The organism is Primorskyibacter aestuariivivens (assembly GCF_028023675.1).
Taxonomy (GTDB): domain Bacteria; phylum Pseudomonadota; class Alphaproteobacteria; order Rhodobacterales; family Rhodobacteraceae; genus Marinovum; species Marinovum aestuariivivens.
In genome coordinates this window covers 56,966-170,011 of the sequence record NZ_JAQIOZ010000003.1, presented here as the reverse complement: position 1 = coordinate 170,011, position 113,046 = coordinate 56,966, and the positions used below count along the sequence as shown (strand labels likewise).

Annotated in this window: 114 protein-coding genes (2 of these 114 only partly in view); 51 read left to right on the top strand and 63 right to left on the bottom strand. The window is 62.7% G+C overall.

Annotated features, from left to right (window positions below):
* The 7 genes from PGB28_RS02940 to PGB28_RS02910 form a co-directional block, all read right to left on the bottom strand.
* Positions 1-204, bottom strand: partial view of a hypothetical protein gene (locus PGB28_RS02940; protein ID WP_271419990.1) — the 5' end (the start) only. Its footprint begins 2,439 nt before the window's first position; 204 of the gene's 2,643 nt are visible here — the first part of the coding sequence; the start codon lies at positions 202-204; its stop codon lies beyond the left edge, outside the window.
* A gap of 8 nt (positions 205-212) precedes the next feature.
* Positions 213-1,286 (bottom strand): serine protease, encoded by a 1,074-nt coding sequence (locus tag PGB28_RS02935; RefSeq protein WP_271419989.1) that lies wholly within the window; start codon positions 1,284-1,286, stop codon positions 213-215.
* Between the two features lie 64 nt (positions 1,287-1,350).
* Positions 1,351-3,357 carry a caspase family protein gene (locus tag PGB28_RS02930; RefSeq protein WP_271419988.1) on the bottom strand — a complete coding sequence of 669 codons (2,007 nt, stop codon included), beginning with the start codon at positions 3,355-3,357 and terminating at the stop codon, positions 1,351-1,353.
* Between the two features lie 63 nt (positions 3,358-3,420).
* Positions 3,421-4,884: a patatin-like phospholipase family protein gene (locus PGB28_RS02925; protein ID WP_271419987.1), complete on the bottom strand. Its 1,464-nt coding sequence runs from the start codon at positions 4,882-4,884 to the stop codon at positions 3,421-3,423.
* Positions 4,885-5,009: 125 nt separating this feature from the next.
* Positions 5,010-6,380, bottom strand: coding sequence for a sensor histidine kinase (locus PGB28_RS02920; protein ID WP_271419986.1), 1,371 nt, complete (start codon positions 6,378-6,380; stop codon positions 5,010-5,012).
* Positions 6,377-7,132 (bottom strand): response regulator transcription factor, encoded by a 756-nt coding sequence (locus PGB28_RS02915; RefSeq protein WP_271419985.1) that lies wholly within the window; start codon positions 7,130-7,132, stop codon positions 6,377-6,379. Before PGB28_RS02915 ends, PGB28_RS02920 begins: the two co-directional genes overlap by 4 nt.
* Before the next feature lie 13 nt (positions 7,133-7,145).
* A complete protein-coding gene (locus PGB28_RS02910) occupies positions 7,146-8,462 on the bottom strand; it encodes a trypsin-like peptidase domain-containing protein (protein WP_271419984.1) in 1,317 nt (438 codons plus the stop codon).
* Positions 8,463-8,640: 178 nt separating this feature from the next.
* Here PGB28_RS02910 and PGB28_RS02905 point away from each other — a divergent pair, with 178 nt between their 5' ends.
* Together PGB28_RS02905 and PGB28_RS02900 are read left to right on the top strand one after the other, a co-directional pair.
* Positions 8,641-9,282, top strand: coding sequence for a hypothetical protein (locus tag PGB28_RS02905; RefSeq protein WP_271419983.1), 642 nt, complete (start codon positions 8,641-8,643; stop codon positions 9,280-9,282).
* 10 nt (positions 9,283-9,292) lie between these two features.
* Positions 9,293-11,404: a caspase family protein gene (locus PGB28_RS02900; RefSeq protein WP_271419982.1), complete on the top strand. Its 2,112-nt coding sequence runs from the start codon at positions 9,293-9,295 to the stop codon at positions 11,402-11,404.
* Between the two features lie 190 nt (positions 11,405-11,594).
* Here PGB28_RS02900 and PGB28_RS02895 read toward each other — a convergent pair whose 3' ends face one another.
* Positions 11,595-12,344: a hypothetical protein gene (locus PGB28_RS02895; RefSeq protein ID WP_271419981.1), complete on the bottom strand. Its 750-nt coding sequence runs from the start codon at positions 12,342-12,344 to the stop codon at positions 11,595-11,597.
* 53 nt (positions 12,345-12,397) lie between these two features.
* Positions 12,398-13,309, bottom strand: coding sequence for an FAD-dependent thymidylate synthase (gene thyX / locus PGB28_RS02890; protein WP_271419980.1), 912 nt, complete (start codon positions 13,307-13,309; stop codon positions 12,398-12,400).
* Positions 13,310-13,508: 199 nt separating this feature from the next.
* On the opposite strand from thyX, the gene PGB28_RS02885 reads away from it, so the two are divergent.
* The 7 genes from PGB28_RS02885 to PGB28_RS02855 all read left to right on the top strand — a co-directional run bounded on the left by PGB28_RS02885 (position 13,509) and on the right by PGB28_RS02855 (position 20,342).
* Positions 13,509-14,570: a hypothetical protein gene (locus PGB28_RS02885; protein ID WP_271419979.1), complete on the top strand. Its 1,062-nt coding sequence runs from the start codon at positions 13,509-13,511 to the stop codon at positions 14,568-14,570.
* Positions 14,571-14,588: 18 nt separating this feature from the next.
* Entirely contained in the window at positions 14,589-15,959 is a 1,371-nt protein-coding gene (locus tag PGB28_RS02880; protein WP_271419978.1) for a tetratricopeptide repeat protein, read from the top strand.
* Positions 15,960-16,056: 97 nt separating this feature from the next.
* Complete coding sequence (locus tag PGB28_RS02875; RefSeq protein WP_271419977.1) at positions 16,057-16,485, top strand: VOC family protein; 429 nt, start codon at positions 16,057-16,059, stop codon at positions 16,483-16,485.
* A complete protein-coding gene (locus PGB28_RS02870; protein WP_271419976.1) occupies positions 16,485-17,165 on the top strand; it encodes a DUF1194 domain-containing protein in 681 nt (226 codons plus the stop codon). The genes PGB28_RS02875 and PGB28_RS02870 overlap by 1 nt, the downstream gene beginning before the upstream one ends.
* A gap of 85 nt (positions 17,166-17,250) precedes the next feature.
* Entirely contained in the window at positions 17,251-18,612 is a 1,362-nt protein-coding gene (locus PGB28_RS02865; protein ID WP_271419975.1) for an MATE family efflux transporter, read from the top strand.
* A gap of 256 nt (positions 18,613-18,868) precedes the next feature.
* The gene (locus PGB28_RS02860) at positions 18,869-19,924 is read left to right on the top strand and encodes an extracellular catalytic domain type 2 short-chain-length polyhydroxyalkanoate depolymerase (RefSeq protein ID WP_271419974.1); all 1,056 of its coding nucleotides are present in this window, start codon (positions 18,869-18,871) and stop codon (positions 19,922-19,924) included.
* A gap of 19 nt (positions 19,925-19,943) precedes the next feature.
* A complete protein-coding gene (locus tag PGB28_RS02855; RefSeq protein WP_271419973.1) occupies positions 19,944-20,342 on the top strand; it encodes a hypothetical protein in 399 nt (132 codons plus the stop codon).
* Between the two features lie 298 nt (positions 20,343-20,640).
* Here the strand turns inward: PGB28_RS02855 and PGB28_RS02850 are convergent, their stop codons facing one another.
* Together PGB28_RS02850 and PGB28_RS02845 are read right to left on the bottom strand one after the other, a co-directional pair.
* Positions 20,641-21,042 (bottom strand): hypothetical protein, encoded by a 402-nt coding sequence (locus PGB28_RS02850; RefSeq protein ID WP_271419972.1) that lies wholly within the window; start codon positions 21,040-21,042, stop codon positions 20,641-20,643.
* A 4-nt stretch (positions 21,043-21,046) separates the two neighbouring features.
* A complete protein-coding gene (locus PGB28_RS02845) occupies positions 21,047-22,249 on the bottom strand; it encodes a pyridoxal phosphate-dependent aminotransferase (RefSeq protein ID WP_271419971.1) in 1,203 nt (400 codons plus the stop codon).
* Positions 22,250-22,345: 96 nt separating this feature from the next.
* Here PGB28_RS02845 and PGB28_RS02840 point away from each other — a divergent pair, with 96 nt between their 5' ends.
* The 3 genes from PGB28_RS02840 to PGB28_RS02830 all read left to right on the top strand — a co-directional run bounded on the left by PGB28_RS02840 (position 22,346) and on the right by PGB28_RS02830 (position 23,598).
* On the top strand, positions 22,346-22,744 hold the full coding sequence (locus tag PGB28_RS02840) for a helix-turn-helix domain-containing protein (RefSeq protein WP_271419970.1): 399 nt from the start codon (positions 22,346-22,348) through the stop codon (positions 22,742-22,744).
* A 38-nt stretch (positions 22,745-22,782) separates the two neighbouring features.
* Entirely contained in the window at positions 22,783-23,028 is a 246-nt protein-coding gene (locus tag PGB28_RS02835; RefSeq protein WP_271420175.1) for a succinate dehydrogenase assembly factor 2, read from the top strand.
* A gap of 72 nt (positions 23,029-23,100) precedes the next feature.
* Positions 23,101-23,598: a MarR family winged helix-turn-helix transcriptional regulator gene (locus tag PGB28_RS02830; RefSeq protein ID WP_271419969.1), complete on the top strand. Its 498-nt coding sequence runs from the start codon at positions 23,101-23,103 to the stop codon at positions 23,596-23,598.
* Positions 23,599-23,746: 148 nt separating this feature from the next.
* Here the strand turns inward: PGB28_RS02830 and ppk2 are convergent, their stop codons facing one another.
* The 3 genes from ppk2 to PGB28_RS02815 form a co-directional block, all read right to left on the bottom strand.
* Positions 23,747-24,724, bottom strand: coding sequence for a polyphosphate kinase 2 (ppk2, locus tag PGB28_RS02825; RefSeq protein ID WP_271419968.1), 978 nt, complete (start codon positions 24,722-24,724; stop codon positions 23,747-23,749).
* 81 nt (positions 24,725-24,805) lie between these two features.
* Positions 24,806-25,219: a c-type cytochrome gene (locus tag PGB28_RS02820; RefSeq protein ID WP_333908214.1), complete on the bottom strand. Its 414-nt coding sequence runs from the start codon at positions 25,217-25,219 to the stop codon at positions 24,806-24,808.
* A gap of 61 nt (positions 25,220-25,280) precedes the next feature.
* Positions 25,281-25,667, bottom strand: a complete 387-nt coding sequence (locus PGB28_RS02815) for a c-type cytochrome (protein WP_271419967.1) — start codon at positions 25,665-25,667, stop codon at positions 25,281-25,283.
* A 126-nt stretch (positions 25,668-25,793) separates the two neighbouring features.
* Between PGB28_RS02815 and PGB28_RS02810 the strand changes: the two genes are divergently transcribed.
* Complete coding sequence (locus tag PGB28_RS02810) at positions 25,794-26,228, top strand: DMT family transporter (protein ID WP_271419966.1); 435 nt, start codon at positions 25,794-25,796, stop codon at positions 26,226-26,228.
* Between the two features lie 16 nt (positions 26,229-26,244).
* Here PGB28_RS02810 and PGB28_RS02805 read toward each other — a convergent pair whose 3' ends face one another.
* The gene (locus PGB28_RS02805; RefSeq protein ID WP_271419965.1) at positions 26,245-27,084 is read right to left on the bottom strand and encodes a universal stress protein; all 840 of its coding nucleotides are present in this window, start codon (positions 27,082-27,084) and stop codon (positions 26,245-26,247) included.
* 195 nt (positions 27,085-27,279) lie between these two features.
* Here PGB28_RS02805 and ccoN point away from each other — a divergent pair, with 195 nt between their 5' ends.
* Genes ccoN through ccoP form a run of 4 tightly spaced genes read left to right on the top strand, consistent with a single transcriptional unit; the run spans position 27,280 to position 30,720 of the window.
* Positions 27,280-28,893: a cytochrome-c oxidase, cbb3-type subunit I gene (gene ccoN / locus PGB28_RS02800; protein ID WP_271419964.1), complete on the top strand. Its 1,614-nt coding sequence runs from the start codon at positions 27,280-27,282 to the stop codon at positions 28,891-28,893.
* 14 nt (positions 28,894-28,907) lie between these two features.
* Positions 28,908-29,636 (top strand): cytochrome-c oxidase, cbb3-type subunit II, encoded by a 729-nt coding sequence (gene ccoO, locus PGB28_RS02795; RefSeq protein ID WP_271419963.1) that lies wholly within the window; start codon positions 28,908-28,910, stop codon positions 29,634-29,636.
* A 14-nt stretch (positions 29,637-29,650) separates the two neighbouring features.
* Positions 29,651-29,842, top strand: coding sequence for a cbb3-type cytochrome c oxidase subunit 3 (locus tag PGB28_RS02790; RefSeq protein WP_271419962.1), 192 nt, complete (start codon positions 29,651-29,653; stop codon positions 29,840-29,842).
* The gene (gene ccoP / locus PGB28_RS02785) at positions 29,839-30,720 is read left to right on the top strand and encodes a cytochrome-c oxidase, cbb3-type subunit III (protein WP_271419961.1); all 882 of its coding nucleotides are present in this window, start codon (positions 29,839-29,841) and stop codon (positions 30,718-30,720) included. The genes PGB28_RS02790 and ccoP overlap by 4 nt, the downstream gene beginning before the upstream one ends.
* Positions 30,721-30,844: 124 nt before the next feature.
* On the opposite strand, the gene PGB28_RS02780 is transcribed toward ccoP, so the two are convergent.
* Positions 30,845-30,973 (bottom strand): hypothetical protein, encoded by a 129-nt coding sequence (locus tag PGB28_RS02780; protein ID WP_271419960.1) that lies wholly within the window; start codon positions 30,971-30,973, stop codon positions 30,845-30,847.
* A gap of 232 nt (positions 30,974-31,205) precedes the next feature.
* Here PGB28_RS02780 and PGB28_RS02775 point away from each other — a divergent pair, with 232 nt between their 5' ends.
* The 6 genes from PGB28_RS02775 to PGB28_RS02750 all read left to right on the top strand — a co-directional run bounded on the left by PGB28_RS02775 (position 31,206) and on the right by PGB28_RS02750 (position 37,807).
* A complete protein-coding gene (locus tag PGB28_RS02775; protein WP_271419959.1) occupies positions 31,206-32,087 on the top strand; it encodes a LysR family transcriptional regulator in 882 nt (293 codons plus the stop codon).
* A gap of 377 nt (positions 32,088-32,464) precedes the next feature.
* The gene (gene ccoG / locus PGB28_RS02770) at positions 32,465-33,892 is read left to right on the top strand and encodes a cytochrome c oxidase accessory protein CcoG (protein WP_271419958.1); all 1,428 of its coding nucleotides are present in this window, start codon (positions 32,465-32,467) and stop codon (positions 33,890-33,892) included.
* 3 nt (positions 33,893-33,895) lie between these two features.
* Positions 33,896-34,357, top strand: coding sequence for a FixH family protein (locus PGB28_RS02765; protein ID WP_271419957.1), 462 nt, complete (start codon positions 33,896-33,898; stop codon positions 34,355-34,357).
* A gap of 3 nt (positions 34,358-34,360) precedes the next feature.
* Complete coding sequence (locus PGB28_RS02760) at positions 34,361-36,544, top strand: heavy metal translocating P-type ATPase (RefSeq protein ID WP_271419956.1); 2,184 nt, start codon at positions 34,361-34,363, stop codon at positions 36,542-36,544.
* 4 nt (positions 36,545-36,548) lie between these two features.
* Positions 36,549-36,707: a cbb3-type cytochrome oxidase assembly protein CcoS gene (ccoS, locus tag PGB28_RS02755; protein ID WP_271419955.1), complete on the top strand. Its 159-nt coding sequence runs from the start codon at positions 36,549-36,551 to the stop codon at positions 36,705-36,707.
* Positions 36,708-36,781: 74 nt separating this feature from the next.
* Positions 36,782-37,807: a hypothetical protein gene (locus tag PGB28_RS02750; RefSeq protein WP_271419954.1), complete on the top strand. Its 1,026-nt coding sequence runs from the start codon at positions 36,782-36,784 to the stop codon at positions 37,805-37,807.
* 61 nt (positions 37,808-37,868) lie between these two features.
* On the opposite strand, the gene PGB28_RS02745 is transcribed toward PGB28_RS02750, so the two are convergent.
* The 6 genes from PGB28_RS02745 to PGB28_RS02720 form a co-directional block, all read right to left on the bottom strand.
* A complete protein-coding gene (locus PGB28_RS02745; RefSeq protein ID WP_271419953.1) occupies positions 37,869-39,182 on the bottom strand; it encodes an SPOR domain-containing protein in 1,314 nt (437 codons plus the stop codon).
* Between the two features lie 65 nt (positions 39,183-39,247).
* Positions 39,248-39,880, bottom strand: a complete 633-nt coding sequence (gene upp / locus PGB28_RS02740; RefSeq protein ID WP_271419952.1) for a uracil phosphoribosyltransferase — start codon at positions 39,878-39,880, stop codon at positions 39,248-39,250.
* Positions 39,877-40,863 (bottom strand): adenosine deaminase, encoded by a 987-nt coding sequence (locus PGB28_RS02735; RefSeq protein WP_271419951.1) that lies wholly within the window; start codon positions 40,861-40,863, stop codon positions 39,877-39,879. Before PGB28_RS02735 ends, upp begins: the two co-directional genes overlap by 4 nt.
* Positions 40,860-42,068 carry a phosphopentomutase gene (locus PGB28_RS02730; protein WP_271419950.1) on the bottom strand — a complete coding sequence of 403 codons (1,209 nt, stop codon included), beginning with the start codon at positions 42,066-42,068 and terminating at the stop codon, positions 40,860-40,862. The genes PGB28_RS02735 and PGB28_RS02730 overlap by 4 nt, the downstream gene beginning before the upstream one ends.
* Positions 42,068-43,375: a thymidine phosphorylase gene (locus PGB28_RS02725; RefSeq protein ID WP_271419949.1), complete on the bottom strand. Its 1,308-nt coding sequence runs from the start codon at positions 43,373-43,375 to the stop codon at positions 42,068-42,070. The genes PGB28_RS02730 and PGB28_RS02725 overlap by 1 nt, the downstream gene beginning before the upstream one ends.
* Entirely contained in the window at positions 43,372-43,773 is a 402-nt protein-coding gene (locus tag PGB28_RS02720) for a cytidine deaminase (RefSeq protein WP_271419948.1), read from the bottom strand. The genes PGB28_RS02725 and PGB28_RS02720 overlap by 4 nt, the downstream gene beginning before the upstream one ends.
* A gap of 213 nt (positions 43,774-43,986) precedes the next feature.
* Here PGB28_RS02720 and PGB28_RS02715 point away from each other — a divergent pair, with 213 nt between their 5' ends.
* From PGB28_RS02715 to PGB28_RS02690, 6 genes are all read left to right on the top strand, one after another.
* Entirely contained in the window at positions 43,987-46,266 is a 2,280-nt protein-coding gene (locus PGB28_RS02715) for an NADP-dependent malic enzyme (RefSeq protein ID WP_271419947.1), read from the top strand.
* Between the two features lie 449 nt (positions 46,267-46,715).
* Entirely contained in the window at positions 46,716-48,605 is a 1,890-nt protein-coding gene (gene prpE / locus PGB28_RS02710; protein ID WP_271419946.1) for a propionate-CoA ligase PrpE, read from the top strand.
* A 450-nt stretch (positions 48,606-49,055) separates the two neighbouring features.
* Positions 49,056-49,745 carry a Crp/Fnr family transcriptional regulator gene (locus tag PGB28_RS02705; RefSeq protein ID WP_271419945.1) on the top strand — a complete coding sequence of 230 codons (690 nt, stop codon included), beginning with the start codon at positions 49,056-49,058 and terminating at the stop codon, positions 49,743-49,745.
* 72 nt (positions 49,746-49,817) lie between these two features.
* On the top strand, positions 49,818-50,579 hold the full coding sequence (locus PGB28_RS02700) for an EcsC family protein (protein WP_271419944.1): 762 nt from the start codon (positions 49,818-49,820) through the stop codon (positions 50,577-50,579).
* Between the two features lie 117 nt (positions 50,580-50,696).
* A complete protein-coding gene (locus PGB28_RS02695; protein WP_271419943.1) occupies positions 50,697-51,014 on the top strand; it encodes a hypothetical protein in 318 nt (105 codons plus the stop codon).
* Between the two features lie 88 nt (positions 51,015-51,102).
* Positions 51,103-52,059: a LysR family transcriptional regulator gene (locus PGB28_RS02690; RefSeq protein WP_271419942.1), complete on the top strand. Its 957-nt coding sequence runs from the start codon at positions 51,103-51,105 to the stop codon at positions 52,057-52,059.
* Positions 52,060-52,084: 25 nt separating this feature from the next.
* On the opposite strand, the gene PGB28_RS02685 is transcribed toward PGB28_RS02690, so the two are convergent.
* Positions 52,085-53,626, bottom strand: a complete 1,542-nt coding sequence (locus PGB28_RS02685; protein WP_271419941.1) for a trimethylamine methyltransferase family protein — start codon at positions 53,624-53,626, stop codon at positions 52,085-52,087.
* 166 nt (positions 53,627-53,792) lie between these two features.
* On the opposite strand from PGB28_RS02685, the gene PGB28_RS02680 reads away from it, so the two are divergent.
* Entirely contained in the window at positions 53,793-56,210 is a 2,418-nt protein-coding gene (locus PGB28_RS02680; RefSeq protein WP_271419940.1) for a GcvT family protein, read from the top strand.
* 9 nt (positions 56,211-56,219) lie between these two features.
* Here PGB28_RS02680 and PGB28_RS02675 read toward each other — a convergent pair whose 3' ends face one another.
* Positions 56,220-56,975 (bottom strand): alpha/beta fold hydrolase, encoded by a 756-nt coding sequence (locus tag PGB28_RS02675; RefSeq protein ID WP_271419939.1) that lies wholly within the window; start codon positions 56,973-56,975, stop codon positions 56,220-56,222.
* An 81-nt stretch (positions 56,976-57,056) separates the two neighbouring features.
* Between PGB28_RS02675 and PGB28_RS02670 the strand changes: the two genes are divergently transcribed.
* Positions 57,057-57,431 carry a hypothetical protein gene (locus PGB28_RS02670; RefSeq protein WP_271419938.1) on the top strand — a complete coding sequence of 125 codons (375 nt, stop codon included), beginning with the start codon at positions 57,057-57,059 and terminating at the stop codon, positions 57,429-57,431.
* On the opposite strand, the gene PGB28_RS02665 is transcribed toward PGB28_RS02670, so the two are convergent.
* The 4 genes from PGB28_RS02665 to glyA form a co-directional block, all read right to left on the bottom strand.
* Positions 57,370-58,269 carry a DUF817 domain-containing protein gene (locus PGB28_RS02665; RefSeq protein ID WP_271419937.1) on the bottom strand — a complete coding sequence of 300 codons (900 nt, stop codon included), beginning with the start codon at positions 58,267-58,269 and terminating at the stop codon, positions 57,370-57,372. The genes PGB28_RS02670 and PGB28_RS02665 overlap by 62 nt on opposite strands.
* Positions 58,270-58,361: 92 nt before the next feature.
* On the bottom strand, positions 58,362-58,517 hold the full coding sequence (locus PGB28_RS02660; protein WP_271419936.1) for a hypothetical protein: 156 nt from the start codon (positions 58,515-58,517) through the stop codon (positions 58,362-58,364).
* A 136-nt stretch (positions 58,518-58,653) separates the two neighbouring features.
* The gene (locus PGB28_RS02655) at positions 58,654-60,078 is read right to left on the bottom strand and encodes a hypothetical protein (RefSeq protein WP_271419935.1); all 1,425 of its coding nucleotides are present in this window, start codon (positions 60,076-60,078) and stop codon (positions 58,654-58,656) included.
* Positions 60,079-60,241: 163 nt separating this feature from the next.
* Positions 60,242-61,537, bottom strand: coding sequence for a serine hydroxymethyltransferase (gene glyA / locus PGB28_RS02650; RefSeq protein WP_271419934.1), 1,296 nt, complete (start codon positions 61,535-61,537; stop codon positions 60,242-60,244).
* A gap of 166 nt (positions 61,538-61,703) precedes the next feature.
* Here glyA and PGB28_RS02645 point away from each other — a divergent pair, with 166 nt between their 5' ends.
* On the top strand, positions 61,704-62,465 hold the full coding sequence (locus tag PGB28_RS02645) for an NAD kinase (protein WP_271419933.1): 762 nt from the start codon (positions 61,704-61,706) through the stop codon (positions 62,463-62,465).
* 13 nt (positions 62,466-62,478) lie between these two features.
* On the opposite strand, the gene PGB28_RS02640 is transcribed toward PGB28_RS02645, so the two are convergent.
* The 7 genes from PGB28_RS02640 to PGB28_RS02610 all read right to left on the bottom strand — a co-directional run bounded on the left by PGB28_RS02640 (position 62,479) and on the right by PGB28_RS02610 (position 69,904).
* A complete protein-coding gene (locus PGB28_RS02640; RefSeq protein WP_271419932.1) occupies positions 62,479-63,243 on the bottom strand; it encodes an SDR family NAD(P)-dependent oxidoreductase in 765 nt (254 codons plus the stop codon).
* Positions 63,244-63,312: 69 nt separating this feature from the next.
* A complete protein-coding gene (locus tag PGB28_RS02635) occupies positions 63,313-64,809 on the bottom strand; it encodes a TRAP transporter large permease (protein WP_271419931.1) in 1,497 nt (498 codons plus the stop codon).
* The gene (locus PGB28_RS02630; protein ID WP_271419930.1) at positions 64,806-65,381 is read right to left on the bottom strand and encodes a TRAP transporter small permease; all 576 of its coding nucleotides are present in this window, start codon (positions 65,379-65,381) and stop codon (positions 64,806-64,808) included. The genes PGB28_RS02635 and PGB28_RS02630 overlap by 4 nt, the downstream gene beginning before the upstream one ends.
* Before the next feature lie 65 nt (positions 65,382-65,446).
* Positions 65,447-66,487 carry a TRAP transporter substrate-binding protein gene (locus PGB28_RS02625; RefSeq protein WP_271419929.1) on the bottom strand — a complete coding sequence of 347 codons (1,041 nt, stop codon included), beginning with the start codon at positions 66,485-66,487 and terminating at the stop codon, positions 65,447-65,449.
* 178 nt (positions 66,488-66,665) lie between these two features.
* Positions 66,666-67,976 carry an ABC transporter permease gene (locus PGB28_RS02620; RefSeq protein ID WP_271419928.1) on the bottom strand — a complete coding sequence of 437 codons (1,311 nt, stop codon included), beginning with the start codon at positions 67,974-67,976 and terminating at the stop codon, positions 66,666-66,668.
* Entirely contained in the window at positions 67,973-68,779 is an 807-nt protein-coding gene (locus tag PGB28_RS02615) for a taurine ABC transporter ATP-binding protein (protein WP_271419927.1), read from the bottom strand. The genes PGB28_RS02620 and PGB28_RS02615 overlap by 4 nt, the downstream gene beginning before the upstream one ends.
* Before the next feature lie 117 nt (positions 68,780-68,896).
* Positions 68,897-69,904 (bottom strand): taurine ABC transporter substrate-binding protein, encoded by a 1,008-nt coding sequence (locus PGB28_RS02610; protein WP_408636203.1) that lies wholly within the window; start codon positions 69,902-69,904, stop codon positions 68,897-68,899.
* A gap of 390 nt (positions 69,905-70,294) precedes the next feature.
* On the opposite strand from PGB28_RS02610, the gene PGB28_RS02605 reads away from it, so the two are divergent.
* Together PGB28_RS02605 and pdxR are read left to right on the top strand one after the other, a co-directional pair.
* Entirely contained in the window at positions 70,295-71,689 is a 1,395-nt protein-coding gene (locus tag PGB28_RS02605) for an aminotransferase family protein (RefSeq protein ID WP_271419925.1), read from the top strand.
* A gap of 81 nt (positions 71,690-71,770) precedes the next feature.
* Positions 71,771-73,234: a MocR-like pyridoxine biosynthesis transcription factor PdxR gene (gene pdxR / locus PGB28_RS02600; protein WP_271419924.1), complete on the top strand. Its 1,464-nt coding sequence runs from the start codon at positions 71,771-71,773 to the stop codon at positions 73,232-73,234.
* A 7-nt stretch (positions 73,235-73,241) separates the two neighbouring features.
* Here pdxR and PGB28_RS02595 read toward each other — a convergent pair whose 3' ends face one another.
* The 16 genes from PGB28_RS02595 to coxB form a co-directional block, all read right to left on the bottom strand.
* Positions 73,242-73,478 carry a hypothetical protein gene (locus PGB28_RS02595; RefSeq protein ID WP_271419923.1) on the bottom strand — a complete coding sequence of 79 codons (237 nt, stop codon included), beginning with the start codon at positions 73,476-73,478 and terminating at the stop codon, positions 73,242-73,244.
* A 5-nt stretch (positions 73,479-73,483) separates the two neighbouring features.
* On the bottom strand, positions 73,484-74,395 hold the full coding sequence (gene fmt / locus PGB28_RS02590; protein ID WP_271419922.1) for a methionyl-tRNA formyltransferase: 912 nt from the start codon (positions 74,393-74,395) through the stop codon (positions 73,484-73,486).
* A gap of 12 nt (positions 74,396-74,407) precedes the next feature.
* Positions 74,408-74,896 carry a peptide deformylase gene (gene def, locus PGB28_RS02585; protein WP_271419921.1) on the bottom strand — a complete coding sequence of 163 codons (489 nt, stop codon included), beginning with the start codon at positions 74,894-74,896 and terminating at the stop codon, positions 74,408-74,410.
* Positions 74,893-75,393 (bottom strand): peptide deformylase, encoded by a 501-nt coding sequence (gene def / locus PGB28_RS02580; protein WP_271419920.1) that lies wholly within the window; start codon positions 75,391-75,393, stop codon positions 74,893-74,895. The genes def (PGB28_RS02585) and def (PGB28_RS02580) overlap by 4 nt, the downstream gene beginning before the upstream one ends.
* Positions 75,393-75,911, bottom strand: coding sequence for a peptide deformylase (def, locus tag PGB28_RS02575; RefSeq protein ID WP_271419919.1), 519 nt, complete (start codon positions 75,909-75,911; stop codon positions 75,393-75,395). The genes def (PGB28_RS02580) and def (PGB28_RS02575) overlap by 1 nt, the downstream gene beginning before the upstream one ends.
* Before the next feature lie 39 nt (positions 75,912-75,950).
* Positions 75,951-77,372, bottom strand: coding sequence for an FAD-binding oxidoreductase (locus PGB28_RS02570; protein WP_271419918.1), 1,422 nt, complete (start codon positions 77,370-77,372; stop codon positions 75,951-75,953).
* A 1-nt stretch (position 77,373) separates the two neighbouring features.
* Entirely contained in the window at positions 77,374-78,195 is an 822-nt protein-coding gene (locus PGB28_RS02565) for an MBL fold metallo-hydrolase (RefSeq protein WP_271419917.1), read from the bottom strand.
* Positions 78,196-78,343: 148 nt separating this feature from the next.
* Positions 78,344-78,931: a GNAT family N-acetyltransferase gene (locus tag PGB28_RS02560; protein ID WP_271419916.1), complete on the bottom strand. Its 588-nt coding sequence runs from the start codon at positions 78,929-78,931 to the stop codon at positions 78,344-78,346.
* On the bottom strand, positions 78,931-80,193 hold the full coding sequence (locus tag PGB28_RS02555; RefSeq protein ID WP_271419915.1) for a M16 family metallopeptidase: 1,263 nt from the start codon (positions 80,191-80,193) through the stop codon (positions 78,931-78,933). The genes PGB28_RS02560 and PGB28_RS02555 overlap by 1 nt, the downstream gene beginning before the upstream one ends.
* Positions 80,190-81,578 carry a threonine synthase gene (gene thrC / locus PGB28_RS02550; RefSeq protein ID WP_271419914.1) on the bottom strand — a complete coding sequence of 463 codons (1,389 nt, stop codon included), beginning with the start codon at positions 81,576-81,578 and terminating at the stop codon, positions 80,190-80,192. Before thrC ends, PGB28_RS02555 begins: the two co-directional genes overlap by 4 nt.
* A gap of 4 nt (positions 81,579-81,582) precedes the next feature.
* A complete protein-coding gene (locus tag PGB28_RS02545; RefSeq protein ID WP_271419913.1) occupies positions 81,583-82,260 on the bottom strand; it encodes an SURF1 family protein in 678 nt (225 codons plus the stop codon).
* A 117-nt stretch (positions 82,261-82,377) separates the two neighbouring features.
* A complete protein-coding gene (locus tag PGB28_RS02540) occupies positions 82,378-83,184 on the bottom strand; it encodes a cytochrome c oxidase subunit 3 (RefSeq protein WP_271419912.1) in 807 nt (268 codons plus the stop codon).
* A gap of 26 nt (positions 83,185-83,210) precedes the next feature.
* Complete coding sequence (locus PGB28_RS02535; RefSeq protein ID WP_271419911.1) at positions 83,211-83,792, bottom strand: cytochrome c oxidase assembly protein; 582 nt, start codon at positions 83,790-83,792, stop codon at positions 83,211-83,213.
* Complete coding sequence (locus tag PGB28_RS02530) at positions 83,792-83,956, bottom strand: cytochrome C oxidase assembly protein (protein WP_271419910.1); 165 nt, start codon at positions 83,954-83,956, stop codon at positions 83,792-83,794. Before PGB28_RS02530 ends, PGB28_RS02535 begins: the two co-directional genes overlap by 1 nt.
* Positions 83,953-84,906 carry a heme o synthase gene (gene cyoE, locus PGB28_RS02525; RefSeq protein WP_271419909.1) on the bottom strand — a complete coding sequence of 318 codons (954 nt, stop codon included), beginning with the start codon at positions 84,904-84,906 and terminating at the stop codon, positions 83,953-83,955. The genes PGB28_RS02530 and cyoE overlap by 4 nt, the downstream gene beginning before the upstream one ends.
* A gap of 86 nt (positions 84,907-84,992) precedes the next feature.
* Complete coding sequence (gene coxB / locus PGB28_RS02520) at positions 84,993-85,859, bottom strand: cytochrome c oxidase subunit II (RefSeq protein WP_271419908.1); 867 nt, start codon at positions 85,857-85,859, stop codon at positions 84,993-84,995.
* 195 nt (positions 85,860-86,054) lie between these two features.
* On the opposite strand from coxB, the gene tldD reads away from it, so the two are divergent.
* Positions 86,055-87,476, top strand: coding sequence for a metalloprotease TldD (tldD, locus tag PGB28_RS02515; RefSeq protein ID WP_271419907.1), 1,422 nt, complete (start codon positions 86,055-86,057; stop codon positions 87,474-87,476).
* A gap of 96 nt (positions 87,477-87,572) precedes the next feature.
* Positions 87,573-88,730 (top strand): DNA-processing protein DprA, encoded by a 1,158-nt coding sequence (gene dprA, locus PGB28_RS02510; RefSeq protein WP_271419906.1) that lies wholly within the window; start codon positions 87,573-87,575, stop codon positions 88,728-88,730.
* 4 nt (positions 88,731-88,734) lie between these two features.
* Here the strand turns inward: dprA and PGB28_RS02505 are convergent, their stop codons facing one another.
* Positions 88,735-89,169, bottom strand: a complete 435-nt coding sequence (locus PGB28_RS02505) for a hypothetical protein (RefSeq protein WP_271419905.1) — start codon at positions 89,167-89,169, stop codon at positions 88,735-88,737.
* A 139-nt stretch (positions 89,170-89,308) separates the two neighbouring features.
* Here PGB28_RS02505 and topA point away from each other — a divergent pair, with 139 nt between their 5' ends.
* From topA to PGB28_RS02460, 9 genes are all read left to right on the top strand, one after another.
* Positions 89,309-91,930: a type I DNA topoisomerase gene (gene topA / locus PGB28_RS02500; RefSeq protein ID WP_271419904.1), complete on the top strand. Its 2,622-nt coding sequence runs from the start codon at positions 89,309-89,311 to the stop codon at positions 91,928-91,930.
* A 130-nt stretch (positions 91,931-92,060) separates the two neighbouring features.
* Positions 92,061-92,765, top strand: coding sequence for a CoA transferase subunit A (locus PGB28_RS02495; RefSeq protein WP_271419903.1), 705 nt, complete (start codon positions 92,061-92,063; stop codon positions 92,763-92,765).
* A complete protein-coding gene (locus tag PGB28_RS02490; RefSeq protein ID WP_271419902.1) occupies positions 92,765-93,388 on the top strand; it encodes a 3-oxoacid CoA-transferase subunit B in 624 nt (207 codons plus the stop codon). Before PGB28_RS02495 ends, PGB28_RS02490 begins: the two co-directional genes overlap by 1 nt.
* Positions 93,389-93,600: 212 nt before the next feature.
* Complete coding sequence (locus PGB28_RS02485; protein ID WP_271419901.1) at positions 93,601-94,410, top strand: division plane positioning ATPase MipZ; 810 nt, start codon at positions 93,601-93,603, stop codon at positions 94,408-94,410.
* Between the two features lie 68 nt (positions 94,411-94,478).
* A complete protein-coding gene (locus tag PGB28_RS02480) occupies positions 94,479-95,066 on the top strand; it encodes a TetR/AcrR family transcriptional regulator (protein ID WP_271419900.1) in 588 nt (195 codons plus the stop codon).
* A complete protein-coding gene (locus tag PGB28_RS02475; RefSeq protein WP_271419899.1) occupies positions 95,063-95,815 on the top strand; it encodes an enoyl-CoA hydratase/isomerase family protein in 753 nt (250 codons plus the stop codon). Before PGB28_RS02480 ends, PGB28_RS02475 begins: the two co-directional genes overlap by 4 nt.
* A 3-nt stretch (positions 95,816-95,818) precedes the next feature.
* A complete protein-coding gene (locus tag PGB28_RS02470) occupies positions 95,819-97,303 on the top strand; it encodes a class I adenylate-forming enzyme family protein (RefSeq protein WP_271419898.1) in 1,485 nt (494 codons plus the stop codon).
* Entirely contained in the window at positions 97,296-97,649 is a 354-nt protein-coding gene (locus tag PGB28_RS02465) for a MaoC/PaaZ C-terminal domain-containing protein (protein ID WP_271419897.1), read from the top strand. The genes PGB28_RS02470 and PGB28_RS02465 overlap by 8 nt, the downstream gene beginning before the upstream one ends.
* Entirely contained in the window at positions 97,649-98,011 is a 363-nt protein-coding gene (locus PGB28_RS02460) for a hotdog family protein (RefSeq protein ID WP_271419896.1), read from the top strand. Before PGB28_RS02465 ends, PGB28_RS02460 begins: the two co-directional genes overlap by 1 nt.
* A gap of 22 nt (positions 98,012-98,033) precedes the next feature.
* Here PGB28_RS02460 and PGB28_RS02455 read toward each other — a convergent pair whose 3' ends face one another.
* The 7 genes from PGB28_RS02455 to PGB28_RS02425 form a co-directional block, all read right to left on the bottom strand.
* Positions 98,034-98,777 (bottom strand): alpha/beta fold hydrolase, encoded by a 744-nt coding sequence (locus PGB28_RS02455; protein WP_271419895.1) that lies wholly within the window; start codon positions 98,775-98,777, stop codon positions 98,034-98,036.
* On the bottom strand, positions 98,774-99,826 hold the full coding sequence (locus tag PGB28_RS02450; RefSeq protein WP_271419894.1) for a branched-chain amino acid ABC transporter permease: 1,053 nt from the start codon (positions 99,824-99,826) through the stop codon (positions 98,774-98,776). Before PGB28_RS02450 ends, PGB28_RS02455 begins: the two co-directional genes overlap by 4 nt.
* A gap of 10 nt (positions 99,827-99,836) precedes the next feature.
* Positions 99,837-100,868 carry a branched-chain amino acid ABC transporter permease gene (locus tag PGB28_RS02445; protein ID WP_271419893.1) on the bottom strand — a complete coding sequence of 344 codons (1,032 nt, stop codon included), beginning with the start codon at positions 100,866-100,868 and terminating at the stop codon, positions 99,837-99,839.
* Positions 100,865-101,590, bottom strand: a complete 726-nt coding sequence (locus tag PGB28_RS02440; RefSeq protein WP_271419892.1) for an ABC transporter ATP-binding protein — start codon at positions 101,588-101,590, stop codon at positions 100,865-100,867. The genes PGB28_RS02445 and PGB28_RS02440 overlap by 4 nt, the downstream gene beginning before the upstream one ends.
* The gene (locus PGB28_RS02435) at positions 101,583-102,347 is read right to left on the bottom strand and encodes an ABC transporter ATP-binding protein (RefSeq protein WP_271419891.1); all 765 of its coding nucleotides are present in this window, start codon (positions 102,345-102,347) and stop codon (positions 101,583-101,585) included. Before PGB28_RS02435 ends, PGB28_RS02440 begins: the two co-directional genes overlap by 8 nt.
* 86 nt (positions 102,348-102,433) lie before the next feature.
* Positions 102,434-103,612 carry a substrate-binding domain-containing protein gene (locus PGB28_RS02430; protein ID WP_271419890.1) on the bottom strand — a complete coding sequence of 393 codons (1,179 nt, stop codon included), beginning with the start codon at positions 103,610-103,612 and terminating at the stop codon, positions 102,434-102,436.
* A gap of 808 nt (positions 103,613-104,420) precedes the next feature.
* The gene (locus PGB28_RS02425) at positions 104,421-105,290 is read right to left on the bottom strand and encodes a DMT family transporter (protein ID WP_271419889.1); all 870 of its coding nucleotides are present in this window, start codon (positions 105,288-105,290) and stop codon (positions 104,421-104,423) included.
* Between the two features lie 444 nt (positions 105,291-105,734).
* Here PGB28_RS02425 and PGB28_RS02420 point away from each other — a divergent pair, with 444 nt between their 5' ends.
* The 6 genes from PGB28_RS02420 (at position 105,735) to PGB28_RS02395 (ending at position 109,977) form a co-directional block, all read left to right on the top strand.
* On the top strand, positions 105,735-106,607 hold the full coding sequence (locus PGB28_RS02420) for a TIGR01459 family HAD-type hydrolase (RefSeq protein WP_271419888.1): 873 nt from the start codon (positions 105,735-105,737) through the stop codon (positions 106,605-106,607).
* Positions 106,608-106,708: 101 nt separating this feature from the next.
* The gene (locus PGB28_RS02415; protein WP_271419887.1) at positions 106,709-107,152 is read left to right on the top strand and encodes a MaoC family dehydratase; all 444 of its coding nucleotides are present in this window, start codon (positions 106,709-106,711) and stop codon (positions 107,150-107,152) included.
* A 106-nt stretch (positions 107,153-107,258) separates the two neighbouring features.
* Positions 107,259-107,441: a hypothetical protein gene (locus PGB28_RS02410; protein ID WP_271419886.1), complete on the top strand. Its 183-nt coding sequence runs from the start codon at positions 107,259-107,261 to the stop codon at positions 107,439-107,441.
* Between the two features lie 102 nt (positions 107,442-107,543).
* Positions 107,544-108,470, top strand: coding sequence for a bifunctional riboflavin kinase/FAD synthetase (locus PGB28_RS02405; protein ID WP_271419885.1), 927 nt, complete (start codon positions 107,544-107,546; stop codon positions 108,468-108,470).
* Entirely contained in the window at positions 108,467-108,937 is a 471-nt protein-coding gene (locus PGB28_RS02400; protein ID WP_271419884.1) for a YcgN family cysteine cluster protein, read from the top strand. The genes PGB28_RS02405 and PGB28_RS02400 overlap by 4 nt, the downstream gene beginning before the upstream one ends.
* Positions 108,937-109,977: a threonine aldolase family protein gene (locus tag PGB28_RS02395; protein ID WP_271419883.1), complete on the top strand. Its 1,041-nt coding sequence runs from the start codon at positions 108,937-108,939 to the stop codon at positions 109,975-109,977. The genes PGB28_RS02400 and PGB28_RS02395 overlap by 1 nt, the downstream gene beginning before the upstream one ends.
* Before the next feature lie 30 nt (positions 109,978-110,007).
* On the opposite strand, the gene PGB28_RS02390 is transcribed toward PGB28_RS02395, so the two are convergent.
* The 4 genes from PGB28_RS02390 to PGB28_RS02375 all read right to left on the bottom strand — a co-directional run.
* Complete coding sequence (locus tag PGB28_RS02390) at positions 110,008-111,378, bottom strand: glutamate--cysteine ligase (protein ID WP_271419882.1); 1,371 nt, start codon at positions 111,376-111,378, stop codon at positions 110,008-110,010.
* A 68-nt stretch (positions 111,379-111,446) separates the two neighbouring features.
* Positions 111,447-111,968, bottom strand: coding sequence for a hypothetical protein (locus PGB28_RS02385; RefSeq protein WP_271419881.1), 522 nt, complete (start codon positions 111,966-111,968; stop codon positions 111,447-111,449).
* Complete coding sequence (locus tag PGB28_RS02380; RefSeq protein ID WP_271419880.1) at positions 111,965-112,822, bottom strand: GNAT family N-acetyltransferase; 858 nt, start codon at positions 112,820-112,822, stop codon at positions 111,965-111,967. Before PGB28_RS02380 ends, PGB28_RS02385 begins: the two co-directional genes overlap by 4 nt.
* Positions 112,819-113,046, bottom strand: partial view of a 16S rRNA (uracil(1498)-N(3))-methyltransferase gene (locus PGB28_RS02375; RefSeq protein ID WP_271419879.1) — the 3' portion only. The gene runs 507 nt beyond the window's last position; 228 of the gene's 735 nt are visible here — the last part of the coding sequence; the start codon falls outside the window, past its right edge; the stop codon is at positions 112,819-112,821. Before PGB28_RS02375 ends, PGB28_RS02380 begins: the two co-directional genes overlap by 4 nt.

Below are 113,046 nucleotides of genomic sequence, written 5' to 3'. Positions count from 1 at the left end.
GGCGTCATAGACCGGCAGCAGCGCGTCAAAAGCGGCGTCCGCGTCCCCCTGCCAAAGCTGTTCCAGAGCGGCATCGGTGCGGGTGAAAATGTCGGCCTCGCTCAACCGATCGGCCCAGACCGGCGACGCGACCAGAAGCAGGACAGCAAAATGCCGGGCCAGCGCAAGGCCAGCCCGGCATGTGATCTGCGTCAGGCGCCCCATTGGGGAGCTTAGTTAGAGCTGATGATCTGGTTCAGCCACGGCACGAAGCGCGACGTCTTGGTGTAGGCCGAGAAGAACGCGTCTTCCGCGCAGGTCGTCGACCCGCTGCCCACGAGACCCCAGCTCACGACACCGGCCTGAATGTAGGAACCGTCATCCAGCGGCACGACAAGCGGGCCACCGGAATCGCCCTGGCACGAGGTCTTGCCACCCTCAAAGGTGCCGGAACAGATCATGTTCGGCGACAGCGGCAGCGGCGCGCGCGACAGAAGCTCGCTCCAGACCTCTTCGGTCTGAGCCTGATCCAGCGCAAAGATCGACGCGGCCTCGACCACGCGCGGCGCGGCGGCCTCGGCACGGGCGGTCATCATCGCGTTGTTACAGGTATCGCGGCTCAGCACCTGAATTTCGGCCTGCATCATCGCCTCGGTCCGCTTGGCGCCGTTCACAAGACCCCAGCCGGTCACGATGGTGGGAATGCCCTGTTGATCGAGCACCTCGCCAAAACTTTCATCGGGCACGTTGATCGTCTTGTACGGCACCTGCGGCGCGCGGGCAAGCTTCACCAGCGCAATATCGCTGTCGAACAGGCGCGTGTCATATTCGGGGTGACGGAACACGCCCGCCACCGGCACACGGTCACCGCTGCCGGGTGTGAGGGTGTTGGTGCCCACCAGAATGTCGAACTGGCCCGGCTGAAGCTGGAAATTGCCGCCTTCGCCATCGGGCATGTAGATGCAATGCGCCGCGGTCAGAACCCAGGTGTCCAGCACCATGGTGCCGCCGCAGAACTGCGCATCCGGCGTGGTGGGCTGGCCGCCAATCATCAGCGCAACCTGCCACGGCCATGCGCCACTGGCAGCCACTTCGCCGCCGATTACGCGATCACCGGCCTCGGCCGCTTCTGCCGCCTGCTCTTCGAGCATCTCTTTCTTGGCGTCCGAGGCGGCAAAGTTGAACGGGTTGACCTTGTTGGGGTCCGCCGCCATCTCCCCGCCTGAGAGCTCCTGGGCCATGGCGCCTGTGCCCATGGCCACAAAGCCGGACAGGACAACGGAAAGAAGGGTTTTCCTTTGTGTCATGTTGGAAGTCCTATTGTTGGATCGTTGGATTAAAGGGTTAACGGAAATGGATGATGCCACGCGGTCAATCTGGCTCCAGTTTGACCGAAAACCGTATCACTTCAAGGGTAGACATGGATCCCGGCAGGGTGAGGTTACGGGTGGCGGCGTCTGGCAGGCTGGCCTGCATCAGCCAGGAGACCGTGCCCGACGCCCCTTCGGGCACCGCGCGGCTGGCGGCGGGATCGGCCAACGCGGTCAGCACCGTGCGCGGCGCGTCCTTGTCGGCAGGGACCGAGAGGATCAGAACCTCTTCCAGCCCGTGTTTCTGTGCCGGATTGGCAATCAGCAGCCCCGCCTCGATCCGTTCGTCAAACCCCACGCGGTTTGACAGCCCCGCCCCGGGCCAGATCGCCGTGATCCCGTTATCAGCATCGATATAGAGCACCGTCACATCGCGCGCGGTCTTGGTCGGGTTGTGCACCTCCAGCCAAAGCTGGTCGCAGCGGGTGACAATAACCGTTTTGGACACGGCCTGTTCATCACCCATTTCGCCGCCCTCGCAGCTGTCATCGGCACCGGTCACGGCGATATGGGTCATGGCGTATTTCGGCCCCAGCCCCGGCAGGGAAAAGCCGGTGCGGCCGCTGGACACCTGCGTGACGGCGGCACGCAAGCGCGCAGTACGGGCGGCATCCGCGATGACATCATGCAGCGCGTCCATCGTGCCAGCCCGTGGCGATGATCCGGCCCCGGCGCCGTCAACCACCCCGTCCCGACCGGTCAGCGCGACCGCGCCGTCGGTCAGCACTAGGGTGAAATCCGCCGCGCCGTCGGTCCATTGGACGCCATCGGGGGCTTTCGCCGCCTTGAGCCGGTCGATCTCGGCCATGAGCGCCGTATAGTCCCCCGCATCCGCCACAACTGGCCCGGCCACGCGGATCGGGTGCGGCTGACCGGGCGTCACAAGCCGCGCGAAGCCTGCGCCCGACAGGCCCTGCGCAGACTGCAATTGCGCCTCCATTGGCTTGACCGAGGTGACCGTCGCCTGCGCGATGGCCTCGCCGCCGGGTGTGGCGGAAATCTCATAGATTGCGCCGGTCTGCACGCCTTGCAGGGACCCGGATTGCAGCTTGCCCCCCGCCACGCGGATCACCGGTGGCAGTGGATCATCCTGCCCCAGCACAGCGGCGTTCAGCAGCGTACCCTCAGCATCCGGTGTCTGGGTGGCGGGCGCGTCCGCATTCATCCCGGCCATAGCGCTTTGCAGCACATCGGACCAGTTCAGCACCGCGCCGCTTTCCAGCGCGGTGGCGACGTTGCGCGTGAAATCGCCGTACCAGCTATCAGGGTTTTCCGCGTCGCCCAACGGGTATTCGAACGCGCGCTGATCGCTTTGGGCAGCATAGAGAAAGACGAACTCACCGGTCAGCGGCGGTGCCGGTTCCCCCGTACCATCGGCCTCCGGCAGCTCTGATGGCAGGTTCAAAAGCCCCGGCGCGACATAGCGGGCCACGGGCGCGGCGGGCGAGTCCGGCAAGGCGCGAAACCCGGTTTCGGAATGGCAGGCGTCAATCATCGCCACCAGCTGCGCGCCGCTGTCCAGAATGGCCTGCATCCGGACGCGCAGCTCATCGTCGATAATGGCATTCTCGACCAAGCCCTTGGCACCATTCCAGCCCCTGGCATCAGCGGGCAGGAAAATCTCGTCATAGCCGCCCTGCTCATCGCCATCCATGTCCGGCATCTGCGTGCCGTGACCGGAGAAATAGAACACCGCATGGTCTGCGCCGGCCCCGGCCAGATCATCCAGCCCGTCCAGAATGGCCGCACGCGTCGGCAAGCCCGCATTTACCACGCCTTCGGGCAATGTCGCCGAGGGTTCCGCCAACACCGTGATGTCGCTTGCTCTTGCTCCGCGTGCAATCAGGGCGCGCGCCATCAGCCCCACATCGTTGCGCGGGCCGCGCAGGTCCGCGTCAAGGTGCAGGTAATCCGACACCCCCACCAGAAGCGCGCGCATCTCTGCCGTGGCAGGTGTCGTCGCACAGGCAAGCGCAAGGCAGGATATGGAAACAAGCCGTTTGGTCATGGCCCCTATCTTGCCACTGCGCCCGCGCGTCTCAAGCTGTGCTGCCCGTCCTGTCCGCATTTGTCATTCTTTCCGGATCGGCGCGATGCGGCGCGGGGCCGGACCATCGCCCCGCCCGGCCAGAAGCGCATCGGTGTCGATGAACCCTGCGGCGCGCAGGAAGCCCTGCACCTCGGCATTCTGGCGGGTGGAGAGCCGCCCGGCCTCGATCGCAAGATCCACCTGTTCCACCGGCAGTTTCAGACGGGTGGGGATTTCGTCCAATTCGTCGCGCATGTCATCGGGAAGGCCCCGGAAGGACACCTGCCCCACGAAAAACTTCACGTCCTTGCAATCCCAGCCCGCCAGCGAGCCGCGCAGACGGCGCACTTCGGCCGGTCCCAGCGCACAGCGGTACTCTACTAGATCGCGCTCCCAGGCCGACAATTGCAGACGCATCGCGTCATAGCCGGTGCGTGACGCCGCGCCCATGGAGCTGTTGGCGATTGACATGGCCAGTTGCACGCCGCCCGGCCCGCGCAGCCGCGAGGTCCAGTCGAGATCGCGCCGGGTGCCCGCATCGGCCACCAGAAACAGCATGCGCCGCATCCTGACCGCGTCCGCCGCGCTCAGCGGCGCATAAGGAGTCTGGGCCCGGGCGCGTTCCACCGCCAGCCCCGTGGTGCCGAAATTGTCGGTGATGCCGCCGTCCAGCAGCTTGAGGTATTTCACCTCCTCGCCGCTGGCATAGCTCTCCAGCGCCTCGGCATGGGCAACCATGGCGGCCGTGGCCTCGGGATTATGACGCGCCGCGGTCAGCCAGTCGGGCTCTTGGTAGTCACATTGGCCCGAATGCGCCTCCAGCACGATGGGGCTGAAGACCAGCGGGAACGCGGCAGAGGCCGCAACCGCATCGGACAACGGAAATTCCGACAGGTCCGAGCAGAGCGCGTCAAAGGTTTCGGGGCTGAAAAGAAAGGTCACCTTGTTCGCAACATCGGTGGCGTTGATCCAGGTCTGGATTTTCGAGCGTCTGCGCAGATCGCCGAAGGTCGCGCCGCGAAACAAGGTCTCGTCCAGATAGCGGCCAAAGGTCTTGCGCCCGTTGGCCCCGCCCGACAGCCCGCGCACCAGCGTCAGCGGGTTGAGCGGCGAATTGGCCATGTATTTCTCGGCATTGGTGATCAGGTATTTTTCGCGGTAGCCATCGACGCTGCCGGGACCATAGAGGCCGAAATGCGCCGCTGTGACCGATCCGCCGGACACGCCGGTGACCAGCCGCACATCGGACAACACACCATCCGCGTCACCTTCGGACCGGCTCAGCGCGCGCAGCTCCTCCAGCACCCCATGCGCAAAGGCCGAGGCCCGCATGCCACCGCCGGAAAAGGCCAGCCCGACATAGACACCGTCCCGGATGCCGCGATCCTGTTCGACCAGTGGCACATTGGCCCCGTCCGACAAGGCGAGGTTCAAAGGCTTGTTGAGCGCGGCGCAGCCTGCCAATAGCAGCGTGAGCGCCAGCGCGATCATCCCCCCTGGATTCATAAAAACGCCCGCGAATCAATCAATTGCCTCGTAAGCTTAAGGGGTTGGGGGATTTTATCCAGTCCGGGGACCGGAAAAGAGGCCTTGATGCCGCGTAGAGTGCGTAGTTCATGCGCCCTGCCGCGTCATCCAACATCCAGCACCGGAAACGCCACGGCCAGCGCAAAGCCCCTATCGCGTCGCGGAAGATCCACCTTGGCCCCGTGGCGGGCCGCGATGGCCTTGACCAGCGCGAGGCCAAGCCCGTGCCCGGCCTTGTCGCGGTCTCGCTCGGCCCGCACGAAGGTCTCGAACAGGTCATTGCGGATGTCCTCGGGCACGCCCGGTCCGGTGTCGGACACCTCCAGAATATGGCGCCCGCCATTCCCTTCGATCAGGGACAGGGTGATCGTGTCGCCGGGGTTGCAGAATTTGATCGCGTTTTCCAGAAGGTTGGACATGAGCTGCGCCAGCAGCGACCGGTCGCCAAGGATCATCATCCCCGGCTCCTCCACCCCCAATGCGCAGGTGATGCCCTTGTCCTCGGCCACCGCGTCATAAAGCTCGAACACCTCTTCGGCCAAGGTGGACAGGTCCACCGGCACAAGGCCCGGTTTCTGTCCCTGCGCGGCCAGAGCGCCGGAAATGTCCAGCAGTGCGTCGAAAATCCGGATCGTGCCCTTCATCTCACCGCGGATTTCCTCGACGAGGTCGGGTTGCCCCTCCAGCTTGCCGAGTTTTTGCTGGATGCGGTTGAGCGGCGTGCGCAATTCATGGGCGATGGCGTCCGAGAGGCGGTTGGTGGCGGCGTTCAGGTTCTGGATCCGGTCCAGCATGGCATGGACATGCGCCTCCAGCGCGCCGAACTCGTCCGGGCTCCGCTCCCCCGGCAGGCGCGCAGCCAGGTCGCCTTCGGCCACCTGGTCGGCCAGCGCGTTGACCCGGTCGATACGGCGCAGGACCATGCGGCTGACGAACCCGCCGGTGAGCGCCGCGAGCGCCACAAGCCCCAGCCCGACCCAGAGGATCGTGCGGCGCATATCGGCCAGCGTTTCCTGCGCCAGCGTCGTGGACCGCGCGACCAAGAGCGGAAAGCCACCCGGCAGCACGCGGGCCACGCCGTTATATTGCTCGGTCCCGTCGGGTAGCGCGAATACACGCGGCGCGGCCTCGGTCACGCCTCCGGCCATTGCGGGCAGATCTTCGGGCCAGTCGGCGATGTTCCCGGCCAGCGTTTCGCCGCGCCGGTTCTGCAACAGGTAGAGCGCCTGCCCCTGCGGCGTGACGGATGCCCGGTCATCAATCGCCTGACGCAGCGCCGGGATGCGGCGCTGGTCATAAAGCTCGGCAAAGCTGTCGATATCCGCCTTGAGAAGCTCTGCCTCTTGCCGCGCCAACGCCTGTTCCGCGCGGCCATAGAGCACCGCCATGGCCAAGAGCGCGAGCAAAAGGATTGTCCCCGCGATGGCCAGCGTGAGGCGCAAGCTGGCCGAGCGGGCAAGTCTCAGACGCCTCATTCAGCGCCCCGGCTGGGGTCGAACACATAACCTTCGCCGCGCGCGGTATGGATCACCGGACGGCCCGCCGCGCCTTCAAGCTTGCGACGCAACCGGCCCACATGCACGTCCACCACGTTGGTCTGCGGGTCGAAATGCAGGTTCCAGACATGTTCCAGAAGCTGCATCCGCGTCACTACCTGTCCGGCGTTTTGCGCGAGATAGGTGATCAGGTCAAATTCCTTGGGGCTGACCGGGACATGCTCGCGTTTCACATGCACGGTGCGCGCCTTCATGCGGATCTCCAGAGCGCCAAAGGCAATCAGGTCATTGTCCAGCACGGTCATTTCCTGACGGCGCAGCAGCGCCCGGAGCCGCGCGCGCAACTCCTCGGGGTCAAAGGGCTTGGCAAGGTAGTCATCCGCCCCCTTTTCCAGCCCCTCGATCTTGTTCGAGGCGCGGCCCAGCGCCGAGACCACGAGGATCAGAGCCGTGGAGCCACCCGCGCGGATGCGGGCAATCGCCTCCACCCCGTCGCCGCCCGGCAACATCCGGTCAAAGATGATCACCGCGAAATTGGCCAGCCCGGCGGCTTTGATCCCGTCCTCGTAATTGCGCATCACGATGGGTTCACAACCCAGATCCTCGACCGCTTCGGACATGGCGCGCGCGGCGGCGGCGTCATCTTCGACAATCAGGATGCGACGGGGTTTTTCGACATGGGCGTCGGCTTCAATGTCTGTATGGTCTTTGGTCATTGCAATCGCGTTCATCTTTGCCTCCAGATCAAAGGGTAATCACCACGGGGTCAAGCACATTCGCCCCGCCAATGGGTCGCATGGCCTGATCATTGGAATAGGGATCAAAGACCACGTGTTTGGTCTGTCCGGTTGCGGTGCGCACCAGCAGAAGCACCGCGCCCTGAATTTCCGGCCAGACAAACCCGGCCTCGACCGGCACGCCATCAATGGCCAGAATCTCATCGCCGACGGAAAGGCCGGCGAGATAGGCCGGGCTGGTGGGCGAAATCTCGGTCACCCGACGACCGGTGATGATCACGCCCAGCTTTTCCAGCGTTGTGCGCGGACGGATCGGGGCCACGCCCGCAGTGGGGGCAGCGCCCATGATCACCTCGATCTCCTCGGTCGAGAAATCCAGCACAAGGTCGATCCGGTGGTCGCCCCGCATGACATTCAGCGTCACAGTGGGTTCGGTCCGCGCATCCAGCAGCAGGGCGAAATCGCCCTCGCGCCGGATCAGGCGGCCATCCACGGCAATCAGGATATCCCCGGCTTTCAGCCCCGCCGCATCCGCCGCACCACCGGGCATGACATAATCCACCAACAGGCCCTGCGCCTCGTCGAGCCCCAGCGCCTCGGCCACCATCCAGTCCACAGGGCGCAGGCGCAGGCCCAGCACCGGTACGTCATTCAGAACACCGTCATAGACATCGCCCAAAAGCTTGGCGGGCAGGGCATAGGCGATGCCATTGAAAAAGCGGCTTTGTTCCGCCAGTTCCGCGTTGATCCCGATCAGGCGGCCTTCGGCATCGACGAGCGGACCGCCGGAGCTACCCGCGTTGATGGCCGCGTCATGCTGGATCAGGAAAACCGGCACCGCCGGGTCTACTTGCCGCTGGCGCGAGGAAATGATGCCAGAGGTCACGGTCTGCTCTGCCTCGAACGGGGCTCCGATGGCATAAACCGTTTCGCCAACGCGCAGCGCGGTCGTGCGCAGTTCCAGCCCCTCACCCATCACGGCTTGCGCCAGTTTGACAAAAGCCACATCGCGCGCCGCGTCGATGATGACCACATCGGCCACCACTTCAAAGCCCAGCGCATTGCGCAGACGCACCCGGCGACGTTCGCCCACCACATGCGCCGCCGTCACCGCAAAGCGCCCGTCGCGCCAGAGCACCGCAGAGCCCAGAAAGCCCCGGTCGCGGTCGGCCCCGGCAACCACCAGCGTGGCCTCCAGCGCGCGGTTGAGCCCCGCCTCGTCGGGTGCGCATTGCGCCTCGGCCGCGCCCGGGGCGGACAGGGCCAGAAAGGACAGGAACGGCAGGACAAACCGCATGGGTCGGGTCAATGTTTGGGGTCGCATGAAGGCATCCTTCAAAGTCTATTTGCGTTGCCCCGAAACTATGGGCGCGACGCCCGCAACACACATGAAAAGACCTGTTAAGTGCAGGAATGCCACAGGAAACCCTTTGAAAATGGGGCGTTGGACCGCATTATAGATATCAAAGGATTGATCCTCTGGTTTTGATCAGGAGTTTGAAATGACCCGTTTTCTGACTGCCGCCGCGCTGAGCCTGTCGCTCTCCGCTGCGCCCGCATTGGCCGAACAGACGCCCGCGCAGATCGCCTCTCTTTCAGCGGAATTGTTCATCGCCGGGGTCGAGGCGGATGATCCGCTGTTGCTGATCGCGGCAGCCAAGCTGCGCAAGGGGCTGGACCTGAAACAGACCGAGCGGGTGCCGGACAAGGACATGGCCGCCCCCGATGAGGACCTTGGCGATGCCAGCCCCATCGGTTGGGAGGATATCCTCAAGGCCGCCGTGGCCATGGCCCCCGAGGATGACATCATCACCGGGCTGGCCGAGGATATCCGCTCGGAGCGCTCCAAGGGCGTGAAAAGCGGCCAGCTTTATTCCATCACCACGATCCGAGATGGCGGGACAGACACCTACCCGCCCATGGTCTATCGCGGCAATGAGTATGCCGATGTCTATATCGAGGGCAAAAACGGTGCCAATCTCGACCTCTATGTCTATGACGCGCAGAAACGGCTGGTCTGTTCGGACACCGATATCAGCGCCATCGCCCATTGCGGCTGGACCCCGGCACAGGAAGCGGCCTTTACCGTGGTAGTGCGCAATCGCGGGCGCGGCGCGACGGGCTATTCGCTGATCACCAACTAGGGGGCGGGACATGGTTCGTAAAACGCTCACCGCGCTGGTCACGATGGCGGCGCTTGTTCCCGGTCTGGCCCTGGCGCGCGAAGGTCATGCGCTCTTGATCGGGGCCTCGACCTATCCGGCGCTGGACGAACGGTTCTGGCTGCGCGGGCCGGCCAATGATGTGGACCTTGTTGCGCAATACCTGCAGTCCAACCCGGCCCTGCCCTTTGACGCCGGGAATATTGCCATTCTGGCCGATGGGCTGGAAGGGGCCGACGCGCCGACACTGGCCGCGATCCGGGCCGAGTTTGCCGCCCTGGCCGCGCGCGCTGAGCCGGGGGATTTCGTTTACCTGCATTTCTCCGGCCATGGTTCCCAGATGCCCGCCGCCGATCCGTCCTCGGAACTGGACGGGCTGGACGAGATCTTTCTGCCCGTCGATATCGGCCCATGGGAGGACACGATAGGGCAGGTCGAAAACGCGCTGGTCGATGACGAGATCGGCCAGATGATCGACGCCATCCGCGCGCGGGGTGCCGATGTCTGGGTCGTGTTTGACAGCTGCCATTCCGGCACCGCCACCCGCGCCGCCCCCGGCACGGAAGAGGTGCGTTTGCGGCAATTGCCCCCCGGTGCGCTGGCCATTCCGCCTGATGCCATGGACAGCATCCAGACCCGGGCCCTGCCCGATCCGCGCGCCCGCGCCGAAGCACCTGTGCCCATGGCAACCACCGGTGAGATGGGCAAGCTCACCGCGTTTTTCGCCGCCCAAACCAACGAGACGACGCCGGAAAAGAACATGCCCAAGGGCAAGGCCAACCGCCGCCTGCAGGGGGTCTTCACCTATACGCTGTTTGAAACGCTCGCCGAACGCCCCGGCATCACCTATCGCCAGCTGGGACAGGAGGTGCTGCGCAAATACGGCACGCGCAACCTTGCCCGCACGACGCCGCTGTTCGAGGGTGACCTGGACCTGCCGGTCTTTGGCCGCGACGAGGGCGACCGCATCCTGCAATGGGATGTGGAGGTCAAAGGCGACGCGCTTGCGATCAAGGCGGGGCAATTGCACGGGCTGGCGCCGGGCATGACGCTGGCATTGCTCGCCTCGCCCGCTGATCCCGATGATGCGGCGCTGGCGACGTTTTCGGTGACCGAGGTCACGACCTTTGGCGCACTGGCGCAGGCGGTGGATTTCGCAGCCTCTGACGCGCCGCCGGGGGCTGTGCTGCGCAAGATCGGCGAGACGCTGGACCTGTCGCTCACCGTTGCCCTGCCCGCGCCGGGATCGGCACCTTCTGATGCCATGACCGCCGCGCTCAAGGTGATCGAGGACTCCGCGCTTACGGGCCCGCGCATCCGCTATGTGCCTGCGGGAGACACAGAGGCCGATATCCGGCTTGCGGTGTTTGCCGACAGCCCCCGGCCCGACGCGCTGTGGTTCATGTCGGCCTCCGGTGTGACGGATGACAGCGAACTGGCGGACATCCCCTCGGTCTCGACCGGGGACAAGACCGCCACAGAACTGGCCGAGGTGGTGGCTGACAACCTCACCCGCATGGCCCGCGCGCTGAACCTGATGAAGGTGGGCGCGGCGACCTCCGCCGCCTCTGCCGTCAAGGTCGAGGCGCAGATGGTGCGCGGGCGGTTCGACGCGGAAAACGGCATTGTCGCGCCGGACAGCCGCACGATGCTGGCGCCCGCGTCGGTGCCGCGCGTGCTGCCCGATGACACGATCGGGCTGAACCTCACCAACCCGACGGACAAGCCGGTGGATTTCAACATCCTCTATGTGGGATCAGATTATTCGATCAGCTTCATGGATAATGGGCGGCTGCAGCCCGGCGACACGCTTGACGAGGATTATATCCTGATCACGGATGCCAGCTTTGGCCGCGAACGGGTGATCGTCGTCTTCTCCCCCGCCGATCCGCAATCCGAGGTGGAAGATCTGTCGTTCCTCGAACAATCTGCCGTGGAGCGGACCCGCGCGGTGGGCAATGCCCCGGACGGTATCCGGGGGCTGTTGGACGAGGCCGGGTTCGGCACCACCACCCGCGCGGCGATGAGCCTGTCACGGCGCAAGAAAGAGCCGGATCCCGTGCCGCTCTTTGTGCAGTTTGAGCTGGATACGGTGCGACCGTAGGGTGGAGCCGCGCTTTCGCCAGACCGCGGGATGGCGATCAAACATCAGAGCGGGACACTTTATGCTTGCCAAATCCGCAAAAGGTTCGAGCGTGTCGCGCGGGTGGCCAAATCGCCAGCCCGTGCGGGCGGTCTGGCGATAGCGCGGCGGCTTCGCCGCTATTTCGCGCTGGCAAGCGCAATGCGCCCAACTATTCTGGGCACTCTAGGTCAAGCTGAATTTTGCAAATTTCCTGTACTTCGGCTCTTATTTTCATCATAGCTTCAGAACATTCGGAGTAGTCACGTTCACATCTCTCCTGAAGCTGTGTGGCCAAATGGTTCAGCTGGGCAATTATAGGCGCGACACTTTTGAATTCTTCTGAAGTAAATGTACTTGTTCCAAGGTCGCCGCCACTAATCGTCGCCGGCGTCTTCAAAGTAAACTCCTGCCTAAGTTCACCATAAAGTTTAAACGCGTTCAGTAGAGAATTGTGGATTGGTGCCCATTGAGAAACATCATTGAACACTTCAGCATTGCGGTAGCGAAGGAATACAGCCCTTTCTTCGACCGTAAAGAATACAGGCTCCGGGTAACCTGCCAAAGCCCGGATAAATAATCCGGGGTTGCCTTGATCTCCTGTACCGTTCTCTTCGAAACTATCCCGTATATGTTTGCGGAAGTGATACAGGTTATTCGTCATGTCCTGAAATTTCACAAAAATTCCAGAGACTAGTGCCTGATCCCTTTCTATGCGTGCTTTTTCTTGTGATTCAGCCTGGGCGTAGATCGTGACGAACGTTCCCACTAGAGCAATCGCGGCACCTAGTATTGTTGCGGCGAAAGTTTCAGAAGGCTCTATAGAAGTTCCAAAAAAGTCCGCATAAAACTCGACGGATATCACCAGACAAACGCCGATAAATACGCCAATCGCTATCAACCCATTTTCGAAGAGCTTCATATTCGGCCTATTTTATTTGGGTATGCAGAAATCCACTTTCTACGACAAGACTATCAGGAGATGTTCAAAACCCCCTCAAACTCCTGCCATTCCCCCTTGGACATGCCGGAGTTTTCCTGTGTCACCGCCTCACCCTTCAACATCCGGCGAATACAATCAAGGGCTGTGGCAGACAAAGTCGCGCCCCCCATGCGATAATCCTCGAACGCCTTGAACGCAAACGGCACCCAGTCAGCCACCACTTTGCAGATCTCATCGGCATAGACGCGGATTTCGTATTGGGCGTGTGCGTCGGCGCGCAGGCGGAGGAAATGCAGCAGGTTGTGCAGGTCCACCTTCCAATACCATTGCGTATAGACATTGGCGGGCAGGTTCATGCGCGCCAACTCGCGGGCCAGCCCTGCCTGCCCGTCCTGTGAAATCATCTCTTCATAATGGTCATAGCAGCGCATCGCGTCGTCGCGCAGGTAGCGCAGCACGCGGTCGGCCTCTTCCCCGGTCAGCGCCTCGCCCCGACCCTGGTTGTTGATCACCGATTGCGCGGCCAGCGCCTCGGGAGCGGGGATATAGAACTCGCGGTCAAGGATCGAATAGCGGGCGGAGTATTCGTTCACGTTAGCCGTGCGGTGCCGGATCCATTGCCGCGCCACGAAGACGGGCAGTTTCACATGCAGCTTGATCTCGCACATCTCGAAGGGCGTGGAGTGCCAGTGGCGCATGAGGTAGCGGATCAGCCCCTCGTCATTCTGCACCGACTTGGTACCCTTGCCATAGGACACGCGGGCGGCCTGACAGATGGCGGCATCGTCGCCCATATAGTCCACGACGCGGATAAATCCGTGGTCCAGCACCGGATAGGCGGTATACAGATGATCCTCCATGCCCGGAGAGACGGCGCGCAGGGTCTGGCGCGGGGTGGCGCGTTCCGCGTCGATTTCGGCCTGCTGTTCGGGCGTGACGGACATGGGGCGAATCCTTTCCACTAGATGAGTCGGTGCCCCACTATATCTGGTGTTCGCCGGGTTAAAAACGGACATATCAGGTATTGCGATGAAGCCTCACCCGCATGAGGTTTCGCGCGCAGCCCGCTTTTATCATTGACTTTTTCGCCCCTCGCGCGCCACCTGTGGACAAAACAAACGGGCAAAAGACCGGGGCAGTTTCATGAAACGTTTTCTTCTTCCGCTGATGCTGGCGGGCACTATGGCTATTGTGGCGGCTTGTGACGGGTCGACGGGCAAGGACAATCCGCATCGTCCTGATCCAACCACGACCGGCGGGGGCGGCGGTGGCGGCACGACAACGCCACCTACTACGGGGCGCACCATGCCCCCGGGCACGGAGAACCCGTCGGCCAACAGTTCAATCATTCGCTACGAACCGGTCAACGGGGCCGAAGGGTCGGGCATTGCCGAGTCCTATGCCTATAACCCGACCGATGACACGTTCAGCGTCGATAACCTGCCGTTCGACGGCGACAACGTGTATCAGCGTATGGATCTGACCGGGACCGCCCTGGAAAACAGCCTCGGACCAATGACGCCCTTCCGCGTCTACGAGAACGAGAATTTCGTGAACGATCCGGTCAATGGCCTCGTGGCCACCCAGTTCCAGCACAAGGCCATTCACGCGGTCAGCGCCTCGGGGCAGAGCGAATTCGCCATCGTGCGCACCGGTGCCTATGCGGATTACGGCTTTGGCGGCTTTATGTACACGCGCCATGGCCGCGTGACCCTGCCCGCCAGTGGCTTTGCCCGCTATACGGGCGGCTATGCGGGGCTGCGCGACTTCAACGGTACCGACGGCATTGAGTTCGTGACCGGGACGGCCGATTTAACCATCGATTTCAACGATTTCAACGACGGTTATGCGGTTGACGGCCAGATCTACAACAGGCGCATATTCGACGCCAACGGCAATGACATCACCGCAAGCGTTGTCTCGGCATTGGAATCGGAATATGGGGTTCCCTTTGGGCAGCTGCCCGTTATCCAGTTCGATATCTCCAATGCGCTCGACGAAAACGGCGAAATGCTCGGTAGTGTCGCGAGCCGTTTCGTAAATTCCGAAGGGGTTGTGGCCACACTTGAAAGCGGCGATTTCTACGGCATTGTCTCTGGCGACAATGCGGATGAGGTTGTGGGCATTATCGTGGTAACCTCGGAAGATCCACGCGGTATCGGGGTGACGGTGCGTGAAACCGGCGGGTTCATTGTAACCCGCTAAACCCGAGGTCTCGCGCAGATGCGCCGCATTCGCACTCTCACAGCCGCCGGATTGGTGTGCCTCACGCTTGGCGTGGCCGCAGAACCCGTGACTCTGACCCCGGATCAGATGCGGGTTCTGGCGGTGCGCGCCCTGCAGGTCGGGGACCACAAGACCACGCTGGATGTCACCGAGGCCCTGCTCAAACGCGATCCGGCCGATGTGGACGCGCTCGTGCTCCGGAGCCGGGCCGCGCGCGACAGCGGGGATCTCAAAGCCGCAAGGCAGGCCGCCCGCCAGGCATGGCGGGAGGCAGACACCGATACCGAGAAATACGCCGCCGCTCTGGTGCGCGCACAGGCGCTGGCCACGGGCGGAACCCGCACGCTGGCCCAGATGTGGCTGCGCCAGGCCGCGCAGGTGGCCCCGAACGAGGCGATGAAAAACACGGCGGTGCGCGATTTCCGCTATGTTCAGGCGCGCAACCGGTTCCAGACACAGCTGAGCTTTTCGGTCTCCCCCGTAAGCAATCTCAACAACGGGTCGGTCAAGGACGAGGGGCTGTATGACTTCCCGTTTTTCGGCACCGTCAAGGCCGAGCTTGGCGGCGCGGCCAAGGCGCTTTCGGGTGTGGAAACCGCCCATGGCGTCACCACACGGTTCCGTTTTCTCGATCAGCCCAAGCATAAATCGGACATCTACCTGAGTTATAACAACCGCAGCTACGTGCTGTCCGATGAGGCCAAAAAGACCGCGCCCAATGCCAAGGCTTCGGATTTCGAGTTTACCAGCCTGAGCGTCACGCTTGCCCATATGGGCAAGCTGGACGGCGCGCCGGGCCCGTTCCGGGCGTCCATCGGATGGAACAAAACCTGGTATGGCGGGGAACCCTATACTCGGGGTCTTTCCGCATCGCTGCGGCAGGATGTGATGATCTCCAAGGAAACCGGGCTCTATGTCGGCGTCGCCTATTCCGGTCAGGACGCGTTGAGCCGGACCGGGGATTCCGAGGCGCTGGAATACACCGCAGGCATGCGCCACCGCTTTGGCGCGTCGGGGCATAGTTTCAGCCTTGACCTGAGCCACGAGAAAAGCAAATCGGATTTCTCATCCATGGATTACCTGTCCTACGGCATCGCGGCCGGTCTGACGCTGGGCAAGCCGGTTCTGGGCCTGAACTGGGATTTTGGCCTGTCCATGTCCACCAAGCATCATGACGGTTCCATGGTGCGCAACCTGGACCGGATGGAAAAAAGCTACAGCGCCAAGATCCGCGCGGAAATCACGCCGCTGGAATATTACGGCTTCGTTCCGACGGTCACTTTGGACGGCAGCAAGGTCGAGTCCAACATGGGCCAGTATGACCGCGAGAACTTCGGCGTGAAGCTCGGCCTCGAATCCTCTTTCTGACAGGGTTTCGCGTCCCCAGCCCCGATCGCGGACCTTTGCGTGGGCTGGACATGGGTCACGGATCGCCTAGGGTCTGTCCAACAACAGGAGAGGCATCATGACACTTCGCTATCTGCACACGATGGTCCGGGTAAAGGATCTGGAAAAATCCATGGCCTTCTACGCGCTGCTCGGTCTGAAAGAGACCCGGCGCCATGACAGTGAAAAGGGCCGGTTCACACTTGTTTTCATGGCCCCCGAGGGGCAAGAGGACTGCCCCGTCGAGCTGACCTATAACTGGGATGGGGACGAGGGCCTGCCCAGCGACAGCCGCCATTTCGGCCATCTGGCCTATAGCGTCGATAACATCTACGACATGTGTCAGACGCTTATGGACGCGGGTGTGACGATCAATCGCCCGCCGCGCGACGGGCATATGGCCTTTGTCCGCTCCCCCGACAATATTTCCATCGAACTGCTCCAAAAAGGCGATGACCTGCCGCCGCAGGAGCCTTGGGCCAGCATGGAAAACACCGGGCACTGGTAATGCGCTGGCTGGCCGCCTGTTGTCTGCTGGTCTGGACAACCGTTCAGGCAACGGGCGCGCAGGCCTCCTGCCGCCTTGCGCTGGTGCTGGCGGTGGATGTGTCCTCATCGGTGGATGCACAGGAACACGCCCTGCAACGCCGCGGACTGGCGGCGGCGCTGACCGACGCGGGCGTGGCGGCGGCCATGCTCGACGGGACGGGTGAGGTGGCGCTGGCGATTTTCGAATGGTCGGGACGTCGGCAACAGAAAATCATCCAGGACTGGGTGCGGATCACCTCTCTGGCCGATCTGGAAAACGTTGCGACGCGGGTGCTGCGCGCCGAACGATCCTATACCGAGTTTCCGACAGCCATGGGTTATGCGCTTGGCTATGCGGCGGGCATGTTACGTGACGCGCCCACGTGCGACCGCAGTGTCGTCGATGTCTCTGGCGACGGGGTCACCAATGACGGGTTCCGCCCGCAACTGGCCTATAAACATTTTCCTTTTGCCGGAGTCACGGTCAATGGGCTGGTCGTCACCGGCGATGATCCGCGTGTTGTGCCCTATTACCGGCAAGAGGTGCTGCACGGACCGCGCGCCTTTCTCGAACGGGCCGACGGTTATCAGGGATTTCAGGAGGCCATGACCCGCAAGCTTTACCGCGAAACGCGGGAATTGGTGCTGGGGCGGCGGTAAGCGCGACCGGCGCGGCCCGGTTTCCCCCGCGTGACATGGCATGGCACAGGCTTGCCGAATTCCGCCGGTCTGCTACTGCATATCCATGACCCCGCCCATGTCATACCCCGACCATATGCGCGCAACGCTGCGCATCGGCTTGCCGCTGATCGGCGGGCATCTGGCGCAGTTTGTTATCGGGCTGACCGATACGGTGATGATGGGCTGGTACGGGGTCGAGGCGCTGGCGGCGCTGGTGCTGGGCTCGACAGTGTTTTTTGTGATCTTCCTGATGGGGTCGGGCTTTGCCTGGGCGGTGATGCCGCTTGTGGCCAGTGCCGAGGCCGAAGAAGACGAGGTCACGATCCGCCGGGTGACGCGGATGGGGATGTGGCTTTCGGTGCTGTTCGGTGTGGCGTTCCTGCCGCTGTTCTGGTTCTCCGCCCCGGTGCTGATGGCCTTGGGACAGGATCCGGCATTGGCGGCGGATGCCCAGATCTATCTGCGCATCACCGGGATCGCGGTCATCCCGGCGTTGCTGGTCATGGTCATGAAAAGCTACCTTGCGGCGCTGGAACGCACATCGGTGGTGTTCTGGATCACCGCCATCGCGGCACTGGGCAATGTGCTGGCCAATTACATGCTCATCTTCGGCAATTGGGGCGCGCCGGAACTGGGCGTGGCTGGCGCGGCCTGGGCGTCGATGGTGGTACAGGTGATCTCGCTCATGGGTGTGGTGATCTACGCCCGCACGACCCTGCCCGAACACAACCTGTTCCAGCGCCTCTGGCGGCCTGATTTCGACGTGATGGCGCGGGTCACGCGCATGGGCGTGCCCATTGGGCTGACAAACCTGGCCGAGGTCGGATTGTTTGCGGCCTCGTCGATCATGATGGGCTGGCTGGGCACCATCGCGCTGGCCGCCCATGGCATCGTGCTTCAGGTGGCAACGGCGGCCTTCATGGTGCATCTGGGGCTGAGCAACGCGGCGACGGTCCGCGCGGGCAATGCCTTTGGCCGCCGCGACGGTGCCCATCTGAAGCGTGGGGCCTGGACCGTGATTGCACTGTCGGGCGCGATGGCGACCCTCTCGATCATCATTTTCCTCACCCTGCCCACCCCGCTGATCGACCTGTTTCTGGCCGAGGGCGAACCCAACCGCGCCGCCATTCTGGAGATCGGCATCGGGCTGATGGCCATGGCCGCGCTGTTCCAGCTTGCCGATGGCGCTCAGGTGCTGGCGTTGGGGCTGTTGCGCGGAGTGCAGGACACGACGGTACCGATGATCATGGCAGCGGTCAGCTATTGGGGGCTTGGCCTCTCGGCCGCTTGGATCTTTGGATTTGTTCTGGGCTGGGGCGGCACAGGCGTCTGGTTCGGGCTGGTCATCGGGCTTGCCGCGGCTGCGGTCATGATGATGACCCGCTTCTGGTCCAAGGCCGCCCGACTTGACCAACGCCTGACCTGATCTCTTCTTCTCTGTTCCAATACGCCGGGGGTTTGGGGGCAGCGCCCCCAAGGCCTGCGTGGCCTGAACGCAAACCGACCTGTGCGCAAAGCGCGCCTTTGGATCAACCCCCGTAAGAACGACCACAAGTTGATCACGCCGCCCCGCGCATCCGGATAAACTGTCGCGCCCACGCAGATTTGACTCGCCAAGCCATGCTGCAGCGCAGAACATGGCAGCAGATTATTCCGCACCGCAGCATTTTCAGAGGGTCCCCATGTTCGACCACTTCGTTTCCCCCCTGCCCGCCTTCGAGACAGACGGACGCCATTCCATCTCCGGCCTGTCCTCGGGCGCGTTCATGACCGTGCAATTGCATGTCGCCCATTCCGCCAGCTTCATCGGCGCGGGCGTGATCGCGGGCGGCCCCTATCGCGCGTCCGAAAACTACCGCGCCGCCGCCACGACACCCACGTCGAACATCCTGAACGCGCTCTATGTGGCCATGTCGCCGCTGACCGAAGGCACCGCGCCGGATGTGGATCACCTGCTCGCCCTCGCCCGGGACACGGCGCATATCGACCCGCTCGACAATCTGGCCGATCAGCGGGCCTATGTGTTCACCGGCACCTGTGACCGGGTGGTCAACCAGCTCGCCGTGCGCAAAACCCGCGAGTTCTACGAAAAGCTGGGCATCACCGGGGACCGGCTGATGTTTGTCGATGACGTGCCCGCGGGGCATTCGATCATCACCATGAACCCCGAGGATTCACCGCTCTCATCCAATCAGCCGCCCTATATCAACGAAGGCGACTTCATCCAGTCGCACCAGATCCTCGACCACCTCTATCCCGGGGCCAATCCCCCCGCCGAGGACGCCTTTGGCGCGTTCATCCGGTTCGAGCAGGCCGAATTCATCGGGTTTGCACAGGATCGCGCCAGCATGGCTGAGTTCGGCTATGCCTATATCCCGTCCCGCGTGGCCTCCGGAAACAGCAAAGCCATCGGCGTGCATATCGTGCTGCATGGCTGCAAACAGGGCTACGCCTATGTGGATTTCGTCAATGGCCGCGAAGACATCCAGAACCAGCCGCCCTATGGCGCGCGCTACATGCGCAGCACCGGCTACATGGAATGGGCCGAGGCCAATGACCTCATCCTGCTCTTCCCGCAGGCCGATGGCGGCGACAGCAACGCCGCGCAGAACCCCGACGGGTGCTGGGATTGGTGGGGCTACAGCGCCAAAGACCAGAACAGTCCCGACTATTACAGTCAGAACGCCATTCAGATCAAAGCCATCCACGCCATGCTGACCCGGCTGAGCGGTCAGTAAAGCGGCAAAGGAGCCCATCATGGAACATTTCCTGACCACCACCGCGAAGCTGCAGACCGAACAGGCCACCCGCGCCTGCGAAACTCTGCAAAACACCGTGCAACTGGCCAGCGCCCCGCCTGCGCCGGGTGCCATGGCTGAAGTGCTGGAACTGGCAGGCGCGAGCTACAAACGCGCGGCCGATCTGCAAATCGGCTGGCTGCGCGACTGGACCCGCTGGGGGCTTTATGCCCAATCGCTCGACGGCGCCAACACGGTGCCGAAATATGTCGAACGGGTCGGCAACATCGCCCTGCAGGCGCAGGCACAGGTCAATGCACAGGCCGAGCAATGGTCCGAACTGATGGACAATGTGGGGGTGAGTTACGGCTTCTGGCTGACCCGGCAATTGGAGGCGCGTGACAAGGGTGGGAGCTGAACGCCGACAGATGGCAGGGCATTTCGGCGCATGGGCGTGGCCTACAGGAATGAGAGCACTTTGAGCTCACGCTGGACACTGCCCGCGCGGAGACAAGGCCGAAGGCCGCCGCGCATCGCCGACGCGCCCCTACGCGGCGGCGATTTGGCTGATGCAGGCGCAAAGCTGAAAGGTTCTACGGATTTGGTTGGCATAAAGTGCCATTTTCAACCGTTGGTTCGCCCCCGCGCGCGTCGCCGACGCGCGGCTTGAGCAAGGTCCATTCCGTCCACCGTCCGGACATTCGACCCAAGCACCCCTACTCCTTCAACAACCGGTCCGCCTTTTTCCGCACCAGCACCGTGCGCAGGTCATGCATGGCCAGCAACAGCGCATCGGTCACATGTTCCAATTGCTCCGGCGTCGCCTTGGATTGCGCCCATTGCGTCGTCAGGTTCATGTGATCCACCGCGCGCAGGATGTCGTCGATGTCGCGCGCGGCCAGCGTGGCCTGGCGCTCTTCCATCCAAGCCGTGATCTCGGCCATGTCGGCCTCGGTCAACTCGCGCCCGCCATGGGGTTTGACCTCCCCATTGCGGATATTGACCACGGCGATCTGGTCCATTTCGATCCGCCGGTTCCGGTTCTCGGTATCGAGCCGGAACACCAACGCGCCGTTTTCCCGGACGCGAAAATAATACTCGGGCAGATCGCTGGACATAGGCTTACCTCAACTTGCTACAGAACAGCTGAATCCGGCGGCAGGCCTCTTCCAGTTCCGCCTCGGAGGTGGCGTAGCTCACCCGGAAATTGGGTGACACGCCAAAGGCGGCACCAAAGACCACAGCCACCCCGGTCTCTTCCAGAAGCGCGGTGGCAAACGCCTCGTCATCGGTGATCTCCACACCGCTTTCCGACGTCTTTCCGATGAGTTCGGCAATCGACGGATAGACATAGAACGCCCCGTCCGGCACCGGACAGGTGATGCCATGGGCCGCGTTCAGCATCTCAACCACCAGATCGCGACGGCGCTGGAACAGGGTGACATTGTCCTTGAGGAACTCCTGCGGGCCGCTCAGCGCCTCGACCGCCGCCCATTGCGAGATGGTGCATGGGTTCGACGTGCTTTGCGACTGCACTTTGCGCATCGCGCCGATTAGTTCCTTGGGCCCTGCCGCATAGCCGATGCGCCAGCCGGTCATGGCATAGGCCTTGGACACGCCATTGACCGTCAGGGTGCGGTCATAGAGCCGGGGTTCCACCTGCGCCGGAGTGCAGAATTGGAAGTCGCCATAGGCGAGATGTTCATACATGTCGTCCGTCATCACCCAGACATGGGGATGGCGCATCAGCACATCGGTCAGCTGTTTCAATTCGTCCCGGCTATAGCCGGCCCCGGTGGGGTTCGACGGCGAATTGAAGATCAGCCACTTGGTGTTGGGCGTGATCGCCGCCTCAAGCTGGTCAGCGGTGAGTTTGAAACCGGTCTGAATGGACGCCTCGGCAATCACCGGTGTGCCACCGGCCAAGAGCACCATATCGGGATAGCTCACCCAGTATGGCGCGGGGATCACCACCTCATCGCCCGGGTTCAGCGTCGCCATGAGCGCGTTATAGAGCACCTGTTTGCCACCCGAGGAGACGCTGACCTGATCCGGGGTATAGCTCAGGTCATTTTCGCGCGCGAACTTGTCACAAATCGCCTGTTTCAGCTCGGGGATGCCATCAACGGCGGTGTATTTCGTGCGGCCCGCCTCGATCGCGGCAATGCCCGCGGCCTTGATATGGGCGGGCGTGTCGAAATCGGGTTCCCCCGCGCCCAACCCGATCACATCGCGCCCGGCGGCGCGCAATTCGCCCGCTTTGGTGGTGACGGCGATGGTGGGCGACGGTTTGACACGGGCAAGCGTGTCGGAAAGCAGGGACATGGGGTCGGGCCTGTGGTTTGTATTGCAATGGCACCTGTCTTAGATTGCAGGCGACAGCCGATCAAGCGGGATCGGCGCGCGAAGGAGACAACCGACATGCATGACGACGCACAGGACTGGTACGGACCCGATGCCGCGACCTTTGGCGACCGCGTGGCCGCCGCGCGCGAACAGGCGGGCATGACCCAAAGCCAGTTGGCCAAGCGGCTTGGCGTGAAGCTCAAGACGCTCAAGGACTGGGAACAGGACATCTCGGAGCCGCGTGCCAACCGGTTGTCCATGATGGCCGGGCTGCTCAATGTTTCGTTCATGTGGCTGCTCAACGGCGAAGGCGAAGGCGTGTCGCATCCCGAAGATGACTCAACGATCGCGCCCGAGATCAACGACATCCTGATCGAGATCCGCGAAATGAAGGCGACCATGAAAACCCAGGCGGACAAGCTGGGCCGGTTGGAAAAGAAACTGCGCCTGAAACTGATGGAGGAAACGGTGTGACGACCGAACCGCGTGAAGCGCGGCTCAAGCGGCTGGCCATGCGGTCGATGCGGCGCGGGATCAAGGAAATGGACCTGATCCTGATCGCCTATTCCGACGCGCGGCTGGCCACGATGAGCGATGCCGAACTGGACGCCTATGACGCGCTGTTGTCCGAGAATGACCAGGACCTGTATCAATGGGTCTCGGGGCAACAGGAGGCGCCCGACCCGCTGCGCCCGATGATCGCCGATATCCGCGCCGTGGCGCTGGATGTGGAGGGTGGCGTGGGCCTGCGCGGATAATCCCGCGCCGCTTAACCGTTTCTTCGGCTTTTTCCGTCAATTTCGCGAAAACGGAAAAAGGCGGAGGCCGGAATGAGTATGCACACCCCCTTGCCCGGGACCGGCAATGCCGGGTTCATGTCCGGGTATCTTGAAGCGCTGGCGCTTGTCGAACGGTTGCACCGATTGCTGCTCGACGTGATCAAGGACGAATTCGAACGCGTTGGCGTGATCGAGATCAACGCGGTTCAGGCGCTGCTCCTGTTCAATATCGGCGATAATGAGGTGACGGCGGGCGAGTTGAAATCGCGCGGCTATTACCAGGGCAGCAATGTCAGCTACAATCTCAAGAAGCTGGTGGAAATGGGCTATATGCACCATCAGCGCTGCGAAATCGATCGCCGCTCAGTGCGCGTCAGGCTGACGGAAAAGGGCCGCGGTGTACGTGTCGTGGTTTCCAGCCTCTTTGCCCGCCACGCGGACGGGCTGCAATCCAAGGGCGTGCTGGGCCCTGAGGGGATCGAGGATATCACCTCGTCCCTGCGCCGCGTCGAGCGGTATTGGGCCGACCAGATCCGGTATATCTACTGAACGGTCGCTGTCCCTCTTGACGACATCAGGGCGACGAGGCTTCCCTCATCGCCCTGCCCTCCCCGGGTGGTCCGCGCTCCCCTTATTTCCCGCGGGCCACCCATTTTCGCGTCGCGTTGCGGAGCGCCTCTGCCCCGTCACGCGACGATCACGTCCGGCGCTGGTCCGGATGCAGCGATTTGCCCAGGATATGATCCGTCCGGTGCACCACATGATGCGCCGAATGCACGATCAACGGGTCGGGGCCATCGGCGATCTCGGGATCCTTGCCGGGATAATCCAGCGTGCTCAGGAAATGCTTCATGCAATTGATCCGCGCGCGCTTCTTGTCGTTGGACTTGACCACCGTCCAGGGCGCATCGGCGGTGTCGGTATAAAAGAACATCGCCTCTTTCGCTTCGGTGTAGTCATCCCATTTGGCCAGCGACGCCTTGTCGATGGGAGACAATTTCCACTGTTTGAGTGGGTCGGTGGCGCGGCTGTCGAAGCGCCGTTTCTGTTCGTCCTGCGTCACCGAGAACCAGTATTTGTACATCTTGATGCCGGAGCGGGTCAGCATGCGTTCCAACTCGGGGGTCTGGCGCATGAATTCTAGATACTCGGTCGGTTCGCAAAACCCCATGACACGCTCGACGCCGGCCCGGTTGTACCACGACCGATCATAGAGCACCATTTCGCCGGATGTAGGCAAGTGGTTGATATAGCGTTGGAAATACCACTGCCCGCGCTCTTCATCCGTGGGTTTGTTCAGCGCGACAACCCGCGCCGCGCGGGGATTGAGATGTTCGGTAAAGCGCTTGATCGTACCGCCCTTGCCCGCCGCATCGCGCCCTTCAAAGAGCAGCACGAATTTCTGACCGGTCTCCTGCGCCCAAAGCTGTACCTTCAGCAGCTCGGCCTGAAGCTGGGCTTTGGTTTTTTCATATTCCGACCGCCCCATCTTCTCCGAATACGGATATTCGCCGCGTTCAAACGCGGTGAGCAGCGACGTCGATGTGGGCACACCGTCAATCGCGGCCACAGCATCCTCTGCCGGTGTTGTGGGTTCGGATGCCTGAGGCTTGGCAGCAGCAGCGGCCGATTTGGCCTTGGAATTCGCCCGGGTGGGGCTTGCGGTTGTCGTCATGCGCGTCTCCTTCACGAAAATCCCGCAAAGTATGACGGTTTTGTAACGATCGCGCCTTGATCCGGGTCAAGGCGCGGGACGTTATTTCTGGATGCTCTCCAGATATTCCAGCAACGCGACAAGCTTGCGCGGCGTGGGTGTCAGGATACCGTCGCCCGTGTCCAGCGGGATCAGGTCGCCGCGCAGCAGATCGCCGAATTCCGGCATGTTCTGCCCCGGAAGGTCGACCCGCGTGTAACCGTCGAGAATCGACAGCACCTTGGCCCGGGGAAACGTGTCGTCATGGCGCGCCCTGATCAGCGTCAGGTCCTTGGGCGGCGGGTTCAGGCTTCGCGCGACGGGTCCGTTGCCAGTGCCGTCCGGGCCGTGGCACATGGCGCAATTTTCGACGAAGAGCCTGCGCCCTTCATTGGCCTCGGGCATTTCATTGGGCTTGCAGGCGGCAAGCGCACCAAGGGCGGCACAGGCCAGAACAGTGTGGCGCATCGGGGTCATAAGACGGTTCCCTGTGTTGTTGGGTCCAGTGTGTCAAAGCATGTGGCACGGGGCAATGGCGTTATTGCTGTTGCGATTCAAGATATTGTGCAATCCGAAGAATCGCCGTCGGCACAGCAAGCTCCCGCCCCTCGGTCGTCGTAAGTGTTGCAGGCTCCGACGACAGCTCGGGCGCAAATTCGGGCATCAACCCCCGATGATGGCGGCCGGGATAGCCGTGAATCTGGGCGATGACATCGACCATGGGAAATACCCCGCCATTGCCCTGCGACAGCGCTGTCAGATCGGGCGGCGCGATGGGCAGGTCCGGTGCAAGGGCACCACCGCCGCGCAGGTCGCGCCCGTGGCAGTCGGCGCAGTGGCGCGCGTAGAGATGGCTGCCCGACGTGGCGGGCAACTGGCACCCGGCCAGAGACAGGGTGCAAAAGATCAACATCAAACGAAACATGGGACTGTCCTGTATACTGCTGTTTTTCGGGTGGTTTTATCGGATGGCCCTGCTGGCCGTCACCTCATTGCTTGCGTCTTTTCATGAAATCGGGACCATGCACAAGCAACCTGAACGGAGGACACCATGCCCGTCTATGCCCTGACCATGCTGGCCGCAGGGATCGGCATCCCGATTCTTGCGGCGCTCAATGCCGCGCTTGGTGTCCGGCTGGGCTCTCCGGTTGCGGCCGCGACGATCCTGTTCTGCGTGGCACTGCTGGCCACCGGGGCGGTGCTGCTCGTGACTGGACCAGCCGCGCTGACCCGGGCAACCGAGGCCCCCAAACATCTGTTTCTCGCGGGGCTTCTGGTGGCGTTCTACGTGCTCTCCATCACCTTTATCGCGCCGAAATTCGGGGTTGGGAACGCGGTCTTCTTTGTGCTTCTGGGCCAGTTGATCAGCGCTGCGGCCATCGACCATTTCGGGCTGTTCACTGCGCAGGTATCGCCCTTGTCGATGACCCGCGCGTTGGGGATCGGCGTCATGGCTCTGGGGGTCTGGATTACCCAGCAGGCCTGACACCGATCCACCCGGATCAATGCGCCATGAAGACCGGCAGCTTCGACTGCTCCAGCATATTGCGCGTCGCCCCGCCAAGGATCGCCTCGCGGAACCGCGAATGGCCGTAAGCGCCCATCACGATCATCTGGGTGTCGGTATCCGTGGCGTGACGCAGCAGCACATCGGACACGCGCGGCAGCGATTTCGCCAGCACGTCCACCTCGACCCGCGCGCCATGGCGGGTGATGTATTGCGACAAAAGCCCGCCGGGATCGGAGCGGTTCGGCCCGTGGGTGGGCGGATCGATCACCACCACGTTCACCCGCTCCGCCCCCGCGATAAAGGGCAGCGCCGCACGAACAGCGACCAACGCCTCGGCGCTTTCGTTCCAGGCCAGCGCTATCCTGCTGGGCAAGGTGGCCAAGGATGCGCCCTCGGGCATGACTAGCACCGGGGTGCGGCCCTCGAACAAGGCCCCCTCGACCACGCTTTCAAGCTCTGCACCGCGCTCCTCGCCATAGGGCTGGGGCAGCACGACAAGGTCGGAATACCGCGCGTGCCCTGCCACATGCCGACCCAGATCGGCAATCGGCGCAACGGTGTGATCGCATCCCCAGCGAATATCGGTCTTGCCCAATTCCTTGCGCGCAAAAGCTTCAAGCTCTTCGGCCTCGCGCGAGGCACGGGTGATGGTTTCCTGCAGGACCAGGGCGCTGGCCCCGGCATAGTAATACCCGGTCTGCGTCCGGTCCACGCCGATGCACAGCACGTCCAGATGCGCATCCAGACGCGCCGCCAGTTCTGTGGCCTGGCCCAGCAGCCCCGGTGCCAGATTGGGATCGGTCAAAACGGTCAAAAGAGATTTGTACGACATGGCTCAACCCTTCCTGTTGCCTGGTCCCAGCTTAGGGCAGACCAACCTGTGACACCTTGAGGCACGTCAAATCTTTGCGCCTAACAAATTGACCCAGATCAATGCGCCTTTTCCTGTGCACGCGCAGAAAGCGATCAGTCTAAATCCGCCCCCCGCGGCATTCGAATCGTATGGGGCAAGACGAAGGGACGAAAAATGTCGAATTATATCAAGCTGATTGCGCTTGGTCTGATCACGCTCTTCGCGATGATCGCGGCCAATTACGCGCGTGATCTGGCCTATATGGTGCATGCCCTGCTGATCATGGTGGTCGCTGGCGGCATGTTCCTGTGGACCTTGCGGCGCACGGATGAACCGGTGCCTGCCGCGACACTTGCAACCTCTTACAATGATAGCGTTGTCCGCGCCGGGGTGATTGCCACCGCTTTCTGGGGCGTGGTTGGTTTCCTCGCCGGCACGTTCATCGCGTTTCAGCTGGCCTTTCCGGCGCTGAACTTTGACTGGTCGGAAGGCTATGCCAATTTTGGCCGGTTGCGCCCGCTGCACACCAGCGCCGTGATTTTCGCCTTTGGCGGCAACGCGCTGATCGCAACCTCTTTCTACATCGTGCAGCGCACCTCCGCCGCGCGGCTGTGGGGCGGCAATGCCGCGTGGTTCGTGTTCTGGGGCTACAACCTCTTTATCGTGCTGGCGGCGACAGGCTACCTGCTGGGTTCCACCCAGTCCAAGGAATATGCCGAACCGGAATGGTACATTGACCTGTGGCTGACGATTGTCTGGCTGGTCTACCTCGCCGTGTTCCTCGGCACGATCATCAAGCGGAAAGAGCCCCACATCTACGTGGCCAACTGGTTCTTCCTGGCCTTCATCGTCACCGTGGCGATGCTGCATGTGTTCAACAACCTGTCGATTCCGGTCTCGATCTGGGGCTCCAAATCGGTGCAGGTCTTCTCGGGCGTGCAGGACGCGATGGTGCAGTGGTGGTACGGCCACAACGCTGTGGGCTTCTTCCTGACCGCCGGTTTCCTGGGCATGATGTACTACTTCATCCCGAAACAGGCCGAACGTCCCGTCTTTTCGTATAAGCTGTCGATCATCCACTTCTGGGCACTGATCTTCCTGTATATCTGGGCCGGTCCGCACCACCTGCACTACACGGCGCTGCCTGACTGGGCCTCGACGCTGGGCATGGTGTTCTCGATCGTGCTGTGGATGCCGTCCTGGGGTGGCATGATCAACGGTCTGATGACGCTGTCGGGCGCATGGGACAAACTGCGCACGGATCCGGTGATCCGCATGATGGTGATTTCTGTCGGCTTCTACGGCATGTCCACCTTTGAGGGTCCGATGATGTCGATCCGCGCGGTGAACTCGCTGTCACACTACACCGACTGGACCATTGGTCACGTGCATTCCGGCGCGCTTGGCTGGAACGGTATGATCACCTTTGGTGCGCTCTACTTCCTGGTGCCGAAGCTGTGGAACCGGACGGGCCTCTATAGCCTGAAACTGGTGTCCTGGCACTTCTGGCTCGCGACCATCGGCATCATTCTCTACGCCGCCTCGATGTGGGTGACGGGGATCATGGAAGGCCTGATGTGGCGTGAAGTCGATGCCAACGGTTTCCTCGTGAACTCGTTCGCTGACACCGTGGATGCCAAGCTGCCCATGTATGTGGTACGCGGTCTGGGTGGGGTCCTGTTCCTCGCTGGCTCTGTCATCATGTGCTATAACCTGTGGATGACTGCGACACGTGGCCCGGCTGTTGATGCCGACACCGCCGCAGCGCATGCCACGCCGGCCGAATAAGGAGGACCGGACAGATGGCAATTCTCGACAAACATAAAATCCTCGAGACCAACGCGACGCTTTTGCTGATTTTCAGCTTTCTCGTCGTGACCATTGGCGGGCTGGTGCAGATCGTGCCGCTCTTCTACCTCGACAACACGATCGAAGAGGTCGAGGGCATGCGCCCCTACACCCCGCTCGAACTGGCCGGACGCGAAGTGTACATCCGCGAAGGCTGCTATGTGTGCCACAGCCAGATGATCCGCCCCATGCGGGACGAGGTCGAACGCTATGGCCACTACAGCCTCGCGGCGGAGTCGATGTATGACCACCCGTTTCAGTGGGGCTCCAAGCGGACAGGTCCCGACCTGGCCCGCGTGGGTGGCCGCTACTCGGATGCGTGGCATGTGGATCACTTCCGCGACCCGCAATCGGTGGTGCCGGAATCGGTCATGCCGAAATACGACCAGCTTGAGCGCACGCTCATCGACGGTCGCTATATCGGCGACCTGATGTCGGTGCATAAGCTGCTGGGTACGCCCTATTCGGACGAGATGATCGAAAGTGCACAGGCTGACTTTGCCGCACAGGCAGATCCCGACGCGGATTATGACGGGCTGCTTGAGCGCTACGGCGACGCCATCAATGTACGCAACTTCGACGCTCAACCGGGTGTGTCCGAGGCTGATGCGCTGATCGCTTACATGCAGATGCTGGGTACGTTGGTCGATTTCTCGACCTTCACGCCGGATGCAAGCCGCTAAGGGAGGGGTGGATCATGGAAACCTATTCTTTCCTGCGTGAACTCGCTGACAGTTGGGGGCTTCTGGTGCTCTTTGCGTTCTTTGTCGGCATGGTTGCCTGGGTGTTCCGCCCGGGCAGCTGGGCCGAGCACAGGGACTGCGCCAATATCCCGCTGCGGCATGACGACAAACCCGCCCTTGCGGATGAAAAGGAGGTGCGGACATGAGCACCGACAACAAGAACGACGATCTCGATTATGAGACGACCGGCCATGAATGGGACGGCATCAAGGAATACAACAAGCCAATGCCGAAATGGTGGCTGTATACCTTCTATGCCACCATCGTCTGGGGCATTGGCTATACCATCGCCTATCCGGCATGGCCCGGGATCACATCTGCGACCGCGGGCGTGCTGGGCTACTCCACCCGTGCCGAAGTGGCCGCGGATATCAAGGCTGTCGAAGACGCCAACGCGGCGATCAACGCCAAGCTGGTCGAGACCGAGCTGACCGCGATCTCCGAAGATCCCGAACTGCTGACCTATGCCAACAATGCCGGTGCCGCCGTGTTCCGCACCTGGTGCGCACAATGTCACGGGTCGGGCGCGGCGGGCGCGCAGGCCTCGGGTTACCCGAACCTGCTGGACGATGACTGGCTCTGGGGTGGTGATATCGAAGCCATCCACGAGACCATCGCCTATGGCATCCGCAACGAAGAGAACGACAATGCGCGTTTCTCGCAGATGCCGGCCTTTGGCGACATCCTCGAAGAACAAGAGGTTGCCTCGGTGGTCAATTACGTGATGTCGCTCTCGGGCGAGGCACAGGATGCCAGCCTCGTGGCCGCGGGCGAAGAGATCTATCTCGACAATTGCGCCGCCTGCCACATGGATGAAGGCACCGGCGACCGGTTCCAGGGTGCGCCGAACCTGACCGACGCGATCTGGCTCTATGGCGGCAGCTATGACGCCCTGATGGAGACGGTGACCAATTCCCGCTACGGCGTGATGCCGCCATGGGAAGGGCGTCTGTCCGAGGCCGAGATCCGCGCCGTGGCCACCTATGTGCACGGCCTGGGTGGTGGCGAGGCCACACCGGAATAAGAACACCGGAGGCGGTCTTTCCGCCTCCGGCCAGGTGCCGGGGCCTTCCTGTTCGCGCGTTTCCTAGGCATCCGGCACCTGAATATAACTGGCGGCCCCTGTAACGGGGGCCGCCTTTTTCGTATCAGCTCTGAGGCTTCGGCGTGCCCCAACGCCCGCGGCGCCAGGGCCAGCGTGTGTCGCGATAGGGCCTGAGCGGCGTTTTTTCGCGGCGCATCGCGGCGTCGCTGTGGAAAATGATCGGATCAATCATGGCGTTGCCCTTTCCCGTGATGCCGTGTTGCGCGCCAATGGGTCGGCGGACGCCAGTCCCCGCGCATGTCTGGTCGGGGCAGGTCCTGATAGGTGGCGCGCTTGAATACATCTGAAAATATTCCCAACATGTCGTCCTCCTGTTCGCTGGGGAGCGTGTATTGAAATATGCGCTATTGACGGCGGATGGGCGACTCAGGAATATTTTTGTTATGTAAGTCAGGATTACATGAATGCATTGGACTGCCCTGCCCCCGCTTGCTGCGCTACGCGCCTTTGCCGCCTATGCCGAGACCGGATCGGTGCAAAAGGCGGGGGCGGCGCTCAATGTCAGCCATGCCGCCATCAGCCAGCAGATCCGCAATCTTGAAAGCCATCTGGGTCTGACGCTTCTGGACCGTTCCGGGCGCGCGGCGAGGCTCACCCATGAGGGGCGGCAACTGGCCGAGGCGCTGGCCGACGGGTTGGGCACCATCGCGGCGCGTGTGGCAGAGCTGACCGGGGCGGATGCGGCGCGGCCGCTGCATGTCTCCACCACGCCCAGTTTCGCGAGCAACTGGCTGATGCCGCGGCTGGCCGGTTTCCGAAGCCTGCACCCCGATATCGACATCATGATCGACCCGAACCCGGCCCTGACCAACCCGCAACCGGGCGGGATTGACGTGGCGATCCGCTTTGGCGCAGGCCGTTGGCCGGGGCTTGAGGCGGAATTGCTCCTGCCAACGTCGATCGCTGTCGTCGCCGCCACGGACCTCATCGGCACGCATCCGGCGGACTGCGCGGAGGATCTGATGCGGTTTCCGTGGCTGCAGGAGCTGGGCACGAGCGAATCCACCGCCTGGCTGCGCAATCAAGGCGTGACCGAGGCGCGAACGGCGGGGCTGGTTCACCTGCCCGGCAGCCTGACGCTGGAGGCTGCGCGCCAAGGGCAAGGCATTCTCGTGACGGCCAAGGAATGGGTGCTGGGCGATATTGCGGCGGGCCGTTTGCGACTGTTGTTCGAAGACCCGCCGGGCAAAGGCTATCATATCGTGACCGCACCCGGTGTCCCACGCCCGCCGCTACGCGATTTCCTGCGCTGGCTGCGGCGTCAGGCTCCGTCGGTCAGTAAGTAAGCCCGGCTTTCTTGCGAGCGCGAGTCGTTGCACGCTTGCGGTAATCCGGTTCTTCATGCGACGGGCACTGAGTGCGTTTGTCGACATTGGGCCCGGCATCAGAGCGAGTTGCGGTCATAAAGCTATCTGCGAAAACCTTGAACATGTCACGTCCTTTCCTGATAAGAGGGTCGTCCCTTGTTCACCTTCAGACCTTAATCGAAATACGCATTTAGCGCAGTGACCAGCGTCACATCCCGCTTATTTTGTAACAATGTCTCGGGCCATGAACGACAAAAGCTGAATATCAGATACGTAATTTGACACAGGTCAAAGCCGCTGACAGCGACACCTGAAAAAAGGACCATCAAAGATACGCCTATGCCGGAGTGAGTCTCTTGAGCGACAGCCAACAGCAATCCCTTTACGCCGCGCGGGAACCGATTTTCCCGAAACGCGTCTCGGGCAATTTCCGCAATCTGAAATGGATCATCATGATCGTCACGCTGGGTATCTATTACCTCGTGCCGTGGATTCGCTGGGACCGGGGGCCGAGCCTGCCGGATCAGGCGGTGCTGGTCGATCTGGCGAACCGCCGGTTCTATTTCTTCTGGATCGAGATCTGGCCGCATGAGTTTTACTTCGTCGCGGGCCTGCTGATCATGGCGGGGCTTGGACTGTTTCTCTTCACCTCGGCGCTGGGCCGGGTGTGGTGCGGCTATGCCTGCCCCCAAACGGTGTGGACCGACCTCTATATCCTTGTCGAGCGCTGGATTGAGGGCGACCGCAACGCGCGGCTGCGCCTGCACCGGCAGAAAAAGTGGGATTTTCGCAAGTTCCGGCTGCGCATGACCAAGTGGACCGCTTGGCTGCTGATCGGGCTGGCGACCGGCGGGGCCTGGGTGTTCTATTTCGCTGATGCGCCGACGCTGCTGCAGGATCTGTTCACCGGTGATGCGCATCCCATCGCCTACACCACCATCGCCATCATGACCGCGACGACCTTTTTCTTTGGCGGTTTCGCACGTGAACAGGTCTGCATCTACGCTTGCCCCTGGCCGCGGATTCAGGCGGCGATGATGGATGAGGACACGTTGACCGTGGGCTACCGCTCCTGGCGCGGAGAGCCACGCAAAGGCAGCCAGGAGGTCAAGGACGGTGCCGAACAGGGCGATTGCATCAACTGCATGGCCTGCGTGAATGTCTGCCCCGTGGGCATCGACATCCGCGACGGCCAGCAGCTTGAATGCATCACCTGTGCGCTCTGCATCGATGCCTGCGACGACATCATGGAAAAAATCGGCAAGCCGCGGGGCCTCATCGACTACATGGCCTTTACCGATGAAGAGGCCGAACGCGCGGGGGGCGCACCCAAGCCAATCTGGAAACATGTCCTCCGGCCCCGCACAATCATGTACACTGCACTTTGGTCTCTGGTGGGGATCGGGCTGGTCTTTGCGCTCTTCATCCGTCCCGAGATCGACATGACGGTGGCACCGGTGCGCAACCCGACCTTTGTAACCCTGTCGGACGGCTCCATCCGCAACACCTATGACGTGCGGTTGCGCAATAAACACGGCGACACACGCCCGTTCCGGATGTCGGTCACCGGTCACCCCGCTCTGCGCATCCAACTCGAAGGCACGCCCTATGAAACGGTTGATGTGGATGCCACCGCGACACGCCTGCAGCGGGTCTATGTGATCGCCCCGGACGGGTCGGAACCGGCACAGGGCCACCGAACCGAGTTCCGGTTCTGGGTCGAGGATCTGACCAACGGGGAACGCAGCCACGAAGACACCGTATTCAATGGGAAAGGAAGCTGAGCCATGGCCACAGCAGAACGCAAACTCACCGGATGGCATGTGCTGGCGATCTTTGTCGGGGCCTTCGGGATCATCATCGGGGTCAATCTGGCGCTGGCCTATAACGCGGTGGCAACCTTCCCGGGGCTAGAGGTCAAGAACTCCTATGTTGCCAGCCAAAGCTTTGACAGCCGCCGCGATGCGCAGCAGGCGCTGGGCTGGGAGGTCGCGGCGGATGCGCGCGACGGCGAGGTGATCCTGTCGATCTCCAAACCCGATGGCACCCCGGTGCAGGTGGTGGATCTTCACGCGGTGCTGGGCCGGGCCACCCATGTCAAAGACGATATGGAACCGGATTTCGTGTTCAACGGCCGCGCCTATGTGGCCAAGGTCGAGGTGGAGCGCGGCAACTGGAACATCCGCATGAGCGCCAAGGCGCTGGACGGCACCCCGTTTGAACAGCGCGTCGTGCTGCACGTGGAGTAAACCATGACCGTCGCCCTGCGTCCCGGCATCTCTGCCTGTCCTGCCTGCAACGCCGCGCCCGCAGCCGAAGCGCTGGCCGAGGTGGAGATGGATGGCCAGCTTGCCCTCTCCCTGCCCTCGATCCATTGCGCGGCTTGTATCGCGACGGTGGAAGATGAGCTGAGCAAGGTCGAGGGTGTGCATGAGGCGCGGGTGAACCTGACCCTGAAACGCGTGACTGTCGAGGCCGCGCCGGACGTGACGGCAGAGCAGTTGATCGGCGTGCTAGGACGCGTGGGATACGAGGCGCATGAACTGGACGCAGGGATGCTGCGCGCCACGGCGACGGACAAGGCCGGGCGCGATCTGTTGATGCGTCTGGCGGTGGCCGGGTTTGCGGCGATGAACGTGATGCTTTTGTCCATCGCCGTCTGGTCCGGGGCCGAGGGTGCGACGCGGGACATGTTCCACTGGATTTCCGCCTTTATCACCCTGCCCACCATCGCCTTTTCCGCCCAGCCATTTTTCGTGAACGCATGGGCCGCGCTGCGCCATGGGCGGCTGAACATGGATGTGCCGATCTCGCTGGCCATCGGGCTGGCGGTCGTGACCTCGCTTTGGGAAACATGGCTTTCTGGCCATCATGCCTATTTCGACGCGGCGATTGCGCTGACTTTCTTTCTTTTGGCGGGCCGGTATCTGGATCACCGCACCCGCGCGATTGCCCGCTCGGCGGCGGAAGAACTGGCCGCGCTGGAAGTGCCGCGCGCCACGCGGATCGTGGACGGGGTCGAAGAACAGGTGCCATTGGCAGAGCTGGCCGTGGGCGACACGATCCTCGTGCGTCCGGGCGGGCGGATGCCGGTGGATGGTAAGATTGTCGAGGGCACGTCCGAGCTGGACCGCTCACTGCTGACCGGGGAGACGCTGCCGGTGTTTGCCGCACAAGGCACGGTTGTCAGCGCGGGTGAAGTCAACCTCACAGGACCGCTGAAGATCCGCGCCACCGCGGTGGGCAAGGACAGCTCCCTGCATCAACTGGCCGATCTGGTCGCCATCGCGGAATCCGGGCGCTCGCGCTACACCTCGCTCGCCGACAGCGCCGCGAAACTCTATGCGCCCGGCGTGCATATCCTCTCGGCCTTGGCCTTTGTCGGCTGGTATATCTATGCGGGCGATCTGCGCGTGGCGTTGAATATTGCCGCTGCCGTGCTGATCATCACCTGCCCTTGCGCGCTGGGTCTTGCGGTGCCTGCCGTGACCACCGCCGCGTCGGGTCGGCTGTTCAAGAAAGGCATGCTGATCAAGCACGAAACCGCGCTGGAGCGGTTGGCGCAGGTGGACACCGTGGTCTTTGACAAGACCGGTACGCTGACCGAGGGGCTGCCCGAACTGTCCAATCCGACGCGCCATACAGATGACGTGATGCGGGTCGCGCTGGCACTGGCAGAAAGCTCATCACACCCGCTGTCACAGGCGCTGGCGCGGGCCGTTCGGGACCGAGGGCTACAGCCCGCCCATGTCACCGATATTCGCGAGGTGCCGGGCTATGGCACCGAAGGCCGGTTGAACGGCGTGCGCGTGCGGCTTGGCCGCGCGGATTGGGTTGGGGCCGGTGACAAGGTGCAGGAAACCTCGGCCTGGCTTTCACTGGGCGATGGCACAACGCATCGGTTCGTCTTTTCCGACGCGCTGCGCGAAGGCGCCGAAGAGGCGGTGCGCGCGCTCAAATCCGCGGGTCATCGCGTGCTGCTCATGTCGGGCGACGCCACCGGCGCGGTCGAGGCCATGGCGGACCGGTTGGGCATCGAGTACTGGATGGCCGAGGCCCGCCCCGAAGACAAGGCCGCCCGCATCGCGGCGCTGAAAGCCGATGGGGCGCATGTGCTGATGGTGGGTGACGGGTTGAACGACACGGCGGCGCTGGCGGCGGCGGATGTATCGATCTCGCCCGCGACGGCGCTGGATGCGGCGCGGGTCGCCAGCGACATCGTGCTTCTGGGCAAGGACCTGTCCACGCTGGCCGAGGCGATCACCACCGCACAGAAAGCCACGCAGCGCATCCGCGAGAATTTCCGCATCGCCACGGTCTACAACATCCTCGCGGTGCCGCTGGCGATTGCCGGGCTGGCCACGCCGCTGATTGCCGCATTGGCGATGTCGACCTCGTCGATTACGGTATCGCTGAACGCTTTGAGACTGAGGTGACGCAATGAACGTGATTGTTTACCTGATCCCGATTGCGCTTGTTCTGGGCGGGCTTGGCCTTCTGGCCTTTGTCTTCACGGTGAAGTCAAAGCAATATGACGACCCCGAGGGCAATGCCCGCCGTATTCTCAGCGATCAATGGGATGACCACCCCAAGCCGTGAGCCGCGCGGCTCTTACACGTGCCGGGCAGCTATGCTAATATCCGCGCATAACGAGGCGGAGCAGGCCCGACGCAATGACAGCATTGAAAGACTACCAGCGGCTTGAAGCCACCGGTTTGTGGCGGCCTGCCCCTGATGCGCAGCGGCGTGAGGTCGTCGTATCGCTGGGCGATGCGACGCTGGTCTTGTCGGACATAAATGACCGCCCCCTGACCCATTGGTCATTGGCGGCGGTGGAGCGCGGAAATCCCGGCCAGACCCCGGCCCGTTACTCCCCCGATGGCGATCCCGGCGAAGAACTGGAGCTGGGCGAGGATTCAAAGGAAATGGTTGCCGCCATCGAACGGCTCCGGCGCGAGATCGACCGCCGCCGCCCGCGTCAGGGGCGGTTACGCTGGGTGCTGGGCGCAGCCGCGCTGGCAAGTTGCGCGGCGCTCGCGGTGTTCTGGCTGCCCGATGCGCTGGTCAACCATACGCTCAGGGTGGTCCCTGCGGTGAAACGCGATGCCATCGGCTTGCAACTCCTCAACGAGATGTCCCGCGTGAGCGGCCCGCCCTGCCGGGCCGAGGCATCCTCCCCGGCCTTGCGCATGCTGGCGCGGCGCGTCCTTGGGCCCGAGCGCGCCGGGGATGTCATCGTCCTGCGCGCGGGCAGTCGCCAGACCGCGCATCTGCCGGGCGGGTTCATCCTGCTCAATCGCGACGTGCTGGAGGATAACGAGGACCCGGAAGCAGCGGCAGGTTTCGTGCTTGCCGAGAACCTGCGCGCGGGCGCACGCGACCCGCTGGAACCGCTTCTGCGTCAGGCCGGGATGCTGGCCACCGGCCAATTGCTGACCACCGGCAAACTGCCGCTCGCGGAGCTGCAGGACTATTCGGAAACCTTGATGGGACAGGCACCTGAACCGCTCGCCGCTGAGACGCTATTGGCCGCGTTCAAGGCAACGAGGCTGCATTCGACGCCCTACGCCTATGCGCTGGATGTGACCGGCGAAACCACCTTGCCCCTGATCGAGGCCGATCCGATGGCCGGGCAGGATGCAGACCCTGTGATGTCCGACAATGACTGGTTGCGGCTACAGGCGATCTGCGGCGAGTGACCGACAGACATGACAAAGCCGGGCGCAATGGGCCCGGCTTCATGGTGTTTGTAAGAAACGCTTACTTGCGCAGCGACGCGTCGCGATAGCCGATGCGGTTGCGCACGGTGTTCAGCGCCGCGTCAAGCCGCCCCTGATCCGCAAACGGACCGACCAAAACCATACGGTAGCCTTGTCCGCCCTTGGTATATTCGTTCACGCGCACCGGCAGGCCAGCCGATTGCAGAAGCTGGATTGCCCTCTGCGCCTTGGCGGGCGAGGTGAAGCTGCCGATCTGGATAAAGCGGTGGCTGGCCTCGCGGATCGGCATGGGCGGCGCAACCTTGACCGGTTCGGCGCGACGGGCGGTGCGCACGGGCGCAGTCGTCTCGGCGGCGCGCTGCTGCTTGAGCGACAGGAACGGATAGCGCAGGTCCGGGAACATATGCGTCACGTCCTGCCCGGTATAACGGTCAATGAGCCTGCGCGGCTGCTGCGAGGTCCAGGTCAGCAGCATCTTGCGACGCCCATCCAGTGTCTGATGCGCGCGCGTGGTGCTCAGCCGTCCATCCGTATATGCGGATTTGTACCCGGGCGGGAGCGCAACCGGCTCTGATGCGCCGCGGGCCGTGGCGGCCTTGGGGGCGATCACGGTATAATTGTCCACATGGCGCTGGCCTTTGCGGCTGGCATAGACCTTGACGCCGGGGACGCGTACACGCTCGACGCCATCGGCGGTGCGGACTTTCCTGGTGTAGCCCTTGATGGTCACGATCGGCTCGGTTTGGGGACCGCAGCGCACGGGAAGTCCCCGGTCATTATTAATGTATTTGTTCGAGATCGGCGACGCACCCTGACATTTTCCGGTGCTTGTCGTGGATGGTGTGACCACGCGGGCCGTTGTGACGGGTGCTGACGGAACGATTTCCACCGGCTTGCTGACCACACGGCGCGTTTTTCGCGGCTGCACCGCCGGTTTGCTGGCCACGGTGCGCATAGGCTCACGGCGGGAGTCCTGACGGACCACCGGTTGCGGCTCGGGGCGCGGCGCGGCAGCGGCCGTGGAACGCTCTGGCGTGATTTCGATCACCTCGGGTTTGGGGGCCGAACGCTGCGCCGGGGCGGCAGCTTCTCGCGTGCCAGCGTTCGTCGGCGTCTGACCGCACAGCACCTTGCGGTTGCGCGCCACGCGCGGCACCCAGGTCGTTGTGCCGTCCACACCGGCGCGCACGTAGATACAACCACGGCTGTCGACATATTGCTTGCCGGTATAAGAAGCGGGCGGAATTTCCGCAGGCACGGAAAGATCACCCGAGATTTGGGCAGATACAGGCGCGCCGTTGAAGCCGAATCCAACGACAACAGCCAAAGCAGCGTAAACATTCAATATTTTCATAACCGGTCCCCACAGGTTTGGTGCAGCATGGCAAACCGTGGGTCTTTAGTAAAGCATTGATAACGTTACTGGGTTCCGAACATCCGATCCCCGGCATCGCCAAGGCCCGGAACGATATATCCCTTTTCGTTCAAATGGCTATCGAGCGCAGCTGTCACGATGGGCACGTCCGGATGCGCCTCTTTCATTCGCGCGACACCTTCGGGGGCGGCCAAAAGGCACAGAAACCGGATATTGCGCGCCCCCGCCTGTTTGAGAAGGTCAATCGCCGCCACCGATGAATTGCCGGTGGCCAGCATCGGATCGACCGCAATCACCAACCGGTCTTCCAGCGCGTCGGGCACCTTGAAGTAGTATTGTACGGGGGTCAGCGTCTCTTCGTCCCGGTAAAGTCCGACAAACCCCACCCGCGCCGTGGGGATCAGTTCAAGAACCCCGTCCAACAGCCCGTTACCCGCGCGCAAAATCGAGATCAGCGCCAGTTTCTTGCCCGCCAGAACCGGGGCCTCCATCTCCTGTAGGGGCGTTTCGACCTTGCGGGTTGTCATTGGCTGGTTGCGGGTGATCTCGTACGCCAGCAACTGGCTGATCTCGCGCAGAAGCCGCCGGAAATCGGTGGTGGGCGTGGATTTGTCGCGCATCAGGGTGAGCTTGTGCTGCACCAGCGGGTGATCGACGATTGTGAGATGCTCGGTCATGCGGTCTCCAGCTTTTTCAGGATTTTGTCACGGGTTGATGCGTCACAGAACGCGGCGTCGATGGCCGTCTGGTTCAGCGCGCGGACATCATCCTCGTTCCATTCGAACACACGGGCGAGATTTTCAAACTCGCGGGTCATGGTGCTGTGGAAAAACGGCGGGTCATCGGTGGATACGGTCAACTTGATGCCGCGTTCGCGCAGCTTTTCAATGGGATGCGCGGCAAGGTTCGGGTAGACCCCCAGCACCAAATTGGAGCCCGGGCAGACCTCGAACACCACGCCCGCCTCGGCCAGTTCCTCGACCAGCGCCAGGTCTTCAATCGCGCGCACGCCGTGGCCGATGCGTTCGACGCGCAGGTCGCGCCAGGCCTCGCGCACCGATTGCGGCCCGCCCCATTCCCCGGCATGGGCGGTCAGCCGCAGACCAGCTTCGCGTGCCATGTCGAAAGAATAGGCGAAATCAGCGGGTTGTCCGGCGTTCTCATCCCCCGCGATACCAAAGCCCGTCAGCCAGTCATCGGCGGTTTCCGCCGCGCAAAGCGCAATGCGTTTGGCCTGATCCGGGCCAAAATGGCGGATACAGGTGACGATGCCGCGCAGCGTGATACCGAAATCGCGCTCAGCCTGATCCGCAGCCTCACGTATGGCATGCAGGTACTCACGCCACGCGCCAACATCCCCGCCACCGCAGAAATCGGGCGACAGGAAAGTCTCGCTATAGACCACCCCATGTGAGGCGCTTTCCTCCAGCACCGCCAATGTCAGGCGGCGGAAATCCTCGGGGCTTTGCAGCACTTGCGTTGCAGCCTCGTAGACCTTGAGAAATTGGAGAAAATCGCGAAAGGCATAATTGCCCCGCTCATCAAAGATACCGGAGATATCCACATGTTTCTCTTTCGCCAGCCCGGCGATGAATTTCGGCGGGGCCGCACCTTCGAGATGAAGGTGAAGCTCAACTTTGGGAAATGTTCGAAAACTCACAGGAAACTCCGTAGGTTCTGTGGATAAGTCACGCCAAGATGATCAGAAAGAGAAGCGGCGACTGAGGTGAAATCGACCAGCCCGATGCCATTGCTCCCTTGTCCTGCGCCCAGAACGGGAACGCGTTCGCGCGTGTGATCGGTGCCGACCCATGTGGGGTCATTGCCGTGATCCGCGGTCAGGATCATCAGATCACCGGCGCGCAACGCGTCCAGAACCGGACCGATGGCGGCGTCGAACCACTCCAGCGCGCGGGCATAGCCCGACACGTCGCGCCGGTGGCCATAGAGGCTGTCGAACTCAACGAAATTGGCAAAGACCAGCGCGCCATCGGGCGCGGTGGCGACCTCATGGGCGAGATGCTCCATCAACTCCGCATCGCTGCCTTTCGACACTTTATCAATGCCTTGCATGGAAAAGATATCGCCGATCTTGCCGATGGCGTGGACCGGATGCCCCGCCTCCTGCACCCAGTTGGTGAGCACCTTTCCCGGCGGCGTCACGGCGTAATCCCGGCGGTTCCCGGTGCGTTTGAAGGCACCGGGTTCGCCAACAAAGGGCCGCGCAATGACGCGGCCGACGCGCATTTCATGCAGATGCGGGGCAAGATCGGCGCAAAGCTTCAGCAACCGGTCCAGCCCGAAATGTTCCTCATGCGCAGCGATCTGCAACACGCTGTCCACCGAGGTGTAGCAAATCGGCCACCCGGTTTTCACATGTTCCTCGCCCAGATCTTCGAGGATTTCGGTCCCGGATGCATGGCGGTTGCCCAAAATCCCCTCGGTCCCCGCCAGTTTCGCGGCCAGCGCGCTGATCTCGTCGGGAAAGGCCGGGACAGTATCGGGAAAGCTGTGCCAATCCCAGGGCACCGGCAGCCCGGCAAGCTCCCAATGGCCCGACGGGGTATCCTTGCCCCGCGATTGCTCGGTTGCGGCCCCCCAAAGCCCCTGTGGCGTCACGCCGAGTCCCGGCACATCGTCACCAGACGCGAGGCGACACGCCGCGCCAAGCCCCAGCCGATCCAGATTGGGCAGGCGCAACAGTCCCGAACGCCCCTCTTCCGCGCGGCCCTCGGCGCAGGCTTCGACAATATGGGCCAGCGTGTTCGCCCCGCTATCCGGCGTGGTGCCGTTGAAATACTGATCGGCATCCGGCGCGCCGCCGATTCCCACCGAATCCATCACCACAAGAAACGCGCGCGGCATCAGGAAATCCTTTCAAACACAAGCGGTTGCGGCGGTGGGCGCGTATCGCCCAGCGTGATCGCGCCACGCACCGCGCGCACCGCTGCCTCGGCCTGACTTTCGCGGGCCGCGTGGACGCGCGCGAGCGGTTGGCCCTTGTCAATCCAATCGCCCAGACGCACCACATCCGACAGGCCCACCGCCGGATCGACCAGATCGCTTTCTACCTGCCGCCCGCCACCCAGTGCGACGACCGCCAGCCCCAGCGCCTCGCCCTGCATGTCCGTGACATAGCCGCTGTCCTGTGCCGTGATCTCACGGATCACCGGCGCTTCGGGCAGGAAGCGCTGCCAGTTCTCGGCGAATTGCACCGGCCCGCCCATGGCCGCGCACATCCGGCCAAACCGCTCGGCGGCCGTGCCACTGTCAATGGCGCGCGCGATACGGCCCGCGCCGCCCTCGGGCGTGTCTGCCAAACCGCCCGCCGCGAGCAGCGCCCCGCCCAGCGCACAGCTCAGGTCATAAAGCGGATCTTTGACGCCCCCGGTCAGCACCTGCATCGCCGCATCCACCTCAAGCGCATTGCCCAAAGCGGGCGCAAGCGGTTGGTTCATATCGGTGATCATCGCTTGTGTCGGACAACCGGCAGCATTGGCGGTGCCAACCAGCGCCTTGGCCAAAGCGCGCGCGTCCTCATGGGATTTCATGAAGGCACCGGAGCCTAGCTTGACGTCCAGCACCAGCCCTTCAAGCCCCGCGGCCAGTTTCTTGGACAGGATCGACGCGGTGATCAGATCAAGGCTTTCCACAGTCGCCGTCACATCGCGGATCGCATAAAGCCGCTTGTCGGCCGGTGCGATGTCGGAGGAGGCAGAGACGATGGCGCAGCCGGTCTTAGCCACAACCTCGCGGAAATGGCGCTCTTCAAGCTGCGTGCTCAGCCCCGGTATGCTCTCCATCTTGTCCAGCGTGCCACCGGTATGTCCCAGCCCGCGCCCCGAGATCATCGGCACATAGGCCCCGCAGGCCGCCAGCGCTGGCGCAAGCACCAGCGAAACGCAATCGCCCACGCCCCCGGTGGAATGTTTGTCCAGCACCGGCCCCGGCAGGTCCCAGTGCAAGACCCGTCCGCTGTCGCGCATCGCCCGTGTGAGCGCCACGCGCCCGGGCTCGTCCAGCCCGCGCAGGCAGACCGCCATGGCAAAGGCCCCGGCCTGCGCATCGCTGACCGCCCCATCGGCCAGCCCCTGCGCGAACCACTGCAGGTCTTCGCCCGTGGGCATCTCGCCCCGGCGCAGCGCGGCATTGATGGCGCGCGCGTCGCTCATGTCTCAACGTTTTCCATGTGAGAGGTCGCAAAAGCCCCGGGCAGAAGCTCCGCCATGGTCATCGTCATCTCCACCCCGTCCAGATTGGCCATGGTGATCACCGTGCCCGGCCCTTCGGCAAATTCCGCCAGCTTTTGGCGGCAGCCGCCGCAGGGCGTGACCGGCGTGGGACTGTCGGCGATGACATAGGCGGCGGTGATCCGGGTTTGCCCGGCCGCAACCATCGCGGCAATGGCCCCCGCCTCGGCACAAGTGCCTTCGGGATAGGCCACGTTTTCAACGTTGCAGCCCGGATGCAGAGACCCGTCCTCCGCCTGCATCACGGCCCCCACCTTGAATCCGGAATATGGCACATAGGCGTTTTCGCGCACGGCGCGTGCGGCGTCGGATAGACTCATGGCGGCTCCCTGTCGCTTGGATGTTTTGCCCATGATCTGCCCCCGACCACCGGGATGCAAGGCCCGCCATGCCCGGATGGTTGCGCAAACATCTGCGGATTTGCGGTGTGCCGATTTACAGTGCAGGATTGAAACTGTATCCGCCAAAAACGACAATGCACGACTCAAGAAAATAGTTTAACGTTAAACTACCAAGATTTGAGGGCCAGAGACATGAGTGACAGCAGCAACGAGACGCTTCGCGAGGCGGCGCTTTTCTACCATGAGAACCCCAAACCCGGGAAGCTGGAGGTGCGCGCCACCAAGCCGTTGGCAAACGGTCGCGACCTGGCCCGCGCCTATAGCCCGGGCGTGGCCGAGGCCTGCCTGGAGATCACCAAGGACGTGACCAACGCGGCGCGCTACACCGCGCGCGGCAACCTTGTGGCCGTGGTGACCAACGGCTCGGCGGTGCTGGGCTTGGGCAATATCGGCGCATTGGCTTCCAAACCGGTGATGGAGGGCAAGGCGGTCCTGTTCAAAAAGTTCGCGGGCATCGACTGTTTCGATATCGAAGTGAATGAAACCGATCCGGAGAAGCTGGCCGATATCGTCTGCGCGCTGGAGCCGACCTTTGGCGCGATCAATCTCGAAGACATCAAGGCCCCCGATTGCTTTATCGTCGAGAAACTCTGCCGCGAGCGGATGAATATCCCGGTCTTTCACGATGACCAGCATGGCACCGCCATTGTTGTGGGCGCGGCGGCCACCAATGCGCTGCGCGTGGCCGGCAAGAAATTCGAGGATATCAAGATCGTCTCGACCGGCGGCGGCGCGGCGGGCATTGCCTGCCTCAACATGCTGCTGAAACTCGGCGTAAAGCGCGAAAACGTCTGGCTTTGCGATATCAAGGGGCTGGTCTATGAGGGCCGGACCGAGGAGATGACGGCGCAGAAGGCCGCCTATGCGCAGAACAGCGCCAAACGCACGCTGGACGAGGTGATCGACGGCGCGGATATGTTCCTTGGCCTTTCGGGCCCCGGGGTGCTCAAGCCCGAGATGGTCGCGAAAATGTCGGACAACCCGATCATCTTTGCCCTGGCCAACCCGACACCCGAGATTATGCCGGACGAGGCGCGCAAAGTGGCACCCGGAGCGATCATCGCCACGGGGCGCAGCGATTTTCCCAATCAGGTCAACAACGTGCTCTGCTTCCCCTTTATCTTCCGGGGTGCGCTGGATGTGGGGGCAAGCGAGATCAACGATGAGATGCAGATTGCCTGTATCGAAGGTATCGCCGAACTGGCCCGCGCCACGACCAGCGCCGAGGCGGCCGCGGCCTATCAGGGTGAACAACTGACTTTCGGGGCCGATTACCTGATCCCCAAACCCTTTGATCCGCGCCTGTCGGCGGTGGTGTCAAGCGCGGTGGCCAAGGCCGCGATGGACACCAGCGTCGCCGCCCGACCGATCGGGGACATGGAGGCCTACAAGGCCAAGCTCAACGCCTCGGTGTTCAAATCCGCCCTGCTCATGCGCCCGGTCTTCGAGGCCGCGGCCACCGCTGCGCGGCGTATCGTCTTTACCGAAGGCGAGGACGAGCGCGTGTTGCGCGCGGCGCAGGCGATTTTGGAGGAAACCACCGAAAAACCCATCCTGATCGGTCGGCCCGAGGTGATCGAGAGCCGCTGCGAACGCGCCGGGCTGGAGATCAGGCCCTCCCGTGATTTCGAGATCGTGAACCCGGAAAACGACCCGCGCTACCGCGATTATTGGGGCACCTATCACGAGATCATGGCGCGGCGCGGCGTGACACCGGACATCGCCCGCGCGGTCATGCGCACCAATACCACCGCCATCGGCGCGGTCATGGTCCAGCGGGGCGAGGCTGACAGCATGATCTGTGGCACCTTTGGCGAATACCGCTGGCATCTGAACTACGTGACGCAGGTGCTGGGCTGCGAGGAGTACCGCCCGCACGGATCGCTTTCGATGATGATCCTTGAGGATGGGCCGCTGTTCCTTGCCGACACCCATGTCTGGTCCCTGCCGACGCCGGAAAACCTGGCCGAGGTGGCCTTGGGGGCCGCACGTCATGCACGTCGCTTCGGGGTTGAGCCACGCGTTGCCTTTTGTTCGCAATCACAATTCGGCAACCAGTTCGAGGGCACCGGCAAACGGCTGCGCGCCGCGATTTCGATCCTCGACGGGATGGAGACGGATTTCGAATACGAAGGCGAAATGAATGTCGACGCCGCGCTTGACCCCGAACTGCGCGAGCGGCTCTTGCCCGGCGGGCGGCTCAGCGGCGCGGCCAATGTGCTCATCTTCGGACATGCGGATGCGGCCTCGGGCGTGCGCAACATCCTGAAAATGAAAGCCAACGGCCTCGAAGTTGGCCCCATACTGATGGGGATGGGCAACCGCGCCCATATCGTGACACCGGGTGTGACGGCGCGCGGGCTGCTGAATATGGCGGCCATTGCCGGGACCCCGGTGGCCCATTACGGCTAAGCCGGACCCCGTGCCGCCCGGGGATGGCGGCACGGGGCTTGGCATGCGGTTATTTCTTGATGGTTTTGGAGCCGGGTTTGGCCGGTTTCTGCTTCTTGTCGCCCATGGCAACAGCACCTTTGTGAAAGCGGCGCGGCCCTGTGCCGCGTCGTGTGATCACATTCGCACGACTCAACGCTCCGCGCTGTCGTATTTTCGACCTGCCCCAGGTCGAATTTCGTCCGGAGCCCCGAGTCGCGCATTTTGCAGCCACCCCGAAGAAGTTTGCAAAGTCCCGGCATTTTCGGCGCTCAGGGGCATATTTCCGTTAAGTTTGCAAAACTTTGCACGCCAGAACCGCGAAATCTGCAAATATCTTGCGGTAACTTGACGCGACCGGCCCCTCACCGCTTGCCGGGGACATGACGCTGGCCCTATCCCCTCCTCAACGCATCGGAGGAGAGTTTCGAATGGGCTACAAAGACGTCTACGACAGCTGGAAGGCAGACCCGGAAGCATTCTGGATGGAGGCCGCCCGCGCCATCGACTGGGATCAGACGCCGTCAAAAGCGTTGTTCGACAAGGGCGACAACCTTTACGAGTGGTTCGCCGATGGCAAGGTCAACACCTGCTGGAATGCCGTCGACCGCCATGTCGAGGGCGGGCGCGGCGATCAGGTCGCCATCATCTATGACAGCCCGATCACCGGCACCCAGTCCAAGATCACCTATGCCGAGCTGCGTGACCGGGTGGCCAGCCTTGCCGGGGCGCTGCGCGCCAAGGGCGTGGAAAAAGGCGACCGTGTCATCATCTACATGCCCATGGTGGCCGAGGCGCTTGAGGCCATGCTGGCCTGTGCCCGTCTGGGTGCAATCCATTCGGTGGTGTTCGGCGGGTTCGCCGCCAACGAACTGGCGGTGCGCATCGACGATGCCAAGCCCAAGGCGATCATCGCCGCGTCCTGCGGGTTAGAGCCGGGCCGCGTGGTCAAATACAAACCTCTGCTCGACGGTGCCATTGACCTGGCCGAACATAAGCCCGAGCTCTGCGTGATCCTGCAACGCGAACAGGAAGTGGCCGACCTGATCGACGGTCGTGACGTGGATTGGCACGGCTTCCAGGACGGCGTGGCCCCTGCGGACTGTGTCCCGGTCGAAGGTAACCACCCGGCCTATATCCTCTATACATCCGGCACCACCGGCGCGCCCAAAGGCGTCATCCGCCACACTGGCGGCCATCTGGTGGCACTGAACTGGACGATGAAGAACATTTACAACGTGGAGCCGGGCGATGTGTTCTGGGCGGCCTCCGATGTGGGTTGGGTCGTGGGCCACTCCTATATCTGCTACGGTCCTCTCATTCACGGCAACACCACCATCGTGTTCGAGGGCAAGCCCGTCGGCACCCCCGATGCGGGCACATTCTGGCGGGTGATTTCCGAGCATAACGTGAAAAGCTTCTTCACCGCCCCCACCGCCTTCCGCGCGGTCAAGCGCGAAGACCCCAAGGGCGAGTTCGTCAGGAAATACGATCTCTCCTGCCTGAAACAGGTCTACCTGGCTGGCGAACGCGCCGACCCGGACACCATCGTTTGGGCACAGGAGCAACTGGGCGTGCCGGTGATCGACCACTGGTGGCAGACCGAGACCGGATTTGCCATCGCGGCCAACCCGGTTGGGATCGAGTTGTTGCCGGTCAAGCTCGGCTCGCCCTCGGTGCCGGTGCCGGGCTATGACATTCAGGTGCTCGATGATGCGGGCCATCCGGTGGCTGCCGGTGAACTGGGTGCCATCGCCATCAAACTGCCCCTGCCCCCCGGCACGCTGCCGAACCTGTGGAACGCCGAGGAGCGCTTCAAGAAAAGCTACCTCAACACCTTCCCGGGTTATTATGAGACCGGCGATGCGGGCATGATGGACGAGGACGGCTATGTCTACATCATGGCGCGCACCGATGACGTGATCAACGTGGCGGGCCACCGGCTTTCCACCGGCGGGATGGAAGAGGTGCTGGCCGGACACCCGGATGTGGCGGAATGCGCCGTGATCGGCGTGACAGACCAGCTCAAGGGCCAGATGCCGGTGGGCTTCCTTTGCCTCAACGCAGGCTGCGACAAAGCGCATGACGAGGTTGTCGCCGAGGTGGTCAAGCTGGTGCGTGAAAAGATCGGCCCCGTGGCGGCATTCAAACTCGCCGTTGTGGTGGACCGCCTGCCCAAGACACGCTCGGGCAAGATCCTGCGCGCCACCATGGTCAAGATTGCCGACGGCGAAGAGTTCAAGATGCCCGCGACCATTGATGATCCCGCGATCCTCGACGAGATCAAGACAGCCCTGCAGACCATCGGCTACGCCAAATAGTTGCGCGCTCTCATCGCCAGACGGAAAAAGGGCCGCTCGGAGATATCCGGGCGGCCCGACTCGTTACGGGAGTTTGGGGGTGCGCCTGCCCCATCCGGCCAGGCAAGCTTTCGCCGACACATTGGGCAGGGCAAAAAGAACGCGGAAACGGCCACTCACACCGTCCCCGCGTTGCTTTTTCAAAACTCGCGAAAGAAATTTCACGAACCCTGACATATCCGGCGCTTCCGAGAAAAAGGGTTGGGAAGCAATTGTGAGACACGGACGCCCCGGACATAAGATTAGTGTGCCGCCGTAATTTGCAAAAATCTGTGATCCACGTCACTCATAGTCCTAGGTTGCGTCCGGTTTCAAATTTTTTTTTGTCGGTTTGATGTATCCTCGTCGTAAAATGGTGTCAGCTGCACGACACGTGCGTCGCACCGCAACCGGTCAACAGGAGAATCCGTTATGGCACTGACGTTTCGCGACATCGCACGTCGGGAGAGCCTGATCCTCGGAGCTTTGACGCCCAAGGAGCGGGCAACGCTGCTGGCCATGTCCAAACCCTGCCATTATCCCGGTGGCAAGATGATCTTTTCCAAGGGCAGCCCGGGCGAGACCCTGTTGCTCATCGAAACAGGGCGGGTCGAGGTCAGCCTGACCTCGGCCTCGGGGAGCCGCTCCATCGTGGCACATCTGGGCCCGGGGGATTGCGTGGGCGAAATGGCCGTGCTGCTGGGCAGTGACCGCACCGCCGATGCCATGGCGACCAATGATGTGACGGGCCGCGTGCTGAACCGGATGCAACTCATGGCCTTTCTCACCGAGCATCCCAAAACGACGCTAGGGCTGATCGCTGATCTCTGCCGCAAACTACAAGCTACGACCGAGGCGCTGGCCGATCTGTCCATGGCTGATGGCGGCACCCGCCTGGCCAAGGTTCTTGTGGGCCTGTTTGACCGCTGGGGCGAAGAAGAAGAGGCGGGTTTCCGGCTCAAACCCTCTGTTTCGCAATCCGACCTGGGTGATATGTCCGGCCTGACCCGCGAGACGGTGAACCGCCAGATCCGCGCCTGGGAGGCGGATGGCATCGTGCAACGGGACGGGCGTGACCTGATCCTCGTCAATCCCGAAGCGCTGGCGGAAAAGGCGCAGTGACGGGGCGGATAATGGGGGCGATTGTCCGCCCGCTCTCTTGAAAAGCCGCCACAGCTGCCAAATCTACCTTCCATGACGACGACAGACATCATCCCCCGCGACGCAGCGACCGCACTTGACGATCTGGCCCGGCGCTACGCGCGCGCGGGCGGGGTTGGGCTACAAGTGCTCAATCTGGTGGGCACGCAGGCGGAAAACCTGCTGGAACGCCTGCCCGACCCTGTCAAAACCCAACTTGAGACCGCGACCGAACGCGCGCTTGGCATCGCGCTGGAGGCGGCGGGGCAAAGCCGCAAACGGGTGGGCGACGCGCCCGCATGGCTGAACCGCGCGGCAACCACCGCGATGGGGGCGGCGGGCGGGTTTGGCGGGCTGCCCTCGGCGCTGGCGGAACTGCCGGTAACGACGACTGTCTTGCTGCGCACGATTCAGGGCATTGCCGCCGATTACGGATATGATCCCGACACGCCCGAGATCAGGGCCGAGTGCCTGTCGGTCTTTGCCGCTGCCGGGCCGCTCGAACACGATGACGGGGCAAACATGGCCTTTCTCTCGGCCCGCGTGACGCTCACCGGGGCGACGGTGCACGGGGTGATCGCCCGCATCGCGCCGCGTCTGGCCACGGTCCTGGGCCAGAAACTGGCCGCACAAACCGTGCCGCTGGTCGGCGCGGTGGCGGGGGCCGCCACGAATTACGCCTATACCAGCTATTATCAGGAAATGGCCCATGTGCATTTCGGGCTCAGGAAAATCGCCGAGCAATACGACCTGACGTGCGAGGACGTGACCCGGCAATTGCGCGCCCGCATGGCCACGCCGACACGGACCAAATGAAATCTGGGCCAACTGACATCAGCGTGAATTGAAAATTAACGGGAAGTGGCGCAAACTCCGGACCCAGAGGCCGGTCAGAGCAGACCAGAACAACGGCCCGCAGCGATGAGGCATAGTATGAAACGCATATGTGCGGCGGTATTGGGCGCCGCTGTTCTAACCCAGAGTGCACCGCTGCCTGCCCATGCGGGCACGATCAGCACGGCCTGTATGCAATCGGGGCGCAAGGCGGCCAACCGGTCGCTGTGCAAATGCATCCAATTCGTCGCAGACCAGTCGCTGAGCCGTGCCGACCAACGGCTCGCCGCAAGCTTTTTCCGCGACCCGCACAAGGCGCAGGAAATCCGCCAATCCGACCGCGCCAACCACGAAGCGTTCTGGGAGCGTTACAAGCTGTTCGGCGCGCAGGCGGAAAGCTTCTGCAAAGGCTACTGAGCAAACGCCCAGCCCCCGTCACAAAGGACTCCCGTTTTCCGACGATCCCCCGTAGTTTCGAATTCGTGAAAACTGCGAGGGCGGGGATATGCTGGCCAAAGGGGTGACATTGCGCGGGCTAGAGGTGTTTGAGGCCCTTGCCCATAGCGGGTCCGTCGCGCAGGCCGCGCGCAGCACCGGGCTCAGCCAACCAGCGGTCAGCCAGCAGATGCGCAATCTGGAAACCGCGCTGGGGACCGATCTGGTCGATCATTCCAAACGGCCGATGCAGCTCACCCCGGCGGGGCGGTCGTTCCTGTCACGGACCGAGGCGGTGCTCAGCCAGCTACGGCTGGCCCAGAGCGAGCTGACGGTGATGGACCTGACCCATCTGTCGACGCTGAACCTTGGCATGATCGACGATTTCGACAATGACCTGACCCCACGGCTTGTCACCATTCTGGCCGAGAGCATGACCAAATGCCGGTTCAAGCTGATCTCGGCCCCCAGCCACGAAATCTCGGCTGCCATGCGCGCCCGGACCCTGCATATCGCGGTCGCGGCCTCCACCGGGGAAGTGGTTGAGAATATTTCTGAATACCCGTTGGTGCGCGATCCGTTCATCCTTGTCACGCCCAAGCGGGTCCCGGGCAGCCCGGCCGAAATCATGGCGCGCCTGCCACTGCTGCGCTATGATCGAGAACAGCTGATCGGCCGCCAGATCGAGGCGCATCTGGCCCGGCAAAAGCTGAGCTTTTCCGAGCGGTTCGAGCTTGGCGCGCATCTGTCTCTGATGACGCTGGTGGCGCGCGGCACCGGTTGGGCGGTGACCACGCCGCTGGGCTATATGCGGGCCGCGCGCATCCATGACGAGATCGCCGCGCACCCCCTGCCCTTCAAGCCGTTTTCCCGCAATATCTCGCTTTTCGCCAGCGCCGACTGGGCCGATCACGTGCCCCGCGACGTGGCCCAGACCATGCGGCGGCTGGTGCAGGACCTGGTGATCGCGCCCGCGTTGAACAAGCTACCCTGGCTGGAGGGGGATTTGCGGCTGATCGAAGCCTGACGGGTCGGCCAACTGGCGGCATCTTTTAGTCCTTGAAATCTGCGCCACCCTGTTCGGCCAGCCTGATATCAAACCGTCTGCGGATATCGCGCTCGACCTCCCGCTCCAGATACGCAGGGTGCGCCCCGGCAAGAGCCGCCCGCGCCCGCGCATTGGCCCGCGCCCAGGCATCAGGCCGCCCGTTTTCGCGCCATGTGATCGGTGCGTCGCGATCCGCCAGATCGGGGTAGAAATAATCCCGCTCCATCGCCGCCATGGTCTGCGCCCCACCAAGGAAATGCCCTTCGCCCCGGACGGCGGCGACAATGTCGTCATAGCCCAGCGTCGCTTCGCTCACCTCGATCCCGCGCAGCGCACGGTAGACATGGGCAAGCATGTCATTATCGAGCAGGAATGCCTCGAACGACACGCCCAGAAGCGAGGCAGTCATGCCCGCGCTTTCATAGATCAGGTTGCCGCCCGCCAGCCCCGCGGCCATGGCCGATATGCCCTTTTCCATACCGTATTGCGCGTCAATCGCCTTGGCATCCGTCATGGAACAGGCCACGCCCGAGGGCAGCCCCAGCCAGTTCGACACCTGCGCCGAGGCCGCATTCAGCACGCTGATCTCGCCCCCGCCGCCGCAAAACGCCCCGGTGCGCAGGTCGATCACCAAGGGCCAGTTGGAAAACACCATGGGATGTCCCGGGCGGATCACATGAACCATGACAAGGCTTGCCAGCGTCTCGGCCAGTGACTGCGCCAGAAATCCCGCCAGCGTCGCCGGGGCCGTCGCACCCGACTGGGCCGCCGTGATGCAGCTGATCGGCATGTTGTGGCGGATGCATTCTTCGGTCACCGCCACCGCGTCCTCGCCATAGCGCATGGGTGAAATGACGGGCGAAATATGCACCTTGACCCATGGGCGATCCACGAACCGTCCCGAAGGCGCGGCCATGTCCAGCATCTCCACCACCGGTGCCACGGTTTCCGCGACGGTAAAGGAGGTCGCCACCGGCTTGGTCGTGCCCTTGAGAAGCGCAAAGGCGGTGTTCATGTCGAGCGCGAGGTCGCTCTCCATATCGGTCGCCACGCAGCAGCGGGTGAACCAGCTCACATTGGTGAGCCCGTCCTGCAACCGCGTGAAATCATAGAGGTCCTGCAGGGTCGAGGGCCGGTAATCACCGCTGTCGAGGTCCAGCACCTGCACCGCCGCGCCGCCGGTTCCGAAATGCACCGCTTGCCCGCCCACGGTGATATCACGCGCCGGATCGCGGCCATGGAGAGGAAAGACCTTTGCAGCCCGCGCGATCGCATCCTGCACCAGCTCCGGCGGGATCTGCACCCTGTCCCCCGCACGCCGCGCACCGTGATCGGCCAGCCGCGCCGCCAGCCCATGGGGCACCTCGCCCATGCCCAGGTCATCGAGCAACCTCAGCGCCGTGTCGAAAATCGCCGCGCAATCCGCCTCACTCAGCGGCGTGTACGCGCCACCAATCTGCCCCGGCGGACAGGGGTTCACCACCGGCGGGGCCGCGCGGGCGGCGAGTTTTTCCTTGCGTCCGGAACGGCGTGTGCTGCGGGTCATGAGCCTGTCCTTTGTGCCATGGAACGCGCGCTGAACAACGGCGCAAGCCCGCCATTGCGACCTTCGGCAACTGAAAAACTCAGTTTCCGAAAAATCAAAACTTCAAAGGCAGGCTTTGCAGCCGCCCCCGGCTTTGCACCTATAGGCAAAAACGAGGGAGAGGCCCATGAAATCGACAACGCGTGTTGTGGTCATTGGCGGCGGGATCGCAGGCTGTTCGACGCTCTACCACCTGACGCAGGAGGGGTGGAGCGATGTTGTGCTGCTTGAGCGCAACGAGTTGACCTCGGGGACCACATGGCACTCTGCCGCGCAGGTGACGAATTTCGGCATGACCCAGACCATGGTCGGGCTGAAGAGCCATTCCATCGCGCTTTACCGCGACCTTGCCGCCGATCCGGACTACCCGGTGGGCTATCACTATGGCGATGGCGGCATTCGGCTGGCCAACACGCAAGCGCAGATGGAGGGCTATCGCCACTTTGCCTCCATGGCCGCCGGGATGGGGGTGGAATTCGAGGTGATCGACGCGGCGGAATGCAAACGCCGCCATCCGCTGATCTCCACAGACAATCTCGTGGGCGGGCTCTGGGACCCGCATGACGGCGATATTGACCCCGCGCAGCTGTGTCAGGCGCTGGCGCGGCGCGCGCGCAAGGCCGGGGCCGAGGTCTATCGCAACTGCCCGGTCATGGGGCTGACCCAGCACCCCGATGACAGCTGGACCGTGCATACGAAACAGGGCGAAATCGACTGTGAAATCGTGGTGAATGCGGGCGGCTACCGGGTGAACGAGGTGGGCGCGATGATGGGCGTGCATCATCCGGTCATGTCGATGGAGCACCAGTATTTCGTGACCGATGCAATCCCGGAGATTGCCGCCGCTGGGCATCGCATGCCACTCCTGCGCTGCCCGATCAGCGATTATTACTGTCGTCAGGAGAAACAGGGGCTGCTGGTCGGCTTCTACGAACAGGGCTGCCGGACCTGGGGCATGGACGGGATTGACCCGCATTTCGTCAATGCGCTCTGCCCCGATGATCTCGACCGGATCATGGATGTGCTGGAGGGCGCTTTTGCCCGCATGCCCGCGCTGCGCGAGGCCGGCATCACCACAGTCGTGAATGGCCCGATCACCTATTCCATGGATGGCGCGCCGCTGGTGGGGCCCATTCCGGGCAAACTCAATGCGTTCTGCATCATCGGGTTGCGCGCGGGCGTGGGCGAAGGCGGCGGGCATGGCTGGCTTCTGGCGCAACAGATCGTGCATGGCGAGGCGTGTTATGACACCTGGGGACTGGACCCGCGCCGCTTTACGGGCCATGCCAATGCGGAGCTGACCGGGTTGAAGGCGATCGAGGAATATCAGAACGAATTTCGGTTCCATTTCCCGCATGAGCACCGCCCCGCCGGGCGACCCGCCAAGACCACGTCACTCTATCCAATCTGGCAAGCCGAGGGCGCGGCATTTGCCCCGGTCAACGGCTGGGAGCGGGTGGACTATATCAAGCCCGCGCCGGAGTTCGAGGAAGAGCACAGCTTCCGGTTCTCCAACGTCTTTCCCATCGTGCGCGACGAGGTTCTGGCGCTGCAATCCTGCGCGGGCCTGACCGAGGTGAACGGGTTCAATCGGTTTGAAATAACCGGGGACGGCGCGCATGACTGGCTCGATACCATGATCTGCGGCAATGTTCCCCGCCGCCCCGCGCGCGTGGGGCTTGGCTATCTGCTGAACCATCAGGGCGGGGTGAAATCCGAGGCGACGATTGCCAATCTGCCCGGCACTGATCTGGGGCCAGAGACCATCTGGTACGGCTCTGCCGCAGCATCAGAATTTCATGACATGGATTGGCTCCGCACTCATGCGCCCGAGGGGGTCACCATCCGCTCGCTCACCAACGCCCACACCATCCTCGTGATCGCCGGACCCAAGGCGCGCGCGGTGCTCAGCGATGTCGCCCGTGGCGACTGGTCAGCCGCAGGTTTCCCATGGCTCAGCGTCCGGCGCGCTTTCATCGGACATGCGCCCGCCGTGGTTATGGCGGTCAGCTTCTCGGGTGAACTGGCCTATGAAATCCATGTGCCGAATGAGAGCCTTCTGACCGCCTGGCTGGCCCTGCGTGAGGCGGGCAAGGCTCATGGCATGACGCTCTTCGGCGCGCGCGCGGTTGACTCCATGCGGCTGGAAAAAGGCTACCGCCACTGGAAAGCCGACCTGATCACCGAATTCGACCCGTTCGAAAGTGGCCTCGACCGGTTCGTGAACATGGACAAGGGCGATTTCATCGGGCGCGCAGCATTGGCGACCAAGGGACCACGTGAAAAATCCTTTGTCTCACTCCTCCTCGACTGTTCCCACGCCCCCGCGCATCCCGGCGCGTCGATCCGGGCGGGCGGGCGAATCGTCGGCACCGTGACATCGGGCGATTGGGGGCACCGTAGCGGCGAAAACCTTGCCATGGGGTTTATGGACCGCGCCGCAGAGGGGGAAACACTCACCATCGACGTGCTGGGTGCACCGGTCGCGGCACAGATCGTGGCCCCGGTGCGCTATGACCCGGACAACAGCCTTGTGCGCTCTTAGTGGTTGCCGTCAGGCGTCAAGAAAGACCCGCACCGAGGCCTCGAATTCACGCGGTTTCTCCGCATGCAGCCAGTGCCCCGCATCCGCCAGCTTGGCAAACCGCGCCTTGGGGAACAGCGCGCGGATCGCCGGGCGGTGCTCGGGCAGGACATAGTCCGAATTCGCCCCGGCGAGAAACAGCGCAGGCCCGTCAAACACCCCGTCAACCTCCGGGAAGGACAGGATTTTTTCCATCTCATCCGCCAGCACGTCAAGGTTCAGCTTCCAGCGCTGCCCCGCCGCATCGAGCGACTGGGTGAAAAACGCCTGAAGCGTCTTGTCCTCAACATATGCGGCCAGTTGTTCGACCGCGTCAGAGCGTTTCGTGACGCGGGACAGGTCCACCTTGCGCATCGCTTCGATATACTGGATCTGCGAATGGCCATACGCCACCGGCGCAATATCGGCGACCATCAGCTTGCGCACCATATCCGGGTGCTGCAACGCCAGAACCATCGCCGCCTTGCCGCCCATGGAATGGCCCACCACATCGGCCTGCCCGTCATAAGCGGCAATCACCTCGGCCAGATCGGCGGCCATGTCCGTGTAGGAATGGCTGTCCTTCCACGGGCTGTCGCCGTGGTTGCGCATATCCACCGCCACCACATGCCGGCTGTCCGACAAACGCTTGGCGATCACCCCCCAGTTTCGGGCCGAGCCATAGAGCCCATGCACGATGATCAGCGGCGTGCCGCCCGGTGTTCCATGTTCGATGACGTTCAACATGGCGCCTGTCTAGCGCGCAGGTGCCGGGCGTGAAAGCCCGAACTGTTGCCCCGGTGCGGTCTGCGGCGTATGGAACGATCCGTGCTGGATCAAAAAGACATAGAGGCGCGCAAGGCGCGATTGGCGGAACTTCTGGGCACGCAGCTTCGGGTGCGTGGCAAGACGCTTGAGACGCGTATGGCGCGGGCCGGTCGGCTTTTGCCGAAATGGGCGCGGCGCGATCTTGAGAAAATCGTCGAGGCGTCCAGGCATGCGGGCCACCCCAAGCTGGCGCGCATGGTGGACCTGGCGACGCTCGACAAGGCCGAAGCGCGGGTGACGCGCTATCTCCGCTCGCTCGACCCGGTTGAAGCGCGCAAGACCGCCTGGCTGCGGCTGGCCGGTTTGATCGCGCTCAACCTGTTGATTGTGCTCGGCGTTTTCCTGTGGGTGATTTACTCTCTCGGCCACCTTTGAGCAGCGGTTCGCGGTATAGCACATCCCGCACGACCACCGTTACGGTGACAAAACTTACATAGAGCAAGAGATACCAGGACCCCATCTTGGACAGGCTGACCATGTCAAATCGCGAATGCCCGGCATAGATCCAGGTATTGGTGGCGGTGCCGATGTTTTCCGCCACCCAGAGCGCAAAAGACGTGAGCAGCGCCGCCACCGGCAACGGCATCCAGCGCGGCGTTGCCCCGATGGTAAACCAGATGCGGGTGCGCAGGAACAAAAGCACCGTGGCCGCGAACAAAACGTAGCGCGAATCCCAGATGAAATGATGCGCGAAGAAATTCACATAGATCGCGACCGCCAGCGCCACGGTCATCCAGAACGGCGGATAAGGCGCGAATTTCATGTCGAAAATCCGGATCACACGGGCCATGTAGCTGCCCACGGCGGCATACATAAAGCCGGAAAAGAGCGGCACGCCCCAAAGCTTCATCACCCCCGGTTCCGGGTACGCCCAAGAGCCTGCATTGACCTTGAAAAGCTCCATCGCCGTGCCCGTGAGGTGAAAGAGCGCGATCACCCGCGCCTCGCGCAGCGTCTCCAGCCGCAGCGCCAGAAACAGCACCTGCAACCCCAGCGCATAGATCAAGAGCGCATCATAGCGGTGCAGCGGCCAGTCCTCCTGCCAGATGCGGTCGCTAAGGATCAACCCGCCCAGCATGGCAAAGCCGAACAGGCAGGCCCAGGCCTGTTTGAGCAGGAACATGACAAATTCGACCAGCCCGGCGGGCAGGCGGGCGCGGACCCAATCGCCAAGGCGACGTTCAAGACGGCGGGTGGGGGGCAGTTGGGTCATTGAAAAAGCTTTGGTCCGGTATCAGCGTGGCGCAACCTGCCCCGTCCGGTGACAGGGCCACAAGTCAGGAATTCCACGCCCGGGCACAAAGCTCATCCGCGTTCCGGCGCGACCTCTGCGGAAATCTCCTTGGCGCAGGCGGTGCGGTCGCTGGCCCGGGCCTCATCCCCGGTGACGGCCGAAGCGAAAAGGCCCGCGGCAATGGCGACGGCGGTGATGATCGGCGGAACCTTGTAATTGGGGCGCATGGTGTCTCTCCTGTTGATGCACAAGAGTGATACGCAGCGCGCCAGCCAATCCGTTGGAAGATGACAGGAATTTTAACAACCACGCATGAAAAGGCCCCGGCATGGCAGCCGGGGCCGGTTCGCGGCGCGATGCGCCTTATCGGGTGACGGTCACGCCCTCGGCGTCGATGCCATCCGCGATGTCGGAGTTGATCACGGTCAACGTGCCTTGCCCCGCATCCTCTTGCACCACTTCAAGCCCGGTGTCGTCGCTGTCGTCGTTGCCCGAGGTCATGCTGTCCGCAACGCGCACGACAACGCCGCCGGCATCCTCTTCTTCAAACACCGCGCCCTTGCCGCCGTTATCTCTGGACGCCGCACCCTGCATCAGCCCCTGAATACCGCCTGCGTCTTCCTCTGACAGCTTGTAGCCGTCATCGGTATTGCCGCTCGCGGTGGTGCCGATAAAGCTGGCAGTGATGCCGCCGGGGCCTTCTTCGTCGAAATCCACACCTTCATCGAGGTTGTTCGAAATCTCGGAATTGATCATCACGACGTCCAGCCCGCCGGGGCCAGCCTCGTCAATGTCAAACCCGTCATCCAGATCGAGCCCGAATTCATACTCTTCGACGGAACCATCGTCATAAAGCGCCACCTCACGCTCGATGCAGGCATCGTCGGGCGATCCGGTCACGGGGCCGGGAATGTCGGCCTCGGCACGCGCGCCCTGCTCGAACTCCCCTTCCGCCTCTGCGGGCAGGAACGCGGACAGGATCGCCGGATCGCAATAGCCGCCATTGTTCACGAAACGCGATCCCGTCTCGGTGACGTAGACGCCGCCCGCCTGGCCTTCGTCCAGTTCGATCCCATCGGCACCCACGCGGGTAAAGAGCGAGTCAGTGGCGGCAAAAAGGATGTCACCGGCGCCCCGTTCGTCCACGCGCAGGCCGTCGGCGTCAAAGCTGCCATTGCCCACGTTGTCGATGGTCACATTGTCGAAATCGACGGCAATCGAAGCAGGCGAGCCTTCCCCCGCGCCGCCACCACCGCCGCCGCAGGCATCGGCCAGCGTACAGTCGGAAACATGCACGCCGTGCCCCGCGACGCCCGAGACCGTGACAGTGTCGAGCGACAGCACGACAAGCCCGGTCTGGTCGTCGCGCACATCCACGAAAATCCCCTTGCCCGCGCTGGCACCGTTCAAGTCGCCACGGTTCTGAATGTCAAAGCCGCCCGGACCGGCAAAGTTCAGGTTGCGGATCGTCAGGTTCGCACCGGCTGTCGCCGCAAGCAGCGTTGCATTCCCGGCCAATGAAACGGTCTGGCCCTGCCCGTGAATGGCAATGGCGGCCTGACCGGCATAGGTCAGGGTGCTGGCGATGGCGATGTCATCCTTGGTCACGATCACGATCTGCCGCGCAGTGTCGCTGGCGGCGGCGCTCTCAAGCGCTGCGCGCAGGCTGCCGTCGCCGCTGTCATTGGCATTGGTGACGAGGATCGTCGTCTCGGCCAGCACGGTGGAGCCCCAAGCGGTGGCCAGAGCCGCGATGCTGAGCGCGGTGCAAAAAGTCAGTTTGGTCATGTGATGTCCCAGAGTTTATCCGGGGCATCGCTAGGGCCTGCTCTTTACAGGCGCGTGACAGTTGCATGACAGAGATATGTCAATCGCAAGAGCCACGCCAAAGCAAAAGGCCCGCCGGTGTTCACCAGCGGGCCTTGTCTGTCTCAGGATCGCAAAATCCCGATCAAAGCTCGGGATAGATCGGGAAGCGGGCGCAGAGTGCTTCGACCTCGGCCTTCACCTTGGCTTCAACCTCGCCATTGCCGTCTTCGCCATTGGCGGCCAGACCATCGACCACTTCGATGATCCAGTCGGCGATCTGGCGGAACTCGGCCTCGCCAAAACCACGGGTCGTACCGGCAGGCGAACCCAAACGGATACCAGAGGTGATGGTCGGCTTTTCCGGGTCAAACGGCACGCCGTTCTTGTTGCAGGTGATATGCGCCCGGCCCAGCGCCTTTTCGGTCGCGTTGCCCTTGACCCCTTTGGGGCGCAGGTCGACCAGCACCACATGGGTGTCGGTGCCGTGGGTCACGGTATCCAGACCGCCCTTGATCAGCTGATCGCTGAGCGCCTGTGCGTTCTTGATCACCTGTTGCTGGTAGGTCTTGAATTCCGGGCGCAGCGCCTCGCCAAAGGCCACAGCCTTGGCCGCGATCACATGCATCAGCGGCCCGCCCTGAATGCCGGGGAAGATGGCCGAATTGACCTTCTTCGCAATCGCCTCGTCATTGGTGAGGATCATGCCGCCGCGGGGACCGCGCAGAGTTTTGTGCGTCGTGGTGGTGGCCACATGGGCATGCGGGAAGGGCGAGGGATGCTCACCCGCCGCCACGAGACCGGCGAAATGCGCCATGTCCACATGCAGCCAGGCGCCGACCATATCAGCGATCTCGCGCATGCGTTTGAAATCGATCTGGCGCGGGATGGCAGAGCCACCGGCGATGATCAGTTTCGGCTGGTGCTCTTTCGCCAGCGCCTCGACCTGATCGTAATCCAGCAGGTTGTCCTGCTGGCGCACGCCGTATTGCACGGCGTTGAACCATTTGCCGGATTGGTTGGGCGCGGCACCATGGGTCAGGTGACCACCGGCGTCGAGGCTCATGCCGAGAATGGTATCGCCCGGCTTGATCAACGCCTGGAACACGCCCTGGTTGGCCTGGGAACCGGAGTTGGGCTGGACGTTTGCGAATTCGCAGCCAAACAGTTCCTTGGCGCGTTCGATGGCGAGGTTTTCTGCGACATCGACCCAGTCACAGCCACCGTAATAGCGACGGCCCGGATAGCCTTCGGCGTATTTGTTGGTCATCACGCTGCCCTGCGCTTCCATCACGGCGCGCGAGACGATGTTTTCCGACGCGATCAGCTCGATCTCGTCACGCTGGCGGCCCAGTTCGCCGGTGATCGCGGCCTGAAGTTCGGGATCGCGGTCGGCAAGCGATTGGGTGAAAAAACCGGTGTCTTTGTGAGGCGCGTTCATGCGGCTGGCTCCTGGCAAGGCAATTGGTTGGCGCGTTACCTAATGCAAACTGGCCGCATGGGAAAGCCGGGAATGCGACGCAGCGCGGATTGAGAGCGGCACGGCTGGTCTTGGGGTGAAACATGTGCTTGTTTCGGAAACGGAACGCGCCCCGAGGAAACCGCTCATGTCACTCAGAATCGCCTTTACCGCCAGCGAGGCCCCGATCGCGCAATCGGCCAATGCGGCACTGACGGCCAAATATGGCGATCATGCGGAACAGGGCGCGGATGTGATCGTCGCGCTGGGGGGCGACGGGTTCATGTTGCAGACGCTGCACCGGACCCAATCCAACCCCGCCCCGGTTTACGGCATGAACCGGGGCACTGTGGGCTTTCTGATGAACGAATATAACGCCGCCGGGCTGATAGAACGGCTGAACGCGGCGGAAGAAGAGGTGATCAACCCGCTGTCGATGAAGGCGGTCTGCCAGGATGGCTCGGAACATAAAGCTCTGGCGATCAACGAGGTCTCGCTTCTGCGCGCGGGACCTCAGGCCGCGCGGCTGAGGATCAGCGTCGATGGCCGGGTGCGCATGGCCGAACTGGTCTGTGATGGCGCGCTGGTGGCGACGCCTGCAGGCTCGACCGCCTATAACTTTTCCGCCCATGGTCCGATCCTGCCCATCGGGGCGGATGTGCTGGCCATGACGGCGATGGCGGCGTTCCGGCCCCGGCGCTGGCGCGGCGCGCTCCTGCCCAAGACGGCGGAGGTCCGGTTCGAAGTGCTGGACCCCGACAAGCGCCCCGTCATGGCCGAGGCCGACGCCCGCGCCGTGCAGGACGTGGTCACGGTGGACATCCGCTCAGAGCCGTCGATTGCCCACCGCATTCTCTTTGACCCCGGTCACGGGCTTGAGGAACGGCTGATCCGGGAACAGTTCGTTTGATCTTTGCCCGCCGTCAGCGCGGCGGCAGACGCGTTGCGGCATCCAGACGGATCACCGTCCCGTTGAGATAGGCATTCTCGATGATATGCGCGGCCATCCGCCCGTATTCTTCGGGCGCGCCCAACCGGGCGGGAAACGGGATATTGGCGACGATCTTGTCTGACACGTCCTGCGGCAGGGCCTGCATCATCGGTGTGTTGAACAGCCCCGGCGCAATTGCCATCACGCGCACGCCCTGACGGGCCATTTCACGGGCCGCGGGCAAGCACATGGACGCAATCGCCCCCTTGGACGCGGCATAGGCGGATTGGCCCACCTGCCCATCCTCGTAAGCAATTGAGGCGGTGTTGATGATCACCCCGCGTTCGCCATCCTCCAGCGGGTCCAGTTCGACCATCCGCCGCGCCGCATGGCTCATGACATTGTAGCTGCCGATCAGGTTGACGCGGATCACTTTTTCGAACGTGTCGATCGAGGTCTGACCGTCGCGCCCCACGATCCGCGCGGCATCGGCCACGCCGGCACAGTTGATCGCCACGCGGGGCACCACGCCCAGCGCCAGCGCCAGCGCGCCAATCGCCTGATCCACCGCATCGGCATTGCCCACATCCACCTGAGCAAAGGCTCCGGCGATCTCATCCGCCACCGCCGCGCCGCGGTCCGCGTCGAAATCGAGAATACCCACCCGGGCACCTTGTCCGGCCAGATACCGCGCCGTGGCCTCACCCAGACCACTGCCGCCGCCGGTCACGATCACACCCAAACCATCAAGCTTCATGACTTGCTCCCATTGTCGTTTCGGGCAGTTCGAGCAAACCCGCGCGCGCCCTGCCAGAGTGACGTTACGTCAATAGAGCAGGAACAGCGTGATCGACGGGAAGAGCACCAGGATGACAACCCGCAAAATGTCGGACGTCACGAACCAGATCACCGCCTTGTAGGTTTCGACCATGGGCGTGTCGCGATCCATCGTGTTGATGATGAACAGGTTCATCCCTACCGGTGGCGTGATCAGCCCGACCTCGACCACGATCAGCACCAGAATGCCGAACCAAATCGCGACGCGCTCGATCTCGATGCGGTTGGCCATGCCCTCGGTTACGCGGATCCCGATAGCCTTCATCTGCTCCCGGGTCAGTTCCGCGCCGTTTGCGATGGCGACGTTGATACTGTCGATCATCTCCTGCGCCACGCCCTGCGGGATGCCGTTTGCCAACGCTTCGCGCGCGGCCTCGGCCTGCATCGCGGCAAGGTCCACCAATCCGAAATCCATGGCCGAGATCACCGGGAAGAAGATCGGCACCGTAAGCAGGATCATCGACAGCGAATCCATCAGGCAACCGAAGATCAGGTAGAAGATCAAGATCATCGCCAAGACGGTCCAGTGGCTGAACCCCTGCCCCACAACCCAGGCCGACAGTTCCTGCGGCACTTGGCTGAGCGCGAGAAAGCCGTTATAGAACCCGGCCCCCAGCACGATGAAAAAGATCATCGCCGTGGCCGATGCCGTGGCAATGATCGAGTCCTTGAACACCTGCCAGTTCATATTGCCCGAAAGCAGCGCGATGACCCCCGTGCCTGCCGCGCCCACAGCCGCACCTTCGGTCGGCGTGAACCAGCCTGCGTAAATGCCGCCCACCACGAGGCCAAAGACCAGCAACACCGGCCAGACATCGACCAGCGCGCGCATGCGCTCGGACATCGGCACCGGCTCGCGCGTGCCTGCCGCATCGGGGTGCACGCGGACATAGATCGAGATGGTGATGATATAGCCAATGGCCGCCAATATGCCGGGGATGAAGGCGGCCAGGAACAGCTTGGCGATGTTCTGTTCGGTCAGGATGGCGTAGATCACCAGGATCACCGAGGGCGGGATCAGAATGCCCAGCGTGCCACCGGCGGCCAGCGTCGCGGTGGAAAAGCCCCCGGAATAGCCATAGCGGCGCAGCTCCGGCAGCGCGACCTTGCTCATCGTGGCCGCCGTGGCCAGCGACGAGCCGCAGATCGCACCAAACCCCGCGCAGGCCCCGACCGAGGCCATGGCCACCCCGCCCTTGCGGTGGCCCAGAAAGCTTTCCGCAGCCTTGAACAACGCCGAGGACATACCCGACAGCGTCGCGAACTGCCCCATCAACAGAAAGAGCGGGATGATCGACAGCGAATAGCTGGAAAAGGTGGTGTAGGTCTCGCTTTTCAGCTTGGCCATGAACATGGCGGTGCCGTCCGTGGCGAAATAAAGCCCGCCCAAGCCGCACAGCATCATGGCAAGCCCGATAGGCGCGCGCAGGAAGATCATCAGCAGGAGGACGGGAAAGGAAATGTATCCCAGTTCGAGCATGCTCAATGGGCCGCTCCTTGGCTGTAGGGCATGCAGCGACGGCCCGTCGCAGCCTCGGCCAAACGCGCCCACGCGCAGTAAAGCGCTACAAGCGAGGCCACCAGCGCGGCGATGAGGCTGGCGGCATAGGCCCACCAGACCGGGAATTGCAAAAGGAACGTTGTCTCGCCGTAATCCAGCTTGTTCTGCAGCCCGGCAAACAGACGCCAGGTGATCAGCCAGATCACCAGCGCCAGCACAACCTCCCAAAAGGCGATGAGCCAGCGATTGCCACGTTTCGGCAGTGCCTGGGTAAAGATGTCGACAGTCGCATGGCCGCTGTAAAGCTGGCAGATTGGCAGAAAGGAAAAGATCGCAAAGGCGATGCCCGCCTCGACCAGTTCGAAATCACCGGTCACGGGGCCAACGCCCGCAGCGATCAGCGCCGCACCGAGCGCTTCGGGCAGGATGCCGGAATGGCCCAGTGTATTCAGCCCGCGCCCCAGCACACTGACGCAGGTCAGCACGATCAGCGCGCTCAGTACAAGCCCCCCGACAATCGCCATTGTCCGGGCCAGCCGGTCCATCACCTTCAGCATTACCCCACCCGTCGCCAAAAGATCGCGACGCCCCCGGCCCCTCAGCGGGCGGGGGCGCCCCGGAGTTACATCGAGTTCGCCGAGATCAGCTCAAGCGCCCGGGCACGCAGCCCCGTGCCATCAAGGCCCTTGTCATCCATTTCCTTGACCCAGCTGTCAATCGTGCCGGATGCGGCCTCTTTCCATTCGGCGACCTGATCCTCGGTGAGCGTGATCACGTTGTTGCCCAGATCCAGCGCCGCCTCGCGCGAGGGGGCATCGTAATCCTGCATGACCTTGCCCATCCAGCCCGAGGTCTCGATGCCGGAATTGGCGTCGATCACGGCCTTGAGGTCATCGGGCAGCGCGTCATACTTGGCCTTGTTCATGCCAAAGATGAAGGCCGTGGTGTAGAGCGCCTCGCCATCGCCGAACTCGGTATGGTTGCTCACCAGTTCGGGCACTTTCAATGCGCCGGTCACCTCCCACGGGATCACCGTGGCGTCGATCACACCCTTGGACAGCGCCTCGGGCACCGCAGGCACCGGCATGCCAACCGCCGTCGCGCCCAGCGAGGACAGCATCTGGTTGGTGATCCGGGTGGGCGCGCGCAGTTTTACGCCGTTGAGATCCGACACTTCGGTGATCGGATCGGAGGAATGGATGATCCCGGGGCCGTGCACATGCAGGGCGATTGGGTGGAAATCCTTGAAATCCGTGTCCATCATCGTCTCTTCCGCCAGCGTCCAGAAGGCTTTGGACATGGCTTCGGCGTCGGTCATGGTGAAGGGCAGCTCAAACACTTCGAGCCGCGGGAACCGTCCGGGCGTATATCCCGCCACGGTCCATGTGATATCGGCCACGCCATCAATGACCTGGTCGATCAGTTCCGGCGGCTTGCCGCCCAGCGACATGGCATGGAACAACTGAATGTCGATCCGGCCATCGCTTTCCGCTTCGACCTTTTCGGCCCAGACCTTGAGGATATGGGTCGGCACATTGGCCTGTTCCGGCAGGAAGGAATGCATGCGCAGGGTCACATCCGCCGCCATGGCCGCAGATGCACTCAGCACCGTGGCCAGCGCGGTGCCGCCCAGTGCTTTCATGAGGGTTCGTTTGTTGATCATTGATACCTCCCGTTGATCAATCCTGTTGTTTTTTGAGACTTTCGGCCATGTCGGCACAATTGGCAAACCGGAATCGCCGGGCTGACACGAATTCGGCACCCCTGGACCGTCACAAAGCAAACAGGGGCACCAAAGCGGCGCCCCTGTCCTGCCATGTTGCGACCATCGCGGTGATGGATCAGACGCGGCCTTTCCACGGCACCAGCCAATTCTCGAGCTTGCGCATGCCGACGTCGATCATGAAGCCGATCACCCCGATCAGGATGATGCCGACGATCACGATATCGGTGAGCTGGAATTTTGACGCCACAACGATCATCTTGCCAAGGCCCACCTCGGCCGCGACCAGTTCCGCCGCAACCACCGTGCCCCAGCACACCCCCATGGCCACGCGGGCTCCGGTAAAGATTTCCGGCAGGGAGTTGGGCACGATGACCTTGGTCAGGATCTGCCACTTGGACGCGCCCAGCGAATAGGCCGCGTGCACCTTGGTAATGGCCACACCGGACACGCCCGCACGCGCCGCGATGATCATGATCCAGAGTGCGGCCAGGAACAGCAGGATCACCTTGGACAATTCGCCAATGCCAAACCAGATGATCATCAGCGGGATCAATGCCAGTGGCGGCACCGGGCGCATGAACTCGACGATCGGATCAAACCAGCCACGTGACCAGTTGGTCAGGCCCATGGCATAACCAATGGGTATCCCGATCAGGGCGCCAAAGAGAAAGCCCAACAGGACCCGCTGCAACGAATAGCGCGTGTGCTCCCAAAGCGTGAAGTTCTGGTAGCCTTCCTTGTTGAGCCGGACAAATCGTTCCAGAACCACCTCGGGTGCGGGCAGGTAGAGGCGTGCCATGCGCAGGCCTACGGCGGGAGCAAAGGTCGGTGTGCCCTTGTCCGTGATCCCGATGGTGCCCTCGGGCACCTCCACATAATCCCCCGGAGAGACTGGTGCCCCGTTGATATGGGTCACGACCGAGCCGTCCTTTTTTGACACATCGTCGTTTTTCCAGACATTGAGCACCTTGAAGCCGTAACGCGCCACGGTGTCGCTGTCATTCTTGGCAAAGCCCTCGCCCGGCTCCACCTCAACCGCCTCGGGCGCGCGACCGGGATTGCCCTCGGCATCAACGGTCTGCTGAATGTCTTCGGGATAGACGAGCATTGTCACCGTCGCGTCATCCGTACTGCCATCGGGCAAGGTCGCCGTATAGGTGAATTCCATCTGCCCCTGATACGGCCCGGGCAGTTTGGGCAGCGGAATGACCGAGTTGGTAAAGGCGACCCAGAGCCAGAATACCGTTACCACCGAGAGGACCGATGCGATGCGGTTGGCAACGACCGCGCTTTCATCGCCGAAGGTAACGGTCTTGAGCTTGTTGAACCCCTTGCGGGCAAAGGCCCCTTGCAACAGGCGCGACAATACGAAGTAAGAGCCAAAGAACGCGCCCACATAGAGCGCCAGAACGAGAAATCCGGTCATGCCTGCTCCTCCGCCCGGCCCATGATTTCTTCTTCCATGTTCCAGATCATTTCGAGAATTTCTTCGCGGGTGCTGTTGTAATCGGGGTGTTTCTTGACCTCTCGCAGGTCATTGCCCACGCCCAGATCGGCAAAGGGCAGCCGGTATTCCTTGTGCACCCGGCCCGGGCGCGGTGCCATCACAAGCAGGCGTTCCCCCAAAAGCAATGCCTCTTCCACCGAGTGGGTGATCAGGATGATGGTCTTGCCCGTCTCCTTCCACAGGTCCAGCACAAGGCTCTGCATCTTTTCGCGGGTCAGCGCGTCGAGCGCCCCCAGCGGCTCGTCCATCAGGATCACGTCTGGGTCATTGGCGAGGCAGCGGGCCAGCGCCACACGCTGCTGCATGCCGCCCGACAGCTCGTAGATCGCCTTTTCCTTGAAATCCTGAAGCCCGACGACCTCAAGCAGATGCTCCACCTTTTCGCGGCTCTGCGAACGGCTCACGCCCTTCATGTCCGGGCCAAATCTGACATTGTCGCGAACATTCATCCATTCGAACAACGCACCTTGCTGAAACACCATGCCGCGTTCGGCATCGGGCCCCTTGACCTCGTGATCGCCCAACATGACGCGCCCCTGGGTCGGGGCAAGAAACCCGGCCACGATGTTCAGAAGCGTGGTCTTGCCACAGCCAGACGGCCCCAGCACGGACATCAGTTCACCCGATTTGATATCGAGCGTCACGTTCTTGAGCGCCTGAACATGCCCGCCATTCGGCAGGTCAAAACGCATGGAAATATCGTCGATCAACAGACCTGACACAGGGTAACCCCTTTTCTTGTTGTCACGTGGTCATTCCGGCAGGCTTCGGGTGCCTCGCCCCGGCCCATGCCGCGAAGGGGACCGGGCGCAGACCCCGCGCCCGGTCCCAAAGGTCGCTTACTGGGATGCAGTTGTCAGCGGACCCGTGTTGACGTTGTCAGCATAAGAGGCCTTGGCCGCGTCGATGGAGCCGGATTCCACAAAGACATCAGCCACGCCTTTCATGAATTCCTGTGCGCCACCGCCCAGCCATTTTGCCGAAAGCTGGTCCGCCACATTGGGGAAGACAAAGGTTGCCATGGTCGAGGCGGTGTCTTCTTCGGACATCCCCGCGTCCTCGGCGATTACCGGCAGCATTTCGGCGTGATTGGCTTCATCCGCCCACATGGCATTGGCCTCTGCCGTCACCTTGAGGAATGCCGCAACCATGTCGCTGTTTTCCGCCACAAAGGAGGTCGGACCGGAGGTCACGTCGAAGACGAGGATGCCGAGCTCTTCTTTCTCTGCCCCGGTCAGCAGCGTGTTGCCGCTTTCCTTCATGCGACGCAGCGCACCGCCCCAGCCACAGGCCATGTCAACCGCGCCCTGTGCCAGTGCGGCCTGACCTTCGGCGGGTGCCATGTCAACAATGGTCAGGCTGTCCAGCGCCACGCCGAAATGGTCCATCTGCTTGAGGAAGCCGTAATGCGCAGCAGTGCCCAGCGGCACGGCCACTTTCTTGCCCGCCAGTTCATCGGCGCTGTCCTTGTCGATCTCGAGCTCGGCGCGCACGACACAGTTGTCGTTGTCCGAATAAGACACGGCCACGTCGAGGATCTGGAGGTCCTGCCCGGCCGAGGTTGCCACGACGAAGGGCGGCACACCCTGGCTGACCGACAGTTGCACATCGCCCGAGGCCATGGCCGCCGACATCGCGGTGCCGGTGTCAAAGCTGACCCATGTCACCGGCGCGCCCAGCGCTTCGTCATAGGTGCCCATCTGCTTGGCGTATTGGAACGGCATCGGCCATTCGAGGAAATAGCCCACGGTGATGCCTTCGCCATGACCTGCGGCCAGTGCGGATTGCGCGCCTGCCAGCATGGCAACAGAGGCCACTGCCCCGGTGAGGAGGTGTTTCGTCTTCATCATGTACTCCCATGTTGTGCGCCGGATGTCCGGTCGCTTTTTATTGGTTCTTGACGACCATGGCCGTCGCTACCCGGAGGTACTGCCGGGCATCAGGGCAATCGGAACGGAAATCGCCGCGCCGATCAACGAAAAACTTCGGGCTCGGCGCGGAAAATGTCCAGACAACCGTCGCCCGGACTTTAGAAATTTGGGCAAGAGAACAAATGGTTACTGAAATCGCGCGGTGCGGCGCGAGGAATTTTTCGAAATTCTGGACCTAGCAACGCCAGGCAACTGGCCCTATCCGACGCCAAAATTTAGGGCTTTGAGTAATCATGGTAGACTCAGCAGCACACCAGACAGTTGCTGGGCCCTTCGTGATTTCACACAGGTTTGGGAGTGAGGCATATGGACGGCTCGTTTTATGAGAATGACATCAGCAGGGTTGTCGAAGCTGACAAAGCCCATGTCTGGCATCACCTGAGCCAGCACAAACCCTATGAGACCAGCGATCCCCGCATTATCGTCGAGGGCAAGGGCATTCATGTCTGGGACCAGCACGGCACCCAGATGCTCGACGCGGTGTCGGGCGGTGTCTGGACCGTGAATGTGGGCTATGGCCGCGAACGTATTGCGGATGCGGTGCGGGAACAACTGGTCAAGCTGAACTATTTCGCAGGCTCCGCGGGGTCGATTCCCGGTGCAATCTTTGCCGAACGGTTGATGGAAAAAATGCCCGGCATGACCCGGCTATATTACTGCAACTCCGGCTCCGAGGCGAATGAGAAAGCCTTCAAGATGGTCCGTCAGATCGCGCATAAGCGGTTCGGCGGCAAAAAGCACAAGGTGCTCTATCGCGACCGCGACTATCACGGCACCACCATCACCGCGCTGAGCGCCGGGGGCCAGGACGAGCGCGGCGCGCAATACGGCCCCTTCACGCCCGGTTTCGTGCGCGTGCCCCATTGTCTTGAGTATCGCAAACACGAACAGGACGGTGCGCCGGTCGAAAACTACGGTCTCTGGGCCGCCGAGCAGATCGAAGAGGTGATCCTGCGCGAGGGGCCCGACACGGTGGGCGCGCTCTGCCTTGAGCCGGTGACCGCCGGTGGCGGTGTCATCACCCCGCCCGAAGGCTATTGGCAAAAGGTGCAGGAGATCTGCCGCAAATACGATATTCTGCTGCATATCGACGAAGTGGTCTGTGGCGTGGGCCGGACCGGCGAATGGTTTGGTTACCAGCATTACGGCATCCAGCCCGACATGGTCACCATGGCCAAGGGCGTGGCCTCGGGCTATGCGGCGATTGCCTGTCTTGTGACCACCGAAGACGTGTTCGACAAGTTCAAGGACGATGCCAGCGATCCGATGAACTATTTCCGCGACATCTCGACTTTTGGCGGCTGCACCGCCGGTCCGGCGGCGGCGATGGAGAACATGAGCATCATCGAAGAAGAAAACCTGCTCGCCAACACCACCGCCATGGGTGAGTATATGCTCGACCAGATGCGTGCGCTGATGGACCGCCACGCGGTAATTGGCGATGTGCGCGGCAAGGGTCTGTTCCTGGGGGCCGAGTTGGTCGCCGACCGCGTGAGCCGCGACCCGGCGGCGGAAGCGCTGGTGCAGGCGGTTGTCGCCGATTGCGGCAAGCAGGGCGTGATCATCGGCGCCACCAACCGCTCGCTGCCCGGTCGCAACAACACGCTGTGCTTCAGCCCGGCGCTGATCGCGACCAAGGACAATATCGACGAGATCATTTCGGCAGTCGATGGCGCATTGGGCCGGGTGTTCGGGTCCTGAAACGGATCGGGCCGGCGTTGCGCGCCCGCCCGCCTTAAGTCCAGATTGCATTCCCCATAGGTCCAGCGTAGCGTCTGGGCCATGGCAATCCCTGTCGAATCCTTCTTTCTTGACCCCAACAGCGAAGGCACGCTGCAAACCCGCATCCAGCAGATGATCGCCCAAGGCATCCTGTCGGGGCGGTTTCAGCGCGGGGAAAAGCTGCCTTCGACACGGAAACTCGCGGCCCATCTGGGGGTCAGCCGAATCACCGTGACGCTGGCCTATACCGAGCTGCAGTCGAACGATTACCTGTCCTCGCGCGGGCGCTCGGGCTTTTTTGTCTCGGAGAACGCCCCCGAACCGCCGAGTTTCGCGCCGCAACAGCACATCGAAGACAGTGTGGACTGGTCCCGAGCGCTGGGCCAGCGCTTTGCCAATCAGGCCGAAGCGCTCAAGCCGCTGGACTGGGACCGCTACAAATATCCGCTGATCTATGGGCAGACCGATCCGTCGCTGTTTGACCATGCCAACTGGCGACTGTGTGCGCTCAGGGCGCTGGGGGCGCGGGATTTCAACGCGCTGACCTCTGACTACTACGACCAGGACGACCCGCAGCTGGTGTCCTTTATCGCGCGCCACACCCTGCCCCGGCGGGGCATTCAGGCGCGGCCCGAGGAAATCCTTGTCACGCTGGGCGCGCAGAACGCGCTTTGGCTGACGGCGCAGGTGCTTCTGACCCAGCGGCGCAAGGCCGCGATTGAAGAGCCCTGTTACCCGTCCCTGCGCGACGTGCTCACACAGGCGCGATGCCATCTGGCCAGCGTGCCAGTCGATGACGAAGGGCTGGACCCCGCCGCGCTGCCCGAGGACACGGATGTGATCTTTGCCACGCCCAGCCACCACAGCCCCACTTCGGCCACGATGCAACTGGACCGGCGGCACGCGCTATTGCGGCGGGCACGGGAGCTGGACGCGCTGATTGTCGAGGATGATTACGAATTCGAAATGTCCCATATCGCGCGGCCCCAGCCGGCTCTGAAATCTCTCGATCGCGAGGGGCGGGTGATCTATGTCGGCTCTTTCTCGAAATCGCTCTTTCCGGGGCTGCGGCTTGGCTATCTGGTGGGGTCCGAGCCGTTCATCCGCGAGGCCCGCGCCCTGCGGGCCAGTGTGCTGCGCCATCCGCCGGGCCATGTGCAGCGCACGGTGGCGCATTTCCTCAGCCTTGGTCATTACGACGCGCTGATGCGGCGGACGGCGGCGGCGCTGCACCGGCGACGGCAGGAGATGGAGAGCGCCGTTGCGCGCTGCGGACTTCAGGTGGCCGGGCAGATTCATTCAGGCGGCTCTGCCTTCTGGATGCGGGCCCCGGACGGGGTGGACACGCGGATTCTGGCAGAACGGCTGCGCGAGCAAAGCGTGCTGATCGAGCCGGGGCATTCGTTTTTCGCGGGGCCGGATCAACCCGTCGAATACTACCGTCTTGGCTATTCCTCGATCCCGTCCTCGCGCGTCGTCGAGGGTATCGCGCGGGTGGCGCGGGCCATCCGGGAGATGGCGTAACCCGGTGCTATTTCCGCCAATGGGTCGGCACGATGATCAGCGCCCCGATGGAGGAGGCGATGGCGTTCAGACCCGGCGACGAAAACCCGATCCCGAACATGATCCGCACGAAATAAAACAGGAATGCCCCGCCCACGCAGATGATGATGCTCTGCACATAGCCATTATGGGTAAAGCCAGATTTTTCAGAGGCGTAGCCGATGATGCCCGCGATCACGACCGTGCCGATCAGTACCGGAAACATGGGGCCTATCCTCCCAGAATGCTGCCCTTGGGCAGGGCCATGCCCCGCAGGAACGTCGCAGCATCCTGCGCGCCTTTGCCCGCCCGCTGCAAGGTCAAAAGCCGCACCGCGCCCGTACCGCAGGCCACGGTCAGCGCATCATCAAGCACCTCGCCGGGCGCGCCCTGTCCCTCGGTCAGTTCAGACATCAGGCATTTCACCCGCGTCTCGCCGGTCATGGTCCATGCGCCGGGAAAGGGCGACAGCCCCCTGATTTGCCGGTCTACCTCGTCCGCAGGGCGGGTCCAGTCAATCGCGGCCTCGGATTTGTCGATCTTGGCGGCGTAGGTCACGCCATCCTCGGGCTGCGCCTCTGGCGCAAGCTGGTCGAGACGCTCCAGCGCATCAACGATCAGCCGCGCGCCCATCTCCGACAATCTGTCATGCAGGATGGCGGTGGTGTCCCGGCCCGTGATCTCCGTCACCTCTCGCAAAAGCACGGGACCGGTGTCCAGTCCGGCTTCCATCTGCATGATGCAAACGCCTGTCTCTGTGTCCCCCGCCATGATCGCGCGGTGGATGGGCGCAGCCCCCCGCCAGCGCGGCAAGAGCGAGGCGTGGATGTTCAGGCAGCCATGGGTAGGCGCGTCCAGCACCGGTTTCGGCAGTATCAACCCATAGGCCACGACCACGGCGAGATCAGCTTGCAATTCGGCAAACGCTGCCTGTTCCTCGGCCCCTTTAAGCGACACGGGGTGGCGCACCTCCAGCCCCAGCGCCTCGGCGCGGGCATGCACCGGTGTCGGGCGGTCCTTCTTGCCCCGGCCCGCCGGGCGGGGCGGCTGGCAATAGACGGCGGCAATCTCATGGCCCGCGACATGCAGTGCGTCGAGCACCGGGACCGAGAAATCCGGCGTGCCCATGAAGATCACTCTCATGACGATGTCCTCTTATGCTTTCCGGGCCTTGCGCAGCAGCATGTCGCGCTTGACCTTGCTCAGCCGGTCAAAATACATCCGCCCGTTCAGGTGGTCGATCTGGTGCTGGACCGAGGTGGCCCAGAGACCCACCAGGTCCTTTTCCTCCGCCTCACCTGTCTCATTGAGAAACCGTACCGTCACGGCACGGGGACGTTTGATCTTCGCCGACACGCCCGGCAGATTGGGGCTGGCCTCTTCATGCTCGCGCAGCTGCACCGAGGCATGCAGGATTTCCGGATTGGCCATGCGGATGACCTTGCCCCGCTCTTCCGAAGCGTCCACCACGGCCAGCCGCACCATCTCGCCCAGTTGCGTTGCCGCAAGACCCACGCCGGGCATCGCCTCCATCACCTCGACCATCTCGTCCCAGAGCGCGCGATGGTCGTCGGTCACGGCCTCCACCGGGGCGGCCACGCTGCGCAGGCGTTTATCCGGCCAAGGGATCACTTTGCGCGTCATGCACGTCTCCGAAGTGTCAGGTATTGGGCTTCCAATGCTTCAGCGGCGTCGGGGGCCAAATGATCAAAGATCACGCGGCCATCCAGATGGTCCAGCTCATGCTGGGCGCATTTCGCCTCGGCGCCGGTCAATGCGCGTTCCTGTACCTCACCATTCAGGTCAGTGAAACGCAGCGTGATCTCCGCCGGGCGCTGCACCTCGGCCGCCACGCCGGCAATCGACAGGCACGCCTCTTCACCGCCCGCCAGCGCCTCGGAGGCCGCGACGATCTCGGGGTTGATACAGGCGAGTGAGGTCATGTCCCCATCCTTCCATCCCGCATCCATCACGAAAAGCCGCACAGGCACACCCACCTGCGGCGCGGCCAACCCACGGCCCGGCGCGTCATACATGGTCTCGAACATGTCCGCGACCAAGCCGGTCACATCGTCTGTCACCGGGTCGCAGACCCGTTTCAACACCGGGTCGGGCCAAGCCCGGATCGGCAAGACCGCCATCAGGCGCGGGCCCGCTCGCGTTTGAGCTTTTGCATCTTGCGCGTGATCATCTGGCGTTTGAGCGGCTTGAGATAATCGATGAACAGCTTGCCGTTCAGGTGGTCGATCTCGTGCTGCACGCAGGTCGCCCAAAGCCCGCCAAAGTCGCGCTCCTGCAGGGTGCCGTCCCGGTCCAGCCAGCGCACCGTGACCTCCTTGGGGCGGGTCACATCCGCATATTGATCGGGGATCGACAAACAGCCCTCTTCATAGGTGTTCAGATCGTCCGAGCTTGCGATGACCTCGGGGTTGAACATGGCGATGGGTTTTGGCTCTGCCGCCTCGTCCTTTTCGCAATCCAGCACGATCAGCCGGTCCAGAACGCCGACCTGCGGCGCGGCAAGGCCGATGCCCGGCGCGGCATACATGGTTTCCAGCATGTCATCGGCCAGCGCGCGCAATTCGTCCGTGATGTCGGGGACGGGAGCGCAGGTCTTTTTCAGCCTCGGATCGGGGTGAATGAGAATAGGGCGTTTCATGGGAGGGGATTTAGGACAGGACGGGCGAAAGCGCAACGGCTATGCCCCGCGCAAGACCGCGCCGGGGTTCATGATGCCCTGCGGGTCCAAGGCGGTCTTGATGGCCCGCATCGCGGCGAGCTTCGCCGGATCGCAATAACGCTCCAGATCGCCCGTCTTGAGCCGCCCGATCCCATGCTCGGCACTGACCGAGCCCCCCATTTCGTGGGTGAGGTCATGCACCGCGCGTTTGATGGCCTCGCGTTGGTGCTCATGGTCGGCACGGGTCTTTCCGGGGGCTGGAAACACGTTGTAATGCAGGTTGCCATCCCCCAGATGGCCGAAACAGTTGATGCGGAAATCACCGATCCGGGCAATCACGTCGGGCCCCTTCTCGATGAACTCAGGGATCGCGCCAAGAGGCAGGGAAATGTCGTGCGACGAGACCGAGCCGATCCTCCGGTTGGCCTCGGGGATATGTTCGCGGATCGACCAGAAATCGCTACGCTGCGTTTCGGATTGGGCGATCAGCCCGTCACTTGCCAACCCCTGTTCCAATGCCTCAGCAAAGATCGCCTCAAGCGTCCCGGCGGGGTCATCATTCCGCCCCATGCCCAGTTCGATCAGCACGCACCAGTCGGGAGGCGTCGCAAAGGGCTGGCGGATCTCCGGCAAGGTCTCGGACAGGAAATCCAGCCCCTGCCGGTGGATCAGCTCAAAGGCGCTGACCGTCTCGCCCGCGATATCGCGCGCCAAAGCCAACAGCGTCAGCGCGGCGGCGGGGCTGTGCACCACGATCATCGCGGTGCCGCGCGTGGCTGGACGGGGCGACAGCCGCAGACTTGCGGCGGTGATCACGCCCAGCGTCCCCTCAGCCCCCATCAACAGGTGCTTTAGGTCATAGCCGGTATTGTCCTTGCGCAGCCGCTTCAGCCCGTTCCAGACCGTGCCATCCGGCAAGACAGCCTCAAGCCCCAGACAGAGATCGCGCGCATTGCCATAGCGGAGCACATTCACCCCGCCCGCATTGGTGGACAGGCAGCCACCGATCCGCGCGGTGCCCTCGGACGCCAATGACAATGGAAAGAGCCGCCCGGTCTCTTCTGCCGCCTGCTGCACATCGGCAAGGGTGGCTCCGGCCTCGGCGATCAGCACGTTTTCCTCTGGATAGACAGCCCGGACACGGTTCATCCGCTCCAGCGACAGGATCAGCGGGGCGGGCCCGTCCGGCATGACCTGACCGCCCACCAGCCCGGTGCCACCGCCATAGGGGATCACGCCCACGCGCGCCGCCTTGGCCGCGCGGAGGATTCCGGCGACCTGATCTGTGTCTTGCGGCAGGGCCACAAGCCCCCCCTGCCCCACATAGCGCCCGCGCGGTTCTTCGAGATAACGCGGTTCAGCGGGGCGCAGCGCGCCTTTGGGCAGCTGCGCGGCCAATGTCTCGGCGAATGCCTGATCCGCCGGGGTCAGTTGGGTCATGTCATTCCTCGTCGCGCAGCCAGCTTGGGCGCAGGATGACGACTGTCGGGCGGCGGGGCAAGGTGGCAAGGCTTATCTCGATGGACGAGCCGCCGGGGCGCTGGATGTCGAATTGCTCCTGCATGCCAGCCACGAACCGCTCCAGCCCGAAATCAGAGAACCAGTGCATCGGGATGATGACAGAGCTTTTGAGCCTTTGCAGCACCCGGATCATCGCATCCTGTGACATGGTAAAGCCGCCATCCACCGGTGCCATAACCACATCCAGCCGCCCCAGCGCCGCATATTGCATATCGTCCGGTTCGTGATGCAGATGGCCCAGATGCCCGATGCAAAGCCCGCCGACCTCGAACACAAAGATCGAATTACCCTTGATCTCTAGCCCCCGGCCCGAGCGGATATCGGTAGAGACATTGCGCACGACCATTTCGCCAAGATCAAGGTAATGCTCGATCCCCGCGCCAAACTCCTCGCCCCAGCCTTGCAGCACATGCGGAATGGCCGGGTCAGGGAACGGCGTCCAATGGGTGTCATGCGCGTGGTTCATGGTGACCACATCGGGGACCATTTCCGTATTGCCGAAAAACCCGGTGAAATCGGTGATCGCGTTCAACCCACCGGGGGTGTGCAGCAGAAACGAGGCATGGGCGATGTAATGCAGTCGCACGGTATAATCATCCGGCAGGGGCGCATTCCAACTGGCCTTGTGCAGGTATTCCATCCCCGGCGCGGCATCGGCCACGGCAATGCAGTGGGACGGGCGGCGGTCCTGTGCGCTGGCGGTGGTTGCAATGAACATCAGGGCAAAAAGCAAACGGATCATCCGACGTGTCCTCCTGTTGATAGCAGAAGGATAGCGCAATTGCCGCCCCGGTCACGCGAAACCGCTGGTCTGGCCTGGGGACTCTGCTCCCGTCCGCCATAGACGGCCCCCCGAGGTATTTAAAGCAAGGGGTAAGATCAGAAGCGGGTCAGAGCCCGGCGTCCGAGCGACCCCGGCGATCATTGCGCAGCGCCGCATAAAGCACATGAGTACGCCAGCGCCCGTTGATCTGCAGGTAGCTCTGCGCGACGCCCTCGTATTTGAACCCGGAGCGTTCCAAAAGCCCGCGCGAGGCGGCGTTTTCCGGCAGGCAGGCGGCCTCGATCCGGCTCAGGTCCATCTTTTCAAAGGCATGATGCACAAGCGCAAGGATCGCTTCGCGCATATAGCCCTGTCGGGCATATGGCTCGCCGATCCAGTATCCCAGCGTACCGGCCTGCGCCGGACCACGGCGGATATTGTCCAATGTGATCGCGCCCAACAACGTCTCATCCGCGCGCCGGACAAGGAACAAAGGCAGTGCCGAGCCGTTGGAGATTGCCCGCTGCGCCCAGTAGACCCGGTTGGTAAAGCTTTTGCGGGTCAGATGATCTTGCGCCCATGTAGGTTCCCACGGGGTCAGAAAATCCTGCGAGGTTACGCGCAGCGCGGACCAGGCCCGGAAATCGGAATGGATTGGCGCGCGCAGGCTGAGACGTTCGGTCTCAAGCCGTATCCTGCGCCGCGCCAGAAGCATCAGGCCGCGCGCCGTGCGTTGATCTGGCCCATGTCCAGCGCCTGTTCCACCGGTCCATAGAGCGCCATGGCAGAAGGTGCCTGCACCGCGAGGCTGGCCGCGAAGTCGCGGACGCCCTGAACGGTGACCGCATCGATCCTGGCGACCGTTTCCGACAGGTCCGGCACCCGGCCCCAGATCTGCACCATGCGGGCCAGCCGTTCGGCGCGGCTCGATGGGCTTTCCAGCCCCATCAGCATCCCGGCCTTCATCTGCGCCCGGGCGCGGGCCACTTCAGCCTCGGACATATCATCGGCGGCGCGCTTGAGCTCATCAATCGTGATGCCCATCAATTCGGGCAGATCCTCGCCCGACGTTCCCGCATAGATGGTCGTCATGCCGGTATCGGCATAGGCGCCCGCCTGGGCAAAGATCGTGTAGCACAGGCCCCGGGTCTCGCGGATCTCCTGAAACAGGCGCGAGGACATGCCGCCACCCAGCGCCACGGAATATATCTGGGCCGTATAGATCGCGTCATCACGATAGCCCGGGCTTTCAAAGGCCAGCGCGAAATGCGCCTGTTCCAGCGTCTTCACATGCCGCGCTTCGCCGCCCCGGAACTGCGCCGGGCTGTCGGGCGTGGCCGCGCGTGGCGCGAGATGGCCGAACAGCGCCTCGGCCTGTTTGACCAGCGCCGCGTGATCCACCGCACCGGCGGCGGACAGGATCATCTGGTCCGGGCCGTAATGTTCGGTCACGAAACGCGACAGGTCCTCGCGGCCAAATGCCTGCACCCGGTCAGCGGGGCCAAGGATCGTTCGACCCAGCGGCTGATCGGGATAGGCCTCTTCCTGAAGCCAGTCAAAGATCACATCGTCGGGCGTGTCATGGGCCTGTCCGATTTCCTGCAGGATCACGCCGCGCTCGATCTCGATCTCTTTCGGGTCAAACACCGGGTTGAGCAGAATGTCCGCCACCACATCGACGGCCAGCGGCACATCATTGCGCAGCACCCGCGCGTAATAGGCCGTGACCTCGCGCGAGGTATACGCGTTGATATAGCCACCCACATCCTCGATCGCCTCGGCAATCTGCAGCGCGCTGCGGGTTGCGGTGCCCTTGAACGCCATATGTTCCAGGAAATGCGCGATGCCGTTCTGCTCGGCCCTCTCGGCCCGTGCCCCCGCGCAGACCCAGATGCCCACCGCGGCGCTTTCCAGCCCCGGCATATGTTCAGTGACGACGCGGAAGCCGTTGGACAGCGTGTGAATTTCTACCGTCAAGAGCCGATCTTCTCCCGGATATGGGTTTCAAGGGCGTCAAGGTCATTGGGAACCCGGGTCACCCGTTCCGGACGCTCATACAGGTCCGCCATGCGCGGGGGAAGACCCGGACGAATGCCGGACGCCTTTTCCACCGCATCGGGGAATTTCGCCGGATGGGCGGTGGCCAGCGTGATCATCGGGGTGGCCGGGTCGCGCAGCTCTTCGGCCACTTTCACGCCAACTGCGGAATGCGGGCAGAGCAGCTCACCCATGGTCTTGCGCGCATTGGCGATGGTGGCGAGCGTTTCCTCTTCGCTGGCGCGACCGCTGTCGAAATGCTCACGCAGACGCTGCAGCGCGCCTTGGGAGACGTTGAAGCCACCCTGTCCCAGCTCGTCCATCAACTGGCTGATCGCATTGCCGTCCCGGTCATAGGCGTCAAAGAGCGCGCGCTCAAAATTGCTGCTCACCTCGATATCCATCGAGGGACTGATCGATGCATGCACCGTGTCCTTGGCGTAGGCACCGGACGACAGGCAGCGGTGCAGAATGTCGTTCTGGTTCGTGGCAATCACCAGCCTGTCAATGGGCAGGCCCATGCGCTTGGCAATGTAGCCTGCGAAGATGTCGCCGAAATTGCCGGTGGGCACGGTAAAGCTCACCTTGCGCTGCGGAGCGCCAAGGCTCACGGCGGAGGAGAAGTAATACACCACTTGCGCCAGTACCCGCGCCCAGTTGATCGAATTCACCCCGGCAAGCCGCACCTCGTCGCGGAAGGTGAAATCGTTGAACATGTCTTTCAGCTTGGCCTGGCAATCGTCGAAATTACCGTTCACGGCCAGCGCATGCACGTTGTTTTCGGACGGGGTCGTCATCTGGCGGCGCTGCACTTCGGACACCCGGCCATGGGGGAAGAGGATGAACACATCCACATTGTCCAGCCCCTTGAAGGCTTCGATGGCCGCCGATCCGGTGTCACCGCTGGTCGCGCCCACGATGGTCACCCGCTCGCCCCGGCGCTTCAGCGCGTCCTGAAACAGCTGGCCGATGAGCTGCATGGCGAAGTCCTTGAAGGCCAGCGTCGGCCCGTGGAACAGCTCCAGCAGGAAATGATTGGGGGCGAGTTGGACCAGGGGCGCGCGCGCACCGTGGCCAAAGCCTGCATAGGCGCGGGCGATGATGTCGGCGAACTCTTCATCGGTGAAACTGTCGCCGATGAAGGGGCGCATGACGCGGAAGGCGACCTCTTCGTAGCTCAGCCCGGCCAGAGCGGCGATATCACCTTTGCTCATCTGCGGGATCTCGGCTGGGACATAGAGCCCGCCGTCACGGGCCAGCCCGCTGAGCATGGCCTCTTCAAAGCTGAGTTCGGGAGCTTTGCCCCGTGTCGAGATATATTTCATCGCGTCAGGCGTCCTTTTGCCGTGTCGTGCGCCAGATAAAGAACCCGGTCATGGAAGCCCAGATCAGGGCCAGCGAGAACCAGGTAATGGCATAATTCAGGTGATCGTTGGGAATGGCGCTGGTGTCTACAGGCAGCGGCGTCACACCCGTGTCCGCCAGCGACGTTTGCCGGGCAATGACCAGCGTGGGTTCTGTCCTCAGCACGCGGGCCATGTCCTCAATGTCGCGCGCGAACCAGATATTGCCCGCCTCGTCATTATCCGGGGTCGAGGAATTGCGGTCATCGGGCCAATGCAGGTTGCCGGTGATTTTGGCGGCCCCGGTGGGGCGCGCGGCGGCGCGCTTGTCGGTCTTAATGAAGCCACGGTCCAGAAGGATGCGGCGACCTGTGTCTGTCTCGAGCGGAGCAATCACCCGGTAGCCCGCACCGACCTGCTTGCGGGAGACCAGCACGTAAAGCTCGCCTTCGCCAATCTCGCCCGTTACCGCGACAGGGAGGTATTTGTCGCGCTCTTCCTCGGGTGTCTCGGGTAATGCCACTGGATCGGCAGCGATACGCGCCTCGATCTCGGCCAGCACGCCCTCTTTCCAGGCCAGCCTGTCCACCTGCCAGAAACCAAGCCAGAGCAGAATGCACACGCCCGTCAGACCGATGATCAGCGCAAAGAAAAGACGGTTCATAAAGCCCCTGTCCCAGATAAAAACCGGCCCGGATAGAAAATGGCGCGGGCGGAAATCCGCGCGCGCCATGTGTTTTCGATGGTTCAGGCTAGAGATGCAACCCCGCAGGGTGTCCGTTTAGCCGCCCCAGACGTAAACTGCGGCAAACAGGAACAGCCACACCACGTCCACGAAGTGCCAGTACCAGGCCGCCGCTTCGAAGCCGATATGCTTTTCCGGGGTGAAGTGACCGCGCAGCAAGCGCATCAGGCAGACAAACAGGAAGATCGTGCCCACAACCACGTGGAAGCCGTGGAAGCCGGTCGCCATGAAGAAGTTGGCACCATAGATGTTGCCCGAGAATCCAAAGGCCGCGTGGCTGTATTCATAGGCCTGGAAGCCGGTGAAGATCACACCCAGAGCGATGGCGATGATCAGGCCCCATTTCATGTCTTCACGGTTGTTCTCATGCACCAGCGCGTGGTGCGCCCATGTGGCAGCCGCACCCGAGCAGAGCAGGATCAGCGTATTGATCAGCGGCAGGTGCCAGGGGTCAAAGGTCTCGATGCCCGCCGGCGGCCAGACGCCATCCACCGCCGGGGAAATCCCGTCGGGGTGCATCGGGTACATGGCGTGCTTGAAGAAGCTCCAGAACCATGCAGCAAAGAACATCACCTCGGACATGATGAAGAGGATAAAGCCGTATTTCAGGCCGATCCGCACCACCGGTGTGTGGTCACCCACCTTGGATTCGTCCACCACTTCGGACCACCAGGCGAACATCACATAGAGAACGCCAACAAAGCCGATCAGGAACATCCAGGGCCCATTGTCGTGCATCCAGAGCACAGCGCCGAACAGCATGACAAACCCGGCAACCGCCCCAAGCATGGGCCAGATAGAGGGGTTCAGAATATGGTAGTCGTGGTTTTTTGCATGGGCCATTGTCGTCGTTTCCCTCGTTGCAAGGCTCAATTGAGTTCTGTTTGGGCCGGGGTTTGCGGCGCGTCAAGCGCTGCGGTTTCCGGCATGTCGATTTCGTAGAATGTGTAGGACAGCGTAATCGTGTGGACATATTTGCCCTCGGCATCCTCGACGATCTCGGGATCGACGAAGAAGGTCACCGGCATTTCCACCCGCTCTCCGGGCATCAGGATCTGTTCCTCAAAGCAGAAACAGGCGATCTTGGTAAAGAAGCCACCCGCGTCAAATGGCGCCACATTGTAGCTGGCGCTGCCCGCGACAGGGCGGTCGGTCGGGTTATAGGCCTCATAGAAGGCCAGCCCGGTCTCGCCGATGCGCACTTCCATATGCGGCTGCATCGGGCGGAATTCCCAAGGCATGCCGCGCTCCTTGGAGGCGTCAAAGCGGATCTTGATCGTCTTGTCGAGGATCACATCACTGCCGGTCTCGGCGGTATTGGTGGCTCCGCCATATCCGGTCACCCGGCAGAACCAGTCATAAAGCGGCACGGACGCCCAGGCGAGACCGCCCATGAACACCACAAGCGAGAGCGTTTGAAGAACTGTTTTCCTGGGACCCGAAAGCGCCATCAATTGGACTCCGTCAATGTTGCAGGTGTTTGAAACCCGTCACTCGTGACCTTGACCACGGTGAGTCCAAAGACGATGGCAATCAAAGCGCCAAGCACCAGACCCACGCCAATATTGCGTCCCTTGCGCCGCTCATGCAGCTCATGCGGCTTCTGGAAGTTCACAGCAGACCTCCCAGGCTCAGACCGTAGCCAAACTTCTCCAGCCCGGCCTCAATGAGGATCGCGCCGAAGTGCATGAAAAGATAGAGCAGCGACAGTTTGAAGAAAGAGCGTTCGGCGGCAAAATTGTCGCGCTCGGCGTCTTCTTCGTCGCGGCGCCAGATGGCGATGGCACCCTTGATGAACAGCAGGTTCAGGACGATCGCAACCGTCAGATAGATCGGGCCGCCAGCGGAGGTAAAGCCCATGGCAATGGCCAGCACGGCAAGCAGGAGCGTGTAGACCAGGATATGTACGCGCGTTGCACGGCGACCATGGGTGACGGTCAGCATCGGCACGCCCGCATTGTCATAATCGCCACGCATGAACAGCGCCAGCGCCCAGAAATGCGGCGGCGTCCACATGAAGGTCAGGCAGAACATCAGAACGGATTCGACCGAGATGCCGCCGGTGGCAGCAGCCCAGCCAATCATCGGAGGGAAGGCACCCGCCGCGCCACCAATCACGATGTTCTGCGGCGTCCAGCGCTTGAGCCACATGGTGTAGATCACCACGTAAAAGAAAATGGTAAAGGCCAGAAGCCCGGCAGCGAACCAGTTCGTGGCCAGCCCCAGCATAAGAACCGAGAACCCGGACAGGGCCACGCCGAAAGAGAGCGCCTCGTCTCGGGTCACCTTGCCCGCCGGAATCGGGCGGCGCGCGGTGCGTTTCATCACCGCGTCGATGTCGGAATCGTACCACATGTTCAGCGCGCCCGAGGCACCACCGCCCAGCGCAATGAACAGGATGGCGCAGAAGCCGACAAATGGATGTACCGAAACAGGGGCCGCCAGAAGACCCACAAACGCCGTGAACACTACAAGCGTCATCACGCGCGGCTTGAGAAGGGCGAAGTAATCGCCGAACTGCGCCTCGTTCTCTGCGCTGGCTGTGTTGATGCTGGCGTCGGTCATGTCGGGTCTCTCCGGTGTGGTGCGCCATGGATGCGCACCCTACGGGCGGGGTGTCGGGTGCGCCGCGATGGGCGCACCACTTGCGCTTACTTGGTCAGGGCAGCCACGTCATAGGACGCGGGCAGCGATGCGTATTCCTCATACGCACCGGTCAGCCATTCCTGATAGGCTTCTTCAGACACGACCTTGACCGTGATCGGCATATAGGCGTGGTCCTTGCCGCAAAGCTCAGAGCACTGACCGAAATAGACGCCCTCTTTCTCCGCGTTGAACCACAGTTCCGCGATCCGTCCGGGCACACCGTCCTGCTTCACGCCAAAGGCCGGGATGGTCCAGGAGTGGATCACGTCAGCGGCGGTCACCTGCATCACGACGGTCTTGCCAACCGGCACGACAACAGCGGTGTCGGTGGCCAGCAGGTAAAGATCATCGCTATAGCCGTTTTCAGCCAGCTCTTCCTTGGGCAGCATGAAGCTGTCGTATACCACGGCGCTGGGTTCGAACCCTTCAACGCCCGGATCGACATATTCATAGCCCCAGTACCACTGGTAGCCGGTCACCTTGATGACAACTTCACCTTCGGGGATTTCCTGTTGCTTGAACAGAACCGGCAACGAGAAGGAGCCAATCAGCACGAGGATCGCGATCGGGATGATCGTCCAGGCAATCTCGATCGGCGTGTTATGGGTGAAGCTTGCCGGGGTCGGGTTCGCCTTGCGGTTGAAGCGCAGGAAAGCGTAAGCCATGAGCCCGCCGACAAACAGCGTGATGATGGTGATGATCACCAGGATCATGCCATCCAGCCATTGCAGGTCACGGGCCAGTTCCGTGGCCGCCGGCTGAAAGCCAACGCCCGCGGGGCTGGGCTTGCCGATCACTTCGAGGTCCTGCGCCATGGCCGGCGCTGCGGCAAACGTGGCACCAAGGCCGGTAAGCAGAGATTTAAGTCGCATCATGTACACCCTGGTCGGTTATGCTGTTCGTCTTCGGGGGGCATATAGCGCAAAGATTTCGCAATCGAATCCTTATTGCGCACGCCCATTGTAACGCTGGCGTTTAAAATCATATTCTGAGAACGAGATAAAGCCACAGAGCCGCGTCAAACGGACGCTTTTTTGACATGGATCAAATATTCGAGGTGACACCCCATGGCAGACGCCCCTTTCCGCCCCTTTCAGGACATGCTCGACCTCGATCAGGCACAGGCGCTTGTGCAGGAGGCCACCGCCGGTGCCGATGACGGCGAATTGTTTCTGGAACGCCGCCGCTCCGAGGTGCTGCATTTCGATGACGGGCGGGTGAAAACCGCCTCTTATGACGCGTCCGAGGGCTTTGGCCTGCGTGCAGTGCGCGGCGAAGTGGCAGGATACGCCCATTCCACCGAAATCAGCGAAAGCGCCCTGAGGCGCGCGGTCGAGACAGCGCGTCTTGCTGTGGGCGATGGCGGTGGCGTGATGGCCCCCGGCCCGCAGCCCACCAACACACGGCTTTACACCGATGCCGATCCGATTGCCGGGGCGGAATTCCCCGTAAAAATCGAAACATTGCGCGAGATTGACGCCTTTGCCCGCGATCTGGACAGCCGCGTCGTCCAGGTCTCGGCCACCATCGCCGCCTCGCATCAGGAGGTCGAGATCCTGCGCGCCGACGGGGTGCATGTGCGCGATGTGCGCCCCATGACGCGGGTCAATGTGTCGGTCATCGTGGAACAGGGCGGGCGGCGCGAGAGCGGCACCGCAGGCGGCGGCGGTCGCGTGGCGCTGGACGGGCTCCTGGACCCGGCGGACTGGCAGGGCAAGGCCCGCGAGGCATTGCGCATCGCGCTGGTCAATCTGGAGGCAGAGCCTGCCCCCGCGGGCGTGATGGACATCGTGCTTGGCCCCGGCTGGCCCGGCATCCTGCTGCACGAAGCCATCGGCCACGGGCTTGAGGGCGATTTCAATCGCAAGGGCAGTTCCGCCTTTGCCGGCCTCATGGGCCAACAGGTGGCCGCCAAGGGGGTCACGGTGCTGGATGACGGGACGATCCCGGACCGGCGTGGCTCGATCACCGTGGATGATGAAGGCACCCCCTCGGGCAAGAATGTGCTGATCGAGGATGGCATCCTCACCGGCTTCATGCAGGACCGGCAGAACGCGCGGCTCATGGGCGTGAAACCCACAGGCAACGGGCGGCGCGAAAGCTATGCCCACATCCCGATGCCGCGCATGACCAACACCTATATGCTGGGCGGGCAGGACGATCCGGCCGATATTGTCGCGGGGCTTGAGGACGGTATCTGGGCGGTGGGCTTTGGCGGCGGTCAGGTGGATATCACCAATGGTAAGTTTGTCTTTTCCTGCACCGAGGCCTACCGGGTCAAGAATGGCAAGGTCGGCGCGCCGATCAAAGGTGCCACGTTGATTGGCGACGGGCCATCCGCACTCAAACGCATTCAGGCGCTGGGCAATGACATGGCACTGGACCCCGGTATGGGCAATTGCGGCAAACAGGGGCAATGGGTGCCGGTGGGCGTCGGTCAGCCAACGGTGCGGATCAGCGGCCTGACCGTGGGGGGCGCGGCAGCCTAAAGAAAAGTCGAGGGGTTTGAGACTGATGGAACAAGGGTTTACCTGCCATTAACCAGCGCTGCGGTACATCTGATTCTGCAAGTTGGCGGAGCGAAGATGACCGTAGACCAAGTTTCTTCCACTCACCCCCTACTCCCACCCACCTCGGAAGATGACCGGTTGGATTGGCTCCGCCTCTTGCGATCCCGCCGCGTGGGCGTCTCCACCTTTTACCGGCTGATGGGCGAACATGGCTCTGCCGCTGCGGCGCTGGACGCGTTGCCCGATGTGGCGCGCGCCGCCGGGCTGGAAAAATACGCGCCCTGCCCGGTTGAGACAGCGCGCCGCGAACTGGATGCCGGGCGGCGGATCGGCGCGCGTCTGATCTGCCGGGGCGAGGCGGAATACCCGGCCGATCTTGCCCGGCTTGACGATGCGCCGCCGATGCTTTGGGCGCGGGGCAATGCAACACTTATGCAGCAACCCATGATCGCGCTGGTCGGGGCGCGCAATGCCTCGTCGCTGGGGACGCGCATGGCGCGCGGTCTGGCGCATGATCTTGGGGAAAAGGGCTTTGTTGTGGTGTCCGGGCTGGCCCGCGGCGTCGACACCGCCGCCCACCATGCCGCGCTTGAGACCGGGACCATCGCCGTTTTCGCCAGCGGGATCGACGTGATTTACCCGGCCGAGAATACCGCGCTGGCCGGGGATATCCTGAACAAGGGGTTGCTGCTCACGGAACAGCCCTTGGGCCTGACGCCGCAGGCGCGGCATTTCCCGGCGCGCAACCGGATCATTTCGGGCCTGTCTCGCGCGGTGATCGTGATCGAGGCCGCCGCCAAATCCGGCAGCCTGATCACCGCACGCAATGCGCTGGATCAAGGGCGCGAGGTGCTGGCCGTGCCGGGCCATCCGTTCGATGCCCGCGCCGGTGGCTGCAATATGCTGATCCGCGACGGCGCGCGACTGGTCCGCCATGCCGATGACGTGATCGAAGCGCTTGGACCAGAGGCCGATGCGGAGCAGCCGCATCAGGCCGAAATCGACTTGCCGCCGCCCCCTGCGCAAAAACCGGCGCCGAAACGCAGCCTGCGCGACACCGCCACGCTGCATAGCGAAATCCTGAACCGTCTGTCGCCTTCGCCTCTGGCCGAGGATCAGCTGATCCGCGATCTGGGGGGCAATTCCCCCGGCATCGCCGCGCAGATCACCGACCTCGAAATCTCGGGCAAGATCACGCGCCATCCCGGCGGGCTGATCGCGCTGTCCAATTGATCGCTCAAAAGCAGAAATCCGAGATCACCGCCTCGTATTCCGCGCAAAGCGGGTCCCAGGCAAACCAGACATCCGTCGCGCCAATCGCGTGATGCACAGCGACCCAAGTCTCGCCGCTCAGGCGGTACAGCGCCTGCATCGCTGTGTGATCAATCGCTTCGGGATCAAGTGTGCCACGCTGGAACCCCGGCGTGTCAAAAAGGTCGATCCCCACCCCGCCGGGCCGCTGCGCGCGCACCATTGCAAAACCATAGGCCCCCGAGACGCGGATCTCATCTACGATGAATTCCACCGGCGCGCCCAGTTCCCATTCCGCATGCGGCCGCAATGCATCCATCAGTTGCGACCGCACCGTCGTGCCGGGCTGCGGCACCTGCCAGTCCTGCGCGAAGGACGCGGTGGCAAGGGCCAAGGGGATGAGCGCACAAATAAACCGCATGATGTCCTCCTGATTTGGTTTCACTCTAGCCATCAAACAGCAAATCGCAAAAGCACCGATTGCCCGCATTGACTTTTGCCCCGCCGCTCCCACATGTTCCGCCGCCAGAGCATCGCTCGCTGAGTCGAAAGGAATTTTCATGCCCGTTGTTGTTGTCGAGTCCCCAGCTAAAGCCAAGACAATCAACAAATATCTGGGCTCTGACTATACCGTTCTGGCGTCTTACGGCCATGTGCGTGACCTGCCCCCCAAGGACGGATCGGTCGATACCGAACATGATTTCGAGATGAAATGGGAGGTCGGCAATGACAGTCGCAAACATGTCAAAGCCATCGCCGACGCTCTGAAAGACGACAACGCGCTGATCCTCGCAACCGACCCCGACCGCGAGGGCGAGGCGATCTCGTGGCACCTTGAAGAAGCGCTGCGCAAGCGTCGCGCGATCAAAAAGGACACGCCGGTCAGCCGGGTGGTCTTCAATGCCATCACCAAAACCGCCGTGACCGAGGCGATGAAGAACCCGCGCCAGGTCGATGCGCCGCTGGTCGAGGCCTACCTGGCCCGCCGCGCGCTGGATTACCTCGTCGGGTTCAACCTGTCGCCGGTGCTGTGGCGCAAACTGCCCGGCGCGAAATCCGCAGGCCGCGTGCAATCGGTCTGCCTGCGCCTGATTGTCGAGCGCGAGATGGAGATCGAGGCGTTCAACCCTCGCGAATACTGGTCGGTCAAGGCGCTGCTGACGACCCCGCGTGGTCAGGAGTATGAGGCGCGACTGACCCTGCATGCGGGCCAGAAGCTCGACAAATTCGATCTGGAAAACGCCACTGCTGCCGAACTGGCGGTGCAGGCGGTGACCTCGCGCGAGTTGATCGTGCAGTCGGTCGAGGCGAAACCCGCCTCGCGCAACCCCTCGCCGCCCTTCATGACCTCGACGCTTCAGCAAGAGGCCAGCCGCAAATTCGGCATGGGCGCGCGTCAGACGATGAACGCGGCGCAACGGCTCTATGAGGCCGGGCACATCACCTATATGCGGACCGACGGGATCGACATGGCCCCCGAGGCGGTGCAGGCCACGCGCGACGCCATCGCCGACCGCTACGGCGCGGAATTCGTGCCATCCAGCTCGCGCATTTACAAGAACAAGGCCAAGAACGCGCAGGAAGCCCACGAATGTATCCGCCCCACGGATATGACCCGCGATGCCGGGGCGCTGAAACTGAGCGAGCCGGATCAGCGCAAGCTCTATGACCTGATCTGGAAACGCACCATGGCCTGCCAGATGGAAGGCGCGCGTCTGGAACGCACGGTGGTTGAGATCGCCAGCCGCGACGGTCAGGTGGGCCTGCGCGCCAATGGCCAGCGCATCCTGTTTGAGGGGTTCCTCAAGGTCTATGAAGAAGGCCGCGATGACGTTGTGGAGGGCGACGATGACCGCATCCTGCCGCAGATCATGGAAGGTGAGACCGCGAAATTTGCCGCGTCCGGGCTGAAGTCCGATTTTGCCAAGGCCGAGACCGGCGCCGCCGTGCTGTCGGACAATGGCTCGGTGCTGGCGCTCCAGCACCACACCCAGCCGCCGCCGCGCTATACCGAGGCGACGCTGGTCAAGCGCATGGAAGAGCTGGGCATCGGCCGCCCCTCGACCTATGCCAGCATCGTCACCACGATCCAGGACCGCGAATATGTCCGCAAGGACAAGAACCGCCTGATCCCCGAGGACAAGGGCCGGATTGTCACGATCTTCCTGCTGAATTTCTTCCGCAAATATGTGGGCTATGAATTCACTGCCGAGCTTGAGGAAGAGCTAGACCGGGTGAGCGCGGGCGATGCCGATTACAAGGCTCTGTTGGCCCGCTTCTGGCAGGATTTCAGCGCTGCGATTGCCGAGACCTCGGAATTGCGCATCTCCGAAGTGCTTGATGTGCTGGACGAGGCGTTGTCAGACCAGCTTTATCCCCCGCGCGAGGACGGGTCAGATCCGCGCATCTGCCCGAAATGCGGACAGGGGCAATTGCACCTGAAGACCTCGCGCACCGGTGGCTTTGTCGGCTGCGGCAATTACCCGGAATGCACCTATACCCGCCCCATCGCGGGCGAAGGCGCGGATGGCGACGAACGCCTTCTGGGTGAGGATGAGGGCGACGAGATCTGGCTCAAGTCCGGACGCTTCGGCCCCTATGTCCAGCGCGGCGAACCCACACCCGAGAACAAGAAACCGCCGCGCGCGTCCCTGCCGCGCGGCTGGTCAAAGGACGACATGACCCTTGAAAAGGCGCTGACGCTCCTGAGCTTGCCGCGCATCATCGGTGAGCACCCCGAGGGCGGCACGATCAAGTCAAACTTTGGCCGGTTTGGTCCCTATATCATGCACCAATTGCCCGACGAGGCAAAACCGGTCTACGCCAATGTCAAAGACCCCGCAGAAGTTTTCGAGATCGGCATGAACCGTGCGGTCGAACTGCTTGCCGAAAAACGCGCCAATCCCGGGCGTCGGGGCAGTCGCGCGGCGGCCAAACCGCTGAAAGAGCTGGGTGAACATCCCGAAGGTGGCGGACCAGTCAATGTCATGGACGGGCGCTATGGGCCTTATGTGAAATGGGAAAAGGTGAACGCGACCCTGCCCAAGGGCGTGGAGCCGGATCAGGTCACGATGGAAATGGCCGTTGAGTTGATCAACGAAAAGGCGTCCAAGGGCGGCAAGAAAAAAGCCGCGCCGAAAAAGAAGCCCGCAGCCAAGAAAAAGACCGCGGCAAAGAAATAATAGCACGCGTTCCAAGGCGGTTATCGCAGCAGCGCAGCATTCTTGCTGCCGCGCTGCGGCAATTCGTTTGACTCTCCCCGTCCCCTCGCCCACAAATCTCCCCAATCTTTAAAACGAGGGGAGATTTTCCATGAAGAAAGTCTATGGCTCAGCGTCCGAGGCGCTGGATGGGCTGTTGCATGACGGCATGTTGATTGCCGCCGGGGGCTTTGGGCTCTGCGGTATTCCGGAGCTTCTGATCGACGCGCTGGTAGAAAGCGGCGTCAAGGATCTGACCGTAGCGTCGAACAATGCGGGCGTGGATGATTTCGGGCTGGGCAAGCTGCTCGCCACCCGCCAGATCAAGAAGATGATGTCGTCCTATGTGGGCGAGAACGCCGAGTTCATGCGCCAGTATCTCTCGGGCGAGCTTGAGCTGGAGTTCAACCCGCAGGGCACGTTGGCCGAGCGCATGCGCGCGGGCGGCGCGGGCATTCCCGGCTTCTATACCAAGACCGGCTACGGCACCCAGATTGCCGAGGGCAAAGAGGTCAAGACCTTCCACGGCGAGAACTATATTCTCGAAGAGGGCATCTTTGCCGATCTGGCCATCGTCAAGGCATGGAAGGCCGACACCACCGGCAACGCGATCTTCCGCAAGACCGCGCGCAACTTCAACCCGCCGGCCGCGATGTGCGGCAAGGTCTGCGTGATGGAGGTCGAAGAGATCGTCGAGCCCGGCACGCTGGACCCCGATCACATCCACCTGCCCGGCATCTATGTGCACCGGCTGATCCAAGGCGATCACGAGAAACGGATTGAACAGCGCACCGTGCGCCAGAAGGAGACCGCATAATGCCCTGGGATCGTAACCAAATGGCCGAACGGGCCGCGCAGGAGCTTGAAGACGGCATGTATGTCAACCTTGGCATCGGTATCCCGACGCTGGTGGCCAACTATGTCGGTGACAAGGACATCACGCTGCAATCCGAGAATGGCATGCTGGGCATGGGCCCCTTCCCCTTCGAGGGCGAGGAAGACCCCGACCTGATCAATGCGGGCAAACAGACCATCACCGAGCTGCGCCGCACCTCCTATTTCGACAGTGCCACGAGCTTTGGCATGATCCGCGGCGGCAAGATCGCGGCGGCGATCCTCGGCGCGATGGAAGTGTCGGAAAAGGGCGACCTAGCCAATTGGATGATCCCCGGCAAGCTGGTCAAGGGCATGGGCGGCGCCATGGACCTTGTGGCTGGCGTGGGCCGCGTGGTCGTTGTGATGGACCACACCAACAAGCACGGCGACAGCAAGGTGCTGAAGGAATGCACCCTGCCGCTGACCGGCAAGGGCGTGGTGGACCGCATCATCACGAACCTTGGTGTTCTGGACGTGACCCACAAGGGCCTGCATATCGTCGAATGCGCCGAGGGCGTGACCCGCGAAGATATCATCAAGGCGACAGAGGCGACGATCGTCTGATCGCGTCTGCCGCAGCTTTTGCGCCCTCGCCCACAGGCGGGGGCGTTTTTATTCAGAGCGGCGCGTACTGGCTTTGCGCGCAAGGGGCCGCATCATCCTGACAACACCCGGTGAATTATTCCCGCCAAACCCGCTCTATCGCTTGCGCACCACTAGATATGGTGCGCATAACCCCCGCAAAACACATCCGTCAGGGCCAAGGGGACCGTGCCATGGCGCACATTATCGTCGTCGGAAATGAAAAAGGGGGCGCGGGCAAATCCACCGTGTCCATGCATGTGGCCACCGCTCTGGCGCGGATGGGGCATCGCGTTGGATCACTGGATCTGGACCTGCGGCAACAGACATTCGGCCGCTATATACGCAACCGCGCGGCCTATCTTCAGGGCGAAGAGCTGGAGCTTCCCACGCCGCGCTATATCGACCTCCCCGAGGTCGATCCCTCGACGTTGCGCGACGGAGAAAACATCTATGATCACCGGCTCTATGCCGCCGTGACCCGGCTTGAGCCGGACAGTGACTTTATCCTGATCGACTGCCCGGGCTCGCATACCCGGCTGAGCCAGGTCGCGCATTCGCTGGCTGACACGCTGATCACGCCGCTGAATGACAGTTTCGTGGATTTCGACCTGTTGGCCCATATCGCCAGCGACGGTGAAAAGATCATGGGGCCATCGGTTTATTCCGAAATGGTCTGGCATGCCCGGCAGTTGCGGGCGCAAGCCGGGTTGAAACCGATTGACTGGATCGTGCTGCGCAACCGGCTTGGTGCGCAGCAGATGGTGAATAAGCAGAAGATGGAAAAAGCCGTGGACGCCCTGTCGAAACGGATCGGTTTCCGCGTGGCACCGGGCTTTTCCGAGCGGGTGATATTCCGGGAATTGTTCCCGCGCGGGCTGACGCTTCTGGATCTGCGCGATGTGGGGGTCAAACAGCTCAACATCTCCAACGTCGCCGCGCGACAGGAGCTGCGCGACCTGATCAAGGCGCTGAACCTTCCTGGTGTGACGGTCGATTTCTGATCGTTCCGACCCCGTGCCGCTGGCCGGAAAGAGTTGCATCATGAATTATGAATCAGTATTCATGTTTCATGACAAGCACCGCCCCCAAGACCAAACGCGGCACTGAGCGCCGGGAAAAACTGCTCCGCTCTGCTGAACGCGTGATCGGCGACAAAGGCTTTGCCGCCGCGTCCATCGCCGACATCACCCGCGACAGCGGCACCGCGCTTGGCACCTTCTACATCTATTTCACCGGCAAAGAGACCGTGTTCCGAGAACTGGTGACCGAGATGGGTACGCTCACCCGCCGCGTGATGACCGAAGCCGTGGCAGGCGCCCCCGACCGGTTGGAGGCCGAGAGGCGGGGCCTGCGCGCCTTTCTGGCCTTTGTCGCCGAACGCCCCTCGCTCTACCGAATCGTGGAAGAGGCGCGCTTTGTCGATCCTGACGCTTACCGCGCCTATTTCACCGGTTTTGCCGAGGCTTATGCAGCCCAACTGTCCCGCGCCGCCAACAAGGGCGAGATCAGCAAAGGCGATGCCGAGGTCCGCGCCTGGGCGCTGATGGGCATCGCCAAGACCCTTGGCGACCGCTACGTGCTCTGGGAAGACAAGCCCGACATTGACCGGATCGCCGATGAGGGGTTCGCGCTGATCCGTGACGGGTTGCGGGTATGAGCCTTGTTTCCCTGACATATGACGGGGATATGGCGCGACTGGCGCTGAGCGCGCCGCGCGCCAATGCGCTTGAGCCGGACTTGCTGGCCGAGATGTCCCGAACGCTGGACAAGGTGGCGCAGGACGCGCCCGCGCATCTCATGCTTTTTGGTGGGCGAAATTTCTGTTCCGGCGGCGATGTCGCGCGGTTTCTGGAGGCCGTCGAGGCCCGGGAGGCGCGCGCCTATGCCGCCCGCGTCGTGCCGGTGCTGCATGAGGTGCTCATGCGGCTGATGTCTCTGCCCTGCCCGGTGATTCTGGCGGCGCGCGGGGCCATCACCGGCGGCGGGGCGGGGTTTCTCTTTGCATCTGATCTGGCACTGGTGGCCCCGGGCACATTTGTGCAGCCCTATTACGGGCGTATGGGCTTTGCCCCGGATGGCGGTTGGACGGCGATCCTTCCCGACAGGATCGGCGCGGCGCGCGCGCAGCGTTGGTTGATGACGGATGAGCGGCTGGAGGCCGCCGCGCTGTGCGATCTGGGGCTGGCCGCGCAGGTCAGTGACACACCCGAGGACGATGCGCGCGCGCTGGCGCGCGCCACCGATCCCGGGACGCAGACCGACATCAAGCGCCTGCTCCGCTCCGAGACCAGCCTTGGCCAGTTCCAATCCCGGCTCGACGCGGAAACCGCCCGATTCATGGACGCGCTGGAGCGCCCCGAGACGCGGACCCGCATGCGCGCCTTCCTGTCCCCGCAAAAGGTTTAGACGATGTTCGACCACGTCCCTGACATGGCTGCCAAACGGGCCGAGTTGAGCGGAGAGGCGATTGCCTTTCACGATCATGAGGCCGCTCAGGACTGGAGCTTTGACGCGATCAACCGTGCTGCCAATGGGCTGGCCGAAGCGCTGGTGGCGCAAGGTCTGGCGCGGGGCGACCGGCTGGGCATCCTCTGTCACAACTCCGTCGGGTTCTTCATCGCGCTCTTTGCCTGTCAGAAATCCGGTGTGCTGCTTTGCCCGCTGAACTGGCGGCAACCGGCGACAGAACTGATCGCCACGCTGGAGCGGTTCCCGCCTGTCGCAATCCTGCATGACGACAGTTTTTCCAGGACCGCCGCAGAGGTGTCCGGGGCTTTCGGGGCCACGCCCCTGCCGATGTCCCCCGAGGATTGGCGCGATGCCGGGCATTCGGGCAGCGCGGGTGCCATTGCGGCCAATGATCCATGGTACCTGCTTTTTACCTCCGGCACCACGGGCCTGCCCAAGGCGGTGATCCAGACCGCGACCATGGCCTGGGCGAACGCGGTCAATATCGGGCAGGCGATCCACCTGACCGGTGCCGACCGATCGGTCAATTTCCTGCCGCTGTTTCACACGGCGGGGATCAATCTCTACACGCTGCCGGTGTTCCTCAATGGCGGCTGCTCGACGATCCTGTCGAAGTTTGATGCCGACACGCTGCTGGAGTTGTTGCGCGCGGGCGCTGTCACGCAATTCTTCGGCGTCCCCGCGATCTATCAGGCGCTGTCGCTGCATGACGACGTGGACAGGGTGGACTGGACCGAGATCCGCTGCGGCTGTGGCGGCGCGCCGCTGCCCGAACCGCTGATCCGGTTCTTCGCCAAGCGCGGGGCCAAGGTGCTCAATGGCTTCGGTATGACGGAAACCGGACCCACCGTATTCCTGATGGACCCCGACCATGCCGAGGACAGGATCGGCTCGGTCGGGCGGCCCCAAATGCTGACCGAGTGTCGGTTGGACGGGCTGGAACCGGGCACGCCGGGCGAAGGCGAGATCCAGCTGCGCGGCCCCAATATCACGCCGGGCTATTACCAGAACCCGGATGCCACCGCCGCCACGTTCACCGCCGATGGCTGGCTGAAAACGGGTGATGTGGGACGACGCGATGCAGAAGGCTTCGTCTTTGTCATCGACCGGATCAAGGACATGTATATTTCCGGCGGCGAAAACGTGTACCCCGCCGAGGTGGAACGCTGCCTGCATGGCCACCCCGATATCCTAGAAGCCGCTGTGATCGGCGTACCGGATGCGAAATGGGGCGAGGTCGGCGCGGCCTTCGTGATCCCGCGACCGGGGGCACAGCTTGATCCCGACGCGCTCCGCCGTTGGGGCCGCGAAAGACTGGCCGCCTACAAGGTCCCGGCACATGTCCGGATCTGTGACGACTTCCCTCGCACCGCTGCGGGCAAGGTGCGCAAACCGGAATTGAGAAAGGGGTTTGGCGATGACTGAACTGCGTGAACACTGGTTGCCGACACAGGACGAGTTCGACCGCTTTGCGCGGGTCTCGGGCGATGACAACCCGATCCATGTGGACCCGGCCTTTTCCGCCCGCACCGCCTTTGGCCGTACGGTGAGCCACGGTATGCTGATCTATACCAAGCTTTGGGGCATGATCCGCCGCGCCCATCCCGGTGCCGTGCAAACACGTCAGCAGATGATGTTTCCCAACCCCACCTATGCGGGTGACGAGGTGGTGCTCAAGATCACCGGGGAGTTGCCGGGGCATGTGACCATGGTGGCCTTTCGCGAGGCGGACGGGGCCGAGCTGTTCCTTGGCGAAGCGGAGGTGGCGTGATGCGGTTGGGGGATTTTGTCGGCATGCGGCGCAGTTTCACCGCAGAGGACCTGAGCGAATTGGCCGAGCTTTCCGGCGCTGAGCCGGGCGATACCGTGCCCGAACCGCTTCTGGCGGCGCTGATTTCTTATCTTCTCGGGGTCAGATTGCCCGGGCCGGGCACCAATTACCTCAAGCAGGAACTGGGTTTTCCCAATGCCGCGCCGCTGGAGACCGAATTGGTGGCCAAGGTTGAGGTCACGCGCCTGCGCGAAGACAAGCGCATCGCCGATCTCTGGGCGAGTGTCACACTGGCCGATGGCACCGTGGTGGCCGAAGGGCGGTCGCTGGTGAAATACGCCGATACGGCGGCCGGATCATAGTAGGGTGGGCAATTCTGCCCACCTACCCTGTACAACGGGTCCAGAACGCCCGGACAACCTCAGCAAACCGCTCCGGTTCCTCCAGATGCGGGGAATGGCCCGAGGCTTTGAAACAGACGCGTTCCGCCCCGGGGATAGCACCGGCCAACCAATCCGCGCCTGATCCCGGATACACCCGGCTCTGCCCTCCATGCGCCACCAGAGTGGGGCAGGAGATCGCGGGCATGACATCACGCAGGTCCATCGCCACCATCTCATCCCAATAGCGGGCCATGATGGACGGATCATTGTCCAGCACCTGCCGCAATGCCGCCGCGCGCATCATCTGGGGCGACCCGTCGCGGCTGGCAAACATCGTGGTGGCGATCTTCTGGGCGGCGGCAGGCCAATCGGTATGGATTTCCGCCGTGGTCGCTGCCAGCCGCGCCGCGTCCTGCCCGATCAGCCCATGGGGCCAGTCGGGCGTGACGCACAGCTTCGGGGCCATATCCACGGTGATCAGCCCGGCAAGCCGCCCGGCCCCAAACTCGCGGATGTAGCGCCAGGCCACTGCCGCGCCCATCGACCAGCCGAGAAGGACGATATCCCGGCCCCGGCTTTGCTCCTCGATCAGCGCAACGCAGTCGTCCAGCCCCGCGCCCGGCACGCCATGGCCCGGCAGATCCGGCGCGAGACAATCAATCCCCTCCAGCCGGTCTATCAGCGGGCCGAACGCCGCGCCGCGCATGGTCCAGCCATGCAGCATGAGAAGGCGTGGCGCGCTCACTTGCCCGCCCGCAGCCGCCCGACAATGCCGGTTGGGAAGAAATAGACGCTCAGGATAAACAGCACCCCCAGCCACAAGAGCCAGCGATCCGGGTCCAGCAGGCGCGAGAGCAGCGGGATGGCCTCGGTCGCCGCCGCGGCGCTGCCCATCAGGTCCTGCAGATAGGTCTGCGCCAGCACCAGAAGCGTCGCGCCGATGGCCGCGCCATAGATCGTGCCCATGCCGCCAATCACCACCATCAGCAAAAGGTCCAGCATGATGGCAAAGCTCAGCGTTGTGTCCGGCCCCACATAGCGCAGCCAGATGGCAAACAGGCTGCCTGCCAGCGCGGCAATTGCCGCCGACAGGCAGGTCGCAACGGTGCGATACCAGACCACGCGATAGCCGATGGCCTCGGCGCGGAAATCATTCTCGCGGATTGCCTGTAACACCCGGCCAAAGGGCGAATTGACCACCCGCAGCATGATGAGGAAGAGGATCAGGGAGAGCGTGAAGATCAGGTAGTAATTGACCAGCTTGCCATTGATCTTGACGCCTGCAAACTCGCCCAGCCGCAGCGCAGGTCCAAGCTCACGCGGGATGCGGAAGGTGAACCCGTCTTCGCCTCCAGTCAGCCACGAAAGCTGCGAGACAAGCACCGCCACGGCAGAGGCCACGGCCAGTGTGATCATCGCAAAGAAGATCGCCCGCACCCGGAGCGAGAAGAGCGCAATGACAAAGGCCAGCGCCGCCGCCAGAAGCGCGCCCGAGAGCGAGCCGACGATCAGCGCCGAATAGCCCCGCCCCATATGCTGCGAAGCAAGGCCCACGCCGTAAGCGCCTATGCCAAAGAACATCGTATGGGCAAAGCTGACCACGCCGGTATAGCCCAGCAGAAGATCATAACTCGCCGCCAGCACGATGAAGATCGCGATGCGCGCGGCCGTGTCCAGCGAGCGCACGCCGGGGAACAGGAAGGGTGCCAGCGCGAGGCAGAGGAAGATGGCCAAAAGCACCAAAGTCAGGATTTTCGACCGGGGCGTATCGCCCGAGAGCAGTTTCATGATCATCCTGTCGCCCTCACTTCGCCTTGACCACGGGCATCATGCCCTGCGGTCGCCACATCAGGATCGCGGTCATCAGACCGATATTGGAAATCAGCGCCAGTTTCGGCTCAAGAAAAGCGATGTAGTTCTGCATCAACCCCACCAAGAGCGCGCCGATAAAGGCCCCTTCGACCGAGCCAAGCCCGCCGATGATCACCACTATGAAGACAAGGATCATCATCTCCTCACCCATCCCGGCGGTAATCACCTCCTGATAGAGACCCCACATCACGCCGCCCAGGCCCGCCAGCGCGGAGCCCGCGATGAAAACACCCACAAAGACGATGCGCAGCCGGTAACCCAGCGCCTCGACCATCTCGCCATTCTCGACGCCCGCGCGCACGATCAAGCCGATCTTGGTGCGGCGGAACACCAGCCGCATGGCGATGAACAGCACCAGCCCCACGGCCACGGCGAGCAACCGATATTTCTCCAACGCCGCGCCCCAGAAGGTGATGGACCCCTTGAGCATTTCGGGCCGGGTCAGGAAAATCTCCTCGGGCCCCCAGACCACGTGGATCAGTTGCTCCAGCACGATAAGGCCGCCAACCGTGACAAGGATCTGTTTGAGATGCGCGCCGTAAACGGGCTTCACGATCACCCGCTCGAATGCCCAGCCCAGCGCCCCGGTGACGACCATGGCCGCCACCACCGCCAGAAGGATCGCGGCGAGGTTCAGCGCCAGTGATGGCGCACCCGCCCAAGTGCTGAGCGCGAACAACACGCTGATGCCGACGAAGGCGCCGACCGAGATAAACGCGCCATGGCCGAAATTGATCACGTCCATCAGGCCAAAAACCAGCGTAAGCCCAGAGGCCATGACAAAGATCATCATCCCCATGGCCAGCCCGGATACGGTGAGGGTGAGCCAGCTTGACGGATTGCCAATGGCCAGAAGCCCCAGCACCACGAGGATCGGGATCAGCAGCACCGGCATGGCCTGGGCCACGCGCTCGGTGATTGGAACATCCGCGAATGTGGGTTTGTGATCGGGTGCCGCGCTCATGCCCCTGCCTCCATGCTCAGCCCCATGAATTTTTCCTGCAACTCGGCACTGCCCGCCAGTTCGGCCATCGTGCCGGTCCAGACGATGCGCCCGTCATCCATGACCGCCGCGTAATCGCCCAGGGCTTTCGCGACGGCGAAATTCTGTTCCACCATGAGGATCGTCGCACCCTCGTCCTTCAACTCGCGCAACGCCGCCGCCATCGTCGAGACAATAGCCGGGGCCAGCCCCTTGGTGGGCTCGTCGATCAGGTAGAGCTTGCGCGTCTCGGCCATGGCCCGCGCGATGGAGAGCATCTGTTTCTGCCCGCCCGACAGGTTGCCTGCCTCGGAGTCCCAAAAGGTGCGCAGCGGTGGGAAGGCGGTAAAGATGCGCTCTTTGCGCGCGGCATCAAGCGGCCCGGAAGCGGCGGCGAGCATCATGTTTTCCTCGACCGTGAGATCGGTGAAAATGCCCATATCCTCGGGTACAAATCCCAGCCCCAGACGGGCGCGGGCGGGCGTCGGCAGGCCGGTGATATCCTGCCCGTCAAAGCTGATCGCGCCGTCGCGCGCCGCCCATAGCCCCATGATCGTGCGCAGCGTCGTGGTCTTGCCGACGCCGTTGCGGCCCAGCATCATGGTGACCGCGCCGCGCGGCACGTCGAGGTCAACGCCATGCAGGATGTGATACTGCGCGATGTCGGTATGGACGTTTTTCAGCGTGAGGATCAGATCAGACATCGGCCAGTTCCTTGCCCATATAGGCCTCTTGCACCACGTCCGAGGCCATGACCGCGCCCGGTTCGCCATCAGCCACCAATGCGCCGTTGTGCAGTACGATGATGCGGTCGGCCAGCGTGCGGATCACGTCCATCTTGTGCTCAACGAGGAGGATCGTGCGGTCCCGCTCGGCCTTTAGCTCGGCGATCAGGTCGAGCACCACGGGGGCCTCATCGACGCTCATCCCTGCGGTGGGCTCGTCAAACATGTAAACACGCGGGTCCAGCGCGATCAGCATCGCCACTTCCAGCTTGCGCTGATTGCCGTGGGAAAGCGCATTGACCGGCTGGTCCCTGAGCCTATCGAGCCGCACGCGTTCCAGCACCGCCATCGCCTCCGTGGTCAGGGCATGGTGGCTGTCGGCCATGGTGAGCAGCGAACGGCCCGCACCGCGATGCGCCTGAATAGCCAGCCGCACGTTTTCCAGCACCGACAGGCCGGGAAAGAGGTTGGTCAGCTGGAACGCCCGGCCAAGGCCGCGGCGGCAGCGCTCGGAGACCGAAAGGCGCGAGATATCGTCCCCTTCCAGATCGACGCGACCCGCGCTGGCCGGGATCTGGCCGGAAATCAGGTTGAAAAAGGTGGTCTTGCCCGCGCCGTTAGGCCCGACGATGGCGGTCAGTTCACCGGCGTGAAAGGCACAGGAGACCGCGTCCACGGCCACATGACCGCCGAACCGCACGGTCAGACCGTGGGTTTCCAGAAGAACCTGGGTCATTTGACATCTCCGAGGGAGGAAGGTGGGCAAGACTGCCCACCCTACGGGGGGCGTGTAGGGTGGGCATTTCTGCCCACCGCACCGGCTTAATTGCGGATCGGGATATCCATATCGCCGATGCCCAGCTCGCGCACCAGAACCGGCACGCCGTAATCCTTGCCGTCCTGAATTTCCGTGCGGAAATGATACATCGACTGCAGCGCCTGATGATCCTCAGGACGGAAGGTCATGGTGCCTTTGGGGGTTTCCCAGGACATGCCCTCCATCGCCTCAATCAGTGCCTCAGTGTCGTCAGCACCGCCTGCGGCCTTGATGGCCTCGACCACGGCGATGCCTGCGGACATGCCGCCTGCGGTGAAGAAATCCGGCGGGCTGTCATAACGCTTGAAATGCTCTTCGACCAGCCAGTCATTCACCGGGTTGTCCGGGATCTCGTAATAGTAGTACGTGGCCCCTTCGAGACCCGGCAGTTCCTTGTAGGCTTTCAGCGCAGCCAGGATATTGCCGCCCGTCGCGATCTCGACCCCGAAACGCGAGGGGTCCATGGCATTGATCTTGCTCATCGGATTGCCGCCACCGGCCCAGATGATGAAGAGCTTTTTCTCGCCCTCGACCTCGCCCATGGCGTTGAAGATGCGCTCAGCCGCCGCCGTGAAATCGGTGGTGTCCGTTGGCACGTATTCTTCATGTGCGATGGTCGCCCCGGTGGCTTCCAGCGCCTCCTTGAACGCCGCCACACCGTCACGGCCAAAGGCATAATCCTGTGCCAGCGTCGCCACGGTCACGCCCTCACCGCCCAGCGCCACGGCGTTGGAAATCGCATCCTGGGACGAATTGCGCCCGGTGCGGAAGATGTAGCGGTTCCACGCCTCGCCGGTGATCGAATCCGCGACGGCGGGCTCCACCACGAGGATACGCTCATATTCCTCGGCCACCGGCAGCATCGCCAGCGCCACGCCCGAGGAGACCGGTCCCACCGCAATATGCGCGTCATCATCGCCGTAAGCTTCGGCCAGCAGCGTGCGGCCCTTGGCGGGGTCCAGCTGGGTGTCTTTCTCGATCACCACGATCGGCTCACCATCGATTTCCATGGTGCCGCCGGTGGCATATTCCAGCCCCATCATCAGCCCGTCATGGGATTGCTTTGCATAGGCTTCGAACGGGCCGGTCTTGCCGTAGATATGGGCAATGCGGATCTCGGCACTGGCCGCCGTTGCCAGGGACAGCGCCAGCATGGCCACCCCGGTCTTGAGAATGCGTTTCATGTAAACCTCCACTGTAGGCGTTTTCGCCGTGCATTACATGAAACATGAATCATCATTCATGTCAAACCTTGACGACAGGTTGGGCCCAGATTGCTTACAGCTTGCAACGCCCCACAGCCCGACTCGCAGGCGCTCAACGAGAGGGCAAAAAACAAGAATGATTCGCCCCAACGCCACCCTGGGGAGAATGAACACCCCCACCCAACCGGAATTGGGGTATAATGACACAAGGCGAGAGGTATTAATAAACCGGCAAACCATTTACACGGTGCGAAAACAAATTGTTTCCAATATTCTGGCGGCTCACAGCAATCACCAGTGATCAATAAATGCGCAAAATGCGAGTCGGTTTGTTTCCAATTCCGAACGATACAACGACGAAATAATTGATTGTTCAGCGATGCGGTTAATTTTCACAAAAATGGGCCAATCTTGTCGCTTCCGCCCTCTTTCTGACCCACTTCGGCTCCATGATTGTGGCAAAAAAGTGTTGATACTGCATCCTTACAACACAATTGCCCCTCATCCTTAGCGCAGAAGTCGCCGAAATAATTCGATTGGCGCATTAGTTATTAACGAGTTCCATTTTTCATTCTCCAATCAGAAGAGAACACTTGAAGTGACAAAAATGCGCTCGGATAAAAAAATACGCTTTTCACAGATCAGTCTCCCATTTGGCCTGTCCATTCCATGGGTCGAAATCATTGCCTTCGTCGGTATGATGATACTCATTTTTTGTTCGTGAATTTAATTTGGATCTTATTGCCATGGACCTTTCTTTCCGCCTTTCCCGGAAACGCCCCGCTTTCTAAACACGTACAGGCCCCCGACGCCTGAGCGCGATCAGGTTGGACAGGGCCAGCGCGCTGATGACCACCGCCCCTCCCAAAAGCGCCCATGGGCCGGGGTTTTCTCCGATCACGCCCCAGACCAGCAGCGGTGCCAGCACCGATTCCAGAAGAATCAAAAGCGCAACCTCGGGTGAGGTGATGTATTTCGGGCCAAGCGCAAGCCCCACCGAGCTGATCACGATGAACAGCCCGTGCAGTGCCGCCAGATGCCATTGCCCGTCCGGGACGGAAAACGGCTCGATGAACGGCAGCACGCAGGCGGCAGCGAGCAGGTAGCCAAAGGGCACCGCCGCCACCATCGAAACCGGGCGCGCCCGCCGCGCCGCTGTCAGCCCGGCGGCAAACAGGGCCGCCACGCCCAGCGCCACAACATCGCCGCGCCGCGTTGCGCCTTCGGTCTCGCCCGAGCCATAAGCGATCACCGCCAGCCCCACACCCACCGCCGCCATGGTCAGCACCATGCGCCGCGAGATCGGCTCGCCCAGAAACAGCCTGCTGTAGAGACTTGCGAAGACCGGCATCGCCGCGATGATAAAGACCACATTGGCCACGCTGGTCAGGCTCACCGCCAGCACAAAGAGAATGCCCGAGCCGCCCGCAGCGGCCACATAGACCGCCCCGGCCCACCCGGTGCGCAGCACGGCCCGGATCGGGGCCGTTCCCTGAAACAGCACGATCCCGAGCAAGAGCAGCGACCCGGCCACCAACCCGCGCCAGAACGAGATCACCAGAGGATCGGCATCGATCAGGCGCACGAACAGCGCATCGGGCACCACGAAAAGCACGCCGACAAGCGTGATCAGCAGACCGCGTAATTGATCCGACATGGCTTGATCCTTTTCCGGGTTGCATCAGCCAATGCCGGAATTTATCCGAATTCAAGCCCTGACATCACCCGCTCGGGTCTGGAATTTCTTATGCGAACTCATAAGTTATAAGTAATGCGACAATTCTGAAAGGCGCTCACATGTCCGGGGCCGGTTTGAAACTCCTGGTGATCCTGCCTGTGCTTCTGGTCTTTGGCGGGCTGATCTTTGCCGTGGCGCGCCGGTCACGGAACGAAAGAAGCCGCGACGAATGAATGGGGGCTCGCCTCGGTTATCACTGTTTGGCTGTTTCGTGCATTTTGTCGGACAATGAGACGGCCACCGCTCGCCCCAGCGTGATTGGCGGGTCTGGGCAACCCAACCGCCGCAATCCGCGTCAAGGGGCTGGCCCCGATGGCGGGGCTCCAGTACATCTTGGCTAAACACTCATTGCCCGAGGCCCCCATGACCCAGATCATCGAACAGCTTGCCGAGATTTCCGACCGCTACGACGCGCTTTTTGTCGATCTTTGGGGCTGCGTGCATAACGGCCTCGCACCTTTTGGAGACGCGGTTTCGGCATTGCAGGCCTATCGCCAGCGGGGCGGTACGGTTATTCTGCTGACAAATGCGCCCCGGTCGCGCCACGAGGTCGAGAAGCAATTGGACAAGATCGGCGTGGCGCGCGACGCCTGGGATACGATCACGACCTCGGGCGACAGTGCCCGCGCGGCCATGTTCAACGGCGTCGTGGGCTCCAAGGTCTATTTCATCGGCACTGCGTTCGACACCACATTTTTCGAGCCACTGCATCTTATCGAAAACCCGGTAGAGATCAGCCGGGTAGACCTTGAAGATGCCGAGGGGATCGTGTGCACGGGGCCGTTCGACCCGCTTGCAGACCCTACAGAGCTGCGCCCGCAACTGCTCTATGCCAAGCAAAAGGGCATGAAACTGCTCTGTGCCAACCCCGATATCGTGGTCGATCGCGGCGAGAACCGGGAATGGTGCGCCGGGGCTGTGGCACAGCTTTACACGGAGATGGGCGGCGAAAGCCTCTATTTCGGCAAACCGCATCCGCCGATCTATGACCTTGCCCGCCGCCGTCTGGCCGAGCTTGGCCGCGATGTTCCCCCGGCGGGCATTCTGGCCATCGGAGACGGGGCACATACCGACATTGATGGGGCGATGGGCGAAGATATCGATTCCCTTTTCATCTCGGGAGGGCTGGCCGCCGCCGAGACCAAAACGTCGCACCAACCCGACCCGGACGCGCTAAACGCCTATATTCAAAAGGAAATGATCAATCCGAGCTTTACGATCGGCTTTCTGCGCTGAAACAAAGGGGTTGATTTTCTGCGCCCGCAAAGTAATAAAGTTGCTCATGAGGCCCCTTGGCCAGCGTTTTATTACTTAGAGGCGACCAGATGGAGGCCCCCATGTTCGATAATCTGCCCCGAGGCTCCATCTGTATCGAAGATATCGAGATGGGCATGACGCGCCACCTGCGCAAACAGGTGACAGATCAGGATATCGAGATGTTCGCGCAAGTTTCCACGGACCGGAACCCGGTGCATCTGGATGACGACTATGCCCAGGACACGATCTTTGAGGGCCGCATCGCCCACGGCATGCTGACCGCCGGTCTGATTTCGGCGGTGATCGGCGAACAGCTTCCCGGGCATGGCACGGTCTATATGGGCCAGACGCTGAAATTCCTCGCCCCCGTGCGCCCCGGCGACATGGTCTATGCCGAGGTCAAGGTAGTCGATATCGACCACGGCAAGCGCCGCGTGACGCTGGACTGCCATTGCTCGGTGGATGGCAAGAAAGTGCTGATCGGCGAGGCCAAGGTTTTGGCGCCTTCGCGCAAGTTCGACTGACGCTTTGGTGGGCAGAACTGCCCACCCTACGGCAACAGGGTGAAATCCCGCGGCGGTTGTGATATGGTGGCCCTCCACTGGATCAACCGACCAAGGGAGGACACCGATGGACGCCATCCAGACCACTCAATATGCACGCGCGCTTTTAAGCGCACATGGCGGCAAGGCCGAGCTTGAAGCGGCGCAGAAAATGCGCGCCTGCGAAGAAGCTGGCAAGCATGACGAAGCCAGGGATTGGAGCAAGATCCGCTCTGCCATCTCGGAAATGCGCGGCCCACGCCAGAGCTGACCGGGACTTGGCCCGTCCGCCATTGGCGCGGCGGGCCATCCCGCGTAAAACCGGGCGCATCCCCCCTTGCCAGCGGCACGCGGCGGGGATACCCAAACGCCCATGCGCATCATCCGCGATTACCAATATGTCGAGCCGCAGGATCGCGGTGCCAGCGTCGCCATCGGCAATTTCGATGGCGTACATCGCGGCCATGTGGCGGTGATCGACCTTGCGCGGCGTGACGATGCGCCCCTGGGCATCCTGACCTTTGAGCCACATCCGCGCGAGGTTTTTGCGCCGGATGCCCCGCCCTTTCGGCTGATGTCGTCCGAGGCACGCGCCTCGCGGTTGGAAAAGCTGGGCGTGGAAAAGCTGTACGAACTGAATTTCAACCACGCGCTTGCCGGGCTGACCCCCGAGGAATTCGCCGCCCGGGTGATCCGCGACGGGCTGGGGCTTGCCCATGTGGTGGTGGGCGCGGATTTCTGTTTCGGCAAGGGGCGCGCGGGCAATGCCGCGGACCTCAAACGCTTTGGCACCGAAATGGGATTTGACGTGACCGTGGCCGAGCTGATCCAGACCGGCGGCGAACAGGTGTCATCGACCGCGATCCGCGCCGCCCTGTCTGACGGCCGCCCGGAGGATGCGCGCGACATGCTGGGTCACTGGCACCGCATCGCAGGGCCGGTGGTGGGCGGCGAACAGCGCGGGCGCACTCTGGGCTATCCCACGGCGAACATGGCGCTGTCTGGTCTGCACCTGCCTGCCTTTGGCGTCTACGCGGTGCTGGTCGATGTGCAGGACGGTCCGTTCAAGGGCAGCTACCATGGCGCGGCCTCACTGGGAGTGCGGCCGCAATTCGGCGGCGCGGTGCCGAATTTAGAGACCTTCCTGTTCGACTTCTCCGGTGATCTCTATGGCGCGACCCTGTCGGTCGGGCTTGTGGCGTATCTGCGCCCGGAACAGACCTTTGACGGGCTCGACGCTTTCATCGCCCAGATGGATGCGGATTGCGCCCGCGCCCGCGAGATCCTGAGCACGCTATGAGTGACCCCATCAACCGCTCCGGGCTGGCCGCGCGTTTCTGGGAACACAAGCCGCTGACCAAGCTGTCGCCAAGGGAATGGGAGGCGCTTTGTGATGGCTGTGGCAAATGCTGTCTGAACAAGCTGGAAGATGAAGAGACCGGCGAGGTCGCGTTGACCCGCGTGGCCTGTCGGCTGTTTGACGACATGACATGCCGCTGCGCGCAGTATGAGATCCGCCACCAATTCGTGCCGGAATGTATCCAGCTGACCCCGGACACCATCGAGCAGCACGCCTATTGGCTGCCCGAGACCTGCGCCTACAAGCTTTTGTGGGACGGCAGGCCGCTTTATGACTGGCATCCGCTGATTTCCGGCACGCCGGAGACGGTGCACGAGGCCGGGATCTCCATGCAAAGCCGGACCGTGCCCGAGTTCGAGGTGCATGAGGACGATTGGGAAGATCACATCATCGAGGAGCCGATGTAATGGAGTTCATGTCGGACAATGCGGGTCCTGTGCATCCCAAGGTGATGCAGGCGCTGATGGATGCGAATACCGGTTACGCCGCGCCTTATGGCAACGACCCGCTGACCGATCAGGCCACGGCACGGCTGCGCGATCTGTTCGAGGCACCGGAGGCCGAGGTATTCCTTGTCACGCTGGGCACAGCGGCCAATGTGCTGGCTTTGGCCGGGTTCACCCATCCCTGGGACACGGTGTTCTGTACCCCAATGGCGCATATCGTGGTGGATGAATGCAACGCGCCCGAGTTTTACATGGGCGGGGCCAAGCTGACCCATGTGGGCGAAGGCCCCAAGATGACGCCCGAAGCGTTGGAAGCCGCGATTGCCATGTATGACACCGGCGATCACCACATGGCACAGGCCGGGCCGGTGTCGATCACGCAGGTCACCGAACGCGGCACGCTCTACTCCCTCGACGAGATCGCCACGCTGAGCAAGGTCGCCCGCGCGCATGGCTGCCCCGTGCATCTGGACGGTGCGCGCTTTGCCAATGCGGCCGTCGCTCTGGGTTGTTCGCCCGCCGAGATGAGCTGGAAAGCGGGCGTGGACGTGGTGAGTTTTGGCGGCACCAAGAACGGGCTGATGGGCGTCGAGGCGATTGTGGTCTTTGACCCGGCCAAGGCGCGGGAGTTCGTGCTGCGGCGCAAGCGTGGCGCGCATCTGATGTCCAAGTACCGCTACCTGTCTGCCCAGATGGTCGCTTACCTGACCGATGATCTCTGGCAGGACCTTGCGCGGGCCTCGAACGCAAATGCCGCGCATCTGGCCAAGGGGTTGCGCAGCTCGGGCGTGGCGGAGTTCCTGTTCGAGCCGCAAGCCAATATGCTGTTTGTGACCCTGCCCCGCGAAGCTCATCGCCGGGCCCGCGCGGCGGGCGCGCGCTACGAGTTGCATGGCTCGGTGGACGGGCCGGACGGGGACTGCCTGTCCTGCCGTCTGGTCTGTGACTGGTCCCTGCCCCGCGAGATGATCGACCGGTTCGTGGAGCTGATCACACCGTAGGGTGGGCAATCCTGCCCACCTTCAGCAGTCTCAGTAGGAATGCGCCGCGTAGATCCGGCTCAGATCGCCATTCCATTCGCCGTGATAGGCGTCCAGCAATTCATCCGCGGGCACTTTGCCGGTCTCGATGCTTTCTTCCAGCGCATGCAGGAAATGCCGTTCATCCGGCACCATGCCGCCCAGACCCGGGCGGGCACGCGAGCGCAGACCTTCCTTGGCGATGGCCACAACCTCGCGCGCGAGATCATGCATGTTGATGCCGTTCACCTGCGCCTGCAGCCCGGACTCGGACGCGGCCACGCGCAGAGCTTCGCGCGTTTCGGCGTCCCAGCCCTTGACCAGATCCCAGGCTGCGTCCAGCGCCCCCTGATCGTAACACAGACCCACCCAGATCGCGGGCAGCGCACAGAGCCTGCGCCACGGGCCGCCATCTGCGCCGCGCATTTCGATGAATTTCTTGATCCGTGCCTCGGGAAAGGCAGTGGTCAGGTGATCGGCCCAATCGCTGATCAGCGGCTTTTCTCCCGGCAGCGCGGGCAATTCACCCTTGAGGAAATCGCGGAACGACATGCCCAGCGCGTCGATATATTTGCCGTCGCGATAAACGAAATACATCGGCACATCGAGCGCGTATTCGACCCACCGCTCAAAGCCGAACCCGTCTTCGAACACAAACGGCAACATGCCGGTGCGGTCATCATCCAGATGCCGCCAGATATAAGACCGCCAGCTTTTGTGATTGTTGGGCTTGCCCTCGAAAAACGGCGAATTGGCGAAAAGCGCCGTGGCCACCGGCTGCAACGCCAAGGCGACGCGCAGTTTCTGGACCATGTCGGCCTCGGACCCGAAATCGAGATTGACCTGCACCGTGCAGGTGCGCCGCATCATCGCCGTGCCCATGGTGCCGACCTTGGTCATATAGGCGTCCATCAGCTTATAGCGCCCCTTGGGCATGAGCGGCATCTCTTCATGGTGCCAGATCGGCGCCGCGCCCAACCCGATGAACCCCACGCCGATCTCGTCCGAGATGTCCTTGACCTCGCGCAGATGCGCGTTCACCTCGTCACAGGTCTGGTGAATGGTCTCCAACGGAGCACCCGAAAGCTCCAGCGCGCCGCCCGGCTCAAGCGATACATTGGCACCGTCCTTTTCCAGCCCGATGATCTTGCCGCCTTCCAGCACTTCGGCCCAGCCATAGCGGTCGCGCAGCCCCTCAAGCACCGCGCGGATCGAGCGGTCGCCGTCATAGGGCAGCGGTTTCAGCGTGTCCTTGCAATAGCCGAATTTCTCGTGCTCGGTGCCGATGCGCCAATCGTCCTTGGGCTTGCAGCCATCGGCGAGGTATTCGGCCAGTTGCTCATACCGTTCAATCGGCGCGCCGCCGGACTGGGGGATGGACATGGGGCTGCTCCGATCTTGGTCTTGGTGTCGCGTGTCAGGCTCAGGGATGGGCGGAAACGTCGCGGGTGTCAATGCAGGGCGGGCGCGGTTTGGCCCTTCTGCCAGATCACGGTTTCGCGCGCGGTCGCGTCATTCAGTTCCCGCAGCATGTATTCCATACGCAGCCCCGGCAGCGCGGCAAAGGCGTCGAAAAGTGCCTCTGCGCCCTTGGCTGTAACGGGGATGTGCAGGGGCTCGACCCCGGGCTGGACCAGCACCCATGTGGCCGGCCGGTTGCGGACATCCAGGCTCAGCCGCGTGATCTCGGCCATATCCACCGCGCCGCCCGTCAGTGGGCCGAAATAGGCCACGCGCCCCTCAACCACCTGCACGACGCCGGGGCCATCGCTGTCCTCGCGAAAGCGGGCGCGCTGAATGCCCAGCATCAGCAAGAGCATCGCAATGCCCAATACGGCAAAGCCCACCGCATTGCCCAGCCAACCGGTCACGCCAAAGCTCCACCACGCGCCCACCGGGGTCAGCGCCACCCCGGCCAGCACTTCGCGCCAGCGCCAGAGCGTGGCGCGCGCCTCGGGTCGGATGAAACTCATGTCGGATCACTCAGCGTTGTGGGGGCTTTGAGCATGGCAATGCGGTAGTCGCCGATGCGCCTGAACCCGATCTTTTCATAGGCTTTCGCCGCATCCGATGAAGCCGCAAACAGGATGGCCCGGGCGATCCCCTGCCCCGTCAATTCCGCCAGTTGCGCCGCCACCACGCGTCCGCCCAGCCCCTGCCCGCGTCGGTCACGCGGCACAAACACGCCGCCGATCTGCACCGCCTGCCCCGCGCGGGCATTCAGATCACTCATGGCAATCGGTGTACCTGCCTCGTCCAGCAACAGGCGCATTGTGCGGCTTTGCACCGCCGCCGCAGCACGCACGGCAATCTCATCCACGATCCCCGCCTCGGGCATCACGCCGGTGTCGCGCAGATAGTGATCCAGCCAGGTCTCCAGCACGGCGCGATCCGCGGCGTCGGGTTTGCGGATCGTGTCGTCTGTCTGGCCCATCTCCGCAAGGTCCAGCGCATAAAGCGGCTGTGTAAGATTGATATGCCAGGGGTCAGTTGGCAGCGGCAGGGCGTCCAGAATGGTAGAAACCTGCGCATCCTCGCCGGTCATGCCGCGCAGCGTGTAGCCCTTGAGAAGATGGGCATAGGTCTGTGCCTCGGTCTTGCCGATGCCGGGAAGCTGGCAGGTCAGATAGCCGCCATTGGTGGCACCGAAAACACCCGTGATCCCGTCCCCGGTTTCGCGCAGGAAATAGGCGGTGCCGTGGGGGTGGTCGGTATTGTCCAACCCATGCGCCTCCAGATTGCCCAAGAGGAACATCGAGGTTTCGATATGGCGTTCGAGAAATCCGACCAGCGCGGGGATATCGTCATGTGTGGCCTTGCGGATCATGACCAGTCTCCGTGGCTGGCCTGCCAAAGCGTCAGCGCCGCCACGACAGCGGTTTCGGCGCGCAGGATACGAGGGCCAAGCGACAGGGTCCGGGAAAAGGGCAGCGCGTGCAGCCGCGCGCGCTCTTCGTCGGAAAATCCGCCCTCGGGACCGATGAGGATGGCCGCCGGAGCGCCCCGCTCAGGATCGGTGACGGCATTTGTCATGAAGTTTTTCAGATCGGC

Coding starts and splice junctions, on each gene's coding strand:
- fmt (WP_271419922.1), bottom strand. CDS start 74,395: ATGAGAGTGATCTTCATGGGCACGCCGGATTTCTCGGTCCCGGTGCTC.
- PGB28_RS02405 (WP_271419885.1), top strand. CDS start 107,544: ATGCGCATCATCCGCGATTACCAATATGTCGAGCCGCAGGATCGCGGT.
- PGB28_RS02630 (WP_271419930.1), bottom strand. CDS start 65,381: ATGCTGAAGGTGATGGACCGGCTGGCCCGGACAATGGCGATTGTCGGG.
- PGB28_RS02480 (WP_271419900.1), top strand. CDS start 94,479: ATGACAAGCACCGCCCCCAAGACCAAACGCGGCACTGAGCGCCGGGAA.
- ccoO (WP_271419963.1), top strand. CDS start 28,908: ATGGCAATTCTCGACAAACATAAAATCCTCGAGACCAACGCGACGCTT.
- PGB28_RS02730 (WP_271419950.1), bottom strand. CDS start 42,068: ATGCCGCGCGCGTTTCTTGTGGTGATGGATTCGGTGGGAATCGGCGGC.
- PGB28_RS02855 (WP_271419973.1), top strand. CDS start 19,944: ATGGAACATTTCCTGACCACCACCGCGAAGCTGCAGACCGAACAGGCC.
- PGB28_RS02910 (WP_271419984.1), bottom strand. CDS start 8,462: ATGCGACCCCAAACATTGACCCGACCCATGCGGTTTGTCCTGCCGTTC.
- glyA (WP_271419934.1), bottom strand. CDS start 61,537: ATGAACGCGCCTCACAAAGACACCGGTTTTTTCACCCAATCGCTTGCC.
- PGB28_RS02400 (WP_271419884.1), top strand. CDS start 108,467: ATGAGTGACCCCATCAACCGCTCCGGGCTGGCCGCGCGTTTCTGGGAA.
- PGB28_RS02545 (WP_271419913.1), bottom strand. CDS start 82,260: ATGAACCGTCTTTTCTTTGCGCTGATCATCGGTCTGACGGGCGTGTGC.
- PGB28_RS02535 (WP_271419911.1), bottom strand. CDS start 83,792: ATGGCGCTTTCGGGTCCCAGGAAAACAGTTCTTCAAACGCTCTCGCTT.
- PGB28_RS02780 (WP_271419960.1), bottom strand. CDS start 30,973: ATGATTGATCCGATCATTTTCCACAGCGACGCCGCGATGCGCCGCGAA.
- PGB28_RS02920 (WP_271419986.1), bottom strand. CDS start 6,380: ATGAGGCGTCTGAGACTTGCCCGCTCGGCCAGCTTGCGCCTCACGCTG.
- PGB28_RS02470 (WP_271419898.1), top strand. CDS start 95,819: ATGTTCGACCACGTCCCTGACATGGCTGCCAAACGGGCCGAGTTGAGC.
- PGB28_RS02380 (WP_271419880.1), bottom strand. CDS start 112,822: ATGATCCGCAAGGCCACACATGACGATATCCCCGCGCTGGTCGGATTT.
- PGB28_RS02790 (WP_271419962.1), top strand. CDS start 29,651: ATGGAAACCTATTCTTTCCTGCGTGAACTCGCTGACAGTTGGGGGCTT.
- PGB28_RS02765 (WP_271419957.1), top strand. CDS start 33,896: ATGGCCACAGCAGAACGCAAACTCACCGGATGGCATGTGCTGGCGATC.
- PGB28_RS02850 (WP_271419972.1), bottom strand. CDS start 21,042: ATGTCCAGCGATCTGCCCGAGTATTATTTTCGCGTCCGGGAAAACGGC.
- PGB28_RS02930 (WP_271419988.1), bottom strand. CDS start 3,357: ATGACCAAACGGCTTGTTTCCATATCCTGCCTTGCGCTTGCCTGTGCG.
- PGB28_RS02725 (WP_271419949.1), bottom strand. CDS start 43,375: ATGAGCGACGCGCGCGCCATCAATGCCGCGCTGCGCCGGGGCGAGATG.
- upp (WP_271419952.1), bottom strand. CDS start 39,880: ATGACCGAGCATCTCACAATCGTCGATCACCCGCTGGTGCAGCACAAG.
- PGB28_RS02680 (WP_271419940.1), top strand. CDS start 53,793: ATGAAATCGACAACGCGTGTTGTGGTCATTGGCGGCGGGATCGCAGGC.
- PGB28_RS02420 (WP_271419888.1), top strand. CDS start 105,735: ATGACCCAGATCATCGAACAGCTTGCCGAGATTTCCGACCGCTACGAC.
- ccoS (WP_271419955.1), top strand. CDS start 36,549: ATGAACGTGATTGTTTACCTGATCCCGATTGCGCTTGTTCTGGGCGGG.
- PGB28_RS02865 (WP_271419975.1), top strand. CDS start 17,251: ATGACCCCGCCCATGTCATACCCCGACCATATGCGCGCAACGCTGCGC.
- PGB28_RS02385 (WP_271419881.1), bottom strand. CDS start 111,968: ATGAGTTTCATCCGACCCGAGGCGCGCGCCACGCTCTGGCGCTGGCGC.
- PGB28_RS02540 (WP_271419912.1), bottom strand. CDS start 83,184: ATGGCCCATGCAAAAAACCACGACTACCATATTCTGAACCCCTCTATC.
- PGB28_RS02395 (WP_271419883.1), top strand. CDS start 108,937: ATGGAGTTCATGTCGGACAATGCGGGTCCTGTGCATCCCAAGGTGATG.
- coxB (WP_271419908.1), bottom strand. CDS start 85,859: ATGCGACTTAAATCTCTGCTTACCGGCCTTGGTGCCACGTTTGCCGCA.
- PGB28_RS02425 (WP_271419889.1), bottom strand. CDS start 105,290: ATGTCGGATCAATTACGCGGTCTGCTGATCACGCTTGTCGGCGTGCTT.
- PGB28_RS02450 (WP_271419894.1), bottom strand. CDS start 99,826: ATGATCATGAAACTGCTCTCGGGCGATACGCCCCGGTCGAAAATCCTG.
- PGB28_RS02640 (WP_271419932.1), bottom strand. CDS start 63,243: ATGAAGCTTGATGGTTTGGGTGTGATCGTGACCGGCGGCGGCAGTGGT.
- PGB28_RS02665 (WP_271419937.1), bottom strand. CDS start 58,269: ATGACCCAACTGCCCCCCACCCGCCGTCTTGAACGTCGCCTTGGCGAT.
- PGB28_RS02445 (WP_271419893.1), bottom strand. CDS start 100,868: ATGAGCGCGGCACCCGATCACAAACCCACATTCGCGGATGTTCCAATC.
- PGB28_RS02435 (WP_271419891.1), bottom strand. CDS start 102,347: ATGACCCAGGTTCTTCTGGAAACCCACGGTCTGACCGTGCGGTTCGGC.
- PGB28_RS02605 (WP_271419925.1), top strand. CDS start 70,295: ATGGACGGCTCGTTTTATGAGAATGACATCAGCAGGGTTGTCGAAGCT.
- def (WP_271419921.1), bottom strand. CDS start 74,896: ATGACGCGCAAAGTGATCCCTTGGCCGGATAAACGCCTGCGCAGCGTG.
- PGB28_RS02565 (WP_271419917.1), bottom strand. CDS start 78,195: ATGATCCGTTTGCTTTTTGCCCTGATGTTCATTGCAACCACCGCCAGC.
- PGB28_RS02900 (WP_271419982.1), top strand. CDS start 9,293: ATGGTTCGTAAAACGCTCACCGCGCTGGTCACGATGGCGGCGCTTGTT.
- dprA (WP_271419906.1), top strand. CDS start 87,573: ATGACCGTAGACCAAGTTTCTTCCACTCACCCCCTACTCCCACCCACC.
- pdxR (WP_271419924.1), top strand. CDS start 71,771: ATGGCAATCCCTGTCGAATCCTTCTTTCTTGACCCCAACAGCGAAGGC.
- PGB28_RS02595 (WP_271419923.1), bottom strand. CDS start 73,478: ATGTTTCCGGTACTGATCGGCACGGTCGTGATCGCGGGCATCATCGGC.
- PGB28_RS02775 (WP_271419959.1), top strand. CDS start 31,206: ATGCATTGGACTGCCCTGCCCCCGCTTGCTGCGCTACGCGCCTTTGCC.
- thrC (WP_271419914.1), bottom strand. CDS start 81,578: ATGAAATATATCTCGACACGGGGCAAAGCTCCCGAACTCAGCTTTGAA.
- PGB28_RS02475 (WP_271419899.1), top strand. CDS start 95,063: ATGAGCCTTGTTTCCCTGACATATGACGGGGATATGGCGCGACTGGCG.
- PGB28_RS02860 (WP_271419974.1), top strand. CDS start 18,869: ATGTTCGACCACTTCGTTTCCCCCCTGCCCGCCTTCGAGACAGACGGA.
- PGB28_RS02410 (WP_271419886.1), top strand. CDS start 107,259: ATGGACGCCATCCAGACCACTCAATATGCACGCGCGCTTTTAAGCGCA.
- def (WP_271419919.1), bottom strand. CDS start 75,911: ATGAAACGCCCTATTCTCATTCACCCCGATCCGAGGCTGAAAAAGACC.
- topA (WP_271419904.1), top strand. CDS start 89,309: ATGCCCGTTGTTGTTGTCGAGTCCCCAGCTAAAGCCAAGACAATCAAC.
- PGB28_RS02925 (WP_271419987.1), bottom strand. CDS start 4,884: ATGAATCCAGGGGGGATGATCGCGCTGGCGCTCACGCTGCTATTGGCA.
- PGB28_RS02830 (WP_271419969.1), top strand. CDS start 23,101: ATGAGTATGCACACCCCCTTGCCCGGGACCGGCAATGCCGGGTTCATG.
- cyoE (WP_271419909.1), bottom strand. CDS start 84,906: ATGACCGACGCCAGCATCAACACAGCCAGCGCAGAGAACGAGGCGCAG.
- PGB28_RS02905 (WP_271419983.1), top strand. CDS start 8,641: ATGACCCGTTTTCTGACTGCCGCCGCGCTGAGCCTGTCGCTCTCCGCT.
- PGB28_RS02570 (WP_271419918.1), bottom strand. CDS start 77,372: ATGACCCAACTGACCCCGGCGGATCAGGCATTCGCCGAGACATTGGCC.
- ccoN (WP_271419964.1), top strand. CDS start 27,280: ATGTCGAATTATATCAAGCTGATTGCGCTTGGTCTGATCACGCTCTTC.
- PGB28_RS02505 (WP_271419905.1), bottom strand. CDS start 89,169: ATGCGGTTTATTTGTGCGCTCATCCCCTTGGCCCTTGCCACCGCGTCC.
- PGB28_RS02440 (WP_271419892.1), bottom strand. CDS start 101,590: ATGTCTGATCTGATCCTCACGCTGAAAAACGTCCATACCGACATCGCG.
- ccoP (WP_271419961.1), top strand. CDS start 29,839: ATGAGCACCGACAACAAGAACGACGATCTCGATTATGAGACGACCGGC.
- PGB28_RS02720 (WP_271419948.1), bottom strand. CDS start 43,773: ATGAGTCTATCCGACGCCGCACGCGCCGTGCGCGAAAACGCCTATGTG.
- PGB28_RS02625 (WP_271419929.1), bottom strand. CDS start 66,487: ATGATCAACAAACGAACCCTCATGAAAGCACTGGGCGGCACCGCGCTG.
- PGB28_RS02745 (WP_271419953.1), bottom strand. CDS start 39,182: ATGAAAATATTGAATGTTTACGCTGCTTTGGCTGTTGTCGTTGGATTC.
- PGB28_RS02915 (WP_271419985.1), bottom strand. CDS start 7,132: ATGAACGCGATTGCAATGACCAAAGACCATACAGACATTGAAGCCGAC.
- PGB28_RS02655 (WP_271419935.1), bottom strand. CDS start 60,078: ATGACCAAACTGACTTTTTGCACCGCGCTCAGCATCGCGGCTCTGGCC.
- PGB28_RS02870 (WP_271419976.1), top strand. CDS start 16,485: ATGCGCTGGCTGGCCGCCTGTTGTCTGCTGGTCTGGACAACCGTTCAG.
- PGB28_RS02560 (WP_271419916.1), bottom strand. CDS start 78,931: ATGCTTCTGGCGCGGCGCAGGATACGGCTTGAGACCGAACGTCTCAGC.
- PGB28_RS02610 (WP_408636203.1), bottom strand. CDS start 69,904: ATGAAGACGAAACACCTCCTCACCGGGGCAGTGGCCTCTGTTGCCATG.
- PGB28_RS02645 (WP_271419933.1), top strand. CDS start 61,704: ATGTCACTCAGAATCGCCTTTACCGCCAGCGAGGCCCCGATCGCGCAA.
- PGB28_RS02750 (WP_271419954.1), top strand. CDS start 36,782: ATGACAGCATTGAAAGACTACCAGCGGCTTGAAGCCACCGGTTTGTGG.
- PGB28_RS02705 (WP_271419945.1), top strand. CDS start 49,056: ATGGCACTGACGTTTCGCGACATCGCACGTCGGGAGAGCCTGATCCTC.
- prpE (WP_271419946.1), top strand. CDS start 46,716: ATGGGCTACAAAGACGTCTACGACAGCTGGAAGGCAGACCCGGAAGCA.
- PGB28_RS02485 (WP_271419901.1), top strand. CDS start 93,601: ATGGCGCACATTATCGTCGTCGGAAATGAAAAAGGGGGCGCGGGCAAA.
- PGB28_RS02845 (WP_271419971.1), bottom strand. CDS start 22,249: ATGTCCCTGCTTTCCGACACGCTTGCCCGTGTCAAACCGTCGCCCACC.
- def (WP_271419920.1), bottom strand. CDS start 75,393: ATGGCGGTCTTGCCGATCCGGGCTTGGCCCGACCCGGTGTTGAAACGG.
- PGB28_RS02820 (WP_333908214.1), bottom strand. CDS start 25,219: ATGACCCCGATGCGCCACACTGTTCTGGCCTGTGCCGCCCTTGGTGCG.
- PGB28_RS02810 (WP_271419966.1), top strand. CDS start 25,794: ATGCCCGTCTATGCCCTGACCATGCTGGCCGCAGGGATCGGCATCCCG.
- PGB28_RS02805 (WP_271419965.1), bottom strand. CDS start 27,084: ATGTCGTACAAATCTCTTTTGACCGTTTTGACCGATCCCAATCTGGCA.
- PGB28_RS02880 (WP_271419978.1), top strand. CDS start 14,589: ATGCGCCGCATTCGCACTCTCACAGCCGCCGGATTGGTGTGCCTCACG.
- PGB28_RS02675 (WP_271419939.1), bottom strand. CDS start 56,975: ATGTTGAACGTCATCGAACATGGAACACCGGGCGGCACGCCGCTGATC.
- PGB28_RS02715 (WP_271419947.1), top strand. CDS start 43,987: ATGAGTGACAGCAGCAACGAGACGCTTCGCGAGGCGGCGCTTTTCTAC.
- PGB28_RS02460 (WP_271419896.1), top strand. CDS start 97,649: ATGCGGTTGGGGGATTTTGTCGGCATGCGGCGCAGTTTCACCGCAGAG.
- PGB28_RS02935 (WP_271419989.1), bottom strand. CDS start 1,286: ATGACACAAAGGAAAACCCTTCTTTCCGTTGTCCTGTCCGGCTTTGTG.
- PGB28_RS02465 (WP_271419897.1), top strand. CDS start 97,296: ATGACTGAACTGCGTGAACACTGGTTGCCGACACAGGACGAGTTCGAC.
- PGB28_RS02835 (WP_271420175.1), top strand. CDS start 22,783: ATGCGGTCGATGCGGCGCGGGATCAAGGAAATGGACCTGATCCTGATC.
- PGB28_RS02390 (WP_271419882.1), bottom strand. CDS start 111,378: ATGTCCATCCCCCAGTCCGGCGGCGCGCCGATTGAACGGTATGAGCAA.
- PGB28_RS02885 (WP_271419979.1), top strand. CDS start 13,509: ATGAAACGTTTTCTTCTTCCGCTGATGCTGGCGGGCACTATGGCTATT.
- PGB28_RS02415 (WP_271419887.1), top strand. CDS start 106,709: ATGTTCGATAATCTGCCCCGAGGCTCCATCTGTATCGAAGATATCGAG.
- PGB28_RS02490 (WP_271419902.1), top strand. CDS start 92,765: ATGCCCTGGGATCGTAACCAAATGGCCGAACGGGCCGCGCAGGAGCTT.
- PGB28_RS02495 (WP_271419903.1), top strand. CDS start 92,061: ATGAAGAAAGTCTATGGCTCAGCGTCCGAGGCGCTGGATGGGCTGTTG.
- PGB28_RS02660 (WP_271419936.1), bottom strand. CDS start 58,517: ATGCGCCCCAATTACAAGGTTCCGCCGATCATCACCGCCGTCGCCATT.
- PGB28_RS02695 (WP_271419943.1), top strand. CDS start 50,697: ATGAAACGCATATGTGCGGCGGTATTGGGCGCCGCTGTTCTAACCCAG.
- PGB28_RS02430 (WP_271419890.1), bottom strand. CDS start 103,612: ATGAAACGCATTCTCAAGACCGGGGTGGCCATGCTGGCGCTGTCCCTG.
- tldD (WP_271419907.1), top strand. CDS start 86,055: ATGGCAGACGCCCCTTTCCGCCCCTTTCAGGACATGCTCGACCTCGAT.
- PGB28_RS02840 (WP_271419970.1), top strand. CDS start 22,346: ATGCATGACGACGCACAGGACTGGTACGGACCCGATGCCGCGACCTTT.
- PGB28_RS02760 (WP_271419956.1), top strand. CDS start 34,361: ATGACCGTCGCCCTGCGTCCCGGCATCTCTGCCTGTCCTGCCTGCAAC.
- thyX (WP_271419980.1), bottom strand. CDS start 13,309: ATGTCCGTCACGCCCGAACAGCAGGCCGAAATCGACGCGGAACGCGCC.
- PGB28_RS02895 (WP_271419981.1), bottom strand. CDS start 12,344: ATGAAGCTCTTCGAAAATGGGTTGATAGCGATTGGCGTATTTATCGGC.
- PGB28_RS02690 (WP_271419942.1), top strand. CDS start 51,103: ATGCTGGCCAAAGGGGTGACATTGCGCGGGCTAGAGGTGTTTGAGGCC.
- ppk2 (WP_271419968.1), bottom strand. CDS start 24,724: ATGACGACAACCGCAAGCCCCACCCGGGCGAATTCCAAGGCCAAATCG.
- PGB28_RS02620 (WP_271419928.1), bottom strand. CDS start 67,976: ATGACCGGATTTCTCGTTCTGGCGCTCTATGTGGGCGCGTTCTTTGGC.
- PGB28_RS02875 (WP_271419977.1), top strand. CDS start 16,057: ATGACACTTCGCTATCTGCACACGATGGTCCGGGTAAAGGATCTGGAA.
- PGB28_RS02685 (WP_271419941.1), bottom strand. CDS start 53,626: ATGACCCGCAGCACACGCCGTTCCGGACGCAAGGAAAAACTCGCCGCC.
- PGB28_RS02700 (WP_271419944.1), top strand. CDS start 49,818: ATGACGACGACAGACATCATCCCCCGCGACGCAGCGACCGCACTTGAC.
- PGB28_RS02815 (WP_271419967.1), bottom strand. CDS start 25,667: ATGTTTCGTTTGATGTTGATCTTTTGCACCCTGTCTCTGGCCGGGTGC.